Source organism: Nocardia bovistercoris, from assembly GCF_015674855.1.
GTDB lineage: Bacteria > Actinomycetota > Actinomycetes > Mycobacteriales > Mycobacteriaceae > Nocardia > Nocardia bovistercoris.
In genome coordinates, this window is sequence record NZ_JADMLG010000015.1 from 114,734 (window position 1) to 201,140 (window position 86,407).

General features: G+C 67.2%; 85 protein-coding genes and 1 pseudogene. 42 read left to right on the forward strand and 44 right to left on the reverse strand.

Annotated features, from left to right (window positions below):
• Positions 1–235 precede the first annotated feature (235 nt).
• The 6 genes from IT779_RS29605 (at position 236) to IT779_RS29630 (ending at position 5,356) form a co-directional block, all read left to right on the forward strand.
• Positions 236–397, forward strand: a complete 162-nt coding sequence (locus IT779_RS29605) for a hypothetical protein (RefSeq protein ID WP_196152747.1) — start codon at positions 236–238, stop codon at positions 395–397.
• A 393-nt stretch (positions 398–790) separates the two neighbouring features.
• Positions 791–2,035, forward strand: a complete 1,245-nt coding sequence (locus IT779_RS29610; protein ID WP_332839030.1) for a PucR family transcriptional regulator — start codon at positions 791–793, stop codon at positions 2,033–2,035.
• Between the two features lie 139 nt (positions 2,036–2,174).
• Positions 2,175–3,425, forward strand: coding sequence for an Nramp family divalent metal transporter (locus IT779_RS29615; protein ID WP_196152748.1), 1,251 nt, complete (start codon positions 2,175–2,177; stop codon positions 3,423–3,425).
• Positions 3,426–3,545: 120 nt separating this feature from the next.
• Entirely contained in the window at positions 3,546–4,004 is a 459-nt protein-coding gene (locus tag IT779_RS29620) for a hypothetical protein (RefSeq protein ID WP_196152749.1), read from the forward strand.
• 66 nt (positions 4,005–4,070) lie between these two features.
• Entirely contained in the window at positions 4,071–4,745 is a 675-nt protein-coding gene (locus IT779_RS29625) for a phosphate signaling complex PhoU family protein (protein ID WP_196152750.1), read from the forward strand.
• Positions 4,746–4,804: 59 nt separating this feature from the next.
• Positions 4,805–5,356, forward strand: a complete 552-nt coding sequence (locus IT779_RS29630; protein ID WP_196152751.1) for a dihydrofolate reductase family protein — start codon at positions 4,805–4,807, stop codon at positions 5,354–5,356.
• A gap of 55 nt (positions 5,357–5,411) precedes the next feature.
• Here IT779_RS29630 and IT779_RS29635 read toward each other — a convergent pair whose 3' ends face one another.
• Positions 5,412–9,326 carry a non-ribosomal peptide synthetase gene (locus tag IT779_RS29635; protein WP_232542244.1) on the reverse strand — a complete coding sequence of 1,305 codons (3,915 nt, stop codon included), beginning with the start codon at positions 9,324–9,326 and terminating at the stop codon, positions 5,412–5,414.
• Positions 9,327–9,636: 310 nt separating this feature from the next.
• Here IT779_RS29635 and IT779_RS29640 point away from each other — a divergent pair, with 310 nt between their 5' ends.
• A complete protein-coding gene (locus tag IT779_RS29640) occupies positions 9,637–10,845 on the forward strand; it encodes a phospholipase D-like domain-containing protein (RefSeq protein WP_332839031.1) in 1,209 nt (402 codons plus the stop codon).
• A gap of 12 nt (positions 10,846–10,857) precedes the next feature.
• Here IT779_RS29640 and IT779_RS29645 read toward each other — a convergent pair whose 3' ends face one another.
• Positions 10,858–11,439, reverse strand: a complete 582-nt coding sequence (locus tag IT779_RS29645) for a TetR/AcrR family transcriptional regulator (RefSeq protein WP_196152753.1) — start codon at positions 11,437–11,439, stop codon at positions 10,858–10,860.
• A gap of 82 nt (positions 11,440–11,521) precedes the next feature.
• Here IT779_RS29645 and IT779_RS29650 point away from each other — a divergent pair, with 82 nt between their 5' ends.
• Positions 11,522–12,949, forward strand: a complete 1,428-nt coding sequence (locus tag IT779_RS29650; RefSeq protein WP_196152754.1) for a DHA2 family efflux MFS transporter permease subunit — start codon at positions 11,522–11,524, stop codon at positions 12,947–12,949.
• Here the strand turns inward: IT779_RS29650 and IT779_RS29655 are convergent.
• Together IT779_RS29655 and IT779_RS29660 are read right to left on the reverse strand one after the other, a co-directional pair.
• A complete protein-coding gene (locus IT779_RS29655; protein ID WP_196152755.1) occupies positions 12,935–13,447 on the reverse strand; it encodes a hypothetical protein in 513 nt (170 codons plus the stop codon). The genes IT779_RS29650 and IT779_RS29655 overlap by 15 nt on opposite strands.
• A gap of 160 nt (positions 13,448–13,607) precedes the next feature.
• A complete protein-coding gene (locus IT779_RS29660) occupies positions 13,608–13,775 on the reverse strand; it encodes a hypothetical protein (protein WP_196152756.1) in 168 nt (55 codons plus the stop codon).
• A 235-nt stretch (positions 13,776–14,010) separates the two neighbouring features.
• Here IT779_RS29660 and IT779_RS29665 point away from each other — a divergent pair, with 235 nt between their 5' ends.
• Positions 14,011–14,649 (forward strand): PAS and ANTAR domain-containing protein, encoded by a 639-nt coding sequence (locus IT779_RS29665; protein ID WP_196152757.1) that lies wholly within the window; start codon positions 14,011–14,013, stop codon positions 14,647–14,649.
• Between the two features lie 45 nt (positions 14,650–14,694).
• Here IT779_RS29665 and IT779_RS29670 read toward each other — a convergent pair whose 3' ends face one another.
• On the reverse strand, positions 14,695–15,507 hold the full coding sequence (locus IT779_RS29670; protein WP_196152758.1) for a SigB/SigF/SigG family RNA polymerase sigma factor: 813 nt from the start codon (positions 15,505–15,507) through the stop codon (positions 14,695–14,697).
• Positions 15,508–15,786: 279 nt separating this feature from the next.
• Between IT779_RS29670 and IT779_RS29675 the strand changes: the two genes are divergently transcribed.
• The 4 genes from IT779_RS29675 (at position 15,787) to IT779_RS39130 (ending at position 18,386) form a co-directional block, all read left to right on the forward strand.
• Complete coding sequence (locus IT779_RS29675; RefSeq protein ID WP_196152759.1) at positions 15,787–16,089, forward strand: ANTAR domain-containing protein; 303 nt, start codon at positions 15,787–15,789, stop codon at positions 16,087–16,089.
• Between the two features lie 747 nt (positions 16,090–16,836).
• Positions 16,837–17,367 carry a hypothetical protein gene (locus IT779_RS29680; protein ID WP_196152760.1) on the forward strand — a complete coding sequence of 177 codons (531 nt, stop codon included), beginning with the start codon at positions 16,837–16,839 and terminating at the stop codon, positions 17,365–17,367.
• A 58-nt stretch (positions 17,368–17,425) separates the two neighbouring features.
• Positions 17,426–17,647: a hypothetical protein gene (locus IT779_RS29685; RefSeq protein WP_196152761.1), complete on the forward strand. Its 222-nt coding sequence runs from the start codon at positions 17,426–17,428 to the stop codon at positions 17,645–17,647.
• 76 nt (positions 17,648–17,723) lie between these two features.
• Entirely contained in the window at positions 17,724–18,386 is a 663-nt protein-coding gene (locus IT779_RS39130) for a DUF4389 domain-containing protein (protein WP_196152762.1), read from the forward strand.
• A 46-nt stretch (positions 18,387–18,432) separates the two neighbouring features.
• Here IT779_RS39130 and IT779_RS29695 read toward each other — a convergent pair whose 3' ends face one another.
• Positions 18,433–19,257 (reverse strand): NAD(P)H-binding protein, encoded by an 825-nt coding sequence (locus tag IT779_RS29695; protein ID WP_332839034.1) that lies wholly within the window; start codon positions 19,255–19,257, stop codon positions 18,433–18,435.
• Positions 19,258–19,339: 82 nt separating this feature from the next.
• On the opposite strand from IT779_RS29695, the gene IT779_RS29700 reads away from it, so the two are divergent.
• From IT779_RS29700 to IT779_RS29710, 3 genes are all read left to right on the forward strand, one after another.
• A complete protein-coding gene (locus IT779_RS29700) occupies positions 19,340–19,729 on the forward strand; it encodes a winged helix-turn-helix transcriptional regulator (RefSeq protein WP_196152763.1) in 390 nt (129 codons plus the stop codon).
• 74 nt (positions 19,730–19,803) lie between these two features.
• Positions 19,804–20,124 carry a hypothetical protein gene (locus tag IT779_RS29705; RefSeq protein ID WP_196152764.1) on the forward strand — a complete coding sequence of 107 codons (321 nt, stop codon included), beginning with the start codon at positions 19,804–19,806 and terminating at the stop codon, positions 20,122–20,124.
• 336 nt (positions 20,125–20,460) lie between these two features.
• Positions 20,461–22,620: a hypothetical protein gene (locus tag IT779_RS29710; protein WP_196152765.1), complete on the forward strand. Its 2,160-nt coding sequence runs from the start codon at positions 20,461–20,463 to the stop codon at positions 22,618–22,620.
• 24 nt (positions 22,621–22,644) lie between these two features.
• On the opposite strand, the gene IT779_RS29715 is transcribed toward IT779_RS29710, so the two are convergent.
• A complete protein-coding gene (locus IT779_RS29715; protein ID WP_196152766.1) occupies positions 22,645–23,706 on the reverse strand; it encodes a dTDP-glucose 4,6-dehydratase in 1,062 nt (353 codons plus the stop codon).
• Between the two features lie 466 nt (positions 23,707–24,172).
• Here IT779_RS29715 and IT779_RS29720 point away from each other — a divergent pair, with 466 nt between their 5' ends.
• On the forward strand, positions 24,173–24,757 hold the full coding sequence (locus IT779_RS29720; RefSeq protein WP_196152767.1) for a hypothetical protein: 585 nt from the start codon (positions 24,173–24,175) through the stop codon (positions 24,755–24,757).
• 7 nt (positions 24,758–24,764) lie between these two features.
• Here IT779_RS29720 and IT779_RS29725 read toward each other — a convergent pair whose 3' ends face one another.
• Positions 24,765–25,478, reverse strand: coding sequence for a TetR family transcriptional regulator (locus IT779_RS29725; RefSeq protein ID WP_196152768.1), 714 nt, complete (start codon positions 25,476–25,478; stop codon positions 24,765–24,767).
• Positions 25,479–25,586: 108 nt separating this feature from the next.
• Here IT779_RS29725 and IT779_RS29730 point away from each other — a divergent pair, with 108 nt between their 5' ends.
• From IT779_RS29730 to IT779_RS29740, 3 genes are read left to right on the forward strand one after another with little or no spacing between them, the layout of a single operon-like run.
• Positions 25,587–26,963: an LLM class flavin-dependent oxidoreductase gene (locus IT779_RS29730; protein ID WP_196152769.1), complete on the forward strand. Its 1,377-nt coding sequence runs from the start codon at positions 25,587–25,589 to the stop codon at positions 26,961–26,963.
• Between the two features lie 11 nt (positions 26,964–26,974).
• Positions 26,975–28,159, forward strand: a complete 1,185-nt coding sequence (locus tag IT779_RS29735) for a CaiB/BaiF CoA transferase family protein (RefSeq protein WP_196152836.1) — start codon at positions 26,975–26,977, stop codon at positions 28,157–28,159.
• Between the two features lie 28 nt (positions 28,160–28,187).
• Positions 28,188–29,111, forward strand: coding sequence for an HpcH/HpaI aldolase/citrate lyase family protein (locus tag IT779_RS29740; protein ID WP_196152770.1), 924 nt, complete (start codon positions 28,188–28,190; stop codon positions 29,109–29,111).
• Positions 29,112–29,160: 49 nt separating this feature from the next.
• Here IT779_RS29740 and IT779_RS29745 read toward each other — a convergent pair whose 3' ends face one another.
• Complete coding sequence (locus tag IT779_RS29745) at positions 29,161–30,528, reverse strand: FAD-dependent monooxygenase (RefSeq protein ID WP_196152771.1); 1,368 nt, start codon at positions 30,526–30,528, stop codon at positions 29,161–29,163.
• A gap of 69 nt (positions 30,529–30,597) precedes the next feature.
• Here IT779_RS29745 and IT779_RS29750 point away from each other — a divergent pair, with 69 nt between their 5' ends.
• A complete protein-coding gene (locus IT779_RS29750) occupies positions 30,598–31,278 on the forward strand; it encodes a TetR/AcrR family transcriptional regulator (RefSeq protein WP_196152772.1) in 681 nt (226 codons plus the stop codon).
• 6 nt (positions 31,279–31,284) lie between these two features.
• Here the strand turns inward: IT779_RS29750 and IT779_RS29755 are convergent, their stop codons facing one another.
• The 4 genes from IT779_RS29755 to IT779_RS29770 all read right to left on the reverse strand — a co-directional run bounded on the left by IT779_RS29755 (position 31,285) and on the right by IT779_RS29770 (position 36,515).
• A complete protein-coding gene (locus IT779_RS29755; protein WP_196152773.1) occupies positions 31,285–32,409 on the reverse strand; it encodes a bifunctional 2-methylcitrate synthase/citrate synthase in 1,125 nt (374 codons plus the stop codon).
• Positions 32,409–33,323, reverse strand: a complete 915-nt coding sequence (gene prpB, locus IT779_RS29760; protein WP_196152774.1) for a methylisocitrate lyase — start codon at positions 33,321–33,323, stop codon at positions 32,409–32,411. Before prpB ends, IT779_RS29755 begins: the two co-directional genes overlap by 1 nt.
• Positions 33,320–34,825, reverse strand: a complete 1,506-nt coding sequence (gene prpD, locus IT779_RS29765; protein WP_196152775.1) for a 2-methylcitrate dehydratase PrpD — start codon at positions 34,823–34,825, stop codon at positions 33,320–33,322. Before prpD ends, prpB begins: the two co-directional genes overlap by 4 nt.
• A 169-nt stretch (positions 34,826–34,994) precedes the next feature.
• A complete protein-coding gene (locus IT779_RS29770; protein WP_196152776.1) occupies positions 34,995–36,515 on the reverse strand; it encodes an FAD-dependent monooxygenase in 1,521 nt (506 codons plus the stop codon).
• 95 nt (positions 36,516–36,610) lie between these two features.
• On the opposite strand from IT779_RS29770, the gene IT779_RS29775 reads away from it, so the two are divergent.
• Together IT779_RS29775 and IT779_RS29780 are read left to right on the forward strand one after the other, a co-directional pair.
• Positions 36,611–36,820: a hypothetical protein gene (locus tag IT779_RS29775; protein WP_196152777.1), complete on the forward strand. Its 210-nt coding sequence runs from the start codon at positions 36,611–36,613 to the stop codon at positions 36,818–36,820.
• Between the two features lies 1 nt (position 36,821).
• Positions 36,822–37,277, forward strand: a complete 456-nt coding sequence (locus IT779_RS29780) for a Clp protease N-terminal domain-containing protein (RefSeq protein ID WP_196152778.1) — start codon at positions 36,822–36,824, stop codon at positions 37,275–37,277.
• Positions 37,278–37,368: 91 nt separating this feature from the next.
• Here IT779_RS29780 and IT779_RS29785 read toward each other — a convergent pair whose 3' ends face one another.
• The 14 genes and pseudogenes from IT779_RS29785 to IT779_RS29845 all read right to left on the reverse strand — a co-directional run bounded on the left by IT779_RS29785 (position 37,369) and on the right by IT779_RS29845 (position 56,236).
• Positions 37,369–39,009, reverse strand: a complete 1,641-nt coding sequence (locus IT779_RS29785; protein ID WP_196152779.1) for a long-chain-fatty-acid--CoA ligase — start codon at positions 39,007–39,009, stop codon at positions 37,369–37,371.
• Positions 39,009–40,274: a wax ester/triacylglycerol synthase domain-containing protein gene (locus IT779_RS29790; protein WP_196152780.1), complete on the reverse strand. Its 1,266-nt coding sequence runs from the start codon at positions 40,272–40,274 to the stop codon at positions 39,009–39,011. Before IT779_RS29790 ends, IT779_RS29785 begins: the two co-directional genes overlap by 1 nt.
• Positions 40,271–41,428 carry an acyl-CoA dehydrogenase family protein gene (locus IT779_RS29795; RefSeq protein WP_196152781.1) on the reverse strand — a complete coding sequence of 386 codons (1,158 nt, stop codon included), beginning with the start codon at positions 41,426–41,428 and terminating at the stop codon, positions 40,271–40,273. Before IT779_RS29795 ends, IT779_RS29790 begins: the two co-directional genes overlap by 4 nt.
• Entirely contained in the window at positions 41,425–41,676 is a 252-nt protein-coding gene (locus IT779_RS29800) for an acyl carrier protein (RefSeq protein ID WP_196152782.1), read from the reverse strand. The genes IT779_RS29795 and IT779_RS29800 overlap by 4 nt, the downstream gene beginning before the upstream one ends.
• A 43-nt stretch (positions 41,677–41,719) precedes the next feature.
• Entirely contained in the window at positions 41,720–43,033 is a 1,314-nt protein-coding gene (locus IT779_RS29805; RefSeq protein WP_196152783.1) for a lysine N(6)-hydroxylase/L-ornithine N(5)-oxygenase family protein, read from the reverse strand.
• Positions 43,026–44,564: a pyridoxal phosphate-dependent decarboxylase family protein gene (locus tag IT779_RS29810; RefSeq protein ID WP_196152784.1), complete on the reverse strand. Its 1,539-nt coding sequence runs from the start codon at positions 44,562–44,564 to the stop codon at positions 43,026–43,028. The genes IT779_RS29805 and IT779_RS29810 overlap by 8 nt, the downstream gene beginning before the upstream one ends.
• A gap of 51 nt (positions 44,565–44,615) precedes the next feature.
• Complete coding sequence (locus IT779_RS29815) at positions 44,616–46,025, reverse strand: condensation domain-containing protein (protein ID WP_196152785.1); 1,410 nt, start codon at positions 46,023–46,025, stop codon at positions 44,616–44,618.
• Positions 46,022–48,367, reverse strand: a complete 2,346-nt coding sequence (locus IT779_RS29820) for a penicillin acylase family protein (protein ID WP_196152786.1) — start codon at positions 48,365–48,367, stop codon at positions 46,022–46,024. The genes IT779_RS29815 and IT779_RS29820 overlap by 4 nt, the downstream gene beginning before the upstream one ends.
• Complete coding sequence (locus tag IT779_RS29825; RefSeq protein ID WP_196152787.1) at positions 48,364–50,154, reverse strand: IucA/IucC family protein; 1,791 nt, start codon at positions 50,152–50,154, stop codon at positions 48,364–48,366. The genes IT779_RS29820 and IT779_RS29825 overlap by 4 nt, the downstream gene beginning before the upstream one ends.
• Entirely contained in the window at positions 50,151–50,798 is a 648-nt protein-coding gene (locus tag IT779_RS38195) for a GNAT family N-acetyltransferase (RefSeq protein ID WP_332839035.1), read from the reverse strand. Before IT779_RS38195 ends, IT779_RS29825 begins: the two co-directional genes overlap by 4 nt.
• Positions 50,772–54,143 (reverse strand): annotated as a pseudogene (locus IT779_RS29830) (non-ribosomal peptide synthetase); the annotation flags it as partial. The gene IT779_RS38195 and the pseudogene IT779_RS29830, both read right to left, overlap by 27 nt.
• Positions 54,144–54,211: 68 nt before the next feature.
• Positions 54,212–54,994, reverse strand: a complete 783-nt coding sequence (locus IT779_RS29835) for an ABC transporter permease (RefSeq protein ID WP_196152789.1) — start codon at positions 54,992–54,994, stop codon at positions 54,212–54,214.
• Complete coding sequence (locus IT779_RS29840) at positions 54,991–55,728, reverse strand: ABC transporter ATP-binding protein (protein ID WP_196152790.1); 738 nt, start codon at positions 55,726–55,728, stop codon at positions 54,991–54,993. Before IT779_RS29840 ends, IT779_RS29835 begins: the two co-directional genes overlap by 4 nt.
• A gap of 25 nt (positions 55,729–55,753) precedes the next feature.
• A complete protein-coding gene (locus IT779_RS29845; protein ID WP_196152791.1) occupies positions 55,754–56,236 on the reverse strand; it encodes a hypothetical protein in 483 nt (160 codons plus the stop codon).
• A gap of 610 nt (positions 56,237–56,846) precedes the next feature.
• On the opposite strand from IT779_RS29845, the gene IT779_RS29850 reads away from it, so the two are divergent.
• Entirely contained in the window at positions 56,847–57,695 is an 849-nt protein-coding gene (locus tag IT779_RS29850) for an RCC1 domain-containing protein (protein WP_196152792.1), read from the forward strand.
• Between the two features lie 10 nt (positions 57,696–57,705).
• Here IT779_RS29850 and IT779_RS29855 read toward each other — a convergent pair whose 3' ends face one another.
• Positions 57,706–58,695 carry a GlxA family transcriptional regulator gene (locus tag IT779_RS29855; protein WP_196152793.1) on the reverse strand — a complete coding sequence of 330 codons (990 nt, stop codon included), beginning with the start codon at positions 58,693–58,695 and terminating at the stop codon, positions 57,706–57,708.
• A gap of 51 nt (positions 58,696–58,746) precedes the next feature.
• Between IT779_RS29855 and IT779_RS29860 the strand changes: the two genes are divergently transcribed.
• The 3 genes from IT779_RS29860 (at position 58,747) to IT779_RS29870 (ending at position 60,521) form a co-directional block, all read left to right on the forward strand.
• A complete protein-coding gene (locus tag IT779_RS29860) occupies positions 58,747–59,145 on the forward strand; it encodes a cupin domain-containing protein (RefSeq protein WP_196152794.1) in 399 nt (132 codons plus the stop codon).
• A gap of 169 nt (positions 59,146–59,314) precedes the next feature.
• Positions 59,315–59,872, forward strand: coding sequence for a sugar O-acetyltransferase (locus IT779_RS29865; protein WP_196152837.1), 558 nt, complete (start codon positions 59,315–59,317; stop codon positions 59,870–59,872).
• A 172-nt stretch (positions 59,873–60,044) separates the two neighbouring features.
• Positions 60,045–60,521, forward strand: a complete 477-nt coding sequence (locus tag IT779_RS29870; RefSeq protein WP_196152795.1) for a hypothetical protein — start codon at positions 60,045–60,047, stop codon at positions 60,519–60,521.
• Positions 60,522–60,589: 68 nt separating this feature from the next.
• Here IT779_RS29870 and IT779_RS29875 read toward each other — a convergent pair whose 3' ends face one another.
• On the reverse strand, positions 60,590–61,078 hold the full coding sequence (locus IT779_RS29875; protein ID WP_196152796.1) for a cupin domain-containing protein: 489 nt from the start codon (positions 61,076–61,078) through the stop codon (positions 60,590–60,592).
• A 190-nt stretch (positions 61,079–61,268) separates the two neighbouring features.
• Here IT779_RS29875 and IT779_RS29880 point away from each other — a divergent pair, with 190 nt between their 5' ends.
• Positions 61,269–62,174 (forward strand): sigma-70 family RNA polymerase sigma factor, encoded by a 906-nt coding sequence (locus tag IT779_RS29880; RefSeq protein WP_196152797.1) that lies wholly within the window; start codon positions 61,269–61,271, stop codon positions 62,172–62,174.
• Positions 62,175–62,191: 17 nt separating this feature from the next.
• Here the strand turns inward: IT779_RS29880 and crcB are convergent, their stop codons facing one another.
• Complete coding sequence (gene crcB / locus IT779_RS29885; protein WP_196152798.1) at positions 62,192–62,554, reverse strand: fluoride efflux transporter CrcB; 363 nt, start codon at positions 62,552–62,554, stop codon at positions 62,192–62,194.
• A complete protein-coding gene (locus tag IT779_RS29890) occupies positions 62,551–63,048 on the reverse strand; it encodes a fluoride efflux transporter FluC (RefSeq protein ID WP_196152799.1) in 498 nt (165 codons plus the stop codon). Before IT779_RS29890 ends, crcB begins: the two co-directional genes overlap by 4 nt.
• Positions 63,049–63,453: 405 nt before the next feature.
• Here IT779_RS29890 and IT779_RS29895 point away from each other — a divergent pair, with 405 nt between their 5' ends.
• The 3 genes from IT779_RS29895 (at position 63,454) to IT779_RS29905 (ending at position 65,097) form a co-directional block, all read left to right on the forward strand.
• The gene (locus tag IT779_RS29895; protein WP_196152800.1) at positions 63,454–63,774 is read left to right on the forward strand and encodes a hypothetical protein; all 321 of its coding nucleotides are present in this window, start codon (positions 63,454–63,456) and stop codon (positions 63,772–63,774) included.
• Positions 63,775–63,865: 91 nt separating this feature from the next.
• Complete coding sequence (locus IT779_RS29900; RefSeq protein WP_196152801.1) at positions 63,866–64,684, forward strand: hypothetical protein; 819 nt, start codon at positions 63,866–63,868, stop codon at positions 64,682–64,684.
• Between the two features lie 35 nt (positions 64,685–64,719).
• Positions 64,720–65,097: a hypothetical protein gene (locus IT779_RS29905; RefSeq protein WP_196152802.1), complete on the forward strand. Its 378-nt coding sequence runs from the start codon at positions 64,720–64,722 to the stop codon at positions 65,095–65,097.
• Between the two features lie 640 nt (positions 65,098–65,737).
• On the opposite strand, the gene IT779_RS29910 is transcribed toward IT779_RS29905, so the two are convergent.
• A complete protein-coding gene (locus tag IT779_RS29910) occupies positions 65,738–66,217 on the reverse strand; it encodes a hypothetical protein (RefSeq protein WP_196152841.1) in 480 nt (159 codons plus the stop codon).
• Positions 66,218–66,255: 38 nt separating this feature from the next.
• Positions 66,256–66,717: a DUF6623 family protein gene (locus tag IT779_RS29915; RefSeq protein WP_196152803.1), complete on the reverse strand. Its 462-nt coding sequence runs from the start codon at positions 66,715–66,717 to the stop codon at positions 66,256–66,258.
• A gap of 192 nt (positions 66,718–66,909) precedes the next feature.
• On the opposite strand from IT779_RS29915, the gene IT779_RS29920 reads away from it, so the two are divergent.
• Together IT779_RS29920 and IT779_RS29925 are read left to right on the forward strand one after the other, a co-directional pair.
• Positions 66,910–67,893: an NADP-dependent oxidoreductase gene (locus tag IT779_RS29920; protein ID WP_232542230.1), complete on the forward strand. Its 984-nt coding sequence runs from the start codon at positions 66,910–66,912 to the stop codon at positions 67,891–67,893.
• Positions 67,890–68,420 (forward strand): TetR family transcriptional regulator, encoded by a 531-nt coding sequence (locus tag IT779_RS29925; RefSeq protein ID WP_196152804.1) that lies wholly within the window; start codon positions 67,890–67,892, stop codon positions 68,418–68,420. Before IT779_RS29920 ends, IT779_RS29925 begins: the two co-directional genes overlap by 4 nt.
• A 54-nt stretch (positions 68,421–68,474) precedes the next feature.
• On the opposite strand, the gene IT779_RS29930 is transcribed toward IT779_RS29925, so the two are convergent.
• A complete protein-coding gene (locus IT779_RS29930; RefSeq protein ID WP_196152805.1) occupies positions 68,475–69,056 on the reverse strand; it encodes a TetR/AcrR family transcriptional regulator in 582 nt (193 codons plus the stop codon).
• Between the two features lie 249 nt (positions 69,057–69,305).
• Between IT779_RS29930 and IT779_RS29935 the strand changes: the two genes are divergently transcribed.
• Positions 69,306–69,878 (forward strand): cysteine hydrolase family protein, encoded by a 573-nt coding sequence (locus IT779_RS29935; RefSeq protein ID WP_196152806.1) that lies wholly within the window; start codon positions 69,306–69,308, stop codon positions 69,876–69,878.
• Between the two features lie 152 nt (positions 69,879–70,030).
• Here IT779_RS29935 and IT779_RS29940 read toward each other — a convergent pair whose 3' ends face one another.
• Positions 70,031–70,915: a bile acid:sodium symporter family protein gene (locus IT779_RS29940; RefSeq protein ID WP_196152807.1), complete on the reverse strand. Its 885-nt coding sequence runs from the start codon at positions 70,913–70,915 to the stop codon at positions 70,031–70,033.
• Between the two features lie 77 nt (positions 70,916–70,992).
• Positions 70,993–71,367 (reverse strand): DUF962 domain-containing protein, encoded by a 375-nt coding sequence (locus IT779_RS38915; protein ID WP_196152808.1) that lies wholly within the window; start codon positions 71,365–71,367, stop codon positions 70,993–70,995.
• Between the two features lie 99 nt (positions 71,368–71,466).
• Here IT779_RS38915 and IT779_RS29950 point away from each other — a divergent pair, with 99 nt between their 5' ends.
• A complete protein-coding gene (locus IT779_RS29950) occupies positions 71,467–72,273 on the forward strand; it encodes an alpha/beta fold hydrolase (protein ID WP_196152809.1) in 807 nt (268 codons plus the stop codon).
• A 136-nt stretch (positions 72,274–72,409) separates the two neighbouring features.
• The gene (locus tag IT779_RS29955; protein WP_196152810.1) at positions 72,410–72,613 is read left to right on the forward strand and encodes a cold-shock protein; all 204 of its coding nucleotides are present in this window, start codon (positions 72,410–72,412) and stop codon (positions 72,611–72,613) included.
• A gap of 84 nt (positions 72,614–72,697) precedes the next feature.
• Here IT779_RS29955 and IT779_RS29960 read toward each other — a convergent pair whose 3' ends face one another.
• Positions 72,698–72,946: a hypothetical protein gene (locus IT779_RS29960; RefSeq protein ID WP_196152811.1), complete on the reverse strand. Its 249-nt coding sequence runs from the start codon at positions 72,944–72,946 to the stop codon at positions 72,698–72,700.
• Between the two features lie 300 nt (positions 72,947–73,246).
• Between IT779_RS29960 and IT779_RS29965 the strand changes: the two genes are divergently transcribed.
• The 4 genes from IT779_RS29965 to fadD8 all read left to right on the forward strand — a co-directional run bounded on the left by IT779_RS29965 (position 73,247) and on the right by fadD8 (position 78,973).
• A complete protein-coding gene (locus tag IT779_RS29965; RefSeq protein WP_196152812.1) occupies positions 73,247–74,140 on the forward strand; it encodes a helix-turn-helix domain-containing protein in 894 nt (297 codons plus the stop codon).
• Between the two features lie 108 nt (positions 74,141–74,248).
• Positions 74,249–75,988, forward strand: coding sequence for an N-acyl-D-amino-acid deacylase family protein (locus tag IT779_RS29970; RefSeq protein WP_196152813.1), 1,740 nt, complete (start codon positions 74,249–74,251; stop codon positions 75,986–75,988).
• On the forward strand, positions 75,988–76,911 hold the full coding sequence (locus tag IT779_RS29975; protein ID WP_196152814.1) for an alpha/beta fold hydrolase: 924 nt from the start codon (positions 75,988–75,990) through the stop codon (positions 76,909–76,911). The genes IT779_RS29970 and IT779_RS29975 overlap by 1 nt, the downstream gene beginning before the upstream one ends.
• Positions 76,912–77,371: 460 nt before the next feature.
• Complete coding sequence (gene fadD8, locus IT779_RS29980; RefSeq protein ID WP_196152815.1) at positions 77,372–78,973, forward strand: fatty-acid--CoA ligase FadD8; 1,602 nt, start codon at positions 77,372–77,374, stop codon at positions 78,971–78,973.
• Positions 78,974–79,009: 36 nt separating this feature from the next.
• On the opposite strand, the gene IT779_RS29985 is transcribed toward fadD8, so the two are convergent.
• Both IT779_RS29985 and IT779_RS29990 read right to left on the reverse strand, forming a co-directional pair.
• Positions 79,010–79,723 (reverse strand): SDR family oxidoreductase, encoded by a 714-nt coding sequence (locus tag IT779_RS29985; protein ID WP_196152816.1) that lies wholly within the window; start codon positions 79,721–79,723, stop codon positions 79,010–79,012.
• A gap of 125 nt (positions 79,724–79,848) precedes the next feature.
• On the reverse strand, positions 79,849–80,691 hold the full coding sequence (locus IT779_RS29990; protein ID WP_196152817.1) for a hypothetical protein: 843 nt from the start codon (positions 80,689–80,691) through the stop codon (positions 79,849–79,851).
• 165 nt (positions 80,692–80,856) lie between these two features.
• On the opposite strand from IT779_RS29990, the gene IT779_RS29995 reads away from it, so the two are divergent.
• The gene (locus IT779_RS29995; protein ID WP_196152818.1) at positions 80,857–81,165 is read left to right on the forward strand and encodes a hypothetical protein; all 309 of its coding nucleotides are present in this window, start codon (positions 80,857–80,859) and stop codon (positions 81,163–81,165) included.
• Between the two features lie 279 nt (positions 81,166–81,444).
• Here IT779_RS29995 and IT779_RS30000 read toward each other — a convergent pair whose 3' ends face one another.
• The 4 genes from IT779_RS30000 to IT779_RS30015 all read right to left on the reverse strand — a co-directional run bounded on the left by IT779_RS30000 (position 81,445) and on the right by IT779_RS30015 (position 83,588).
• Positions 81,445–81,969 carry a hypothetical protein gene (locus IT779_RS30000; protein WP_196152819.1) on the reverse strand — a complete coding sequence of 175 codons (525 nt, stop codon included), beginning with the start codon at positions 81,967–81,969 and terminating at the stop codon, positions 81,445–81,447.
• 204 nt (positions 81,970–82,173) lie between these two features.
• A complete protein-coding gene (locus IT779_RS30005) occupies positions 82,174–82,485 on the reverse strand; it encodes a hypothetical protein (RefSeq protein WP_196152820.1) in 312 nt (103 codons plus the stop codon).
• A 260-nt stretch (positions 82,486–82,745) separates the two neighbouring features.
• On the reverse strand, positions 82,746–83,174 hold the full coding sequence (locus tag IT779_RS30010) for a DNA-directed RNA polymerase subunit beta (protein WP_196152821.1): 429 nt from the start codon (positions 83,172–83,174) through the stop codon (positions 82,746–82,748).
• Positions 83,175–83,225: 51 nt separating this feature from the next.
• Positions 83,226–83,588 (reverse strand): hypothetical protein, encoded by a 363-nt coding sequence (locus tag IT779_RS30015; protein ID WP_196152822.1) that lies wholly within the window; start codon positions 83,586–83,588, stop codon positions 83,226–83,228.
• Positions 83,589–83,854: 266 nt separating this feature from the next.
• On the opposite strand from IT779_RS30015, the gene IT779_RS30020 reads away from it, so the two are divergent.
• Positions 83,855–84,967 (forward strand): helix-turn-helix domain-containing protein, encoded by a 1,113-nt coding sequence (locus IT779_RS30020; RefSeq protein WP_332839032.1) that lies wholly within the window; start codon positions 83,855–83,857, stop codon positions 84,965–84,967.
• A gap of 547 nt (positions 84,968–85,514) precedes the next feature.
• On the opposite strand, the gene IT779_RS30025 is transcribed toward IT779_RS30020, so the two are convergent.
• On the reverse strand, positions 85,515–86,159 hold the full coding sequence (locus IT779_RS30025; RefSeq protein ID WP_196152823.1) for an SMI1/KNR4 family protein: 645 nt from the start codon (positions 86,157–86,159) through the stop codon (positions 85,515–85,517).
• Positions 86,160–86,407: the final 248 nt, after the last annotated feature.

Here is an 86,407-nt window from a genome sequence, read left to right on the forward strand (position 1 = left end):
AGAGTGTGGCAGATCGGATCCCCCACCGAGAAGGGTCTTTTCGCATTTGAGGAGGAGACCACCGACACGCGCAACCGATTGTTAGAAGTCATAATCGCCACGGAATGGGAGGCAAGCGGCGGGAGGCGTCGTCCGCAACACGGCGGTTAGCCGGTGGTCCCGAGGATACGCGCGGCGGGCGCCGGGGCGGCGGCCCACGAGAAGGGCGGTCGGTTTGTCGCGATCGGGTAATCGGATGCCGCATCAGGAGCGCGGGCGCGGCGTGGCCGCTATGTCGCAGCGCGCGAACAGCGACCACCTGGCGAACGCCGCCGCCTCCTCCGATGCGCGGCAGGCGCGAGTCGGACACGGCGACAAGGGTTCCGCGCGCGTGCGCGGGATGCTCGACAGCACTTGACCAAACCCGACCGACGATTATTATTTTCGGACCGGGAAAAAATACAGTGCAGGACCGAGGGATCGCACCATGACAGTGGTAGCCGGGCACGCGCCGAGCGACGCCGTGTCGTTCGACGCTTCGGGATATCCGCCTGAACCGCGTCCATGCGACCGCCGCGACCTGTCGGCGGAAGCCGGGTCGCGGCTCGGCCGGTCCGGCGCGCCCCGAGCGCGCCCGAGCGCGCCGCCGGGCGGGTGAACCGGGCACCGTAGCGCCGACACTCACCGAATCGCCGGATCACGTCCGGCGACAACATATTTCGTATAGATCATCGACCGAGGCCCGGCACGCCTCGGCGTAGGCCGCGTCTCGATCCGCCTCGTTCCGGACACAGCGCAGTGAAGGAGCCTCGTGTTGGTCACCGCGCCATCGCGCGAACGTCTGGATATCTCCGGCCGTCCGCTGTCCGCCCCCTTACGCAACACCCGACGAGTCGCGCAGTTGATGGTCGGCCACTTCGTCGAACACATCTTCTCGTGCGGCACCCCGCCCGGCGACTTCGTGCGCGGCGAGGTCACCACCGTGACCTCGCACTGTCTCGAATTCGCCGTCGCCGTGCTCGACGGCGCCGACCGGCCAACCCAACTGGCGCGCCTGGAACAGGCCGCGGCGGGCTGGGCGCGCGAAGACATACCGCTCGAGATCATCCTGCACACGGTGCACACCGGCTTCACCGTCGGACTCGACCTGATCGCGACCAAAGGCATCGTCACCGGCGAACTCGAAGGGCCGGACTTCGACACCCTGGCCGCCGGATTCACCCTCGTCCTCGGCATGCTCGACTCGATAGTCACCGCCGTCACCATGGCCTACATCCGTGAGATGCGCGTCGTGGCGGGCGAACACCACACCGCCGCGCAGACCCTGACCTCGGCCCTGATCAGCGGACGCCCGGCCTCGGTGTCCGCGCGGCAGTGCGGCATCGAGGTCGCCGAGGAGTACTGGGTGCTCGCGGTGCAGATCCCCGCCCACCCCGACGAGGCCGACCCGAACGTCAGCGGCGAGATCGTGGCGCGCCGGAAACTGCGGCGGGTGCAAGCCGAACTTGCCCGCCGCTGCGGCAGGCACGCCCTCGCGCTGCTCAGCACCGGCGGCGGCACGCTGCTGCTGCCCGCGCCGCTGTTCGAAGCCGCCACGATCGACGAGATCGTGGCGGGCCTCGCCGAGGCCGGTCGCGTCCCGATCACCGCCGCGGTGGTCGAGGCGCCACCGAGCGAGATCCCCGGCGCGGTCGATCGCGCCCACGGCCTGCTCGACACCGTGGTCCGACTGGGCTCACCCTCGGGCCTGTATCGCCACGAAGAGGTGGCGCTGGAATTCCAGCTGTCCCGACCCGGCCCGGCGCGCGATGCGCTCGCGGCCGTGCTCGACCCGCTCGACGAACACCCCGAACTCCTGGAAACCCTCGCGATCCACTTCGCGAACAACTTCAACCGCCAACGCACCGCCGAACAGATGAAGGTGCACCCCAATACGATCGACCACCGACTCCGCCGGATCGCCCACATCACCGGCCACGACCCCGCGGGCGGCGACGGGGCCTGGAAACTGCACAGCGCGATGACCGCTCGTGGCGCGCGTCCGAACACACCGTGACCATCGCCCCCACACCGATCGATTCCCGCGCGCGGAGCCGCCAGATTGTGGACGGTCGAAATCCTGCCGGTGGCCCGCGCCGAGGCCGGTGGATCAGGGGTGGGAAAAGAAAAAGTTCGGGCACCCGTAAACTCCGGGTATGAGTACGGCCCTTCTCACGACGCCGCGGGCGACGCTTCGTCGCGCCCGGTCGACGATGTGGCTGCTCGGGCCCGCGTTCGTCGCCGCGATCGCCTACGTCGATCCCGGCAATGTCGCGTCCAATATCAGCGCGGGCGCCGAGTTCGGCTACCTGCTGGTGTGGGTGATCATCTGCGCCAACGTCATGGCCGGACTCGTGCAATTCCTGTCCGCCAAACTCGGGTTGGTGACCGGGCACACGCTGCCGGAGATGGTGCGCGAACGCGCGAGTCGCCCGGTGCGCCTCGCGTATTGGGGTCAGGCCGAGACCGTGGCGATGGCCACCGACCTGGCCGAGATCGTCGGCGGCGCAATCGCGCTGAAGCTGCTGTTCGGGTTGCCGTTGATCGTGGGCGGTGTCATCACCGGCGTGGTGTCGATGTTGCTGTTGGCGGTGCAGAACAAACGCGGACAGCAACCATTCGAACGGGTCGTCATCGGCCTGCTCGCGATCATCGCGATCGGATTCCTCGCCACCGCCGTGCTGTCACCGCCCTCCCCCGCAGGCACGATCGCCGGACTGGTCCCGCGTTTCGACGGCGCCGAGAGCGTATTGCTCGCCGCGGCGATGATCGGCGCGACGGTGATGCCGCACGCCGTCTACCTGCATTCGGGTCTGGCGCGCGACCGGCACGGACACCCGGAGCCCGGGCCGGTTCGCACTCGGCTGCTGAAGGTCACCCGGGTCGATGTCGGGGTGGCGATGCTGCTGGCCGGTGCGGTGAACCTGGCCATGCTGCTGATGGCGGCGAGCACCCTGCGCGGCCGCGAGGACGTGGATTCGCTGGAGAGCGCGCACGCCGCGGTGACCGACGTGCTCGGCCCCGCCGCGGGCCTGCTGCTCGCGGTCGGGCTGCTCGCCTCAGGACTCGCCTCGACCTCGGTCGGCGCCTACGCAGGAGCGATGATCATGCAGGGCCTGCTGAACCGCCGTATCGCACTGCTGGTGCGTCGCCTGGTCACGCTCATCCCCGCGCTGGTGATTCTCGCCGCGGGCGTCGATCCGACCCGCGCGCTGATCATCTCCCAGGTCGTGCTGTCCTTCGGCATCCCGTTCGCCCTGATCCCGCTGGTCCGGTTCACCAGCGACCGCACCCTGATGGGCGAGGATGTCAACCACCGCCTCACCACCGCACTCGCCTGGCTCGTGGCCGCCGTCATCTCGATGCTCAACGTGGCGTTGATCTACCTCACCGTCACCGGCAAGTAGCCACGAGGTCGGGCTCGCCGCACACGCTCGGCCGAATGTCGTGACCCCGAAGCGGCGGGTTCGTTCACCGGTTGGTGGGTAGCCGACCGGTGACCGGCGGAGCGGGCGGAAGGGAAGGGCATGGCGAACCAACAGCGGCGGGACGAGGCATCCTCTTTCACGGTCCGGCCCGATGGCGTCTCGGATATGACGGTGGCGGGTCTGGGCAAACTGTCGGAGGCCCTGGAGATGATCGAACGCGCCCGCGGGCACCTGTACTCGATGCATCAACTGGTCGGCGGCGGCGACCTCATGCTCTCCGAAGCCGCCGACCTGCTCGAGAAGGCGGGCCACGGCGGGTGGGCGGCCAGGATTCGAGAGGAACTGATCGGGCTCAACATCATCGAAGGCCGGTGGAGTTTCCAAGTGGTGGACGAATTCGACGACGGCTACTGGTCCACCTTCCGCTGCCTCGAACGCGGGGCGCGCGAAGATCTTGCCGCCGGGGTGCGCCACATCTACGAAGCCGAGATGAAGGAGCAACGTCGCACCCACGGCCGTCCCGGACACGAAGCGCGGCCACCATCGGCCGAGCGGTGAGGCCGCGTCCTGCCCCCAGCGGGCACCCCGTGTGGCGGCGAAACCGCTGGTGGGATTGAATCGGGTATGCGGACCGAGTACCACGAGAACCTGTCACAGCTGGCCAGGCTGCTCCACGAGATGTGTCTTCGGGACCGCACCGCCATCGCCACCGCGACCAACGCCTTGGTCGGCGGCGACATCGACCAGGCGAATCTGGTGATCGACATCGGCGCCGAAGTCGAGGCCATGGCTCGCGAAGCCGAGCAGGAGGCGATGCGTCTACTGGCGTTGCAGTCGCCCGTCGCCAGAGAGCTACGCCAGGTCGTCACCGGCATCCAATTGACCGGCAACCTCCAGCGCATGGCGACCTTGGCGACCCATATCGCCACCGCCGCGCGCCGCCGTCACCCCGAAGGGGCCATCCCGGAGCCGATCCAGCCGCTGATCTCCCGGATGGGCTCGGCCGCCGTGGTGATCGCCACCGGCGCCGCCGCCGTGATCGAGGCGCCCGATCCCGACACCGCCGCGGGCCTCGACCAGCAAGACGACCTCATGGACCACCTGCACGAAGAACTGCTCGCCACCCTGCTCGACCCGGCCTGGGCGCACGGCATCACCACCGCCGTCGACCTCACCCTGCTCGGCCGCTATTACGAGCGCTTCGCCGACAACGCCGTCGAGGTGGGGCGGCGCACCATCTTCCTGGCCACCGGCGAGAAAGCCGACGAATGGTCGCCCGCGCACCGCGGCGACGACTGAGACCGCGGCCGCTTCGCGGGCGCCGATGAGTTTCGAGCGAGTGGGAGGTCTACCCGGTCATGAGGAAACTGATCTACGGGTTCGGCGTGTCGGTGGACGGCTACGTCAACGACCGCGACGGCAATATCGACTGGACGAGCCCCGACGACGAACTGCACCAGTTCCACAACGACCGCTACCGCGACCTCGAGGTCTCGCTGCACGGCCGCAGGCTCTACGAGCTGATGGCCGAGTACTGGCCGCACGTGGCCGAGGACGCGCCGCCCATCGAACGCGAATTCGCCGAGCTCTGGACGAACAAACCCAAGGTCGTCTTCTCCCGCACGCTCACCGAGGTCGGGTGGAACAGCAGGCTCGTCGGGGCGAACGCGGTCGAGGAGGTTCGCAGGCTCAAGGCCGAAGGTGACGGGGTCATGGAGGTCGGCGGCGCGAACCTGGCGGCGTCGCTGATTCCGCACGGGATCATCGACGAGTACCAGGTGTTCGTCTCGCCGGTGGTACTCGGGGGCGGGACGCCGATGTTCCCGCAGCTGGACAAGCACATTCGGCTCCGGTTGGTGGAGACGAGGCATTTCGAGACCGCGGTGATGTCGCGCTACGTGGTCGACTGAAAGTCCCTGCGCGCCGTCGCCGGTGACCGCGCGCGTCTCGGCTCTCGCGCTGGATTCAGCGAACGCTCGGCAGCCGAGACGGTGCGGTCGGCTGGTCCGCGGCGGTGAGGTGCCTGGCCAGCAGTGGGCCGATGCGGGCGAGCACCGCGGTGTTGGTGAGCTGCGCGTGGGTGGCGTCGACGCGATGTTCCATCAGCTCGCCGGTGACGTAGGGGCGCCACATATCCGCGCCGAGCGGGGCCGTCACGCCGCGGGTCGCCGAGAAATACAGCAGGTCGCCGTCGAACTCGCCCGGTCGATAATCGTGGGACAGTGCGACACCCGCGACATAACCGCGGTGCAGCCGCTCGAGCTGACCGGCCGACAGTCCGGTGCCGAACGACGGTGCGGTCGTCGCGAGTTCGGCGGCCGCCTGCGCGGCGGTCACCTCGGGTGCGGTGTCGGCGTCCTCGGGTTCGTCGCCGAGCAGGTGGGTGAGCAGGTCGCGCATTCGAGGGACAGGTGGCGGGGTCCCGGCGGGAATGACGACGCTGTCGAGCATCGCCAGCACGGAAACGGTCGCCCCACGGGCCTGGAGGCGGACCGCGACGGCGTGGGCGAGCTGACCGCCGAGGGACCAGCCGAGCAGGTTGTAGGGTCCGTGCGGCTGTCGTTCGAGGATCGCGGCGAGGTAGAGCTCCACGAGGTCCTCGATCGTCGGCGTGTCCGCGGTGAGTTCGGTCGCCTGGAGTCCGTAGACGGGGCGGTCGGTCACGTGGCCCGCCAGTCCGGCGTAGCACCATGCGAGCGGCACCGCCGAATGGACGCAGAACAGCGGTGTGCGGATTCCGTTGCGGCGCAGCGTGAGTACGGTGGCGAGCCCGTCGTCGTCATCGTGACGGTGGTCGTAGGTGGATATTCGTTCGGCCAGGGCCGCGACCGTCGGTGTCGTGTAGAGCCAGCGCACAGTGACGGGGACTCCGGTCGCGACCGCCAGTTCCGACGAAATCAGTACGCCGAGAACAGAATTGCCGCCGAGTTCGAAGAAGTCGTCGTCGAGGCCGATGCGGTCGATGCCAACGGCGGCGGCGATGCGGTCGGCGACCAGCCGTTGTAGGTCGGTGTGCGCTGGGCGGTGCTCGGCGGCGACCGGTCCTGGCAGCGCCGACCGGTCGATCTTCCCATTGCCCGCCAAGGGCAAGAGATCGAGCGGGATCAGGGTGGTCGGCACCAGCGCGGGCGGGAGTGTGGAGCGTAGGTCGCGCAGTATGGCGGCGATATCGAGCCGTGCGCCGGGCACGGCGACGACATGGGCGACCAGACGGGCGCGCGGCAGGTCGGCATCCACGAGTGTCACCACGGCGCAGGCGATCTCGGGGAGGGCGAGCAGAGCGGCCTCGATCTCGCCCGGTTCGATACGCCGACCGCGCAATTCCAGTTGGTTGTCGAGCCGACCGAACAGCTCGAATGCGCCGCCTGGGAGTGCGCAAGCCGAATCCCCGGTGCGGTAGAGCCTTTCACCGTCGCCGAACGGATCGGCCACGAATCGGGCCGCCGTCACCGCCGGGGCGTTCAGATATCCGTCGGCCAGACATGGACCGCCAAGATACAGTTCGCCCCGCGCCATGTCGGGCACTCGACGTAGTCGGGCGTCGAGTGTCACCGCGAACACGCCCGGCAGCGGGCGTCCTACGGTGACGGGATCGGTGGCGCGCATGGCCGCGGTCTCGGTCACCATCACCGTGGCTTCCGTCGGTCCGTAACCGTTGCAGAACCGCACGCGCGGCGCCCATTTCCGCACCAGGGTCTCCGGGCACGCCTCTCCCCCGATGGCCACGACCCGCAGTCCGGGGACCTGTTCGGGATCGAGGGTGGCGAGCACGGCGGGCGAGGTCTGGAAGACGGTGACGCCGCGGGCATTGATCAGCCGGGCCATATCATCGCCCGCGACGACCGATGGTGCGGCGACGACCACCTGCGCTCCCGCCGCGAATCCGGCGAGCAGCTCGAGCAGGTGCGCGTCGAAGATCGGCGCGTGCGAGTGCAGCAGTACCGAATTTCCATGCAGGGCATAGTGATCCACGAGATAGTCGGTGAGTGCTCCGAGTCCGCGGTGGGTGACGACGACGCCCTTGGGAACTCCCGTGGTCCCGGAGGTGTGGATGAGGTAGGCCGCATGCTGCGGTCGCAGGGGCGTGATCCGGTCCGTGTCGCCGAACGGTGTGGCGGCGTAGTCGTCGGCTGTTCGGTCGTCGACGGCGATCCATTCGATCCCCTCAGCTCCCAGCCGTGCGACCTTGTCGGACAACTCGATTCGACTCCGGGCAAGGATCAGTCCCCAGCGGGCGCCGCTCGCCCCGATGATTCCCGCGATCCGGGCGGAGGATTCGTCCGGATCGACCGGCACATAACAGGCGCCGGACTTCGCGACCGCCCACAGCGCCAGCACCGACTCCAGCGACCGGTGTATCGCGACGACGACGAACCCACCAGGACCCGCGCCGCGAGCGCACAGCACACGCGCCCACCGTGACGATGCCTCGTCGAGTTCGCGATAGGTCGAGCAGCGGACACCGTCGTGCACCGCAACAGCCTCGGGGACGATGCCGGAGCGCAGCAGATCCGGCAGGGTCCGTAGCGGCGCGGCAGGCTTCGCCGGGATCGGAACCGGCGCGATCACATCGAGATCCGTCGTTGGACAGTCTTTCTCGGCGGCAAGGAACCGCGCGAAGTACTCGAGGAACATCCGATGCCGCAGCACCACGGTGGCGTGCCGATAACGCGCCGGATTCGCCTGGAAGTCCACGCACGTCGAATCCTCGCCGGGCCCGACCTGATACGCGTTGACGTGCAGATCCAGCACCGGACCGAGCGCGAGCAACCGCACATGACCGGTCACCGCGCCCAAGCCCAACGGCTCGGTGAGGCCGAGCGCGTTCACCACGGGACCGAATCCGTCACGTAGACCCGGATGGTCGCGACGAATGTCCTCGTGCCGGTGGCGCTGGTGGCGCAACGCCCCGATCACCGCCGAACGCACCTGCGCGACAACAGCTCCCACCGTGCCGCGGTCGAGGTCGCGCACCCGCAACGGCACCACGTTGGACAGCGAGCCCGCCGAACGACGCAGCGCCGCGGTGGGTCGCGCGGTGACCGGCATCGTCACGGTGATGTCGGCGCGGCCGGTCATCCGCGCCAGATGACATGCGAACGAGGCGATCACGAGTTCGGGAAAGGTGGCGCCGTGACGAGCTCTGGCTTCGCCGAGCAGGCGCGCGGTCGCCGCGTCGAGGGTCGCCGTCACCAGGTGCGGTTCGGCTTCGGGTACGACAGCGCCACGTTCGGCCAGATCGGGCGCCGGGCCAACCCCGGCGAGTTGCTCACGCCAGTATTCGCGGTCGGCCTCGGCGCGGGTGGATCGCCGGTAGGCGCCGTCGTCGGACACGATCTCGGCGACCGTCAGCGGCTCGAGTTCGCGTGCCGAGTCGGCGATCGCCGCGTCGGCGAGCCCAGCGCGATACAGCTCACCGGTGCGACGCAACAGCGCGGCCGCCCCGACACCGTCGAGAACCATGTGGTGACTGCGCAAGTACAGCAGATGCCGTCGCCGCGACACCGCGAACACCGCCGCTACCGTCGCACGGTCGGCCAACGGGTCGAGCGGGGCGCTGTGATCACGCCGCATCCGCTCGACGGCCACCGCGACCGCATCCGGTTCCTCGGTGAGATCGACGAAATCCAGGCGCAGGTCCGCGCCCCGGTCGACGTACTGGCGAGGACCGCCGTCCACCAGACACACCCGCAGCATCGGCGACTCGAACTCCGCGGCGGCCCACCGCGTGCACCGACCGAGCAGCCCGACATCGAGCGGCCCGACCAGATCCAGGTACATCGCGACCGTCACCGGCACATCCGGCCGCAACTGCTGCGCCAGCCACCACCCCTGCTGCGCCGCCGTCAACGGATATGTCCCCGCACCGCCCGCTCGCATCACCGACACCTCCGCACGCCTCGAACAGGCACCACCTTCGGCAAACCTACGGCACACCGGAGGGTGGCCGAGGCAGTTCCAACGGCGAGCCCGTCTGTTCATCCGACGCGGCGCGCACGGGTTGCCGGGCGAGCACCGACCGAAATGCGCGGCTCCTGGCGCATAGATCCGCTCGGGCTGCCCGACGCGGTGTCCGAAGTGCTCACCGCCGTCCGCGAACGCGGTGCGGTTGGATATCGTCGGTTCCATATTCGGCGGTCCGCGCGGACTCGGACAGCGAGCGGGCGTGCCGGTGGAAGGGAGAACAGTCGTGACCGGTACGAAGGATCAGGCCGCCGCGGGGGTGTCGGTTCACGGATCCCCCGCCGCCCGCATCGAGCGAATGCGTCGTCGGTTGGAGCGGCTGATCGGCATCGCGGCCACCGAAGGCAACGCGCTCGTGGCGCTGCGCAACGGCGACGAGATCTTTCCGGCCATGCTCGAAGGCATCCGCCGCGCCGAGCACACGATCGACATGATGACCTTCGTGTACTGGCAGGGCGATATCGCGCGCCAGTTCGCCCGCGCGCTCGCCGAACGGGCCGAGTCGGGTCTGCGGGTGCGGTTGCTGCTCGACGGTTTCGGCAGTCGCCTGATCGAGAAGGACCTGCTGGAGTTGATGGACCGGGCGGGCGTGCAGGTCGCGTGGTTCCGCAAACCGCTGTACCTGTCGCCGTTGAAACAGAACCACCGGTGTCACCGCAAGGTTCTGGTGATCGACGAGGAGACGGCGTTCACCGGCGGCGTCGGCATCGCGCAGGAATGGTGCGGGGACGCGCGCGACGAACACGAATGGCGCGACACCCACGTCCGGGTCCGCGGGCCCGCGGTGGACGGCATCGCCGCCGGGTTCGCGCAGAACTGGGCCGAATGCCACGACGCCCTCTACGACGGCCGCGACCGCTTCACCCCGCAGCGCGCGCACGGCGACGCGATCGTCCAGGTGGTGCGCGGTTCGGCGAGCTTCGGCTGGCAGGACATGCAGACCCTGCTGCGGGTGGTCATCGAATCGGCCGAACAACGTCTGCGCCTCGCCACCGCCTACTTCGCGCCGGACGCCTATTTCATCGAATTGCTGTGCGCGGCCGCGCGACGCGGGGTGCGGGTGGAGATCCTGCTGCCCGGCCCACACACCGACAAACGCGTCTGCCAGCTGGCCGGCCAACACTTCTACAGCGAGTTGCTCTCCTGCGGCGTGCGAATCCTGCAGTATCAGCCGACCATGATGCACGCCAAGGTCATCACCGTCGACGGCATCGCCGCACTGATCGGTTCGACCAACTTCAACCGCCGCTCCCTCGACCACGACGAGGAACTCATGCTCGCGGTGCTCGACGAAGGCTTCACCGCGACGCTCGACGCGCACTTCGAAGCCGATGCCGACCTCAGCGAGGCCATCGACCTCCGACGCTGGAACCGCCGCCCGCTGCGCCAACGCATCGAGGAAACCGCGATCCGCCCCATTCGCCGCTTCCTGTGAACGCTATGGTGTTCAGTCGCAGTCGGATTCGTTCATGTCGTCGATGATTTCCTGCGCCCACGGTACGGGGATGGCATCGGGGCCGACCACCTGCATCGCGCTCATGACCGTGAGCAGCATGCCGTTGGCGACGAAGCGGCGCGCGCGGGTGCGTGGCGCGCCGGAGAGTTCACAGATCGTGTGGTATATCCGGCCGAAACGGTCCCGTACCGGATCTCCGACGGCGGGGTCGCCGCAGGCCGCGAACCCGTGCATGAGAACCAGCGGCAGTTCGCGCTCGACCAGGAAGGCCTGGTAGGCGCCTGCCAGCAGGCGCAGCGCCTCATCGATATCGGTGTCGGGCGTGATGCCCGCGCCTGCCAGGCGGAACAGTTCTTCGATGCGGTCGCAGACGGCGTGCACGGCCGCGACGAACAACTGCTGTTTGGTGCCGAACAGCCGGATCACATACGGCTGCGACACCCCCGAGCGGCGCGCGATCTCATCGGTTTTGGTTCCCTCGTAACCGGTTTCGGCGAACGCGGTGACGGCCGCGGCGAGTACCTCGGCGCTGCGTTCGGTCGCCGTCATCCGGGTTCTGGGTGGGCTCGTCATCGGACTCCTCTCCTCCGTTGACATGTTATCAGCGAATGCATACTCTTCAGTTGTTATCAGTCAATAACAACAAGGGCTGGATATGACACGCACACTCGACCCCACCTCCGCCGCGCCGAACGTCACCACCCGGCAGCGCTCACTGGCCGCCGTCCTCCTCGCCGTCGGCGTGCCGATGTTCATGGTCACGCTGGACAATCTCGTGGTGACGAACGCGCTGCCGGTCATCAAGACCGAACTCGGGGCCTCACTCGGCGATCTGCAATGGTTCGTCAACGCCTACACCTTGTCCTTCGCCTCGCTGCTGCTCACCGCGGCCGCGCTCGGCGACCGGTTCGGCCGACGCCGCATGTTCCTCGTCGGCATCGCCGTGTTCACGCTCGCCTCCGCGGCGTGCGCGCTCGCCACCGAGCCGTGGCTGCTCATCGCCGCGCGCGCCGTGCAGGGCTTCGGCGGCGCGGCCGTCATGCCGCTGTCGCTGACCCTGCTGTCGGCCGCGGTGCCCGACCGGCTGCGCAATGCCGCCATCGGCGCGTGGGGCGGCATCTCCGGACTCGGCGTCGCGGTGGGTCCGCTGGTCGGGGGCGCGGTCGTCGATGGACTGAGCTGGCATTGGATCTTCTGGCTCAACGTCCCCATCGGGATCGTCGCGCTGCCGCTGGCCGCGCTGGTGCTCAACGAATCCTTCGGCGCCACACAGCGACTCGACCCGCTGGGCTTGCTGCTCGCGAGCGGCGGCGTGCTGGCTCTGGTCTGGGGCGTCGTGCACGGCGCGGACGACGGCTGGACCTCGACCGGGGTGCTTTCGGCCTTGATCGGCGGCGGCGTCCTGCTCTGCGCGCTGATCGCCTGGGAACTGCGCACCCCAACCCCGATGCTGCCGCTGCGGCTGTTCTCCTCGCGCGCGTTCGGGCTCGCCAACGTCGTCTCGTTCACCTTCGCGGTCGGCGTGTTCGGCTCGATCTTCCTGCTGGCGCAGTACTTCCAAGTCGTGCAGGGACTTTCGCCGCTGGAATCCGGTGTGCGCACCATGCCGTGGACCTTGGCTCCGATGGTGGTGGCTCCGATCGCGGGCGCGCTGGTCGACCGGGTCGGCGCCCGCACACTGCTCACCCTGGGGCAGGCCATGCTCGCCGCGGCACTGGGCTGGATGGCCGCGGTCACCACCGTGGACATGAGCTACGGCGCCGTCGTCGGCCCGTTCCTGCTAGCGGGCGTCGGCATGGGCCTGACCTTCGCCCCCGCCTCCACCGTTGTCATGTCGGTCGTCCCCGCCGACCGAGCCATCGCTTCGGGCACCAACAGCACGATCCGCGAGGTCGGCGTCGCGATGGGCGTCGCGATCCTGGCATCGATCTTCGCCACCTACGGCGCCTACACCGACCCGCACCAGTACGTCGACGGCCTGATCCCCGCGATCCGGGTCGGCGCGATCGTCGTCGCCATCGGGGCGATAGTGAGCGCCGCACTGCCACGCAAGATCGTGGCGGTGGGGCTACCACTGCCCTAGTCGCTGAAAAGGCACCGTCGCACAGGCCGTGACCGCGCCGTCGTATTCGACGATCACCGAGTTCGCGGTCTGTTCGGCGCCGATACCCCAGTACCGCATGGTTGTGGTCTCCGCGCGGCCGTGCGAGTCGGTTCGGAGACGGAACCAGACTTCGTTCGCTTCGTAACTCTCCTGCGAGGGTCCGTTACGCAGTCGCGGCCCGGCGGACGCGGGGTCGTCGCCGCAGGGCAGGGTGTGGACGTAGGCGCGGTAGTCACGGTCCGAAAGCAGCCCATCGGCGTGCAGGTCGATGGTCATCCCGCCCCATTTGTTGCGCGATTCGACGACCTCGAGTCGACTGCCGACCGGGACGGTGGTCGTGTCGTAGGTGATCGCGGCGGTGGTCGTCGGCGCGGCCGCGTAGTCCGTCGCCGACGCGAAACGCAGGTCCGCGCGCACCGGCGGCGGGACGTCGGCAGATGCCGAGGGGGCGGTGACGCAGACTGCGCAAACGGCCACGGCCGCGATCCGAACAACAGTGGTTACGGACACGGTGATCCCCCTCCGGATGGCCATCTTTCGAACTCTACCGGCCGAAGGTCCGCATCCATCCAGCAGTTCGGTGTTCGTACTCGTCGACCACACGGTAGCCAGCCGGCGGGCGTGCGGATCGCTGTCGTCAGTTCGCGTGCCGGGCGAGTCGCGAGACGCGGCCGACCGAGCCGATGCGCGGAATCCGCAATCCCATGACCTCGTCCCACCAACCGCTCAACGGGCTCGGATCGGGCCAGGTGACCGAACCGTCGACGGTGTCGGTCTGTTCGGTCGTGCGCGGTGCGTCGGTCATGAGCAACATCCCTGTTTTCCGAGTTCGAATGCCGTGAGCCACGATCACGTGGCCGTGTCAGGCATATTTCGCGGCTACCCGCGTCGGTGGCTTTCAAACCCGGCATGGGAGGTGGCGGATTCGCAGTGCGGTCGCAGGTCGAACCCGACGCGACGGGCGGAAGCCGCCATCGACTCGCAGGCCCGAAGGTGTGAACAGGCGAGTAGTGGAAATATTGAGATCCGTGGACGATCACATGACGAGCGAGCTGGGCTTGGAGCCCCGGCTTCCGCGACACACGGGTAGTTTCAAGTTCTGGTTCGCCGACCAACGGTGGGAGTGGTCCGACGAGGTCGCCGCACTGCACGGCTACCGTCCGGGGCAGGTGACGCCGACCACGGAGTTGCTGTTGGCGCACAAGCACCCCGACGACCGCGACGAAGTGGCGGACACCCTCGAGATGGTGGTCAGCACCGGACTACCGTTCTCGAGCAGGCACCGCATCATCGACACGGGCGGACAGATGCACCACGTCCTGGTGGTCGGCGACCAGCTGTACGACTCCGACGGGATCGTGGTCGGCACCGCGGGGTTCTACGTCGACGTCACCGACACCGTGGCCGCCGAGCGCCGCGAAACCATCGATGAGGAACTACCGGAACTGGTGGCCGCACGAGAAGTGATCGAGCAGGCCAAGGGCGCGTTGACCGCGACCTACGGCATCGACGCCGAGCAGGCCTTCGCGGTGTTGCGATGGCGTTCGCAGGAGACCAACACCAAGGTTCGGGTACTCGCCGAGAAACTGATCGCCGGGTTGGCGGCCTACGGAGGCGCCGAGACCCGTACCCGCACGCGCTTCGACCACCTGCTGTTGACCGTGCACGAACGACCCTGAGCGGGCGAGGAGGGTATCCACCACGGCGATACCCTCCCGCATCGACTACTGTTGCGCGGCCGCGCGCAGGTCGGTGAGGATTCGGGTCAGCATGCGCGAGATGTGCATCTGCGAGACGCCAAGACGGGCGGCGATCCGCGCTTGCGATTCGTCGCGGTAGAACCGCCAGTACAGGACCCGTTGCTCGACATCGGACAGCCCGGCCAGCAGCGGCGAGGCGACCATCGTCTGCACCGTCAACTCGTAACCGTCGTCCTCGACACCGTGGGTGTCGGCGATCGAGGCCGCGGCGGAAGTGTCGTCGTCATCGGAGCCCCCGCTCATCGAATCGGTGCGGTAGGCATTGCCCGCGAGCAGCGCCTGCGTCACCTCCGACAGGTCGAGATCGAGTTCGACGGCCAGCTCGAGCGCGGTGGGCATGCGACCGTCGCGCTGCGCCACCGCCTCGATCGCCGGGCCGATCATCTGCTGGATCTCCTTGACGCGCCTGGGAACTCGCACGGCCCAGGTGTGATCGCGGAAATGACGGCGGATCTCGCCCATCATGGTGGGAATCGCGTAGGCGAGGAAGGAATCCCCGCGCTCCGGATCGAACCGGTCCACCGCGAGGACCAGCCCGAGACGCGCGACCTGATGCAGGTCGTCGTAGGACTCCCCGCGGCCGACGAAACGGCGCGCGATGTGATCGGCCAACGGCAGACAGCGCCGCATGATCTGCTCACGCGTCGACCGCCAGCGCGGCGTCCCCGGAGTCAGGCGGGCGAATTCGGACAGCGATGTCTCGATGCCCTCGTAGGAATCGGAACCACGTCGCCGTCGATCGGCGGTGGACGCGGTGGTGGTGATCGGACGGGTCATGACAGACCTCCGGCACGTGCCCGGGTTGTTCGAGATGAGTGGCATGGTCTCAACCGCTCGAATCGATGGGCCGCTCTCCCGAGTCTGCCATCACATCGCGATCCCGTCAGTCCGATATGCGAAGCCCCCGCACCGCGCCGGTACGCAAAGCGAACCCCGAACCGGGTCTGCCCCGCTCCGAGCGGGGGCTCACGCGTCCGGCAACGGGTGGGTATCTCGGATTCGGCGGTCGAAACAACAGGGCTGTGTCGGCGTAGTGCTCGTGGGTAGGTGCCCGGTATGGAGGAACCACTGTCGATCGACGAGACGGCGGCCGCGGTGCTGCGGCGGATCGTAGCCGCGCGGGAGTCGATAGAACAGGCCAAAGGAGCGATCATGCTCGCCTACGGACTCGACCCGACACAAGCGTTCGCGGTTCTGCGCACCGCATCCCAGGAAACCAACCACAAGGTGCGCCACGTGGCCGCCGACGTTGTTGCCGTCCTACCGAATCTGGGCACCCCGCGCTGCTCCCTGGAATCGGTGCGAGCACATCTGGATCACGTGCTGTACGGCGTCTCCGACGACTCGCCGACCACTTGATCGCCGTTGCGCGCACCGGCGCAGGCCCCGCCGCAATGCGCCTGTTCGGCGATCCTGCCCGCACCTGTACGTGGAACTCCGCGGAGAGGACCTGGGACTGCTCACCGCACGGCTACCTCGTCGTGCGGCGGCACCGTTAACCTCGCGGCGGTGCGGGGTGATGTTCCGAGTATGGAGCAATCGGATCAGGAATCACCCGATCGACCGGGGTGGCCTCGACCGCCCGACCAGCCTGCGCCGGAGTCGAGACCGACTCCACCGGGGACCCCGGAGTTCCCCGAACCCCCTCGCACGCCACGCCCGGCCGAACATCCGGAAATGCCCGTGGCGCCGATCCGCCCCACAACGCCGACTCGGCCGACACCACCGGGGTGGCCCGACAGACCCGGAGCGCCGGAGTTCCCGGAACGTCCCTGGACACCGCGGCCGCCCGCGCTACCCGAAATTCCCGCGCCCGCAAAACCTCCGGGCAACCCGACCCCGCCTTCCGTGCCGAGATCGCCCGAGAACCCCTGGCAGCCGGGCCGATCGGAACCACCGCAGATTCCGGGCGCACCGCGATACCCGACGACACCGGGTCGGCCGGACCCGTCGAACGAACCCGACCGATACCAGCCGGGGCCGCCGAATCCGGCACAGTGACTGTGCCTTTCGTCGGGATACCGCTCACCTCGGCGGCGGCCGCGAGGCCGGGCGGAGCGGGCTCGGGTCGTTAACCCTATGTGGGCGGCCGGTGATATCCAGAATATGAAGCGGTCGTATCGGTGGGTAGCCGCGCACGGTGTGCGTGAAAGCCTCTCGCGGGTAGCGCTGTTCGCGGCCGTCGTGGTGACGATCAGCGCTTGCGGAGCCGCGGAGGACGCCCGGCCGCGCGGGTCGGCGGCCGCCTCCGAGGTCGGCGCGACCACCTCGGACCCCGGGTCGGGAATCGCCGGAAGATTCACGCGGCCCGGGCAGACGTCATCGACAATCGTCGTGCGCACCCGGACCGTGTCCGGAGCGGCGGTCGCGGACGTCCCGGTGGAGCTGACGCTGATCGATCAGTGCGACCCTGCCCGACAGACCATTCCGACGGGTGGATCGGCGGGCACGCTCGGCCTCCGAGCCACCACCGATGCGGGCGGTTCGGCGACCTTCCTCGCGGCGGTCGGCTGCTACTACTACGAGATCACGAGTTCGCCTCCTGGTCGCAAGCCTGTGACGACGGGGCGGCAGACACTGTTCCTGTCCGTGCCGGGGCAGACGGTCGACGCGGTGTTGACCTTCCAGGATCGGTGAATTCACATCGGAATCGCGATCGTCGACGTTGCCGTAACTCATTCGAAAGGTGTGCGCAGTGGAGAACAAGTTGGCGTCCGTGTCCGGTCGAAGGGCCGGAATCGCGGTGGCGATCCTGCTCGCCCTCGTCGTGGTCTGGTGCGTGACCGTGGAAACGATATGGCCGGGCATCGCCTTCGGGGTGATCGCGGTCGCGCGGCTCATAGCGCTGTTCCGCCCGCGGCGCGCACGCCCGTCGAGCACGCCAACGCCGGATGCGGATCGCCGCCAGGGGAACTGATTCGCCGATCTGTCCATTGCTCGACGCGGATTCCACCGATGTCGGGTCCTCGCCTGCCGAATTCGGAGGACATCGAATGCACCCATCAACCCAGCACGGCTACAGCCTCACCTTCGACGTCGACTATCCGCATCGACTCAGCCGTTGGAAGACCGCGTTCCGCGTGGTGCTCGCGGCGCCGATCCTGCTGTTGGTGGCGATTCTCGTCGGGGGTGGCCGTTTCACCGGCGCGACGTCGTCCTGGGGAGTCGATCCGTGGACGATTACGCTCCCCGACGCCTCCTACTACGGCGGACTGGTCGTCCTCGCGCCCCTGATCATGATCGTGGTTCGCCGAAAGTATCCCCGCTGGTGGTTCGACTGGAATGTCGCGCTGCTCGGACTGCAGAGCCGGATCGCGGCCTATCTCTACCTGCTGCGCGAGGAGTACCCGTCGACGGACGAGCAACAAGCCGTGCGTTTGGCGGTCCGCTACCCGGACGCCTCGCGTGATCTGAGTCGATGGTTGCCACTCGTGAAGTGGCTGTTGGCGATTCCGCATCTCATCGTGTTGTCGGTGCTTTCCGCCGCGTCGATCGTCACGGTCGTCCTGTCCTGGTTCGCCGTCGTCTGCACGGGACGCTATCCGCGATCGTTGTTCGACTTCCATGTCGGTGTCCTGCGGTGGCACTACCGCGTCATCGCCTACGCATTCCTTCTCGTGACCGACGATTACCCACCGTTCCGGCTCGCCGCCTGACAGCGGTCACGTGACACCGCCGCTGACGAATTCGGCCTCCGGTGGGTCACTTGAACGCGGTGATGGTGCGTGCCGCCCATTCGGCGAAGGTGCGGGGGCGGCGGCCGAGGAGGCGTTCCGCGTCGGGGCCTACCGCGCGCTCCTCGGCCGATGGTGTGCCGAGAGCGCCGAGGGTGGCTTCCACGATCGGCTCGGGCATGTACTTCAGCATCTGGGTTCGCGCTTCCGCCCGGCTCTGCTCGACGAACCGCACCGGTTCGCCGAGTACGGCGCCGATCGCCGCGGCCTGCTGCCGGGGTGAGATCGGTTCCGGTCCGGTCAGCGTATAGATGTCGCCTTGGTGGCCAGGCTCGCGCAGCACGATGGCGGCGACCTCGGCGATGTCGGCCGGGTCGATGGCAGGCACCGCGACATCACCGAATGGCGCCGCGACCGTTCGCTGCGTCCGGACCATGTCGGCCCACCGCAGCGCGTTGGAGTCGAAGTTGCCCGGCCGCAGCATCGTCCATTCCAGGCCCGACCGTTGAACAGCATCTTCCAGCGCCGAGGGGTGACGTCCTGTACCGACGCCGTGGGAGGACAGCAGAACCACGCGCGGGACGTCGGCGGCCCGCACGACTTCGAGAACGGCTTCGATATCACCGTTCGCCATGAAGTCCGGCGAGGGCAGCAAGAACAACGCCCGGGCTCCTCGGAGAGCGGGCTCGAGGGTCCGCGGCCTGGTCAGGTCCGCTCGGTGATGTCGGACACCCGCAGGTACTCCGACCCCGTTCCGGGATACGGCGATCACCGATTCCCCGGTCTCGGCGAGTGCCCGCACGAGCGGTTGACCGACATTTCCGGTCGCTCCCGTCACCACGATCATTTCCATCTCCTGTTCCTTGTTTGTTCGATGCACTCGGCGACGCTACTATCCCGGGACTAGTAGGTACCTAGAGGAAAGTGGACTTCGAGTGGCTGAGACCACATCGGGGGTGCCTCCGGAATCGGCGTGCCCCATCGCTCCGGTGGTCGACCTCGTCTTCAGTCGCTGGACCACGCCGATTCTGTGGACGCTCAACGAGTTCGGGCGACAACGGTTCAGCGAACTGGAACGCCGCATCGCGACGATCACACCCAAGGTGCTGACGGAGCGACTGCGTCGACTGGAACGCGACGGACTCGTCGTGCGCACCTACCATCCCGAGGTCCCGCCTCGGGTGGAGTACGAGATCAGCGCATTGGGACGCAGCTTGGCGCCGGTGTTCGCGACACTCGCCGAATGGTCGGTCAACCTGGACGAGGTCGATCGGGCCCGGCAGGACTACGACGCCCGCGAGAGGGCTCCTCGCAGGCGAACCTGACGGGAGGGGAAAGTTTCACGCCCGGTTGATCGAGAATCGCCCCGTCGCCGTCCGGTCGTGCCAGAGTGGAAGCCATGGGTGGTAGCGATCCATCTCGACAGGCGGCGGCCTCGGGTGTCACGGTCGTTCTGCTGGACGGTTTCGCCGACGATCGGGTGACGGTCGAGGTCGGCGCGGATGCGCGGCGGTTGCAGGGGGTGACCACCAAGTTATTGACCGGGTTCGCCGAGCAATTGGAGTTCGAGGCGCACGGTGATGTGCCGGTCCGGATCCTGGTCGCCGATCGCGGACTGGACCACCGGACGACGGCGGCATCGGGGCAGGTCCTGCTGGTTTCCATAACCGGCGATTCGTTGTCGGTCACCGCGGCGAACGAGATGCCCGGTTTCCTCTGACAGGTCCGCTACGCGGCGCGAGCCGTAGCGGACCACCACAAACCAGGTAGTTTGCTACGCGTGTGCTGTGCGTGCCTAACGCGCGACCATGAACCGGTGCCGACCCGATCAGTGCGACACAGATGACGTCGATCCGCGCCCGCCGGTCGCGGGATCGCGATGGTCACCCGCCTTCCGTTCCCGTGCGTCGGGCGCCTCCCCGCGACGCCGACCATTCCCGGTTCACAACGGAGGCTCACCATGACCCATAGCGGCGACGGTTCCGCCTTTTCGGCGAACGTCGAATTCCCTTCCGATCCCAGACCACCGCAGCCAGGGTGGCCGCAACCGAGCCCGATGGCCGACGATTGGCTTTCCCTGCGCCGCGGCCCGATCAGCGGGCGTTACGAGGGCGGCGGCACGACGAGCGGCAACTGGACGAGCATCCTCGACCTGCGCATCGATGTCGACATGCGCTATTCGGCGGACTCCCCGGTCACGAATCGGGTCAGCGGCGACTTCTTCCAGATGGTCGGCGGCGGCCCGCCCCCCGGACCGATCGTCCGGCTCAACTACCTCGAGTCCTGGATCGTCGACGAACCCGCCGTCGCCTGGTCCGCCGACAAGGCGGTGATCACCGGGACCGTCCGATACTGGCGCAGAAATCCGAATCCGGCGCCCAAGGTCCGGATCACCGTGCCGTGGTCGGGCGGTGCGATCGGCCCGGCCCTGGTGGAGTTCCGCACCGGCGGCACCATCACCGCCAGCTACAGCTGCAACTTCCGCTCCGACAACTTCCGGAACATGGTGCTCGAACTGGACTGCGCGTCCTCGGTGAACACGGCCCCGCTCGTGCCGACTTACGACACCCACAGCCACGACAATCGCCCCGGCGATACGCCGCGCCGGACCCTCACGATCCAGAGCGCATATCGCGAAGCGGGCGTCGGAGTGACCATCCGGCCCGACCGCACGGTCATCGACGACAGTGCCGCGGAGTTCAAGAGCTGGAGCTCCGCCGAATTGCACCACGCCATGGAATCCTCGTTCAGCCAGTACACGAACACCTGGCCCGACTGGCAGATGTGGGGTTTACAGGCGGGTGCGTTCGACAATGCGGGAGTCGGCGGCATCATGTTCGACGCGAGCGCCGGATTCGGCGGCGCGGGCCGTTCGCCGGACCGGCAGGGATTCGCGGTATTCCGCAATCACAGCTGGTTCAACGACCTGGTCACGGGTCCGCCGCAGGATCAGGACCAAGCGGCGGCGATGCGCAAATTCCTGTACACGTGGGTCCACGAGGCGGGACACGCGTTCAATTTCCTGCACTCGTGGGACAAGTCTCGCCCGAGTTCACTGTCCTGGATGAACTACGACTGGAGATACGACCAGCTCAACGGCACGAACAAGTTCTGGGCGAATTTCCGGTTCCGTTTCGACGACGAGGAACTCGTGCACCTGCGCCACGGCGACCGCGCGTCGGTCATCATGGGCGGCGACCCGTGGGCCTCGGGCGGTCACCTCGAATCACCCGGCGGCACCAGCGGGGAATCCGACCCGGACCATCCGCTGGAACTGCTGCTGCGCGCCAAGTCGTACTTCGCGCACATGGAACCGGTGCAGATCGAGTTCCGGCTGCGCAACCGGCTGGCCGTCCCGCAGTCGGTGGATGTGCGGATGGATCCGAAGTACGGCACCACCACGGTGTTCGTGCTGAAGCCCGATGGCAAGACCGCGCAGTTCAGCTCGGTGATGTGCCTGTACGGGCTGCCCGACACGCACGTGCTCGCGCCGTCGACGGACCGCGAGAAGGGCCTGGACCGCTACAGCGAGATCGTCCCGTTGACCTTCGGCAAACGAGGTTTCGTCTTCGACCAGCCTGGCCGCTATCAGATCCGCGCGGTCTACTCCACCGGTGGCCTGCCCGCGGTGTCCAACACGCTCGCGCTGCGCGTCGGACAGCCCGCGAACGCGGACGAGGACCGCTTCGCAGGCGACTTCTTCAGCCACAAGGTCGGTTTGGCCCTTGCCCTCGGCGGCTCACAATCGACGTTCCTGGAGACCGGCATGAACACGTTGCGGGAGGCGGCGAAGCGTTTCGCGGGCGACGACCGCGGCGCGAAGGTCGCCGCGACCATCGCCAAGAGCGATGGCAGCGATTTCTACGCCCGCACGGTGTCCGGCAAACAGGACAAGATGACACTCGCCCACAAAGCGGATCCCGAAGCCGCCCTCGAGGTGACGGCGGCCGCATTGCGGCGTTACCGCGAACAATCCGAACACCCCGCGCAGACGGACAACATCACCTACAACAACCTGGTGACGATCCGCACGGATCTCCATGTGCGCAACGGTGATCCGGAACTCGCGCGACAGGAGTTGACGGCGCTGGCCGACGATCTGCACGGTCGCGGCGTGAACACGAACGTGGTCAAGGATATTCGAGCCAGGGCCGAGGACGTGTCGGGCAATCGCCGGGGCGCGAAACGGGCGAAGGCGGGTACGGCGCGCGGCTGAGGAACAGAGCCGCGCCATAACGGACTATCTTCGGGCGGTCCCCTGGCCTGCCCAGTCGAACCCGAGTTCACCCTTGTCGGCGATGACCGCTTCCCACCAGGACGGGTTGTCGCGGTACCAGCGGACCGTCTCGGCCAGGCCATCGTCGAACGCGTGCTCGGGCGTCCAGCCCAGCGCGGACTCGAGCTTGGCCGGGTCGATCAGGTAGCGGCGGTCGTGGTTGGGCCGGTCCGGGATGTGCTCGATCCACTCGGCCGGGTCCATCCCCAGCTCGGCGACGACCCGGCGGGCGATCTCCAGGTTCGTGGCTTCCTGCCTGCCGGACACGTCGAAGATCGGCAACAGCGACGGATCGGTAGCCGCCGCGGCGGGAATCGGGCCGAGGTCGGCGTGCAGGACGCGGTGGACGGCCGCGCAGTGGTCGGCCACATGCAGCCAATCCCGCGACTGGAGTCCGTCGCCGTAGATAGGGACCTTCCGTCCACGCAGCAGGTTGGTCACCGCGAGCGGGATCAGCTTCTCGGGCAGCTGGTAGGGGCCGTAGTTGTTGGCGCAGTGCGTCATCCGGATCGACAGGTCCGGGTAGGTCTGCATGTAGGCGCGCACGATCTGGTCCCCGGCGGCCTTGGCCGCCGAGTAGGGGGTCTTCGCATTGAGCGGCGAGCCCTCGCTGAACCACTCGGCGCCCGCCGCCAGGTCGCCGTACACCTCGATCGTGGACACGTGCACGTGCGCGGTCACCGGCATCAACCGGGAGCACTCGGCCATCACCTGCGCGCCGAGCGCGTTGGAGCGCATGAACGCCGACGGGGACAAGATCGCCCGGTCGTTGTGCGACTCGGCCGCGAAGTTCACCACATAGTCCGGCCGGTACCCGCGGTAGACGTCGGCCATCATCTCGAAGTCCGCGATATCGGCTTTCTCGAAGCTGATCCGGTCCCGGACCGGATCGAGATTGGCTTCGTTACCGGCGAATCCGATGTAGTCGACCGCGACGATCTGCGCGTCGGGCGCCCACTGCGACAGCAGGTGGACGTAGTTCGCGCCGATGAACCCCGCGGCGCCGGTCACCAGGTAGACAGCCATGGGCAGAGCGTAGTCCACCGGCCCGCGACCGCCGCACGATCAAGTGGCAGTGACCTATCCGTGCAGCAGCCCCCTTCTGCGCGATGATGACGGCGTGACACACGCCGACCGGATCGGGCGGCCCGCAGGATGATCCGCGACTTCTCCCGCGCACCTCACCGACTGACTCGCGAGACGGTGTCCGCCGGGTTCGATCGGCTGGTTCCGGAGCTGCACGGCGGCTGCGGTCGACGGTGCCCAACCCCTCGACAGATTGCCGCGAATGTGTGACCCTTGCCACATCTGTTGGCGGACGGTAGGCTCGCGGCCTGGGGATAACCCGGTTATCGTAAGTTCCATAGACCCCTCAGGCAACCGACCGGTTCGAATCTTTCGTCGGATTCGAAGCGGCTCAGCCCCGCCGCACGCCGCTCACGGGCGGCCCTCGTCGACGCCCGATGGAGTCCAGAAGGAGAACGGATCAGCCATGGCAGTTCGGAGCGCGTTCGCCGACGACAACGACGTCGTCACCGGTGACCTCACCCGGCGGGGGGTGGAAGCGTGGCGCTTCCGGATACGCCCGCGGGCGGTGGTCGTCGCGCCCTCCGCGACCGATGCGGTCGTTCGACTCGGCGGCTGGGTGTTCGACAAGTCGATCGGCGGCTGGGAGGTGATGACGGCCATTCCGGGCGGCGGCGGGCACCGAGCGCTGGAAATCCTCGGCGCCAGGATCGTCGATCTCGAGGAATGGCTGAGCCCGCCGAAACGCTGGGCGAGCCTGGAAATGTTGGCGGTCGCCTCGGAGCTCTACGCGGCCGACGAACGCATTCGCGAGATCGTTCGGCAACGACTCGTCCTCGGCACGAAACCGAATCTGGTGTGGGGCGGCCCGCCCGCCACCGAACTGCACGACGTGGCAACGGCCACCCGGCACCGGATCAGCGTCGCGGGCCGGGCATTCAAACGCACCGCCCTCGGCGCGCTCGAGCAGGACACGGCTCCGCAGTCGGACACCGAATTGTTCTGGACTACCCACGGCGGCCCTTCGGCGTTCCGCACGGACGCGGTGTGAAAGGTATTCAGGCTCGAGGTTCGGATTCGGCGGCGGGTCGATAGCGGGCAAGCAGGAGCGAATCCACGCCACGCGCACCGGCGTCGGGCGCTTTACGCGAGAATTCATCGATGTCGAAATCCGAACTACGGCTCGCCGACTCGGATTCGGAACGCGTGCTCGCGAGTAGGGTGTTGTCGCCGGTGAGGCGTTTGACCACGCGTTCGAGGGCGGACATGATCGCGGGCAGGTCGGCCGATCCGTCGACCAGCCTGCCGAGCATCGCGTAGCAGAGATCGATCAGGACCAGCCCGATATCGGCGACGTAGTCACGATCGAGGCCTGCGAACAGGTGTTCTGCGGCTGGGACGACGAACGCGAACCCTTGGACGTCGAGTTGGTGCCCGCCGGGCGCCTTTCTGGCCCGATAGTAGGCCTCGGCCATTCGTGGACTGTCCTCCCACGGCTGGAAAACCCGCCGGATCAGCCGAACCAGCCCTTCGGCCAGGGTTTCCGCTTCCGAGGGCTGCAACTCGACATACGCGTTGTTCGCCATCCACGACCGCACGGCCGCGAGGATCAGACCTTCCCGATTGCCGAACATCTGGTAGATGGTGGTCAGCGAGACGTGAGCGCGTTTGGCGACGGTCCGCAACTGCACGGCGTCGTAGCCGTCCTGCTCCAACAGCCCGACCACGACGTCGAGGATATTCGCGGCGACGTCAACGCCCGTCTCTTGCATGGCGTAATGATAGGGCCGACACCATCGGGCTCGGCGGGGACCGGATAGCAGTCGCGGCTGCCGATCCACCGCATTGAAATCTGATATGTCAGATGTTAGGTTCCAAATATGGGAGCGAGACGCGGCGACAAGATGACCTTGGTCGCATTCATGCAGGCGGGCAGTACGTCGGTCTACGCCGGTTCGTGGCGGCATCCGGCCACCGAACACGGCTATCTGGACGCGTCGTACTACGCGAAGGTCGGTCGACAGCTCGAGGAGGGCTGCTTCGACCTGATGTTCTTCGACGACCGATTGGCGATGCCGGGCATCTACGACGGCTCGGTCGCCGAGGCGGTGCGCTACGGCGCGCGGCCGGTGAAACTGGATCTGGGCGTGATCCTCGGGATACTGGCGCAGAGCACGTCACGAATCGGATTGGGCGCCACCTACTCCACCACCTACTACGCGCCGTTCCACGTGGCGCGCACCTTCGCCACGCTGGACCATCTCTCCGGCGGGCGCGCGGCATGGAACGTGGTGACCTCGGTCAACGACAGCGAGGCCCAGAACTTCGGCGTAGACGCCCATCTCGGCCACGACGAGCGCTACGACCGCGCGGACGAATTCCTCGAGGTGGTCGGCGGGCTGTGGGACACCTGGGACGAGGACGCGATCGTGCACGACCGGGGCGCGGGACTCTACGCCGATCCCGAGAAGGTGCACGAACTCGGTCATGTCGGCCGGTTCTTCTCCGCGCGCGGGCCGCTCACCGTGCCGCGCACACCGCAGGGCCGCCCGGTCATCATCCAGGCGGGTTCCTCCGGGCGCGGGCGCGAATTCGCCTCGCGCTGGGCGGAATTGATCTTCACCGGCGATCCGGGGCTCGAGGTCGCGCGCGAGCACTACGCCGATCAGAAGAGCCGGATCTCCGATGCCGGGCGCGACCCGGATTCGGTGCGCATCTGCCCGATGGCCTACGCGGTGGTCGGGGAATCCGAGCAGCACGCCAAGGAACGCGAGGCCGCGCTGCTCGAGGACCTGGTGCATCCGATGGCCTCGCTCACGCTGCTCTCGGAGTTGATGAACTACGACTTCGCCCGGCACGATCTGGACGATCCGGTCACCGACGAACTGATCGCGTCGGTGTCGGGCATCCGCGGCCTGGTGCAGAATCTGCGCACCCACATCGGCGGCACCGTCACCGTGCGGGATCTGGCCGGGCACCGCGCGACGCTGCTGCAGGGACCGCGTTTCGTCGGCACCGGCGAACAGGTCGCCGATCAGATGGCGGAGTGGTTCCACGGCGGAGCCTGTGACGGATTCGTGCTCGCGGCCACGCATATGCCGGGCTCCTTCGAGGATGTCACGCGGATGGTCGTGCCCCGGCTGCAGCGGACCGGCCTGTTCCGCACCGCCTACGAAGGCGCCACCCTGCGTGACCATCTCGGATTGGACCGCCCGGTCGCGCGGCGCCCCATCGCACACACCGGACCGGCCGCGTGATGAGCGGATCCATGCTCGCGGGTGTGCGGGTGCTGGATCTGGCCACCCTGGCGGCCGCCCCGCTGGCCGCCACCTACCTCGGCGAATTCGGCGCGGACGTGATCAAGGTCGAACAGCCCGGCGTCGGCGATCCGATCCGCACGTGGGGTGCGCAGCGTGACGGCGTCGGGCTGATGTGGAAGTCGGTGTCGCGCAACAAGCGGTCGATCACGCTGGACATGCGCGGTCCCGATGGACAGAAGTTGTTGCGGCGGTTGGTCGAACAGGTCGACGTGGTGGTCACCAACACCCGCCCGCAGACCTTGCGCAAGTGGGGGCTCGACTACGCGAGTCTGCGCGCGGTCAACGAACGGGTGGTGATGCTGCACATCACCGGATTCGGTCTGACCGGCCCGAAGAGCGAACGTCCCGGATTCGGCACGCTCGGTGAGGCGATGAGCGGATTCGCCCACATCACCGGCGAAGCGGACGGCCCGCCGACGCTGCCGCCGTTCATGCTCGCCGACGGCGTCGCGTCGCTGAACGCCGCCTACGCGGTGCTGATGGCGCTGTATCACCGCGATGTGCACGGCGGACCCGGACAACTCATCGACATCAACTTGGTCGATCCACTCGCACGGCTGCTCGAGCAGACCCTGCTCGGCTACGACCAGCTCGGCACGGTGGCGCGGCGAGCGGGCAACCGCTGGGACATCTCCGCGCCGCGCAACACCTACCGCACCGCCGACGGCAAATGGCTTGCCATGTCCGGGAGTTCGCCCGCGCTGGCGTTGCGGGTGTTCCGCGCGATCGGGCGGGCGGACCTGATCGGCGATGCCGAATTCTCCGATCCGCAAAGGCGCTTGGCCCGTGCCCGCGAAGTGGACGAAGTGGTGGCGGCCTGGGTCGCCGCGCACACGCTGACCGAGGCCATGGCGGTGTTCGAGGCCGAGGAGGTCGCCGCCGCACCGGTCTACGACATCGAGGATCTGCTGCGCGACGACCAACTGCGCCACCGCGAGGTCTTCGTGCCGGTCGCCGACGACGAACTCGGTTCGATGACGGTGCAGACTCCGGTCCCGCGCTTCTCCGAAACAGACGGCCGCGTCGACCATCTCGGCCCGCGCCTGGGTGAACACAATGCCGAGGTGTTCGGGGAACTGCTCGGCCTCGACGACACCGAACTGACCGACCTGCACCGCCGCGGCGTGCTGTAATCGACCGCTGAACAAAGGATTTCGACGAATGTCTCTGCTCATCCGCCGCTCCGAACTTGCGCTGCCCGCTTGCAACGACCACATGTTCGACAAGGCGCTCGCCAGCGGCGCGGACCTGGTGTTCCTCGACCTCGAGGACGCCACCCCCGAATCCCTGAAAGCGGAGTCGCGGGAGAAGGCCATCTCCGCGCTGACCGGATTGGATTGGGGCCGAACGGTTCCCGCGATCCGCATCAACGCGCTCGACACGCACTGGTGCCACGACGACATCATCGAGGTCGTCACCCGCGCGGGCGCGAACCTGCACACCATCGTGGTCCCCAAGGCCCGCACCGCACGCGACGTGTGGTGGGTCGACGTCCTGCTCACCCAGCTCGAGACGAAACTCGGTCTCACCCGGCAGATCCGGCTCGAAGTGTTGATCGAGGAAGTGGAAGGGCTCGCCAACGCCGAAGAGATCGCCGTGGCCAGTCCCCGGGTGGACGCGCTCATCTTCGGCGTCGGCGACTTCTCGCTGTCCCAGGGCGCGCGCGTGGACACCAACTTCGAACCACTGGGCGACTACCCCGGCGACTTCTGGCACTACGCGCGCAACAAGGTCCTCGTGGCGGCCCGCATCGCGGGCATCGTCGCCATCGACGCCCCGTTCCCGGACTACCGGAACGTCGAGGGCTACGAACGCGACGCGCGTCGGGCATCGCTGCTCGGCTACACCGGCAAATGGGCCATCCACCCCACCCAGGTCCCGATCGCGAACACCGTCTACTCCCCCACCGCCGAGGAGATCGCCCTCGCCGAACGCAATATCGCCGCCTACCGCGAAGCCGAGGCGAACGGACGTGGCGCGGTCGGGGTGGACGGTGTCCTGGTCGACGCCGCCCACATCAAGATGGCGAACGCGACACTGGCCCGTGCCGCCGCCATCGACCCCGAATTCGCGGTCGGACGATAGTCCCGTCGTTCGGCGCGAGGACGTCACGCCGGGCGGACGGGCTGAATCGCTAGGCGTAGGAGCGGCTCACGAAACCGTCGGGGCGGACCAGCAGCGTCCCGTACGGCCAGCCGTCCACGAGGTGCACCGGAATGTCGGCCCGCACCTCGGGATCGGCGGTGAGTACGCACCATCGTGATTCGACGAGATCCAGAGTGGACACCGTGTCGGACACCCACATGTGCGGCAGGCGGGATCCCGGCGAGCCGTCGAGGTCGAGGGTGACGTCCTCGGTGGAGGGGAGCGGTGCGCCGCCGTAGCGGTAGCCCGTGTGCACCACCGGCGCGTTGATCACCCCCGCCGCCGCGCGTGCCGCGGCCATGTCCTTCCCCCAGTGCAGGGACGGATCGTTGAACCGTAGGCGCGCCTGCTCCATCGTCATGATGGCCACCGGATGGCGCTCGGTGTGATACGTGTCGAGCAGGGCGGGCCCGGCCGCACCGCGCAGCACGTGCGCGAGTTTCCACGCCAGATTGTGCGCGTCGGCGATGCCCGCGTTCAGCCCGAACGCACCGAGCGGGGGGATCGCGTGCGCCGCGTCGCCCACCAGGAAGACTCGGCCGAGGGAGAGTCGATCGGCGACCTGGCCGCGCCCGCGGAACTTCAACACCCCGCGGATCTCCACCTCGAGCGAGGGGTCGCCCGCCGCGGTGCGGATGAGGTCGGGACTCGGCTCGGCGGCGCGGGTGAGGAACACCCACTCGCGTTCGCCGTCGACGGTCACCAGTAGGCCGGTCGCGTCCGGATGCTCGATATTGCACATCGCGAACGCCGCACGCGGACGCAGATCGGCGCGGAACAGCACACTCGAGGTCTCCTGGCCGATCACTCCGGGACCGGTGCGGCCGATGCCGAGGATTCGCCGGACCCGGCTGCGCACGCCGTCGGCCGCGACCAGATATCGCGCCCGCACGACCCGCCCGTCGGACAGATTCGCTGTGACGCCTTCGGAGTCCTGCTCGAACGAGTCGAGCGCCGCACCGAACTCCACGCGCCCCGCCCTGGTGATCAGCACGCGGTCGAGACGGTTCTGCGCGCAGGTGCCGCGAATCCGGGCCGGCGTGTAGGTGAGCTCGGCCGCGGTTCTCGTCTTCCAGTCCGCGCCTTCGGTGAAATCGGCCTCGGCGAGTGTGCGTCCTCTGATCTTTCCGGCCCGCAAGTCGACGGCGACCTCGTCGACCGCGCGGTCCAAGCCGACCTCGCGCAGGATCTCCACCGACCGCGACCCGATGCCCGTGGCTCTCGGGTGGGGCGACAACTCGGGTTTCTCCTCGACGACGAGCGGCTCGACGCCGTGGTGGCGCAACAGCACCGCCAGCATCAATCCGACCGATCCGCCGCCCGCGATCAAGACGTCTGTCGATACCTGCCGATTCATGAGCCCACTCTCCGATACAGTGCATTTCTCAATACTCTGTATCGGAGCTGCCGATGTATTGTCAGCGGCATGTTGGTGTGGGAGCGGCCGGAGCCACCGGATCGACCGGTGCCTGCCCCGCTGAGCCGCGAGCGGATCATACGAGCGGCGATCCAGCTGGCCGACTCCGATGGACTACCTGCGGTGTCGCTGCGCAAGGTCGCCGCCGCGCTGGACGTCGGGCCGATGCGGCTGTACGGCTACATCGACACCAAGGAGGAGCTGCTCGACCTGATGGTCGACGCGATCTACGGCGAGCTGCGGCCCACCGGAGAGGGTTGGCGGGCGATGCTGCGGTCCCTCGCCGAAACGACCCGGCAGGCCGCTCATCGACACGAATGGTTCGCCGACCTGATCGGCGGGCGGCCGCAGCTCGGGCCGAACGCGCTGGCCGGAGGGGAGGCCGTGGTAGCCGCGATGGACGGTGTCGATATCGACATCGTGATGCCGGTGGTCGGCGCGGTCAACGCGTATGTGGTCGGCGCGGTGCGTCGGGAGATCGCGGAGCGCCGCGCCGAGCGGGCCACCGGCATGAACGAGGAACAGTGGCAGGTCGCCTCCGGGCCCTATCTCGGGCGAGTGTTCGCCACCGGCCGATTCCCCGCGCTGTCCACGGTCATACGCGACGCCGCCCACCTGGATGCCGACGAAACCTTCCGCATCGGCCTCGAGTTCCTCCTCGACGGCATCCAGGCCCGCATCGCGGGCTGACCGGCTTCAGGCGACCACCGAACGCTGTGGGACACCGACGTATTCGCTCAGAGGACGGATCAGCGCGTTGGATTCGCCCTGTTCGATGATGTGGGCGGTCCAGCCGGTGATGCGGCTCATCACGAAGATCGGGGTGAAGGCCTCGATGTCGAAACCGAGCAGGTAGTAGGCGGGGCCGGTGGGAAAGTCCAGGTTCGGCTTTATTCCGGTGGCCTCGTGCATGGTGCGTTCGAGGATTTCGTAGATTCGCACCCACTTGCCGCCGTCGGTGGCGGCGGCGATGTCCACGAATGCCTTGCGCATCGTCGGCACGCGGGAATCGCCGTTCTTGTAGACGCGGTGGCCGAAGCCCATGACCTTTTCCTTGGCGGCGAGTTTGTCGAGCAGCCACCGCTCGGCCAATGCCGGGTCGTCGATGGCGAGCATGTCGTGCATGACCGCTTCGTTGGCTCCGCCGTGCAGCCTGCCCTTGAGCGCGCCGATGGCGGCGGTGACCGCGCTGTAGATATCGGACAGCGTCGAGGTCACCACGCGTGCGGCGAAAGTCGACGCGTTGAAGGAATGTTCGGCGTAGAGGATCAGCGACACCTCGAACGCCTTCACCAACTCCTTGGACGGGATGGCGCCGAAACACATGTTGAGGAAGTTCTCGGCGTAGCTCAGATGCGAATGCGGCGGGATCGGGTCGAGTCCGTGGCGACGGCGGTGATCGGCCGCGACGATGGTCGGCAACACGGCGAACATGCGCAATGCCTTCGCGCGGTTCGCCTTGGTCGAATTATCTTCTTCGGCAGGGTCTTCCGCGCCGAGATAGCTGATCGCGGTGCGCACCACATCCATCGGATGGCAGGTCTCGGGCAGCTTCGTCACCAGCGCGAGCAGCGATCGGTCCGCGCGGCGGGAGGCGCGTTCCCGCTGCTGGAACCGCTCGAGTTCGGCGTCGGAGGGGAGTTCGCCGTGCCAGAGCAGGTAGGCGACCTGTTCGAAGGTGCAGTGGGCGGCCAGATCCTGCACGGCGTAGCCGCGGTAGGTCAGCGAGTTGGTTTCGGGCACCACCTTGGAGACGGCGGTGGTGTCGACGACGACGCCCGCCAGACCCTTGTAGATGGTCGGTATCGCGATGTCCGTCATCACTGATTCCTTCCGAGAGTGAAATTGAAGATGTCGGAATCGAATTCGTTGTAGCGCTCGTACCGGAGCAATTCGTAGAGCCGAGAGCGGTGCTGCATCCGGTCCAACAACCCGGATTGCGTACCCTCGTCGAATATCTCGCGCAATCCCGCCTCCGCGGCGAACATCGCGAGCCGCAGGGTGGTGACCGGGTAGATGACCGCGTTGTAGCCGACCCGCTCCAGCGTGGCGGCCGGGATCAGTTCGGATTTGCCGAATTCGGTCATATTCGCGAGCAGTGGCGTATCGACGGCGGCGCGGAACTTCTCGAAGTCCGCCACGGTGTGCAGGGCTTCGGTGAAGATCAGATCCGCGCCCGCTTCGGTGTAGGCCTTCGCCCGCTCGATCGCCGCGTCGATGCCTTCGATCCCCGCCGCGTCGGTGCGCGCGCAGATCACGAAGTCGGGATCGCGGCGAGCCGAGACCGCGGCGCGCAGGCGGCGCACCATCTCCTCGGCGGGAACCACGGCCTTGCCGTCGAGGTGCCCGCACCGCTTCGGGTTGACCTGATCCTCCAGGTGGAGACCCGCCAGGCCCGCGTCCTCCAGAATCGTCACGGTCCGCGCGGCGCTCATCGGCTCGCCGAACCCGGTGTCGGCGTCGATCAACACCGGCAGGTCCGTCACCCGCGCGACCTGCCTGCCACGCTCGGCGACCTCGGTCAATGTCGTCAGGCCGATATCGGGCAGCGCCAGATCAGCGGAGACGACCGCACCGGAGACATAGACGCCATCGAACCCGATCTCCTGGATCAGTCTCGCCACCAGCGGATTGAACGCGCCGGGGATGCGCTGGATCCGCCCGGAGGCCAGACCGGCGCGAAATGCCTTGCGCTTGTCCGATGTCGAGGTGCTCGCCGCCAGCAGGCCGGTCATCGGAACAGTCCCTTCGGCGATTCGGGTGCGCGGGCGAGCACCTCGTCCGAGACGGTGAACGTGAGCTCCGACAACTCACCGGCAGGCAACTCGCCCGCGCGCTGGACCACCTCCAGGAACCGGTCCTGCTCGGCGGACTCGATCACACCCTCGGCCAGGGTGCGGAACTTCGCGACGTATTGCGCTCGGGCGAAGGGTCGCGCGCCGAGCGGATGCGCGTCGGCCACCGCCAACTCGTCCACGATCACCTCGCCGCTGTGCAACGTGACCTCGGCGCGGGCACCGAACGCCTTCTCGTTCGGGTCCGTGGAGTGGTAGCGCCGGGTCCATTCCGGGTCCTCGGTGGTGGAGATCTTGTTCCAGAGCTCGACGGTGTCGGGTCGCCGCGCGCGTTCGGGGGCGTAGGAACGCTCGTGGTGCCAGACGCCGTCCTGCAGGGCCACCGCGAAGATGTACATCACCGAGTGGTCGAGGGTTTCGCGCGAGGCGGTCGGGTCGAACTTCTGCGGGTCGTTCGAGCCGGTGCCGATCACCACGTGGGTGTGGTGGCTGGTGTGCAGCACGATCGAGGCGATCTGGTCGAGGTCGCCGATCCGCTCGCGCAGACGACGGGCCAGGTCGATCGGCGCCTGACTCTGGTACTCGGCGGAATGCTCCTTGGTGTAGGTGTCGAGAATGCCGCGCTTGGGCTCCCCCGGCCCCGGCAGCGGCACCGAGTACTCCTGCTCTGGACCGCCGAGCAGCCAGGCGATCACCCCGTCCTCGCCCTCCCAGATCGGCGACGGTGCCCCCTCACCCCGCAGCGCGCGATCCACCGCCTCGACCGCCATCTTCCCGGCGAAGGCAGGCGCGTACGCCTTCCAACTCGAGATCTCGCCCTTGCGGGACTGCCGGGTCGCGGTGGTGGTGTGCAACGCTTGCCCGATTGCCTGATAGATCGTATCGGTGTCCAGACCCAACAGCGTCCCGATACCGGCCGCCGCCGACGGTCCCAGATGCGCGACGTGGTCGATCTTGTGCTCGTGCAAACAGATCGAGCGCACCAGATCCACCTGGATCTCGTAGCCGGTGGCCAACCCCCGGATCAGATCACGCCCGCTGCGGCCCGCGTGCTGGGCCACGGCCAGAACCGACGGAATGTTGTCACCCGGATGGGAATACTCCGCCGCCAGAAAGGTGTCGTGGAAATCCAATTCACGCACCGCGACACCATTGGCCCAAGCCGCCCATTCCGGCGAATACCGGTCATCGACACCGAACACCGTCGCACCGGGCCGGTAAGGATGCGCGATCGCCTGCGCACGCGCATTCGCCACCGGCCGCCGCACCAACGCCGCCGCCGCGACCGCCGCGTTGTCGATGAGCCGATTGACGATCATCTCCTCGACCTCGGGAACAACCGCCACCGAATCCGCCGCCACCTCGGCGATCCGCCACGCGAGATGTTCCTCGCGCGGGAAGCGCTCCGCCGATCGGTGCGTGCGGACAATATGGTCTTTCACGGCACTGGCCTCCAGACATCAATTCCGACTACCTGTTCCGCACAGTACACACGCCGAAAAGACCGGAAAACACACCACAAATGCCGAATTTTGCGTAGCCGATCCAGCGAATTTGCGTAGCTTGCGAAATACCGTGCTCTTGCGGGTACACGATCCGTGACCCGGGAATTCAGGGGCGCACCGCGATACCCGGCGGCACGGCCGCCCGGATCGGCGTCCTCGGCGTTCCGAACCACTTCGTGAGGGCCTCGCGCAATGTGCCGGGGGCGCCGTCCGCCCAGGCCACGTATCCGTCGGGACGGATCAGTGCGGACAGGCAGGCGCCCGGGATCTCGACCGAATCGACCCGTTCTCGCCACGGCCCGGTCATCGCCGCGAATCTCCCGTCGTCGGTGTTGTCCACGACAACCGCCTTGCCGCTGCGCAGGGGCTCGACGAGCACCGCCGCCAGGTGCTCGTCCAAGGTGTCCGGCGCCCAGGCGCCGACCAACGGGCCCGGCCCGTAGCTCACATCGGAGCCTTCCAGGAGTGCGGCCAGATGAGTCGACGGGCCGGGGTACCGCAGCAATTCGGCGAAAAGCTCCCGGAGGGATTCGGCGTTCTCGCCCGAACTCGACAAGGCGGCTTGTGCTCGGGTGTGCAGGATCGCGCGACGGCCCGCGGGGTGGCGTTCGGCATGATAGGTGTCGAGCAGGCCATCGGCTGTGCCCTGAACCGCGACGGCCAGTTTCCATCCGAGGTTGACCGCGTCCGACAGTCCCGCGTTGAGTGCGGCGCCGCCTGCCGAGAACAGATGCGCGGCATCACCGGCCAGGAAAACCCGTCCCACCCGATAGGTCTCGGCTTGTCTGCTGTTGGCGACGGTGCTGCGCAGCCATCGCGCGCCGGTGATCGGCAGGTCGGCGCCGATCACGCGGTGGATACTGGCGCGTAGGTCCTCGAGGGTGAGAGTGTCCGGCAGGTGCGGCGGGCGAGGCTCGGAGGTCGCGAGGATGTAGACATCCGGGTCGGCCGACGGGTCGAGCATCGCGTGCGGAGTGATGGTGATCGAGCCGGTCGCGGTGCGGTTGGGTCGCACCAGCGCCAAGCGGACGCCGCGCACCGCCAGTGCGCCGTCGGCGACGACGACCTCGGCGGCGGGCATGTGCACCCGCGCCATGCGGGCGACCTCGTCGCTGGTGATGCCGGGGAAGGCAATGCCCGCGTGTTTGCGGACGAAGCTGCGCCCGCCGTCGCAGCCGACGAGATACCTTGCCGTAAGCCGGTATTCGCCGGTGGGACCATGGACCCGCACCGTGAGCCCGTCGTCCTGCTCGTCGAAGCCGACCACTTCGTGGCCGCGCCGCACGGTCGCGCCCACTCCGATCGCGGCGTCGTGCAGCAATTTCTCCAGATCGCGTTGTGGGATGGGCAGCACATGCAGCGGGTCGACTTCGAGTCTGTCGAGTTCGAGAGACAGCGGTCCGAAAGGAAAACGGGGCGCTGCCAACGGGTGCAGCGATGTGCCGTCGAGCAGGCCGCGATGGGCGAGTACCAGGGCGATCCGGCCGACGAGCCCGTTGGCTCGTGGTTGTTCGTCCGGGTGTAGCGCCTGATCGAGCACCAGGGCGGGGACACCCGCGAGGCCGAGCTCGTAGGCGAGCAGCAGCCCGGTGGGACCGGCTCCTGCGATAAGGACATCGGCGTTCAACGCAACCTCCCGGTGAGTTGTCAGTTTGAACTGACATCGACGAATCATGTCAGTTTGGTTTGACGCGCGAGGTCTGTCAAGGCAGACTGACGCCTATGGCCACCGAAGATCTGTCGACCCGGATCCGATCCACCGATCCGGAAGTCGGGTTGCGCGCGGTCGGCGCCCTGCATCGCCTCGCCGAGCAGGTCGAGGCCGTGCATGTCGAACTCGCGCGGCGCGCGGGCTGGTCATGGGAACAGATCGGCGACGCACTCGGCGTCACGCGGCAGTCGATACACGCCAAATACGGAAAGGGGCGTTGAGATGTTCGAACAATTCGCCGCGACAGCGCGTTCCGTCGTCCGAGATGCCACCGAAGAGGCTCGTCGGCGTGGCGATCGGCGGGTCGGCACCGAGCACCTGCTGCTCGCGGCGCTGAACGAACCGGCCAACTCGAACCTGCTCGGCGTCACCGCCGAAACCGCACGCGCGGCGGTCGACGAGCTCGACCGGCAGGCCATGGCCGCGATCGGGATCGACCTCGGCGACTTCCAGCCGACAGGCACCCCCGGCGCGGGCAAGCGCCCGCCGTTCAGCTCCGGGGCGCGTCAGGTCCTGTCACGTGCGCTGAATCTGGCCGCGACGGAGCGGTCCCGCCGCATCGAAACCCGACACCTGCTGGTCGCGCTGCTGGAGCGTGACCGGCCCGACCCGATCGTCGCCTTGTTGTTCGCACTGGGTATCGACCCGTCGACAACGCGAGCCCGGCTGCAGGAGTGACCGGTTCCTCCACGAGTCGGCCGCCCCCGATCCGCCCTGCCGACGACCGCGAGAAGCCGGTGCCGTGGTCAGGTTCCTCACCGACGGTTGGTCACGGGGTCGGGATGAGATCCGCTGCCGAGGAGCGGCGGAGTTTGCCCGACGGGGTTTTCGGGAGGGCGCCCTTGTCGACGACCGTTACCACGGCGGGGGTGACGCCGATGTCGTCGTAGATCGCGCGGGCGACTTCCTTTCTGATGCGTTCGCAGGTGTCGGCGTTTCCCGAGGCGTCGGATTCGGCGATGACGGCGATGGATTCCCTGGTCGCGCCGGGTAGGCGGACGCCGATGGCCGCCACCGCTCCCGGTCGGACGCCGGCGACCGTCGCGGCGGCGCGTTCGACCGCGACGGGTGAGATGTTGCGGCCCGAGACGATGATGACGTCCTTCTTGCGGCCGGTGACGACGATCTCGCCGGTCGCGGTGAGGTAGCCGAGGTCGCCGGTGTCGAGTCGCCCCGCGGCGTCGAGCGCGAGGACGTAGCCGGTGGGGCCGAGGTAGTGGCGGGTGACGGCGTCGCCGCGCACCATGATTGTGCCGATGCGGTCCGCGGGCAGGGGGTCGCCGTTCTCGTCCACCACCGTTGCTTCGATGCCGGGAACGGTGCGGCCGAGTTTGACGAGAGTTCTTGTTCGGGCGGCTGGTTCGCGGACGATGATGCCGTCGCGTTCGGCGAGATCGGTGTCGAAGGCGTCGGTGGAGTAGCGGTCGTCCACGGCGGTGAACGAGACGGCCAGGGTTGTTTCGGCCATGCCGTAGGCAGGCATCAGCGCTTCGGGATGGAACCCGAATCGTGCCGCCGCTTCGGCGAATTCGTGCAGGGTGGCGGCGTCGAGAGCTTCGGCGCCGTCGATGGCGACGCGCAGCGAGGACAGATCGTAGGCGCTTTCGGGGGCGCGGCGCAGGCGCCGCGTGAGGATCGAGTAGGCGAAATCCGGTGCGGCGGTCACTGTCGCGCCGAATCTCGTGACGAGTTCCGCCCAGGACACCGGGTTCTTCAAGAAAGCGAGCGGGGTGACGTTGACCGTGGTGATCCCGGCGAGCATCGGGGCGATGAGCATGCCGATCATGCCCATGTCGTGGTAGAGGGGCAGCCAACTGACCACCACGTCCTCGGGCTCGAATGCGACGGCGGACAGCATGGCTTGCTGGTTGTGCCACAGATTCCGGTAGGTGATGGCGACGGCCTTGGGGGTGCCTGTGGTCCCCGAGGTGAGTTGCAGGATGGCGATATCGTCTTCCTCGGTCGCCGCCGGAACGGTCTCGTTCGACGACGCCGCCAATTCCTCGACCGACACGACCGGGGTTCCGAGGTCGACTCCGCGCACGGCGTCGGTGAACGGTGCGCCGACAGCGACGATCCCGGCGTCGAGCATCTCGATCACCGCGCGGGTGTCGTGCACCCAGGTCTCCAGGTCGGTGCGCGGGGTGGGCTGGTGCAGCATCGTGAACGCCGCGCCGCGCAGCCACACCGCCTGCACCAGCGCGGCGACCTCGGCGGGTTCCCCGGCGAGTATCGCTACCGAATCACCTTTTCCGACATCGGCATCGGCGAGTCCGCCCGCGAGTGCGCGTGCGGTTTCGCGGGATCGGCGCCAGGTCCGGAAGGTGAGCTCGGAGGCGTCTGCGCCGCTCCACAGACCGGTGGAATCCGAGGCGGGCCGGTCGAACAACAGCCGTGTGACAGCGCTCATCACGATCGCCCCGCTTCGTCGAGCACCTGCGCGAACCGCTCCGCGAAGACGGTGGCGTAGCCCTCGGGCAGCGCCGCCGGATCGGTGACGATGCCGAAGGAGGTGCGGCTTCCCAGGATGAGCGAGGTCACCGAGAACGAATAGCCGATCAGCGGGGACAGCGGCGTCAGGTCGACTATCGATGCGCCGAGCACCGAACGGACACGGGAGAAGCCGGGATTGATCCCGATGTGGATGTCGGGGCTCATGCGTGCCAGGGAGGCGTTCGCGATCGCCCGCCGCACCGGCCAGGGAACTTTGGGCGCGTCGTCGGTGGGCGCCCATGCCAGGTGCGGACGGCCCTTTTCGATGGTCGCGAGTTCGGTTCGGCAGCGGGCGATCTGGCCCGCGAGGTCGGTCTCGTCGCCGGGCAGGTTGAGCAGGGCCGCCAGTACCGCGTTTCCGGTGTGCCGGAAGGCCGGGTCATCGGTCACCGGCAGTGTCACGCGCAGGGTGGCGGGATGCGGTTTCCCGGTCACCGGGGCGGCGGTGGCGAGGGTACGTCCGATCGCGGCGAGCAGGAACTCGTGCACGGTGGCGTCGTGACGTTTGGCGGTGCGCCGCAGTTCGCGGGTGGGGGTGCCGACCAAGGCGATCTCGCGTCGTCCCGTGCGGGTGAGCGCGGGCCATCCGCGTCCGGCGTTGCCCGCTTTCCACTGACTGTCGAACGTGGCTTTGGCGGTCTGCCGGATCCGCGGGTCGACGGTGGGGATGCGGTGGCGTGGGGTGGTGGCGAATCTGTCGAACTCGGCGAGGTCTTCCTCGGCGCCGTCGGCGAGCAACGCGGCGAACGCGGCTCCCGCGATGCCGTCGGACAGGCTGTGGTGCACACGGAGGACGACGTGCTGGGCGCCCTGGTCACGCGGGGTGAACAGGGTGATGTGCCACAACGGCGCGGAGCGCGGGAGCGGGGTCGCCATCAGGTCGGCGATCCGCGAGTACAGGTCGGCGCGGTCGGTGTGTTCGACAGCATCGACATGCCGGTCGACATCGACGCTTTCCGCTTGCACGACTTGTGGCTTGCGCCAACCACCGTGCCGGATCCCGATGCGGAAGACGTCGAAGTGTCCGCTGCGCTCGCGCACGCGCGCACGGACGTCCGCCACGGAAATCCCTGCTCCCTCAGACAATTCGAGAACCATCGCCCAGTGCATCGGGCGTCCCCTGGTGTCCAGGTGTAGATAGGTGTGATCGGTGGGAGCCAATTCGGCGACGGGGCTGTTCACGGCTGGACCACCTGACTGTTGTGCATCTTCTCGTAGCCTTCGTGATCGGGTTTCATGGCGGCGGCGACCAGTTCCCAGAGGACTTCGTCGGCGCCGCCGCCGACGCGCGCGAGTTTCATATCGCGCCACCACCGTCCGATCGGGGTCTCCGATTCCAGGTAGCCCGCGCCGCCGAAGATGTGCAGGCATTGCGAGGCGACCTCCTCGCCGAGATTGGCGGCGGTCACCTTCAGCGCGGCGGCGGTACGGAGGTTCACCCGTCCGTGCGCGGCGACTCCGGCGAGGGCGTAGCGGAGCAGGTCGACGCGGGCTTGCAGATCCGCCACCCGCAACCGCAGCGCCTGGTGGTCGTAGAGCGGCTTGCCGAATTGGCTGCGGCTCATCATCCGCGCCAGCGTGATGCCGAGCATCGAATCGCAGGCGGCGGCGATCTGGCCCGCCACCGAGTACCGTTCGTGCGCCAGCCCCCAGCTGATGACGGCCAGGCCGGTGCCCGCGCGCGCGAGCAGCGCGTCCTCGGGCACCCAGGTGTCCAGGGTGACGGCGGCGGTGTCGAGCGGTCCCGCACCGAGTTTGCGGTAAGGCTCGGCGATCGTCACTCGGCTCGTCGGCACGAGAGCCAGGGCGACATCACCGTGGGCGCCGCCCGGCGCGCGGCCGACGACCAGAATGTGGTCGGCGATGGGCGCGAGGGAGACGAACTTCTTGTGACCGGTCACCCGGTAGCCGCCGTCGCACGCCTCGATCGTGGTGCGCACGTTCTGTAGATCGGAGCCGCCGGATTCCTCGGAAGCGGCCACACACAGCACCGCCTCGGCGCGGATCGCGCGTTCGGTGAGGTCGCGGTGGAAGTCGTTGCGCCCGAACCGACGCAGGATCGAGATCGCCGAATCGTGCAGGCTCACACCGACGCCGATGGCGGCGGAATGCAGTGCGCCCAGCCGGAACGCCAACGCGAAATGCTCGCCGAGGTCGGCGATCTTGCGGTCCTCCCACTTGCGGGCGAAAACGCCCGAGGCGCCGAGGTGTTCGAGCAGATGACGGGGGAAGCGCTCGTCACGCTCTGCCTGTTCGGTCCACTCCGCGACGCGTTCATCGAAGGCTACCGCCAGAACGTCGGCGTAGGAGTCGCGTCGGATAGTGGTGGTGCTCATCGCGGGATCGCGGCCGACTTGGACCGGATGAGATCCTCCAGATCCCCGACCGTCGCGGTCTCGGCCATCTCCCGGTCGGTCAGCCGTACGCCGAGACGTTCCTCGATGGCGACCACGCCGATGGCGAAAGCCACCGAATCGAGTCCGAGATCCTCGATGAGCAGCGAGGTTCGGGAGATATCGGTGAGTGAGAGGTCCAGGTCTTCTTCCAGGATGCGATACAGGGTTTCGCGGAGGTGATCCGACATCGATGACTCCTTGGGCAGTGCGGGAACGAGGGGCGAGACGTCGCTAGGCGAGGACGTCGTCGTCGGTGACACCGAAACTGGTGAACGCGGTATGGCGTTGCAGGCGATAGGCCGCGCGGCCGAGCACGGTGTTGAGGATCTTGGCGTTGCGGACCGCGCCGATGTCCAGGTTCGGCGCGGAGACGCCGTGGGTGTGGGTTTCGGCGTTCGCGACGAAAAGCCTGCCCGTCAGTTGGTCATCGGCGACGACGGCATGCTCGGCCGTAATGGCGAGGCGACCGTGCGCGTCTCGACGCAGACGATCTTCGAGTGGCGCGAGGAAATCCGTACTCCTGGCGCGATATCCGGTGGCCGCGATGACGAGGTCCGCGCTGTGCGAGAGCAGCGCGCCGGTGTCGCCGTGGCGGGCGCGCACGCGCAGGCGGCCGTCGGCCAGTTCGTCTATGCCCTCGACCGACACCGTGTGGCGCAATTGCACCGGTTGGCATTTGTCGAGCAGTTCGCGACGGTAGAGCACGTCGTGCAGGCGGTCGAGGGTCTCGGTCGAAATACCTTTGTGGAACTGCCAGTGACCTGCGCGCACCTGGTCGCGGGTCGCTTCGGGCAGCCCGTGGAAGTAGTCCATGTAGCTCGGCGTGGTCATCTCGAGGGAGAGTTTGGTGAAATCCAGCGGGGCGAACCACGGGGTTCGGGTCCACCAGCGCACCGCGGGTCCGCCGCGCAGGTTCGCCTCGAGCAGGTCGAGCACGACCTCCGCGCCGGACTGGCCCGAGCCGATCACGGTGACCGCGTCCGCGGCGTGCGCGGTGTCGCGGTGGTCGAGATACGCGGAACTGTGCACAAGGGCCGGCGAGGACGTCGACAGTTGTTCGGGCACAGCGGGTTCGGTGCCGACGCCGACGACCACGTGCCGGGCGCGGATGCCCGCGGTCCCGCTCGCGGTGCGGACCCGCACGTCGAACACTCCGTCGGCGTCGTGCCACCGGACCTCTTCCACCGTGGTGCCGAAACGCAGCGACGGCAGTCGCCCGACCACCCACAGCAGATACGCCTCGTATTCGCGCCGCGTCGGGAAGAACTGCTCGCGCACCAGGAACGGATACAACCGGTCGACATCGGCCAGGTAGGCGAGGAACGACAGCGGATGCGTCGGGTCGACCAGCGAGACGAGGTCGGACAGGAAACTCACCTGGAGTTTGGCTTCGTCGAACATCAGCCCCGGATGCCAGCGGAATTCCTCGGCGGAATCCACCACAAGGACATCGGCGTCGGGGATGGTCGAGGCCAGTGCGGCCAATCCGAGGTTGAACGGACCGCAGCCGATCGCGAGGATGTCGACCGCATCGATCTCAGTCACGGGCGATCACCATCTCGTCGATCTCGCTGTCCATCGCCTCGGACTCCACTTCCAGTGCCACGCGCAGCAATTCGTCGAACAGCGTGGCGATGTCGTGCTCGGTCGACTCCGGGTTCAGCAAGGTCAGTTTCAGGCAGGTGCGCGGTTGTCCCTCGCCGTTGACCCGTACTTCGGTGCGTCCGATGAGCGCGATGCCGCCGCCGATGAGTCGCCGCCGGATCTGGGCGTTCACCTGGTCCACGTCCAATTCCTCACAGCGGTAACGGAAGACGACCGTGGTGAGGGTGACCGGTGCGACGAGTTCGAGCTGCGGTTCGGCGTCGATGCGCTGTTCGGCGTAGCGGGCCAGGTCGTGGCAGGTGTCGAGCATCTCCCCCAGGCCGGTGCGGCCGTAGGCCAGTACGGTGGCCGCGACCTTGAGGACGTCGGGTCGGCGGGTGGTCTGCAGGGTCTGGCCGAGCAGTCCGTCGTAGCCCGCGTCGATGTCGTCGTCGGGATTGAGGTAGGCGACCGACCGGTTGAGGGTGGTGAAACGCCGCTGGTCGGCGAGCAGCAGCACACTGGCCGCGGCGGGCTGCCAGCCGACCTTGTGCAGGTCGAGGGTGATCGAGTCGGCTCGGTCGATGCCGTCCAGGAGGTGGGCGAGCCGGTCGGAGAACAGCGAGCCGAATCCGTAGGCGGCATCGACGTGTAGCCACACGCCGTGCCGCTCGGCGATATCCGCGATGGCGGGCAGCGGGTCGATGCTGCCGAAATCGGTGGTGCCCGCGGTCGCGACGACGGCCACCGGGGTGTGGCTGACACCGAGCGCGGTCAGCAGGGTTTCCAGCGCTTCGGGGATCATCTGGTGCGCGGCGTCGACGGGCACCGGGATCGCCGCCGCTTCGCCCAATCCGAGTGCGGCGCAGGCGCGGTGCACGGAGAAATGCGCGATCCGCGAGCACAGCACCACCGGTCGTGGCAGGCCGCGCAGTCCGTCGTGGCGGATGTCGAGGCCGAAGCGAGCGGCCGTGTGATCACGGGCGACCAACAGCGCCAGCAGATTCGAGTAGGACCCGCCGGGACCGAAGACGCCGCCCGCCGTCTCGGTGAAGCCCGCCAGCCTGGCCAGCGCGTTGATCGTCCACTTCTCGATCGCCAGGGTCGCCGGGCCGGAATCGTAGGTGTCGAGGGAGGCGTTGGTGGCGCTGGCCAGTGCGTCGGCCACCACGGCCACGGTCAACGGCGGTGGTTGCAGGTGTGCGGCGCAGCGGGCGTCGGTGAGGTCGAGACCGTGGTCGGCGATCAGTTGGGCCAGGTGCGTCAGCGCCGCGGTCTCGCCGACACCGCGCTCCGGAATCCGTTCCGGGCCCAGCGAATCGGCGACCGAAGCCAGGACATCGGCGGGCGCGCCCGTGGGCAGCGGCGCGCGCTGTCGGGTTACGTCGACGGCCGACGCGACCCGTGCGAGTCCGTCGCCGACTTCCGACCAGCCCCGCCCCGGACCGGAAAATTTGGATGCTCTCCCCAGGGGATCGAATTCATGTGACACGGAAAGTCCTGACAGATCGAGACATTGTTGACGGTTCGGTTGTCGCGCGGATCATGTCGGCTCCGCCGCCCGCACGAGCTCGCTCAACGAGTGGCCGAGCGCGGCGGGTGTGCGGGCGACCAGCGCGGTGAGTATCGACGCGGCCCGCTCGGCGAAATCGGCGGTGCAGACATCGTTTCGGTAGTCGACCTCGAGCCGGACCGAGTCGTCGGGCCGGATTTCGAAGGTGAGGGTCAGCGGGTAGTTGGCGAGGCCGTGGGACACCGATTCGCAGGTCACGAGGGAACCGTGCGGCGTCGGGACGTTCCGCAGCGGCGCGTTGCGCACCGAGGCCATGATCTCGGCCACCGGGAACCGCCCGCCCGCCCTCCGTATCGCGGTGAGGATCGCGCCGTAGTCGACCGTGGCGAACTCCATCGAGTCGTAGACCACCGAAACCGCTCGGCGCATGGCCTCCCGCACGCTCGCGTTCGGATCGAAGGCGAAGCGCATCGGCACGATATTGCCGCTGTAGCCGACCCGGTCGGGCCGGGCGCCGGGACGGCGGTTGTCGGTGGGGACCAGCAGCACGTGGTCGGCGGCCCCGGTGATCGCGTACACGCCGAGTGCGCACAGGCCGACGAGTACGGCGTTCACCGTGGCTCCGAGTTCGCGGGAGACCGAATCGAGGGCGGTGACGTGGTCGGGTTCCAGCGTTCGGGTGAGCCGGGTCCCTTCGCCGTCCTCCATCGGGGACAGCCAGCTCTGGGCGGGGTCGATCGTCGGCAGCGAATCGGTCAGCGGGAACCGCACGTCCTCGGCCGCCCAGGTGCGCCGGGCGTGCCGCAGCGCGCGCTCGAGTGCGGCGGGGTCGTGATCGGTGGTCGGTGCGGTGTCGGGAAGGTCGGGCCAGGCGCCCGACAGCAGGGCGCCGAGCAGCAGCGGCCAAGAGGTGTCGTCCACCGCGAGGTGGTGCACGACCAGGATCATGGTGGCGCCCCTCGGCCTGCCGTGCACACGGGCGCGCACCGGTGGTTCGTGCGTGAGCCGGAACGGTGTGCAGGCGAGAGTCTGTGCGGCGGTGTGGATGTCGGTTAGTGGCGGAATGCCGTGCACGCCCCATTCCCATAGGGCTCCCGACTCGATCCACCGGCCGTGCGGACGGTGCGGTGTGCGATGCGGCACGCCGTCGGTGTCGAGTGCGACGATCGATCCGAGCACATCGGCTTCGCGGATGAGGAGTTCGAAGGCCGCCACCACCGACTCGGCGGTGTAGCCGTCGCCGAACTCCAGGACAAGGGCGATATTGTGCGAAACCGATTCCGGGTCGAGCTGGTAGATCCGCCACATCCGGTTCTCGGCGACGCCGAAGCCTCCGGGTCGGGTGGGCGCCGCGACGGTTTCCGCGGACGCGTGGTCGCCGCCGATGGCGGCGAGCCGTCGCCGCATCAGTTCCAGGCGCGGTTCGGTCAACTTGTTCACGGTTCTCCTGCCGAGGAGCCGTTCGCGGACCCCCGCGATGTGGAAGGCACTGTCTCCCCGATGGACTCGGAGTCGCGGTACAGGGTGTCGTGCCGCGTCGCGGTTTCCCGCACCCGGCTCACGTCGCCGACCACGCCGATCAGCCGTCCGCGCGCCCACAGCGGCGCCTGATCCTGGAAGTGCGGTGAGCATGGGTCGCCGCTGACGCCGAGCGGCACGATCCAGCGGCTGGCGTCGCGGTCGGCCAGATCCCACACGTACCGCGCCGCCGACCCGACCGCGCACGCGTGGGAGAACCCGACCGCGCTGCCGTTGGCGAGGACGCATTCGGCATCCCCGCCCAGCGGCCACGGATTCGGCCGCACCAGCGCGGATAATTCGGGGTGCCGAGGTGTCGCGCCCGCCAGGTCCATTCCGTGGATGGGCGCGAGGACATGCACGCTGCCCCAATTCGGTACGGCGTCGACGGATGCGGTCGCGGTCGCGACGGATTCGAGTGTCGCGCGGAGTATCTGTTCGATATCGACGCCGAGCGCGGGGCACCGATCGAGAACCGATTCGAGCGCGGCCGCGATTCGGGTGCCCGCGACGAACCAGGGATCGAACACCCGTGGGAACGCGTGCGGCGCACCCAGTCCGGCGAGCGCGTCGTGACCGGCGATGCTCGCCACCAGTTTCGAGCGGACTTCGGCGAACAGGTACGCGTCGGTGCTGTCGACCGCCATAGCGCGATCCCACGCCAGTAGACGGTCGCGTAGTGCTCGCGCGGCCGGGGAGAGTGCGTCCATACCTGGCAGTCGACGCAGGATCGCGTCCGCCTGATCCAGGACGACATCACCGTGGATGTTCTCGCAGTCATCCACCGACACGGCCGCGTCGGTGTCGAGCAATGTGCCGATACGCTCCGCCCGGAAAGCTGCGGCGCATTCGGTGGTCACCGGCTGGAGTGGTTCCGTATCGCGGATGCGTTGATTGGCGATCACCGCGTACCCGGCGACTTCGGCGTAGAAATCTCTGTCCGACACCGAGTCAGTCGCGTAGCCCCGCCATTGGTAGCGCCGGTCCCAACCGGGCACGGGCAGCCAGTAGTTCTCCGACGCACGCACCGGTGCGCGACCGACCACATGCCTGGTCACCTTCCCGTCGATATCGGCGATGACGATTCGGTTGACCGGCTCGACCCAACCCCCCAGCGCTTGCTCGACATCGGCTACGGTCCGGGCGAACAGCACATCGAGGACAGCGTCGAAGTTCACGTCGGGATCGCACAGCATCGGGCTGCGCAGACTCAGCGCGAACGCGTCGTCGGGGCCGCCGAACACGATCGGTCCGTTGTCGGTGGCGATGGTTTCGATGTCGACGGGATCACCGTCGCGCACCAGAATTCGTTCGCGCGTGCTCGACGCGACGAGTGGACCGTCCGCGGATTCGGAGATCACGCCGCGCTCGGTCCGGGTCAGCTTCTCCACGTAGAGATCCTGGTAATCGGCCATGGCATTGGTGATCCCCCACGCCACCGAACCGGCGTGCGCGAAATGCGGAAGTCCGGGAACCCCGGCGAAAGCGAAGCCGACGATGTCGAATTCCGGTGCCGCGAGGTGGAATTGCTGATAGATGCCGGGCAGTTCGAGGAATCGGTGCGGATCGCCCGCGACGATCGGGGCGCCGGTCGCGGTCCGCGCGCCCGCTATCGCCCACGCATTGCTGCCCGAAAGGGCCTCACCCACCGGCGTAGTCCGCGAATCCCCCACCGGCACAGCACCTGCCGTGCACGCGAGCAGTTCGGCGAGGAAAGCGTCGTCCGGACGCGGCGGAACGGTCGTGTCGGTGTCGTCGACTCCTTCACAGTCGAACAAGGTCAGCGCGGCGCCGCCGACTGCACGGCAGGCGTGCAGGCGCCACAGTTTCGTGGTGAAGCGGCCGAACAGGATGTGGTGCACGAGGAAGACCGAGATCGGCGTCCACGGCTGCCACGGCACGGGCCGGTGGTCGAATTCGGTGAGTTCGACGGCCTGCACGGTGTCGAGGGTGCTGTTGATGCCGTCGACGTAGGCTGCGAGCAGTCGCCGGGTGCGCGTCGAGGACGCCGCGTGGATGCGCCGCGCCGCTGAGTCGATGCGGGCGCGGCGGGCGAACTCGTCCCAGCCGACGGCGGTCGCCCCGAACACCTGCGCCGTGCGGCCTTCCGCGCGCAGCCGCAGGAATTCGATCTGCCAGCCGCGATCGACCCCGCAGGCGTGGCCTTGACCGAACAGCGCGTCCTCGGCCGAGCCCGCGAGAATGTGCGGGATGCCATGCTCGTCCCGCAGGATCTCCACTTTTCCGGAATTCGTCGAGCTCATGAGGCGGCCGCCGTCACGGTGGGCCGCGTGTCCTCGACCGGGCGGAATTCCGCGATCGGGTTAACCAGCGCGTGGTCGGCGTCGAGAAGCGTCGAATACGACTCGCCGAGTTCGACCATGCGCCGATTGTTCGACAATTGCAGCTGATTCATGTGGATGGCCTTGAAGGTCGGCGCGAACAGATCCCAGCGGCGGAACCGGTCCGCGAGTTCCGGATGTGCCCGCTGGAAATCGATGACGCTGCCCGCGACGACCGCCCAGAACGACCGGTCGTCCAACAGGCCGCCCGCATGCAGGATCGCGGCGAGATGGCGGAGAAAATCGTCGAACACATCCGAGAGCACACCGAGGTTCCTGATGTCGTCGCCCGCCCGCGACACGACCCGGCGACATGCTTCGGGCAGTCCGTCGGCCTCGCCGAATATCGACACCTCCTCGCCGATGTCCTTGAGCATCGCCCGCACCGGGACCCCGGCGTCGAGGACGAGGATCAGGTTCTCGCCGTGCGGTGAGAATTTCAGTTCGTACCGGTAGAGCAGGTAGATGATCGGATGCAGGTAGCAGCGCAGATACCGCTCGAGCCAGTCGCGGGGCGCGAGCGCGGAACGGTCGATCAACGCGCCGACCAGCGGTACGCCGTGATGGTCGATATGCAGCAGTGCGGCCATGGTGGCGAGCTGTTCGTGCTGGTGAACGCGCGGGATCGGGCTTTCGCGCCACAGGGCCGAGAGCAGTTTGCGGTACTCCGATCCCGGCGAGGTGATCGCGGTGATATTCGTGGCGCGATATCCGATCGCCGCGACCTCGAACAGCATCGTGAAACCGAGCGAACGCAGATATTCGTCGCAGGCCACCGTCCGGCGCACCCAGTCGTTGATGGCCGGAGTGGTCCGCATGTAGTCCGCCGACATGCCCCTGGTGAATCCCATATTGACAATGGACAGAGCCAGTTTCACGTAGTGTCCGCGCGGACGGCTCGTATTGAACACGGTCCGGATGGACTGCTGGGCCTGATACAGGTCCTCGCTCTGCCCGACCTCCACGATCTCGCGGTCGGCGATGTCAGTGGCGTGCACGCGGCGAATCTTGTTGTCCCACTGCCACGGATGCACCGGCATGTAGTAGTAGGCGGCGGGGTCAAGCCCCTGCTCGGTGAGTATCCGGTCGAAGCGCGCGAGGTTTCGCGCACCGATTTCGTCGCGCACGAGGTTCTCGTAGTCGACTCCGGATACCGACGCGAAATCGGTGTTCGCACGCCACACCGCGACCCAGGTCAGCGGAAATCGCGCACCCGATTCCGGGGCGTAGCACTCGATATCGCGCGCGCCGAATCCGAGGCGCCCCGCGTTCGCGACCAGACACGGATGCCCCTCGGTCATCGTCGCCTCGATCGTCTGGAAGTCGCCGCGCGCCAGTTCGTGTGACGGAATGCGCCGTGAATCCGGCCGTTGGGCGCCGATCGCGAGGGTGTTGGTGAATTCCTCGAGGTATTCGGGCATGGCGTCACGGGTGATGCCGAGCGCTTCGCCGATATCGATGACGAGTTCGACGGCGTCGATCGGCAGCGGTTGGTCGTCGCGAATCCTGCGCAGCGACGATTCGTCGATACTCCAGCTGTCCAGCGACAGGATCTCCGCGCGGAACCGGTACTCGGTGTGCCCGTCACCGGAACGCACCGAATACTCACCGGGCGCGACCTCGACGGGGCGCAGGAAGCGTTCGTGGCTGAACTCGGCGAGGATCTTCTTCGCGATCCGCACCTGATAGGTCTGCCGGTAGGTGTTCATCGCGCGCCCCCTTCGGCGCGCGCCGACACGTCGGCTGTGGTCAAGCCGCCGTCGGTCACCCGGAGGAAATCCGCACGCGTGCAATAGCTCAGCCGCGCGATCTTGTCCGCGACGGGATGATCACCTTCCACCACGAACCCGACCGCCGCATTCAGCCGCTGAACCTCGAGATTGCGCACGTCCGGTTCCACCACGACCCGCTGCGCACCGACCTCGAGGAACGCGGTCCGCATGATGTGCAGCATCACCGCGGCCGTGAACCCGGACAGCTCGCGTTCGCTGCTGGCCACAAGCAGATGCATGCCGATATCGCCCGACCGGTGCGAATACCCGGTGCCCGGCGCCGCCAAATCGCCGATGGTCGGATCGTAGAGCTCGAACAGGAACTCGGGACTGCCCTCGTAGTAGCCGATGCGCAGCCCGAAATGCGCCGCGCCGCCGGTATTCGCGCTGTGCCGGATCAATTCCTCCGCGTCCGCGCGCGAGCAGTCCAGCATCCCCCAGTACTCGGCCTTCGGGTGGGTGAGCCAGCGGTGCACGGTCTCCGCGTCCCGCACGAGGTCGACCGGGCGGGACTCGAAGTGGTAGCCGGTGGCGAGATTCGCGATGGCACGGTCGATTTCATCGTCGGCGAGCGCGGTCACCTCGTGGAAGATCCGCGCCGCCCACGACACCCGCTCCCCCGCCAACTCCACGAGGCGCTCGGCCAGCCCCGCGGGCGTGCGACGCAGGAATACATCGGACACGGTCAAGCCGGGGACATCGAGCCAGCGACGCAGGTGGGCGGTGAATGCGGTCGCCGACACGGAATCGCCGCCGAGCGCGAGAAAATCGTCGGTGACCCCGATCGGGCCGGTGTTCAGAACCTCCGCCAGGACGGTCACCACCGCCGCTTCGAGCGGGTCGCGCGGCGCGACCGTAGCCGGACGCGACTCGACCTCGGTGAGTGCACGGATCTTCGCGCGATCGTATTTGCCGTTGGCGGTCAACGGCATCGCCTCGACCACCGTGATCGACCGCGGAATCATATGCGGCGGAAGCGTTCCGGTCAGCGATTCCCGGAGGCGGTCACCGGAGGCGGTCGCGATGACGGCGGCGCGCAGCTCGCGGCCGTCCGACCAGGCCAGTGCCGCGCCGACTTCGTCCAGGCCGAGCAGCGCCGCCTCCACCTCGCCGAGTTCGACACGGTAGCCGCGGATCTTGACCAGATGGTCGGCGCGGCCGAGGAAGTCGAGCACCCCGCCCGGCAGGTACCGGACCGTGTCGCCGGTGCGGTACCAGCGCACACCGTCCGCCTGAACGAACCGGTCGGCGGTGCGTTCCGGATCGGCCCGATATCCGCGCGCGACACCGGCTCCGCCGATCCAGAGCTCACCGGGAACGAGGTCGGGCCGATCACGCCCGAGACCGTCGACCACCCGGCAGCGCACCCCGCGCAACGGGGCGCCGTACGGGACGAACGCCGCGTCCGGGGCCACCTCGTCGGCCTGGCAGATCGTGGAATGGATCGCGGTCTCCGTGGTGCCGCCGAGACCGGCGACCCGGCACGCGGGCAACTGCGCGGCGACTCGACGCGGAAGCGACACCTCGACCTTGTCACCGCCGAGCAGGATCACTCGAAGCGTGGCGGGCAACGCATCGGTGTCGAGAAGCATGCCGAGCACCGACGGCACGCAGTTGAGGACCGTCACCGCGTGTTCACGCATCGAGCGGGACCAGGCACGGGCCTTGTCGTGCTCGTCGTCGCCCGGCACGACGACCGCGCCGCCGACGGCCAGTGGAGCGAACACGTCGAACACCGACAAGTCGAACTCCGGCGAGGAGATCTGCACCGCGCGGTCGCCGGGACCGAGGTCGAACCGCTGGACGAGGTCGGTGAGTGTGGCGACAGCAGCGCCGTGCGTGACCTCGACACCCTTCGGGACACCGGTCGAGCCGGAGGTGAACAGGATGTAGGCGAGCGAATCCGGTGACACCGGAACGGAATCGACGGGCGTGGCCGTGACCGCTACCGCGATGTCGAGCACCTGACTGGGCGAATTCGCCCATACCTCAGTGTGATCGGTGAGAACGGCCGACGGTTGCGCCAACTCCACGATGCGGGCGCGGCGGGCCTGCGGCTGAGTGGGCGTGATCGGAACATAGGCGGCCCCCGCGGCGAGCACACCGAGCGCGGCCACGATCTGCTCACCCCCCTTCGGCAGATCGAGCACCACGACATCACCGGGACACACGCCCACAGTCCTCAGTGCGCCCGCGATCCGGAGAGCCTGCGCGGCCACTTCGGCATGCGTGCGGACACACTCACCGTCGACAACGGCGACGCCGGGTCTTCGCGGAGCCTCGGCGAAGAAGTGGCCGTGCAGTGTCCCGTCGAAGTATTCGGTGTCGGGCAGCGGATGCTCGAGCGCGATCCGCTGTGCCCGAACGTTTTCCGGAACCGGGTCCGGAGCGGGCTCTCCCCACTCGCCCTCGATCAGCAGTCCGAGCAGCCGCAGGTAGTAGTCGAACATCGCTCGCGCGGTATCGATGTCGAGATCGGAGGACCGGACGTCCCAGTTGAGCAACAGCCCACCGGCGACCTCGGTGACCTGGGCGTCGAGCAGCACCTGCGGGCCCTGCGACACGATCCAGGACGGCTCGCCCAACACCTCGGTCACCGCGGGCGAGAACAGTTCGCCGAGCCCGAGCGCACTGGTGAACACCACCGGCGAGATCACCGGCTCGCCGCGTTCCCGGCTGAGTTCGCGCAGCACGTCGAGACCGCCGAAGCTGCCGTGCGCGGCCGCCTCGTGCATCGCGGCGCGCATGTCCGCGGCACGCTCGGCCAAGGTGCGCGGCTCGGTGAGATCGACGGCGACGACGAGTGAGGACGTGAAATCCCCGACCACCGATTCCGCGTCCGCGTGGGTGGAATCGCGGTCGAACAGCGGCACCGTCAAAAGGAAACGCGGATCGCGGGCATACGCGCCGACGGCCTCGGCGAAGACGGCCGCGACGGCGGCGGCCGGGGTGACGCCGTTGGTGCGCGCGTGCGCCTCGAGACGGCCACGTTCGGCGGCGTCGATCGCGTGGTGCAGGCGCACGGTGGCCGGCTCTCCCGCCACACGTGTCGAGGTCGGCAGTTCCGGCGGTCCGGGTAGACGCGGTATCCGCTCCCGCCACCACGCGATATCCGCCGCGCGGGCGGGGCGTGCCGCGCGGGCCGCGGACAGTTCGGGGAAGGTGACCGTCAGCGCGGGCAGCGTCTCACCCCGGCACAGGCGGGCCAGGTCGTCCACCAGCACCCGGTAGCTCATAGCGTCGGCGGCGACCATGTCCACATCCAGGTGCACCCGGCCGCTCCCGTCGGGCAGAAGGGTCAGTTCCGCGCGCAGCACCGCGCCGTCCTCGATCGGCATGCGGCGATGAGTGCCTTCGCGCCGCCGCCGTTCCAACAGCGCGGCGATCTCGTCGGGAGGTTCGCGGCGCGCGTCGTCGACCACGCATGCGCCGGGATGCGCGGTCCCGATACGTTGGGTGCCGTCGGGCATGACCCGAACGCGCAGCATCGGATGCCGGTTCAGCAATTCGACCACGGCGGCCCGGAAACGCTCGGGTTCGATTCGCCGCCCGTCGAATTCGATGTAGAGATGCGCGGCGACACCACCGAGGGCGTGACTGTGCGAGCGCCCGATCCAGTAGGCGTGCTGCATCGGCGCGAGCGGAAACGCGGCATCGAGGTCGACACCTTGCGCCGCGGTATCACTTTCGGTCGTGTCGATGAGGAGCGCTTCCCACGCCCGCACGGTCGGAGTCACCGCCAGTCGCGCGAAATCGATGTCGTAGCCGCGCTTTCGCCAGCGCCCGGACAATCGCATCATGCGCAACGAGTCCAGTCCCTGGGCGATGAGATCACCCTCGGGGTCGAGATCCTCCGGCGCCGTTCCCATGACCGAAGCCACGTCCGCCCGGATGTCGATATCGGTCTCGGGACGTGTGATCACCATGAAAATGCCTCTCGCAGATCATAAATTGGCACAGAAGAGCCGCAAGCCACTCGCGTATCGCGGATCGATCAGTCGCTGCTCACGTCGGCGCGCGACAACCGCGTGACGCCGATGACGAACACCGCCGAACAGAGCGCCGCGAAATAGAGGAACGACCCGTTCTGCCCGCCGAAGACGCTGTCGAATGTGGCCATCTGACCGACACCCAGTTCACCGTTCTTGAACGGTGACAGTTCCTGCAGCGTCTCCCCCACGTCACCGGGGATGAAGCCGACGAAGACTTCGAGACCGAACTTCCAGAGCAGCACGATCATGACCACCAGCCCCGGCTTCGGCACCAGCGCCGCCAACCCGAGCCCCAACGCACAGACCAACACCGTGAAAAGCGGTATGCCGCACCATAATCTGATCCCATCGGCGGACAGGATGTCGACGCGTCCCCAGATCTCCGGAAATATCCGAGGGAAACCCCAGAGGATGGCGAACGTGGTCACCGCCGCCGCGGCGGCGCCGATCCCGCCGAACACGATCAGTTTGGCGACCGGTAGCAGTGGGCGGCGCGGCTGAATCCGGTAGACGATCTGAAGCGTGTCGTCCTTGAACTCCGAACACAGCGACGAGACCGCACCCGACATGAGGATGAATGTCGAGAAGATCAGTATCCAGTAGGCGGCGTTGTCGGTGTCCATACCGCCACCGCCGTCGAGCCTGTTCGATTCCACCGCCGCGGCGATTCCGTAGTTCAGCGCGGCGGGAATCAGAATCGCCGATGGAATGACCAGGTACCACAGTGGATTACGCCACGACAGTTTCGCCATCTCACTGCGCACCGAACGCACCAAGTGATTCACCGGGCGCCTCCGGTCGCGGCGTATTCGACACTGTTCCTGGTGATCTCGAGGTAGGCCGATTCCAATTTGCGAGGTCCCGCCCCCTTGGCGACCGTCAACTCCTTGCTGGTGTCCGACAGCACTCGCCCACGGCCCATCACCACGATCCAGGTTCCGGTGATCTCCACCTCGGTCAGGTCGTGCGAGGCCACAAGCAGGCACTTCCCTTCCCCGGCGAGTTCGACGAACAGTTCGCGCAACCACAGCGTCCCCTCGACGTCCAGCCCGTTCGCGGGTTCGTCGAGGACGATCGTGTGCGGGTCGCCGAGCAGGGCCGAGGCGATGCCGAGCCGCTGCAACATCCCGTAGGAGAAGCGTCCGACCGGGCGTTTCGCGACCGTGGCCAGCCCGACGCGCTCGAGCACCGGGCCGATCGCGCGGTCGGCGACACCGCCCAACCTCGCCTGCCACCGCAGATGTTGTTCGGCGGTGTGGCGCGGACTCCGGGAGAACGCGCCGAGGCTGAACCCGATCTCCCGGATGGTGTCGCCGAACTCGCGCAAGGTAGAGCCGTCGACCGTGACCCGCCCGGAATCCGCACGCGTCAGGCCCGCGATCATGCGCAGAACCGTGGTCTTTCCCGCGCCGTTGGGCCCGAGAAGGTAGGTGATCGCGCCGTTCTCGGCGGTGAAACCCACATCTCGCACGGCGATCCGGTCACCGAAGCTCTTGGTGACACCGCTGACGCTGATCATGCTCGAAGCCCCGTCGCGACCCCGCCTAGTAACCGAAGTCCGGATTACCCGAGCACTGCAGTTCCTGGCATATCCGCTTCCAGTCGAACTTCCACAGGCCCGCATCCCGCAGGAAGTGGTAATTCGTTGTCTGCGCGGGGATTCCGGCCATCACACCGTGCACGGTCACCGACAAGGAGTCCCCCGAGATACGAACCGGCCCCACCGCGCGCCCCTGCAGCGAGAAGAAGTCCATGGTCTTGCTGAACTGCATGACCTTCTCCAGTTCCGCGCGGGCGCTCGGACCGTTGTAACTCACCTCGACCTTCGGCCCGATCCCGATATTCGGGTTCCAGAACGCCGCGAACTGCCGCTCCAACTGGTCCAGGCTCGGCTCGGCCGCACTGACGTACAGATCTCCGACCTTGGCGTCGCGCAGCGACACATCGGCCGAGGCGGGCGCGACCGCCCCCATGCCGAACAGGGCGACGGCCACACAGGCGAGGACGAATTTGCTGGCTCTAACCATGACACCTTCTCAGAACAGGCCTCGGGGAACTTCCGATAGCGACCGAACTACGGAGTTGCTCCGCAACAACCACCGGCCGTGCGGGTTTCGCGCGTTCGGCGCAACCGGACAAAGCGAACAATAGCGACACCTCTTAGGTAAGTCAAACCTAAGTTGCGAAAATTTTGCCCGACCCGACGGGAATTGGCAAGCCCGTCCTGTCGACAGCGCCGCACCAGCCTACAAGCTGGCCTACAACGACAGGGCGTAGGATTGCTGCCGATGGGGATCGGACCAAACTGTTCGCATATCGTCGTCCCGGCCGAATCCGAACGATACCTTCAGGTTTCATCTAGACGGCGGTAGACATGAGGAAGTTGCAACGCAAGTCCTATCTACAACCGTAGGTCGAATCAGACTTGTCACCACCGCAATTCAGCGATCAACCTAGAATCGACTCACACGGCGACACAGGCCCGAGCGGGCATAGGCATGTCGAGTTGCCCACGCGGTGTAAGCATCACGACGAAGCGGTTGGTGATGCTCATGGCTCGGGAGCAGGCGGTAACCGTCGAGAAACCGCACGGCAGGCTGGGTGACCAGCGGTTGACCTGACCGATCAGGAGGCAGGATGCGAGCACGCGCGCACGCTCTGGCGGCAGGAAGACGACACTCCGTCGCCCGCCGCCGCGACGGAACGGTTGTCGCGACGGGCGCGAGCTCCGCGGGCGAGTGCCGTGTCGAATCATGGCACGACGTAGTGTCCGTCGCGGCGGGAAACGTGCACACGGCGACCAACACGGGCAGGTCCCACACCGTCGCCGTTCGGTCCGACGGAACCGCGCTGGCGAGTGGATGGAACGGCGACGGCCAATGTGACGTCGCCGCGTGGCGAGATGTCGTAGCGATCGCGGCGGGTTGGCGGCGCACACTCGGGGTCTGCGCCGACGGCACGGTGGTCGCGGCGGGCAGGACCGCCGAAGGCGCGTGCGATGTGCGGCACTGGCGCGAGGTGGTCGCCGTGTCGTGCGGCGACTGGCATTCGGTTGCTGTGACGTCGGACGGCACGGCCGTGGCCGTCGGGGTCGATCGACGAGGACAGTGTTCGGTCCGCGCTTGGCACGACCTGTGCGATATCTCGGCCGGATATCTCCACACGGTCGGCCTCCGCGCCGACGGCAGAGTGGTCGCGACCGGAGACCGAACGACCGGAGCGTGCGACGTCGAACACTGGGAAGACGTGGTCGCGCTGAGCGCGGGCAGCTATCACACCGTCGCCGTCATGGCGTCCGGGCTGGTTCTCGCGGTCGGCGACAACAGCCTCGGACAGTGCGAGGTCGGCGCGTGGCGCGATGTCGTCGCCGTTTCGGCAGGCTCGACACACACCCTCGGGTTGCGCGCGGACGGCACGGTCCTCGGCGCCGGAAACAACGCGAACGGTCGATGCGACGTCGGCGCCTGGTCGGACGTCCGGGGCTAGCTGCTTGCTTTCACGCCCGCGTGAACGGCTGTTCGTCGGGCGCGGGTCCGAATCGGCGGCGATACGCGCTGGGGGTCAGCCCGGTTCGGCGGCGCATGACCGCTCTGAGATTGGACGCGGTTCCCAGTCCGCTGGCGTGGGCGACACGGTCGAGGTTGCGTTCGCCGCGTTCGAGCATCCGACACGCCAGCGTGGCCCGTTCGGCGGTCAGCCATGCCAGGGGTGTGGTTCCCAGTTCCGCCTGGAATCGGCGATGCAGGGTGGCGGGACTCAGCACCGCGCGGGCGGCGAGGTCGGCCACCGACATGGGCTGGTCGAGGCGGGTTCGAGCCCACGCGAGCACCGGCGTCAGCGAGGTGTCGCGCACGCCGGGAACGGGCCGCTCGACGAACTGTCGCTGTCCGCCGTCGCGGTGCGCGGCGAACACCAGGCGGCGGCTCACCGCGTTGGCGATCTCGGCGCCGTGGTCGCGGCGGATGAGATGCAGGCCGAGATCGAGCGCGGCGGCGCTGCCCGCGGCGGTCAGCACGTCACCGTCGTCCACGTAGAGCACGTCCGGTTCGAGCAGCACCTTCGGATAGCGTGCGGCGAAGCTGTCGGCCCAGCTCCAGTGCGTGGTGGCCCGGCGCCCGTCGAGAACCCCGGCCTCGGCCAGGGTGAACGCGCCGGTGCAGAAACTCACCAGTCGCGCGCCCCGTCGCGCGGCCCGCCCGACCGCCCCCACCACGGCCCGCGAGCAGCCCGCTTCGGGGTCGGGGCGATTCGGCACGATCACGGTGTCCGCCGCAGCGACCGCGTCCAGTCCGGCCACCTCGCCCAACGTGAAGAACCCACCGTGCATCCGCACCGCACCCCCTTCGGCGCACACGCCGAACTCGTACCACTCCCGCCCCAACTCCGGGCGGCGCAGCCCGAACAACTCGGTCGCGACACCCAACTCGAACGGATTGGAGCCCTCGTCGACGATCACCACCACCCGATGCGAGGATCCACGCGACATCTGCGATTCCTAGCACTTCCGCGGCCGAAGCGCAGTGCCGACGATGGAACGGTGAGCAACGAACCGGTCGACCTGCGCGCAGCGCTCGCGACATTCGACGACCTGTGGGCGCCTCGAATCGCCGCACGGGTCAACGACTACGACGTCCGCATCGCCAAAGTCGCGGGCGAATTCACCTGGCACCGCCACGACCACACCGACGAATTCTTCCTCGTCCTCGACGGAGAACTCCGAATCGCCCTGCGCGACAGCGACAGCGACAGCGAGCGCAGCGTCACCCTGCCCACCGGTTCGGTGTTCGTCGTCCCCGCGGGCATCGAGCACAAACCGTCCTCGATCGACGGCGCGTCGATCCTCATGTTCGAGCCCACCGGCACACCCAACACCGGCGACAAGCACGAGCAGCTACCCACCCACATCGCGACGACCACGGGACGCGCACTCGATTGAACGTGCGCGCCACGTGACGACAGACCTCACCGATGGATCATGGTGGCGGGGACCAGGCGCTATCAGCGAATTCCCAGGAAAGATCGCTACCAGCCGAGGTCCGCGGCCCGGGAGGGGCCGTATTCAGGGAATAGGTGTACGGATGCCGCCGGTCGGGCAGGATCGTGGCATGGGGACGGAGAAAGCGCGCATGCTTCGGGGCGAATTGTATCGGGACAACGATCCTGAGCTGGTGGCTGAGCGTCGTGCGTGTCAGGTGTTGCTGGACCGATTCAACGCGACCCGATCGGGCGAGGATTCCGAACGCCGTGCGATTCTCACGAAGTTGCTCGGCGCCATCGGCGACGGCTCTTGGATCATGCCGAGGTTCCAATGCGACTACGGTCATCTGATCACCTTGGGCCGCAACAGTTTTCTGAACTACGACGCGATTGTGATGGACTGCGCGCCCGTCGTCATCGGCGATGATGTCTCCATAGGTCCGCGTGCGCAATTGCTGACCGCACTGCATCCGATGCAGGACCATGAACTGCGCCGTCAGCGCTGGGAGACGGCCGCCCCGATCACCATCGGCGACAACGTGTGGCTGGGCGGCGGCGTCATCGTCTGTGCCGGTGTCACGATCGGCTCGAATGCCGTCGTCGGCGCGGGCAGCGTCGTCACGAAAGACCTGCCCGCTCAGGTCTTCGCCGCGGGGAACCCTTGCCGGATCATCCGCACGCTCTGAGGCTTCGGGCGCGTCGCGCCCGTCCGCGCCATTGGTGAGTTCTTGGAGGATCTTTGGATCCCGCCGACACAGTGATGACACGGCGATCGTGGCCGTGGACAAGGCGGGAAACCGCCGGTCCGTATTGCACAGGCAACAGCCATCTGGCGAGTATTCGTATACGGAGGAAATCATGTTCGGAATCATTCGTGGCGCCGGTCGGACCGCGCGCGCGGCGGTCGGCGTACTCGCGGCGACGACAGCGGTACTGCTCACCCCGGCGACCGCTCAGGCCGGACCGGGCCCGGTCATCCCACCCGAAGCGGTGAACCCGGAGACGGGCTACGTGTCCATCACGGAAGCGACCCTGACCGGCTACCCGTATGTCGGAATGTACATTTCGGTCAAGGGTGCCTCCAATGTCCCGTTGTGGTGCACCTACCAGCTCTTCGACTGGGACGACTGGCGTGACCTCGACGGTGGACCGCAGCCCCTCACCGTCAAGCCCCAAGGCGCCACCGCTTTCACGATCGGCGAATACGTCCAGGGCGTGCCCAATCACGACCATTCGGCCTTGGTGCACTGCGGGGGTGGGCGGCCCGGGCACGTGACCTACGCCGAGATCTACTACTCGACGAACAGGACCAACATGGGCCCGTCCATCCATTAGTCGGACCGGAATTCGGCCGATGCTGCGACTCCTCCTCCCAGGAGCGGGTGGATGGCACCGCGCCGCGCCTACCGCCAGAGCGGGCTGTCGACGAAGTGGTTGTCGAACCTCTCCATGGTGTCGAGAACCTCTTCGGGGCTCGCCTTGCCCTGCCGGATGCGATCGACGAGACGGAAGTACTCGAACCGTTCGATCCCTGGGGTGAAGACGATCAGGACGTCCGCTGAAGCGTCGGCGGGCGCGGCCCAGGCGTGGGTCGTGTTCGGTGGAATCAACAGAAAATCGCCTGAGCCGATGGTGACCACCTCTTCCCCTGCCAACACCCGCAGCCTGCCGTCCAGCATGTAGAACAGCTCGGCCGAGGTGGTGTGGTAGTGCGGCGGTGGGCCGTCCGTCCCGGCGGCGAGCAACGTCCGGTTGGCGCTCATCTTGCCGCCGGTCATATCGTGGTCGGCGTACAAACGCACGCCAAGTGTCTCGAGTAGCTCGGTTTCGTCGTACCGGACGAGCAGTGCGCGATCGGATGCATCGTCAATGGTCACGGCCTCGGTTGTCATGTTCTCTCCTGGCGTCGGATCGGGTGAACGAGGGCATCGCCGCATCGGAATTGCCCGCACCGGAACAGAGCGTGCGACAGCGGGAGTTGTGACATCCCAATCGGACTATGTGACATAGGGCACACATCTACCGTGTATGTCACGTGCGCTCCCCGGTGCGCCTCTGTGCTGGTAAACGAGGAGGCACGAAATGACACCGCCTGGAACGGACCCCACCGAGGTAGTCACCACCCAGTTCCTCGACCACCGAGAGCTGCTGTTCTCCGTGGTCTACAACATGCTCGGCAGCGTCGCCGACACCGAGGACGTGCTCCAAGAGGTCTGGCTGGCCTGGTCGGCCAGGCACCGTGGTTCCGAGGCCGCACCGATCGACAACCCGCGCGCCTATCTGATCCGGATCGCATCGAACAAAGCGTTGGCCCGCCGCACCGATCTGAGCCGCAGGCGCGAGGTCTACGTCGGTCCGTGGCTGCCCGAGCCGCTGCTCACCGACAACGACCACGCGGCCGAATCCGCCGATCGGGCGCAGTCGCTGTCCACGGCCGTACTGGTCGTGCTGGAAACCCTGTCGCCGCTGGAGCGCGCGGTTTTCGTACTGCACGAACTGTTCGGCTTCAGCCACGCGGAAGTAGCGCGGCTACTCGATCGCACACCGGAGGCGGTTCGCCAGCTCGCCACCCGCGCGCGCAAACATGTGCGAGCGCGCCGCCCGCGATATCGAGCCGATCCGCGGGTCGGCGCGGAAGTGGCCGAGCGCTTCGCCGCCGCCGCATTGGGTGGCGACCTGCCCGGTTTGCTCGAGCTTCTCGCACCGGATGTGACGCTGATGACCGACAGCGGGGGCAAGGGACCTGCCTACAGTATGGAACCGGTGCTCGGCCGCGCCGACGTGGCCGCGGCCTTACTTGCCATCACCGCGAATCGTCCGGGAGACATGAGCATTCGGTATCGATCCGTGGCAGGCGACCCGTGCGCCCTGGTGTTCTCCGGCGAAAGCCCGTTGGCTGCGGTGGTACTCGACCTCACAGTCGATGGCCACCGGATCGCCGGGATCTATTCCGTGACGAATCCCGACAAGATGTCGGGCATCCGGTGAGCTGTGTCGACCCGAGGTCAGGTCGATACGGCATGGAGCCCGAGGTATCCGAGTACGGCCGCGGCCGATCCGGCGGCGACGCTGCCCGCCGCGTAGCCGATCGCCTGCCAGAACGCGCGTTGTTCGGCCAGGCGTACGGTTTCGTAGCTGAAAGTGCTGTAAGTGGTGAAGGCGCCGCAGAATCCGGTGCCCGCCAACAGCATCCACGTGGAAGGCAGGCCGGCTCCGGTCAGGGCGCCGAGCACGAGACAGCCCGAAACGTTGACGGTGAACGTCCCCCACGGGAACCGGCCGCTGTGACGAGCCTGCACTGTCCTATCCAGCAGATACCGCAACGGCGCACCGACCGCCGCACCCATGATCACCAGCACCACGTTCACCGCCGATTCCGTCCCATCGCGGCCTGTCCCACGGTTCGAGCGACTCCGATCCCCGCAGCCGCGGCCCCCACCGCCGTGACCAAGGTGGCGGCCAGATACGCCGCGCCAACCAGTACCGTGCCCTCCGCGAGCAGGGCGCGAATGTCGTTGGCGTAGGTGGAGAACGTGGTGAACCCACCGAGCACTCCGACCCCGAAGAACGGGCGGACCAACGGATGGGGCGAAGACCGCAGTTCGGTGATCACCACCATCAGCGCACCGAGCAGGAAACTGCCGACCACGTTGATCACGAAGATCGCCCACGGGAACCCGCCGACCGCTGCGGGCCACACCAGGGTCGCCCCGTATCGACCCAACGCGCCCACCGCTCCCCCGACGGCGATCACCAGAAGGATGGCGCCGTGCGTGGCAGCGAGTTCGCGACGCTGTCCAGGAGAACTCAGGTCGATATCGGAATCGACGGGCGTCGAAGACTCCGGCGGATCTGTGGGCACGAGCACTCTCCTACTCCAGAACACCCGACAGCGGGCAGATCAATGGGGTAGGGACTGTTGGCGGCGAACCGCACCGCAGTTGTTCCGGACCGACGTCCGGAGCGGCGAGCCCCACCGCCGCGCGGAAAGCCTACCCCAACCACCCAGACATACGGTTCACCCGCATGCGATAGAACCACGACAGCGCTGACCCGCACCAAATACCCGGAGGCGCTCCGGAGGACGCCTCGCGCGGGTCGGGGTCGGGACTGGCAGGGACCGGTATTCGTGTAGTCGGTGTTCGGGTCTATCGGAACGGTAGCGGTCAGTCCGCGACCCCTTCCAGAACAAAGCTTTGTAACGGGTGGTCGGCGCGGTTGACTAGGCTGGGCACGAAGACGAGGGCTCGGAGGGTAGAGGGGGCGAGTGGTGTTCGAGGTCGATCCGGAGAGCTTGCGGACAGCAGCGGATGCGTTGGCTCGGCTGCCGGCCGATATCGATGGTTCTCCGTCGGTGGGCGCTGATCAGGTCGAGGGAAAGCTGACGGGTTCCGTGGTCGGGCATAGTCTCGGCCAGACCACTGCGTTGGCGACGCAGGCCCGGGATGCGTTGAAGGCGCGGTTCAGTCACTTCTCGCAGTTGCTCGCCCATGCGGCGAACACCTTCGATGACAACGACATGGCGGTCGCCGCACAGCTGGCCGCGGTCACCGACCTGATCCCCGCCGGGGCCGATGATGGTCACTAGAGCGACACCCACCCCGGGTGAGGTAGTGGGCTGGGACATCTCCGCACTGGCTGGAATCGGGCAGAGGTCCACTCAGATCGCGGATGCGATCGTGAAGGCGTCGAACTCGATGCACACCGTGATCCACGACGATCTCGCTTGGCAGGGTGAAGCACGTCAGGCTGCCGAGGACAAGGCCGACCGCGAACAAACCCAGATGCGCACCATCGCCACCGCGTTCTACGACCTCGGCACCGCCTGCGCGGGTGCCGCGCGCGACATGGAATACCCGCTGACCGAGATCAAGACGATCTTCCAGCACTACGTCGCGGCGCCGGTCACCGTCGCCGACGACTGGAGAATCACCGGGGTCGAGGACTGGGATTCCGAAGCGGGCACCCAACTCTCACGCCTGGCGGGCCTGGTCTCCACCCTCGCGACGGCCGACGCACAGTGGGGCGCGAAGATCACCGAGGCCAACGAACAGCTCCAGCTGGCCGAGTCGAGCGACATCCTGTTCCAAGCCCCGAACGACGGCCTCCCACAACCGCCTGGCGGATGGAGCAACGACCCCGCCATGAGAATGGCACAAGAAATCGCTTACGGTCACGCCTGGGCCAAGCACCGCAAAGACTTCGAGGGGATGACCCAGGACCAACTCGCCGAGAAGGTCTATCGGATCATCCAAGGCCCGGAAATGGAGCGGCTGGGCAAGGACTACAAAGGCGACCCGGTCATGATGAGCTACGACGGGTTCATCGTGATCGTCGACCCGAGCTCCGATGATCACGGCACGGTCTATCGACCGGAGAAGCCCTTGGACGAGTTCATCCGTCTCACCAACCAGACCGAGAATCCATCACTCGAACCTCCACATGGTACGGGCGGCGCCGGCGGGACGCCGCCCGGAAAACCCGGCGGTAATCGGTAACTACGACATCAGGAGATACACCGTTGGAATTCGATATGTCGAAGCTGACGCCCAGGGAACACGACTTCGTGGACGCGGCGCTGGCCAGCTGGACCGGAGTGTCACACGGTGCGCCGATCCCGGTGCGTGCACTGGGCTTCTTCGACCGACGCCAGTTCAACGAGGAAGTCGGCAGGCTTCGACACGCCGTCAGCAACCAGGCGACGCTGACCGAGACCGAAACCGCCAGGGTGCTCTTCCTCAGCGAATTGGCTTTCGGCAGCGATCTGTTCGGCGCGGGTGTGGAGTTCCAGCTGGTCAGCCCGATGCGCGACGCCGAAGCGATCACGATCCTGCGTTCGTTGCAACGAAAACTCTTCACCCGTGCCGGGGCCGAGGCACTGTTCAAGCCCGAGCTGTACTCGCCCGAATAACCCCGGATTCGGTGACGTGCCAAGGGGTTGAAGACGACGAGGACCACGTCGCGGCCGAACAACGGGTGCTGGCGCAGCGCGGGAACCGCAAGCTGACGGCCGCCGCGTACACGACATCCGAGATCGTCATGCCGACAACGGGACCGCTGCCGAAAACGGCGGTATCCGGGTCGAGAACCGGCATCGGGTGCTCGGTCTATCCGCCCGGCAACGGTCAGCGGCTGTGGTCGCCGGGTGCGCAGCGGTTCCAGGTGCCGCCGGTTTTCCCTCCGTGCCGCAGCGGACGCAGGCAACCGAGAGCCGGAACCCGGCGCATTCGGTGCAGATCGGGGTCCGCGCCGGGGTCAGCAGCGGCCACGGCCCCGTGGTGCGCGGTCGCCACAGGTGCGGCAGCACGGGCCGTCCGGCCAGTGGGCCGCGACGTAGGCGTACCGGCCGCGGCGAACGCAGTCACGTTTCTACCAGCGTTCGAGCTGTTCGCGGCTGGGCGGCAGACTCATCGGTCGGGTCGGATGCGGGCTCGTTCGGGCTGGATCGTGGCGGCCAGGTCGACGACGTTCGCGCCGGCGGCCGCGGTCTTGCGGGCGCGACGTTCTCGGCTCTGGTGGTGATCAAATCGGCTGGGGTGCAGCCGAATACGTCACCAGAGCGCCGCCAGTACCGACATGGACAGCCGTTCCGGGGTTTGCGTGACCAGGCGCCAGACGAACTCCACGCCCACAGGAACTCCTCGGCGTGCGAGGTGAACGCGCACCATCTTCTCCCGCGAATTGATCATCGAGAACGCCAGGTTCCGGGCCAACTCCTGGTTGCGCCGGCCATCCAGCATCGCGGTGAACATCTGCCCGTCCGGCCGCAGCAGAGAGACCCGCCGACCAGCGGTTTTGCCCTCGAAGTGGGTGTGTTCAGAAGCGCGGCTCAGGCTGCGGCACCGCCGCGAGCCATCTTCCGGACTTTCTCGCCTATACCGGCGCGGAATTCCCTGATCGGCGTCCAACGCCGCGATCTCGATGTTGCTCGACGCGATCCAAAGCTTCGAGCTGAACAGTCGGCGATCATCGTCGGTCCGCGCCCGGTCGGCGGCGGCTCTAATACCGGCATGTCCCCTCCGTGCGCCCAACGTCGGTGAGCATCTCGAGGCGCCCGCCGATGCGTGACTCACACGTCGAAATCCGCACCGTATGTCACGAAGGCCAGCTTCTGAGGGCCGATATTGGTATCGAAGCCGATTGCGGCTTGGAATAGGAAAGTGATCGAGATCCCGGTGGCGACAGCAACGGGGTTGGGCAGCTCGAACGTGTTCTTGGAACCGATCGTGAGGTGGTTGCCACCGATATGGAGATCGTTCCACGCGAAGATCCGATTTCCGCCGTCGAAAATGTGGACTGCCCGAATCTCGTTGTCGGGTTGGGGGATATTGAAGCAGAGGAAGGCGCGGATGATCTTTGCACGCCGTCCACCAACCATGACCGGTGTCGGTACCGGTGCATGCAGCCACGACGCCTTACCGGGATTGAACCCGAGTTCGGTACCTTGACCGCGATGTGCGATAAACGCTGTCGCCTCTGGTGATTCGACAACAATGGCGCTGCCATGTGCCCAACTCGCGTTCAATGCCATGACACATGTCTCCTCTCTGTTCGGACTCGCTCGGTGCGAAAGTCACTGCCACAGCAACGCTATGGAGGTGGCACTGGGCAGCGCACGCGTAGTCCACTACCTGACACGAGCAGTCTTGACCGATCGGTCAGGAGGGGTGCACAATGAGAATCCTGACCGATCGGTCAGGATGGGTGGAAGGTGTGCGAGGACATGTCGACGATGCGAGCGGTGCTGGTATTCACCTCGGGCGGTCCCGAGGTGGTGCGAGTGGAGGAGATCGACCGGCCGACCGCAGGAGTGGGCGAGGTGCTGATCGAGGTGCGCGCGGCGGGAATGAACCCTTCGGATCTGCGCGGGCGCAACGGATTCGCGGATCTGCCGCCGCAGTACCGACCCTCGATCGCGCGTCCGTCCGTACCCGGCGCCGACGTCTCCGGCGTGGTCGTCGCCGTCGGCGCGGACGTCACCGATTTCGAGGTGGGCGACGACGTCTACGGTTTGGTGCGCTTCCCGCCGTTCGACGGTCGCGGCCACGGTCGCACCCACGCGGAATACGTGAACGCGCCGGTCGCGGATCTGGCGCCGAAACCGAGGCGGCTCGATCACGTCGAAGCGGCGGCGGCGCCGATGGCGGCGTTGACCGCATGGCAGCAGATCCATCGTGCGGGCGCGGTGCTGCCGGGCGAGCGAGTGCTCGTAGTCGGCGCGGCGGGCGGTGTCGGCCATTTCGCGGTGCAATTGGCTCGATCGCACGGCGCGAAGGTGGTCGCGGTCGCCTCGGGACGCCACGAGAAGTTCTTGCGGGAGTTGGGCGTCGACACATTCGTCGACTACACCGCAGACGATCCGGTCACGGCCGTCGGTACGGTGGACGCCGTGATCGACTGTGTGGGCAGTGTCGGGGGAGCGGATGCGGCGCGATGGCTGCCCGCCGTTGTCGACGGAGGCAGGTTGAATCCCATCACCCTGGCTTTCTATCCGCCCGAGGAGCTTTCGCGGCGTGGAATCGTGACGGTCGGTACCCAGGTCAGCTCCAGCGGCGCCGACCTGCGCGCACTGAACGAATTGTTCGACGCCGGTAGGCTTACCGTCGCCATCGACAGTGTCTACCCCCTGAACGAGGCGCGTGGCGCGCACGAGCGCGCGGAACGCGGACATCTGCGCGGCAAGATCGTACTGACGACTACCCGATGACCACCGCTCGTCGCGAAGAGATATTGACGGCCGCGCGAGAGCTGTTCCTGCGCAGAGGATATGCCGCGACTTCGATCGCCGATATCGCCGCGGCGGCCCGCGCGAGCAAAGCGGTGGTGCTCTACCACTTCAAGACCAAGGACAGTATCGTCGCCGAACTTCTGGACGCGCCGTCCACCGCGGTCTCCGGACTGATCGAGCGCGCCGAGCGGGAGCAGTTGAGCCCAGCGCGCATCCTCACCGACTACATCGACGGCGCGGCCGAAACCGGCGCCCTGTTCATCGCTTTCGCGGGCGATCCTTCGGTGGCAGGCCTCATCCCCCAGCACGACACCGACGCCGCCTGCCGCCGAATCATCGAACTCCTCGCGGGCCCCGCCCCGACGCGGGCAACTCTCGTCCGCGCCCGCGCGGCATTCGCCGTTGCCCAAACCGTCCTGTCCGCATTGCAGGAGGACAGCTTAGACGACACGGTCCGCGCAGAGATCCGCAGCGCCGCCCTCCGTGCACTCGGGTCGGGCCGTTGACCTCCCTGCCGATCCCCGACTTGTCGCACGAATCAGATACGGCCGCGGGTGACTTCACTGTGCCGTGAAACAAGCCCTCATGAGGTCTTCGTAGGAGGCCAGCTCGCGCAGGACGTAGTCGGCGAGACAGTGCCGATCGTCGGTCGCGAGCCATTTCTCACCTCCGGTGTAGAAGGCGCGTGTTCCCAGATCCGCGAGAACACCGGCTTTGTGGGGGTCGCCGAGCCGAGCGATCAGCGCTTGTTCGAATGCGGAGGTGATGGCCCAGCGTTTGAACACGGCGCGCTCGCGCAGTTCCTCGCTCGACGCGACGATCGCATCCAGTGTGCGCCCGAGGTCGCGGTGCTCCTGGGTGTGCGCATCCGACAGCGCCGAGAGACCTGCGGCCACCAGTTCCACCGGCCTCGCCTCAGCGGGAGCGTTCTGCACGCCTGTCGTGACGAGCGCGACGAGCCTGGCCTGTCCTTGGAACACGATTTCACGCTTGTCCGGAAAGAGTCTGAACAACGTGGCCTTGGTCAGCCCCGCACGCTCGGCTATCTGCGCCGTTGTCGTCGCCTCGTAGCCGCGTTCGGAGAACAGCTCCAGCGCGGCGCGCAACAACCTGCCTCGCGCGTCCGGTTCCCAACGACCCATCAGCACACTGTAGGTGATGCAACTCGGTCACATTGTTGATAGTGTGATGCGACCGAGTCGCATCACACTTCCGCGGCGCAACCCGCGGGTCCGACGACCACCTCCCGCCGCCCCAGAGGTGCGGCGCCAACTCGCCACAGCCCCGGCTCGGTCGCGCTGGATGTGTGGACACGCGCATCCGCATCCGTGACAGATCACCGTGCTCGACCGGCAAACGGGCCGGCGCCCGATCACCGAAAGGTCCCCCGCATGTCCGCTCTCGATCCGACCCGCACCGCACTATTGGTCATGGACTACCAGGTCGCCATCGCGGACCAACTCCCCGACACGGGCGCCCTGCTCGACCGGTTGACCACCGCCGTCAGCGATATCCGCAGCCGTGGGGGCCGTATCGGTTGGGTTCGAGTCGCCTTCGAAGACAGCGACTTCGACGCCATCCCACCCTCGAGCGTGTGGGCGCCGATAGCGGAACCACAGCGTCGCGCCCGATTCCACATCGATTCCCCCGCCACCGCCGTCCACCCCGCCCTCGACCGGCGCCCGGAAGACATCGACGTCCGCAAGACCCGCGTCGGCGCGTTCACCACCACCGACCTGGACCACCGACTCCGCGAGCACGACATCACCACACTGCTGCTCGCGGGCATCAGCACCAGCGGCGTCGTGCTGAGCACCGTACGCGAAGCAATGGATCGCGACTACCGCGTAACGGTGCTCGCCGACGCCTGCGCCGACCCCGATCCCGACCTGCACGCAGTGCTCACCCGGACCGTGTTTCCCCGAGGAGCCACCGTTGTCACCGTCGGAGAGCTCTCCTCCTAGGCGGAAATTCTCCGAAGAGCTCTGCGACTTCCTCGGCACCCCCGACCACGCGGGATCGCGCGGCTCGGGGTGCCCAGGGCGCACCGACGCCTCCGGCTGACTCACGCCGCGAAAAACGGCGCCCCGACGCCGGAACGGCGGGACGGCCGCCGCTAGCGGGGAGGGGCCGACATCTCACGGTCGCGACCGGAGATTCGGGTGATGGTGAATCCGAATGTCGTTGCCAGCAGGTACATCAGGATCGAGTAGACGGCGCTCGGTATCGCCACTTCGGTACTGTCGAGGACGCTGAGTGCGATGGTGAGCGCGACGGTGGTGTTGTGCACCCCGACTTCCATGGATGTGGCGATCGCTTGCGGTTCGGTCAACCGCAGCGCGCGGGCCGCGAGGTAGCCCACTGTCAGGCTGATCACGCCGAACAGTCCGGTCACCGCGCCGACCGAGCGAACGTAGTCGGCGATGTTCTCGCGTTCGCCGATGAGTGCGACGACCGTCACGAGCCCGAGCACGACTATCGAGAAGATGCGTGCGGGCTTGTTCGCGCGCTCGGCCGAGGACGGCCACCGGCGCCGGACGGCCATTCCCAGCGCCACCGGGATGAGCACGACCGCGATGACCTGGACCACCTTGCCGAACTGGAGGCCCAATTCGCCTTCGGCGCCGAAGTATTCGATGGCGAAGTTCGTGACGACGGGGATGGTTACCGCCGCCAGCACCGAATTGATCGCCGTGAGTGTGATGTTCAGCGCGACATCACCGCGGAACAGGTGACTGAACAGTCCCGCCGTCGTTCCGCCCGGCGAGGCGGCCAGCAGCATGACGCCCACCGCGAGCAGCGGACTCAGATCGAAAACCGTCACCAATCCGAACGCGACAGCGGGCAGCACCACGATCTGCAACCCGAGCGCCACACCGACGGCGCGCGGCGTGCGCACGACTCGCTGGAAGTCCTGTGTGGTCAACGACAGCCCGAGCCCGAACATGACGAGCGCGAGCGCGATCGGCAGTCCGATGGCGATCACCGGCGGATTGTCCATGCGTGCCTTGCCTCTGTGCGAGCCGACTCGATCGCCCCCGCTGTGGATAGGGAACGTAATTCGGCGCGCGCGAGGTGTCAACCGACTGTTTCGTCCACCGTTCGTCGGTAGCGCCGGGTCGAACGGCGCAGGCTCCGGCGGGTCAGCATGTCGCCGTATGCCTCGCAGACATGGATCAGACCGGTCAGCTGGTAGGTGATCCATCCTTTGTGGGTGGACGGCAGATTCTTCTCGAACAGGCGATGCCCGATGATCTGCAGGAGCCAGCCGCCCACGAACATCGGGATGCCGATTCGCGGTTTCGCGAAGATCAACGGGATGCCGAGAACGATGATCGGCGTGCCGATCTGGTGGGTGATGTTGACGCCGCGAGAGGTGTGCTGGGTGCGGTAGTAGGCGAGTTTGTCGGCGAAGGGCGCTGTAGGCGCGGGCGCCACCGGTGTGGTTTTCACGCGTGAACCTCCTTGCTCGGGTGGGTGGTCCGAGCGTACGGTGTGACCGACCGGTCGGTCAAAGCTCGGTCGGGCGGCGGATCGTCGAGAGGACACGCAATGGCGACCAGAAACTTCACGTCCATGGCGGGCGAACTGGCCTACGACGACATCGGCTCGGGCGACCCCGTGGTATTGCTGCACGCGACCCTGCACGATCGGCGCGATTTCACGCCGATCATCCCCGCGCTGGCCGAGAATCATCGGGTGATCGCACTCGACTGGCCCGGCCACGGCGAGTCGAGCAGCTCGGGCCCGCTGTCGGCGACACGGATGGCCGATGTACTCGACGAGTTCGTGACCGGCACGGATCTGCGCGACGCCGTATTCGTGGGCAATTCGATCGGCGGATACGCCGCCGCGCGCCTGGCGATCGAACGCCCGAACCGGGTGGCCGCTCTGGTGCTGGTGAACACCGGTGGATTCATCCCCCGCACGCCCGCCGTGCGCGCCTTCTGCGCCGCGCTGGCAACACCGTGGATCGCCCGCCGCGTCGCGCCGTCGTTCATCCGCGGCTACATGAAACCGAACGGACCCGCCGACGAGGCGATCATCGAACGCGCCGTGGCCGCCGCCCGCACACCGGAGGGCATCGAGGTCTTCACCTCGCTGTGGCGCAGCTTCACCGACACGGCGTTCGACCTCGGCGACAGAGCCGCGTCCATCACCGCACCGACCCTGATCGTCTGGGGCACAAAGGATATCGCCATCCCCGCACGCATCGGACGGCGGACGCACACCAAGGTGTCCGGCTCGGAGTTGCGCGAACTCCCCACCGGGCACGCCGCCTTCTCCTCAGCCCCAGCGGAATTCCTTGACATCGTGCAGCCGTTCATTCGTACGGTCCTGGCGCGGCGCGCCTGCTGAGGCCCGTTCACGGCCACTCCGCTGCCACGATGGGCATGCCGTGCCAGGGTGGGCGCGCACATGTGGCATGCTGTGTAGCGGGCACGGGTTGTTGAAATGATCGCTCGGCTCGCAAACAGGAAGTTAAACAAAGAGTATGTCGCAAGGCACTGTCAAGTGGTTCAACGGCGAAAAGGGCTTCGGATTCATCGCCCAAGACGGGGGCGGCCCCGACGTTTTCGTCCACTACTCCGAGATCTCCGGCTCCGGCTTCAAGACCCTCGATGAGGGTCAGCGTGTCGAGTTCGAGATCGGCCAGGGCCAGAAGGGTCCGCAAGCTCAGAGCGTCCGCGCCATCTAGGTAGCTGACAATCTACGAGACCCGCGCCACGGCGCGGGTTTCGCGTTTTCATGGGCCCCGGCGCCAAGCGTTGCGGGAGGGCGGTCACACGGCGTCGACCACGGTCTCGATGAACTCCTCGATGTCGTCGCGGCCCGGTGCGAACACCCAGATCTCCGGCCCTCCTTCGGGACTGTCGAATTCGGCTCGCACGGATCCGTCCTCGACCCAGAGTCGGATCACTTCGCCCGCCCCGTAGACGAGTTCCGCTTCCGAAGAGTTGTTGCGGCCGTCGGTCAGATGGTCTGCGAGCGCGACCGTCAGTCGCCAGAACAGCTCGTCGACTGTGGGCATTTCCGAGCTCCTCGTTGGTCCGATCGCGGTCGGATGGTGCAGGACGGCGACCGAGAATCCAGTCGAGGCTCTACCCGCCGCCCTCTCCGGCCGCCTCACGCTACCGTGGCGTGCTCGCCGATGCTCCTTCCGCCTGCGACGGGTGATCGGGCAGTGCCGGGCGGGCGCGATCGGCTCCTTCCCGCTCGACGCCTGCCCGGCCACCCGGGAGACAAGCTCGGCTCGCGCTACCACCCGACGAGTCGGCTCGCCGCACCGAATCGGGGGTGTTCATCCGCCCGTTCGTGGCAGTCTGGGCCGGTGGCACGCAGATCGGCCCAGACCGAAAGACTGATCCAGATGGTGGAACTGCTCGCGGCCTCGCCGGGCGCCGAGCTGCGGTTGACGGACCTGGCGAAGTCGGTCGGCGTCGACCCCGCGACCTGCTATCCGATGCTCACCGAACTGACCCGCTGCGGGTGGCTGGTCAAGGACAGCAGGCACCGGACCTACCGGCTCGGCCCTCGGTTCGTGAATATCGGGGATGCCGCGCTGGTGACGTTGCGCGCCGGTGTCTACGGCCCGGTCCTCGACGCGCTGGCCGCACGCACCGGGAACATGACCTGCCTGATCCAGACCTCCTCGACGCACCTGGTGATCTCCGCGATCTCGCACGGTGCGAACGACGGCGACGGCATTCCGCTGCGGCTCGGCGATCGGGTGGAGTTCCGACCGCCGGTCGGTTCGGCGCTCGCCGCCTGGGCGACTCCCTACCTGCGCAACGGCTGGTTGGACGCCCTGCCGCCGGACTCCGACCGGTCTGCGGCCGTCGAGTTGCTCGATACGGTCAGGAAGCGGCGTTTCGCGGTGGAACTGATGCCGTCGACCGCGGATTTCCGCCGGATGGTGCTCGCGCTGGACGAGGAGGTGCCTGGTCCGCGGCGGGCCACCCGGATCGCGACCGAGATGGTGACCCCGAATTTCCATCGCATCGGCATGCTGTCCGAGATCGTGGACGACGAGAGGTATTCGTCGCTGTCGATCAGCGCGGCCTGTTTCGACGCGGCGGGCGTGGTGTGGGGTGTGGTGTTCGTGCTGTGCTTGGACGGCCCGATCGTCGGCGCCGATCTGCTCCGGCTGGGGCGCACGGTGGCCGAGAGCGCCGACGAGATCACCCGTGGGCACGGCGGCATGACGCCGTGGGACGCGGACTGACCTTTGCGCTATGCAAATGTTTGCACCGCCCGCCGCCCCCTTCCTAACCTCGTGATGCAGCACACAGTGGTGCCGCGACGACGTCGCGGCCGGGTGGAAGGGGCGCCGATGTCCACGGATTTCGATGTCGTGATCAACGACGGAACGGTCTACGACGGCACGGGTGCGCCGCCCGCTGTGCGCAGTCTCGGCATCCGCGACGGTCGGGTCGTCGCGGTGAGCGAGATTCCGCTGCGGACGACCGGTGAGACCATCGATGCCGAGGGCCGATGGGTGCTGCCCGGCATGGTCGACATCCACACCCACTACGACATCGAGGCGTTAATCCGCCCGCAACTGTCGGAATCGCTGCGCCACGGCGTGACGACGGTGCTGCTCGGTTCGTGTTCGCTGTCGACTGTCTACGTCGACGGGTCCGATGCGGGCGACCTGTTCGGCCGGGTGGAGGCGATTCCTCGCGAACACGTTGTCGGCGCGGTCGATTCGGCCAAGACCTGGTCCGATCCCGCAGGCTACGCGGATGCGCTCGAACAGCGCCCGCTCGGCCCGAACGTGGCCGCCTTCCTCGGCCATTCCGATATCCGCGCCGCGGTGATGGGCCTCGACAACGCCACCCGCGACGACGTGAAACCGACCGGCGCGCAACAGGACCGGATGGAGCGCATGCTCCGCGACGCGCTCGACGCAGGCTTCGTCGGACTGTCCTCGCAGCAGCTGCTCTTCGACAAACTCGACGGCGAGGTCTGCCGTTCCCGCACCCTGCCCTCCACCTACGCCACCGCGCGCGAGAAGCGCCGCCTCAACGCGATTCTGCGGCGCCGAGGCCGTGTGCTGCAAACGGGTCCCGACATCTCCAACCCGATGTCGGTCGGCTCCCAGGTGTTCGGTTCGCTCGGCATCGGCCGCCGCCACCTCAAGACCAGCCTGCTCTCGGCCGCCGACATCAAGGCCGACCCGATGGTCGTCAAGGCGATGGGACCGCTGGCCGCGTTCGTGAACGCGCTCGGCGCGGATTTCCGCTGGCAGCATCTGCCGGTCCCGTTCGAGGTCTACGCCGACGGCATCGCCCTCGCGGTGTTCGAGGAGTTCGGATCCGGCGCCGCCGCATTGCATCTGGCCGACGAGATCGAACGCAACGCGCTGATGCGGGATCCCGACTACCGCCGCCGCTTCCGCGCCGACTACGACGCCACCCGCGGACCGCGCGTCTGGCACCGCGACTTCTACGACGCCGAAATCGTCGACTGCCCCGACACTTCCGTGATCGGCAAGTCCTTCGGACAGGTCGCCACCGATCGCGGCATCGCCCATCCCGTTGACGCGTTCCTCGACCTGGTGGTCGAGTACGGCGACAAGCTGCGTTGGCGCACCACGATCTCCAACCACCGGCCGGAGATGCTGAAGAAGCTCGCGCGCTGCCCCGGTGTGCAGATCGGTTTCTCCGACGCGGGCGCGCACCTGCGCAACATGGCCTTCTACAACTTTGGGCTGCGGCTGCTCAAACACGTGCGCGACGCCGAACTGGCGGGCGAACCGTTCATGACCGTCGCGGCGGCGGTGCGTCGCCTCTCCGGCGAGATCGCCGACTGGTACGGAATCGACGGCGGTCACCTGCGTCTGGGCGACCGCGCGGATCTGCTCGTCGTGGACCCGGAGCGTTTGGACGACTCGCTCGAGGAATACCACGAGCAAGCCATCGAGGAATACGGAGGCCTGTCGCGCATGGTGAACCGCAACGACGCGACCGTCGCATTGGTGATGGTGAACGGGCAGCCGGTATTCCGGCACGGCGTCGCCGAGCCGATCGTCGGGCAGACGCGCACCGGCCGCTTCCTGCGGGCGGCGTGATGGCGACCGTATCCCCCGGCCGGGCCGTCTTCGATCTCGACAGCGTGACACTGCACGCCCTGACCTGGGGTGAGCGTGGCGCGCCGCTCGCACTGTGCCTGCACGGCTATCCCGACACCGCTTGGACCTGGCGGTATCTCGGCCCGGTGCTGGCCGATCGCGGCTACTACGTGGTCGCGCCGTTCACCCGCGGCTACGCACCGTCCAGCCTGCCCGCCGACGGGAATCTGTCGGTCGGCTCCCGCGTGGCCGACGCCATCGACATCGCCGCGCGGGTCGACGCGCCGGAGGCGGTGATCATCGGCCACGACTGGGGCGCGTTCTCCGCGAATGCCGCCGCGGCCATGCCGGATTCGCCGTTCCGTTCGATGGTCGGCATGGCGGTGCCACCGCTGACCGCTGTGACGTTCACCCGCGAGAATTTCCTACGCCAGGTGTCGCGGGCCGCGGCGCAGTCGGTGAACAGCTGGTACATCCTCGCCAACCAACTGCCCGCCCTGCCCGAACGATTCTTCACGCCGCAGACCGCGTTGCTCTGGCGCCGCTGGTCACCCGGATACGACGCTGCCGAAGACCTGGCCCACCTGGCCGAGTCGGCGCCCACAGCGCAGCACCGCTCGGCGATCATCGGCTACTACCGCCAACTGGTCCGTCCCCGTTCGCAATCGACTCGCGACCGAGAACTCGACAAACTTCTGACCGCGCCGCCGCTGCGACCGATCCTCCAGCTCTACGGCACCACCGACGGATGCCTGCGGCCCGAATTCTTCCACGGCCTGGAGCGGAGACTGCCCGCGGGAAGTCGCGTGGTCGGCATCGAAAACGCCGGGCATTTCCTGCATCTGGAGAAACCCGACGCGGTGCACGAGGCCATCATCGCCCACCTCGAATCCGAAGCTCCCGTCACCGAGGACGGTTCGTAACCTTCGGCCACTCACTATGGCCCGCTTCGGGTGGACCCCGTGCGCCGAGGGCCGCAGCCTTCCGCGCGCCTGTCGAGCACCGTACCTCTCGCCGAGCCCTCGTCGGCGATCCACTCGAGCACGCGGTGGCTGCCTACCGTGGTCAGATGGTCCCCTACGCCTTCGAAGCGGTCGACGCCGCCGCCAAGCAATTGCCTCGACTCGCGGCGGGAACCGGATCCAACTAAGACTGTCGCCGCGCGCACCGCCTCGGCTGCATCGCGTCACCGTCCGGTAGTCCTGCGCCGATGCAGGAGATTAGAACAGGTTTCAGTATTCGGCCGATATGCGCAGGTTGCTGCTCTATTGTCATACAAATGAGACAACGCTGTATGGCCTGGGATCGTGGTCGGCCCGGCGCTTCGAGGATGCCGGTCCGCTCGTTCGAACTCCCCACCCTTTCCGGCAGGAGCCGTCCCGCATGAGCAACGAACTGCTGCGACACCCGGTGCACGCGGGTCATCTGACCGCCGCCGCGCTCGAACGCAACCGCGACAAGCCGGTCCTGCTGCTCGGCGACACCACCCTCACCGGCGGCGAACTCTCCGAACGTATCAGCCAATACGTCCAGGCCCTCGAAGCGCTGGGGGCTGGCACCGGCGCCGCGCTCGGACTGCTGGCCCTGAACCGGCCAGAGGTGCTGATCATCATCGGCGCGGGCAGCACTCGCGGCTACCGGCGCACCGCCCTGCATCCGATGGGATCGCTCGACGACCACGCCTACGTACTCGCCGACGCGGGCGTCACCTCGCTCATCATCGACCCGAACCCGATGTTCGCCGAACGCGCGCTGGCGCTCGTCGACCGGGTCGAATCCCTCACCCGCATCCTCACCATCGGACCGGTCCCCGACATCCTCGCCGACGTCGCCGTCGACCTCGCCGCCACCGCGCGGAACTACCGACCCGCTCCCCTGTCCGTCGCCGAACTCCCGCCCGACCACATCGGCGGACTCTCCTACACCGGCGGCACCACCGGGCGTCCGAAAGGCGTGATGGCTACCGTCGGATCCATCAGCGCGATGACGACAATCCAACTCGCCGAATGGGAATGGCCCGCCAACCCCCGATTCCTGATGTGCACGCCGCTCTCGCACGCAGGCGCCGCGTTCTTCACCCCGACCGTGGTCAAGGGCGGGCAGATGGTCGTACTGCCCAAGTTCGATCCCGCCGAGGTGCTGGCGACCATCGAGGAACAACGCATCACCGCGACCATGCTGGTGCCGTCGATGCTCTACGCCCTGCTCGACCACCCCGATTCCCACACCCGCGACCTCAGCTCCCTCGACACGGTCTACTACGGCGCCTCCGCCATGAACCCGGTCCGACTGGCGGAGGCCATCCGGCGATTCGGCCCGATCTTCGCCCAGTACTACGGCCAATCCGAGGCGCCGATGGCCATCACCTACCTCGCAAAGGGCGACCACGACGAGAAGCGGCTCACCTCCTGCGGACGCCCCACCCTGCTCGCCCGCACCGCCCTGCTCGACGAGAACGACAAACCGGTGGCGCAAGGGGAAGTCGGCGAGATCTGCGTCAGCGGTCCCCTGGTCTCCGGCGGCTACTGGGGCCTGCCCGACCAGACCGCCGACACCTTCCGCGACGGCTGGCTGCACACCGGCGACCTGGCCCGCGCCGACGAGGACGGATTCTGGTACATCGTCGACCGCACCAAGGACATGATCGTCACCGGCGGATTCAACGTCTTCCCCCGCGAGGTCGAAGACGTGATCGCCGAACACCCGTCGGTCTCCCAGGTCTGCGTCATCGGCACCCCCGACCCCAAATGGGGTGAGGCCGTCACCGCCGTGGTCGTACTGCGCGCCGAAGCCGCCCGCGACGACACGGCGATCGCGACGCTCACCGCCGAAATCCAAGCGGCGGTGAAGGATCGGAAGGGTTCGATCCAATCGCCCAAACGCGTGGAGATCGTCGACTCGGTCCCGGTGACCGCCCTCGGCAAACCGGACAAGAAGTCGATCCGCGCCCGCTTCTGGGAGAACACCGACAGAGCCATCGGGTAACCGGTCGGCCCGCCCTGGGCCGGCACTCCGACCGAATCAGGCGAAGCGGTGACCGCCATCGACATGCAGCACGGTCGCGGTGATGAACCGGTTGCGCATCAGGGCCAGGAACGCCTGGGCTATATCGTCGGGGACGCCGATACGACGGGCGGGCAGTCGTTTCGCCAGGTCGGCGAACGCCGCCCGCTTGTCCATGTCGAGTTGGTTCCATATGGGAGTGTCGACCCAGCCGGGTGATACCACGTTCACGCGCACCGGCGCCATTTCGATGGCCAATCCGGAAGCCAGGGAAGCCAATGCGCCGTTGGCCGCGGCCATGATCGTGTTCGATCCGTTCGGTCGATAGGCGTTGATACCCGATGTGAACGTGAGCGATTCGGTCACCTTCCCGGCGGCGTGCTTACCGACCAGCCACGCGCCGAGCAGCTTGGCGTCCAGGAGGCTACGGGCTGTGGTGGTGGCGAGCCCAGCGGTCGGGCCGTACACACCGGTGGCATCGGCGGCGGTCACCACCACGTGATCCACACACCGGTCCCCGGCGAACAACCCGGCCACGTCCTCCTCCCGGCCGATATCGGCTCCCATGGTGCACACCCTGCCGCTTCCGGCCCGCTCCAGCTCCGCTCGCGCCGCGGCGAGTCGATCCATGGTTCGGCCGACAATCGTCACGTCCTCGCCCTCGGCGACAAGGGCGTGAGCAAGAGCGAATCCCATGCCCGAACTTCCGCCGATGATCAATGTCTCCGTCATGGCTCGAACACTGCGCGCTGCGCGAAGACCGGGGAAGGCCGCGTGGTTCCTGGGTGTGACACGGCCACCCGGACTCACCCGCTCGCCGGCACACTCGAGGTATGAACGCGTGGGCGGCGGGGGTGTCATCGGTCGCGGTGTAGTCCTCGGTCGAGGCTGTGTTCGTGGGTCAACGCCGATGCTCGTGGTGCGTCTTGGAGTCGGGCGCGAGCGGCTTCCTCGACGGCGTGGGCGTGGCCGAGTTCGACCAGGTGCTCGGCTTCGATTCTTTCGAGGTCCATTCCGGCGTCGACGCGTCGGGCGTCTTCGCCCATGCGTCTTTCGCGGTCGTCGTGGGCGACGGCTATCGGGTCGGCTCCGTCGCGCTGGAATATGTGGGTGCGGGTGGCGGGGTCGTAGCCGACCTTCACACCTTCGCGCACGGCACGGAATTTTTCGATGTCGAGGTGTTGTTCGGTCGCGGCCGCGGGGTCGAGGCGTAGTTTCTCGGCGCTGTCGCGGGCGCTGCCGATCTCGGATTCGCGGACACGCGGGCTCGCGACGCGTGCGCTGATCTCGTGGACGCGTTGACGGGTGAGTTCGTCGATGCGCTCGTTGTGGGGGTCGAGTTCGCGGGTCCAGTCCTGTCGGCGGACCTCGGTCCCGATGGCCTCGACGCCGGCGACCATGTCGGCGCGGGTGGCGTCGCGTCCGGGTTGGTCGTATTCCACGACCAGGGCGGCGTCTTCGACGCTGAAACCGAGTGCCCGGTGGTAGTCGTGGGCAACGGCGCGATCCAGATCCCGCAAGGTCGTCAGTTCTTCGGACAGTGCGGCATGAGTCCGGCGTAAACGTTCGACTTCGAGGGGGTTGCCGGTGTGGTGGGCGGCGGTGATGTCGCGGGTGTGGGCGGTGATGGCGTCGCGGAGGGCTTGTTGCCTGGTTTCGAGGTATTCGGCTTCGCGGAGGTTTTCGACGAGGCGGCGCATGTCGACTGGTTCGCGTTCGCTGCGGTCGGCTGCGAGTTCCGGTGTGGCGGGTGCGCGGTGTTCGAGCTTGTCGCGTGAATTCTCAACAGAGACAATGGGTTCCGTGCGCTGCTGCACTGGCGGGGTTCGTTGGGGGCCGCGGGCGGGTGCGCGGGGTTCGTTGATGTGGGCTCGGGTTTCGCGCTGATTCTCGCGGGCGGTGTCCTTGGACTTTTCTCTGACCTGCGCTTGCTGTTGGATTTTCTGCCTGCGTGCCAGCTCGGTTACGCCGGGCAGTTCCAGTTGGGCATCTGGCTCGCATTGCAGTCCGAGAGCCCATATCTGCCTGGCGTCTTCGCGTGCAATTATCTCGTGCGTGAAGTTGCCAGGAAATTCGAGGGCCAGTTGTCTTATCAGTTCTTGTGTGGCGGGATTTATCGGCTCGCCTTCGACGGTCCGCAGCGTATGATGTTGTACATCACCCCTTCCGAGTAGAGCTCGGGTAACCTGAAGTTGCTTGTCATCCTTCTTCCCCGTCATCTCTCCGGACTTGTACTCTATGGTATATATCTTTCCTTGCTCGCGTTTAACCGCGTCGAATTTTATTTTGCTTCAGACCTGGTGGTCTCCGTATTTTGTCTCGTCCTTGACGTACCCGTTCCCGACATCCCGAAAGAAGATCCGCGCTCCGTTCTCGAAAATCCTCCCCTTGTCATTTGAGCTGCGGTTCTCGCGGTCCTTGTCGTAAGCCGGCACACATCCCCCCTGCGGTAACTATTTGACGTTAGCGTCCGCCTGACGCTTTTCGTTGTGATAGGTAGCGTATTCTCGGACTGTCGAGGCGAAATAGGAGAACATGCCTCCGTCGTCGGAGTGATCCTCGATCATGTCTTTGACCAGGTGCCACATTCCGATTTCATCTTCATCGTCCGTGTCGCACAACACGGCCGGATTCACATCCTGGTAGAACGAGTAGCCAGGCGCGAAGCTTTGCCAGTCGATCCATTCCGCGCCCACGTATTTGATGAAGCATTCGCCCATGAAGCAGATGAACGCGTCGGCCTTGTCGGCGCTCTCCGGCGCCATGGCGGTTGCCATGTCGGGGAACAGTGCGGCGACGAGTGGATCTATCCGTGCGACCTCGGGCGAGTCCTCCGGCCATGGCTGTGCCGGAATCTGTTGCAGTCCCGCATATTTCATGAACTTGCAGGTTTGGGTGGCACGGCGTTCGGGATTGACCCATTTGCCCCATGGGGTCTGTTCGACGTGGAAGTCCAGGCCGAGTTGTTCGCTGTCCATTGTCGGTGTTCCCCGTTCCCTCGGTTGGTGTGGATGTCGCCCGTTCAGGGTAGGGGCAGCGGTCCCCGGTGAGTCGTCTGCGCGAGGGGGACTCACCGGGGGCTGCCGTTCCCGCGCTGGTTCCTCGTGGGCCTACCGGCATACTGCGCCACAGTGTGTGCCGGTACCGAGTCCGTGCGGGACGTTCCTGGAGGTACGGGGGTTTCATCGGGTGCCGGTGGTGTACGCGGTCGTTGCGGGCATGAGTCCGGTCGGGAGCAGGATCGGGCAGGCGCGGGAGATGGTCTTGTAGGTGACGCCGAGGTGGTTCGGGTCGGGGGTGATGATGGCGGCGGCTCGGGCTTGAGCGGCGGTGCCGATGATGAGCGTGGTGGGCATGTAGGTGTCGGCGTCGATGGTGAGGATGCGGACGAGCTGGTATCGGTAGCGCTTCGCCAAACCTTTGATGGTGGTCTGTGCGGCGAGCATCTGGTCGGTCATGCCGAGGTGTATGAGTCCGATCGCGTTGCGGTTCATCAGTTCTCACGCTCCTCGGCACGACGTTGTCGTGGTTGCGGGTTGGTCAGCTGGGGAAGGTATGCGCGCCGATGGCGTCGTCGTAGGCGGCGAGGGTGGACAGGGCCGCTTCCCGGTATCGGTCGATGATTTCGCGGATGCAGCCCTCGGTACGGGTCGGCCGGTGAGGGATTCCTGTTCTCCCCCGCACACCAACGGATCGCCACACATCGGCGGATGGCACCGGTGGTAGTCCTGGTTGTGTGGGGAAGACTTATCGGTCAGGCCGTGCGTAGGGCCATGACGGGTAGGCGGGTGGTGACGGTCACGGCGTCGACGCCGGTCAGCACGGTTCGGACGGAATCGAGGACGGCGAGTCCGGACGGCCGGTAGGGGCTGTGGGTCGCGGTGATCCATCCCCGGTAGAACACCCCGCGCGCCTCGGGTGACGGGAGGGCGACCTGGTGACCGTGCTCGAGTACCTTGACCCGGCCCGCCCATAGTCGCGATTCCCGGTCGATGACGGGGGCGGGGATGTCGGAGCGCACGAGGAAGACCCACACCGCCTGGCGCGGGTGGCAGATGATCGGTCCCCCGCCCTGGTTGCGACGGTCGAGGTCGACTTTCACCAATTGCGCTATCTCGGAACCTATCTCGATCGCCCAGACCAGGCCGGTACGGACCTTGATCGCTCCGGTGTTGGGTTCCACGATCGCGGGCAGGTTACAAGTACAGGCAGCGCGAGCGGGCGGTGTCGGCGGTCACGAGTCCCCCTGTGCGTGGTGGGCGGCGGCGATCTGCGCGCGTGCCTGCAACGTCGCCTTGATCTCGGCCATGGAATCCGCGGTGGCCCTGCCCGCGTAGGCGTCCACTTCGTCGCTGCTCAAAAGCCCATCGAAGTGCAGACGAACCAACAGGAACGAGAAGACGACAGGTGTCGGAGGTTGGCTGGTGTACCAGTCCAGCCATGGGGGAACCGGGTCGAATGTGGGCGGCGGTGGCGGTCCCTGGGCCGCCATCTGGGCGAGGGTGGCGGACTCGGGGTTACTGCTGCGCAGTCGGTTCGACACCCTGTGGTAGCGGTGCCACGCGGTCTCGCCGTCGAACTGACCTGTTCTCCGCATCCCTGCGCCTCCCTGCTCGTTCGCGTCATGGGTGCCCGCGCCGGGGCTGGAACGGGGGAACCTGACATCCCGGCGGGGGTGCTGATATCCAGCGTCCAATTCGAATGTGTCTCGTCGGGAGTGGCATACGGGTGGCATCGGTCGCGCGCCGCCCCTCGTCGGGGTGGGCTAGTGGCATCGGGGGTGGCATTCCGGCTCGGTGCCCTATCGAGTGGCCTGCCTCGGGTGGCAAGCTGAGTGGCATGTCTGTGGCTACGGGAACAGTGGTGCGTGAGCTGCGCGTTGCCAGGGGTTGGAGCCAGAGCAGGCTGGCTAGTGAGCTGACCAAGGTCTCTGGCTCGAACATGACGCGGGAATACATCTCGCGACACTGGGAGTCCGGCAGGACGGAGCCGTCGCCGTACTGGTTGCGGCATCTGGCTACGGTGCTGGACTACCCGCCCGAACTTTTGGAGGCAGATGTGAACCGCCGAGGATTCCTGTCACACCTGGCCGCTACGTCGATCGCGCCGGTAGTCGCTTCCGATCTACTGTCGCACGGCTTCTCGTCGCGGCTGCATGCTACAGGGCCGACAGTGGACAGCTGGGAAGCGAAGTTGGCTCAGTACGGCACCGACTACATGAGTCAAGGCGCGGCGCAGATTCAGCAACGGTTGACGGCTGATCTTGTTGTGCTGCAACAACAATTGGACTCTCCCCGCATGTGGGCGGTAGCAGCGCGATTGATGACTTTGTTCGCGAAAACGTATCCGGGAAGCGACGGGAACAAGGCGATTTCGTGGTATCGCATGGCGGCCGACGCGGCAGACCGTTCCGAGGACACCGATATTCGGGTATGGGTACGCGGGCGGGCCGCTATCGCGCTGGGCTATGAGGGTGCGTCTCTAGTCGTTGCGAACGCATTCGCCGACCAAGCACTTGCCATTTCGGATCGGCACAGCTTGGGCCGGTTGAATTCACTGTGGGGTAAGGCGCATGCGGCAGCGATTCGGGGAGATCACGGTACGGCGCGCGTGTTGATAGACACGAGTTGGCGCGAATTCGATCACTCACACTCCGAGGAACAGACTTCTGACTACGCGGTGCCGTGGTGGCGGGTGAATGTCTTCCTGTCGCTGCTCGCGGCACGTCTGGGCGATGAGAAGATCGCCGTCAAGGCACAGGAGAACGCGCGTGCGGAACTGCCTGCGGAACTACCGCGATTTGCAACACATCTCGATATGCACCGGGGTCTGATGCTCGCGCGTGCAGGTGATAGAACGCAAGGCGTGAATATTGCGCGGGCGGCGCTGGATGCTTTGCCGCCGGAAAAACACTCGCTCACCTTGCGGATGCTGATGGATGAGGTCGCGGATACGAAACAAAGCTCAGTTCGCTGACGTTCCGGCTACGGGCTGTGGTGGTGGCGAGCCCAGCGGTCGGGCCGTACACACCGGTGGCATCGGCGGCGGTCACCGCCACGTGATCCACACGCCGGTCCCCGGCGAACAACCCGGCCACGTCCTCCTCCCGGCCGATATCGGCTCCCATGGTGTACACCCTGCCATTTCCGGCCCGCTCCAGCTCCGCTCGCGCCGTGGCGAGTCGATCCATGGTTCGGCCGACAATCGTCACGTCCTCGCCCTCGGCAACAAGGGCGTGAGCGCGCGGTTCCTGGGTGTGACACGGCCACCCGGACTCGCCCGGTCGCCGGCACACTCGAGGGATGAACGCGATGGCCGAGTTCCTGCGGATCCGACGCGGGTCGATCGGACCCACCGAAGTCGGCCTACCGATCGGACCGGGCAACCGGCGCACCCCGGGACTACGCCGCGAAGAGCCGGCAGCATTGGCGGGGGTGAGACATATCCCTTAGAGCCCATCTGAGAACTCAGGTGGGCTCTTACAGGCATCGACACCGATGAGCTCGGCCCGGCCCGCACCCGATCAGTTCCGGCCGGCGGCCTTGAAGATCCCGTCACGGGCGAGCCATACCAGGGCCGGGGTGCCCATCTCGTCCAACCAGGCTGGGGGCTGCTCGGAGGTGAAGGCCGCGGCCATCGCCTCGAACCAGGCCGCGAACGACGGGAAGTCGGGCACGGAGTCGGCCTGCTCTTCCCACGCACCGTCCGCGAGATAGCGTGCCCGTGGCTCATCTTGATGGTGGTAGTAGACCGGGTACTCGCCGTCTTCGCCCGGCTGAGAGACGTCGAAACACCACACCGCCTCGTAACCGGCTTCGGCGAACCCGACCAGATGATTCGTCGACAGGTACCGCCCTGGCTCGCGACTGACCCCCTCGGGCATATGCACCAACTCGGCGTTCAACCCGACGAACTCCCCCTCATCCACGAGAACGAACTCGCACATTCGATCATCATCTCCCCGCTGGCAGCACAGCCGATTGTGCTCCGCCAGCAACGCACGGTAGCTCGGCGGAACCGACCAGGCGACGGTCCCGAAGTGTGGCGCCGGCAGGGTTTCCCGCACCTGCACGGCCTCGCTCGAGGCAGGGCTGGACCCGTCGAGATCCAGCAGTCCCGCCGAGGCCGCCCGCCGCAGATCCAGCAGGGCGTCGCGAGGTGTCGCCATTGTCCGACTCCTTATGTCCTTGGGCGCTTTTGGCCGCGGTCAGCATAGAGCGGAACAGGTAGCCGCGACCCGGGGCGTCCTTGCACCCAGCGACTCAATGGTTCGCGCCGTTGAAGGTGAAGGTGAACCGTCCTGGATCCGGTAGAGACTCGGATTCAGGCCGCCTCGGTCGAGATGGTCTGTTGATGGTAGAGGTGTTCGTATTCGGTTGGTGGCAGGTACCCGATCGCCGAGTGCAGGCGCTCGGT

What these genes read in the sequence shown, in the direction of transcription:
- IT779_RS29785 (WP_196152779.1), bottom strand. Translation starts at nt 39,009, where the DNA reads ATGAGCGCTGTCACACGGCTGTTGTTCGACCGGCCCGCCTCGGATTCC.
- IT779_RS29670 (WP_196152758.1), bottom strand. Translation starts at nt 15,507, where the DNA reads ATGACCCGTCCGATCACCACCACCGCGTCCACCGCCGATCGACGGCGA.
- IT779_RS29660 (WP_196152756.1), bottom strand. Translation starts at nt 13,775, where the DNA reads ATGACCGACGCACCGCGCACGACCGAACAGACCGACACCGTCGACGGT.
- IT779_RS29840 (WP_196152790.1), bottom strand. Translation starts at nt 55,728, where the DNA reads ATGATCAGCGTCAGCGGTGTCACCAAGAGCTTCGGTGACCGGATCGCC.
- IT779_RS29725 (WP_196152768.1), bottom strand. Translation starts at nt 25,478, where the DNA reads ATGCAAGAGACGGGCGTTGACGTCGCCGCGAATATCCTCGACGTCGTG.
- IT779_RS29710 (WP_196152765.1), top strand. Translation starts at nt 20,461, where the DNA reads ATGGCCGACGATTGGCTTTCCCTGCGCCGCGGCCCGATCAGCGGGCGT.
- IT779_RS30000 (WP_196152819.1), bottom strand. Translation starts at nt 81,969, where the DNA reads ATGGACAGCGAACAACTCGGCCTGGACTTCCACGTCGAACAGACCCCA.
- IT779_RS29620 (WP_196152749.1), top strand. Translation starts at nt 3,546, where the DNA reads ATGGCGAACCAACAGCGGCGGGACGAGGCATCCTCTTTCACGGTCCGG.
- IT779_RS29730 (WP_196152769.1), top strand. Translation starts at nt 25,587, where the DNA reads ATGGGAGCGAGACGCGGCGACAAGATGACCTTGGTCGCATTCATGCAG.
- IT779_RS29705 (WP_196152764.1), top strand. Translation starts at nt 19,804, where the DNA reads ATGGGTGGTAGCGATCCATCTCGACAGGCGGCGGCCTCGGGTGTCACG.
- IT779_RS29915 (WP_196152803.1), bottom strand. Translation starts at nt 66,717, where the DNA reads ATGGCATTGAACGCGAGTTGGGCACATGGCAGCGCCATTGTTGTCGAA.
- IT779_RS29850 (WP_196152792.1), top strand. Translation starts at nt 56,847, where the DNA reads ATGCGAGCACGCGCGCACGCTCTGGCGGCAGGAAGACGACACTCCGTC.
- IT779_RS29930 (WP_196152805.1), bottom strand. Translation starts at nt 69,056, where the DNA reads ATGGGTCGTTGGGAACCGGACGCGCGAGGCAGGTTGTTGCGCGCCGCG.
- IT779_RS29905 (WP_196152802.1), top strand. Translation starts at nt 64,720, where the DNA reads ATGTCGAAGCTGACGCCCAGGGAACACGACTTCGTGGACGCGGCGCTG.
- IT779_RS29825 (WP_196152787.1), bottom strand. Translation starts at nt 50,154, where the DNA reads ATGAACACCTACCGGCAGACCTATCAGGTGCGGATCGCGAAGAAGATC.
- IT779_RS29870 (WP_196152795.1), top strand. Translation starts at nt 60,045, where the DNA reads ATGTTCGGAATCATTCGTGGCGCCGGTCGGACCGCGCGCGCGGCGGTC.
- IT779_RS29925 (WP_196152804.1), top strand. Translation starts at nt 67,890, where the DNA reads ATGACCACCGCTCGTCGCGAAGAGATATTGACGGCCGCGCGAGAGCTG.
- IT779_RS30025 (WP_196152823.1), bottom strand. Translation starts at nt 86,159, where the DNA reads ATGGCGACACCTCGCGACGCCCTGCTGGATCTGCGGCGGGCGGCCTCG.
- IT779_RS29845 (WP_196152791.1), bottom strand. Translation starts at nt 56,236, where the DNA reads ATGGTTAGAGCCAGCAAATTCGTCCTCGCCTGTGTGGCCGTCGCCCTG.
- IT779_RS29970 (WP_196152813.1), top strand. Translation starts at nt 74,249, where the DNA reads ATGTCCACGGATTTCGATGTCGTGATCAACGACGGAACGGTCTACGAC.
- prpB (WP_196152774.1), bottom strand. Translation starts at nt 33,323, where the DNA reads ATGACCGGCCTGCTGGCGGCGAGCACCTCGACATCGGACAAGCGCAAG.
- IT779_RS29795 (WP_196152781.1), bottom strand. Translation starts at nt 41,428, where the DNA reads ATGAGCACCACCACTATCCGACGCGACTCCTACGCCGACGTTCTGGCG.
- IT779_RS29635 (WP_232542244.1), bottom strand. Translation starts at nt 9,326, where the DNA reads ATGCGAGCGGGCGGTGCGGGGACATATCCGTTGACGGCGGCGCAGCAG.
- IT779_RS29720 (WP_196152767.1), top strand. Translation starts at nt 24,173, where the DNA reads ATGGCAGTTCGGAGCGCGTTCGCCGACGACAACGACGTCGTCACCGGT.
- IT779_RS29985 (WP_196152816.1), bottom strand. Translation starts at nt 79,723, where the DNA reads ATGACGGAGACATTGATCATCGGCGGAAGTTCGGGCATGGGATTCGCT.
- IT779_RS30015 (WP_196152822.1), bottom strand. Translation starts at nt 83,588, where the DNA reads ATGCGGAGAACAGGTCAGTTCGACGGCGAGACCGCGTGGCACCGCTAC.
- IT779_RS29665 (WP_196152757.1), top strand. Translation starts at nt 14,011, where the DNA reads ATGACGAGCGAGCTGGGCTTGGAGCCCCGGCTTCCGCGACACACGGGT.
- IT779_RS39130 (WP_196152762.1), top strand. Translation starts at nt 17,724, where the DNA reads ATGCACCCATCAACCCAGCACGGCTACAGCCTCACCTTCGACGTCGAC.
- IT779_RS29800 (WP_196152782.1), bottom strand. Translation starts at nt 41,676, where the DNA reads ATGTCGGATCACCTCCGCGAAACCCTGTATCGCATCCTGGAAGAAGAC.
- IT779_RS29960 (WP_196152811.1), bottom strand. Translation starts at nt 72,946, where the DNA reads ATGCCCACAGTCGACGAGCTGTTCTGGCGACTGACGGTCGCGCTCGCA.
- IT779_RS29775 (WP_196152777.1), top strand. Translation starts at nt 36,611, where the DNA reads ATGGCCACCGAAGATCTGTCGACCCGGATCCGATCCACCGATCCGGAA.
- IT779_RS29715 (WP_196152766.1), bottom strand. Translation starts at nt 23,706, where the DNA reads ATGGCTGTCTACCTGGTGACCGGCGCCGCGGGGTTCATCGGCGCGAAC.
- IT779_RS29675 (WP_196152759.1), top strand. Translation starts at nt 15,787, where the DNA reads ATGGAGGAACCACTGTCGATCGACGAGACGGCGGCCGCGGTGCTGCGG.
- IT779_RS30005 (WP_196152820.1), bottom strand. Translation starts at nt 82,485, where the DNA reads ATGAACCGCAACGCGATCGGACTCATACACCTCGGCATGACCGACCAG.
- IT779_RS29855 (WP_196152793.1), bottom strand. Translation starts at nt 58,695, where the DNA reads ATGTCGCGTGGATCCTCGCATCGGGTGGTGGTGATCGTCGACGAGGGC.
- IT779_RS29975 (WP_196152814.1), top strand. Translation starts at nt 75,988, where the DNA reads ATGGCGACCGTATCCCCCGGCCGGGCCGTCTTCGATCTCGACAGCGTG.
- IT779_RS29750 (WP_196152772.1), top strand. Translation starts at nt 30,598, where the DNA reads ATGTTGGTGTGGGAGCGGCCGGAGCCACCGGATCGACCGGTGCCTGCC.
- IT779_RS29950 (WP_196152809.1), top strand. Translation starts at nt 71,467, where the DNA reads ATGGCGACCAGAAACTTCACGTCCATGGCGGGCGAACTGGCCTACGAC.
- IT779_RS29630 (WP_196152751.1), top strand. Translation starts at nt 4,805, where the DNA reads ATGAGGAAACTGATCTACGGGTTCGGCGTGTCGGTGGACGGCTACGTC.
- IT779_RS29745 (WP_196152771.1), bottom strand. Translation starts at nt 30,528, where the DNA reads ATGAATCGGCAGGTATCGACAGACGTCTTGATCGCGGGCGGCGGATCG.
- IT779_RS29605 (WP_196152747.1), top strand. Translation starts at nt 236, where the DNA reads ATGCCGCATCAGGAGCGCGGGCGCGGCGTGGCCGCTATGTCGCAGCGC.
- IT779_RS29990 (WP_196152817.1), bottom strand. Translation starts at nt 80,691, where the DNA reads ATGCGCCGCCTCGTCGAAAACCTCCGCGAAGCCGAATACCTCGAAACC.
- IT779_RS29650 (WP_196152754.1), top strand. Translation starts at nt 11,522, where the DNA reads ATGACACGCACACTCGACCCCACCTCCGCCGCGCCGAACGTCACCACC.
- IT779_RS29625 (WP_196152750.1), top strand. Translation starts at nt 4,071, where the DNA reads ATGCGGACCGAGTACCACGAGAACCTGTCACAGCTGGCCAGGCTGCTC.
- IT779_RS29880 (WP_196152797.1), top strand. Translation starts at nt 61,269, where the DNA reads ATGACACCGCCTGGAACGGACCCCACCGAGGTAGTCACCACCCAGTTC.
- IT779_RS29875 (WP_196152796.1), bottom strand. Translation starts at nt 61,078, where the DNA reads ATGACAACCGAGGCCGTGACCATTGACGATGCATCCGATCGCGCACTG.
- IT779_RS29755 (WP_196152773.1), bottom strand. Translation starts at nt 32,409, where the DNA reads ATGACGGACATCGCGATACCGACCATCTACAAGGGTCTGGCGGGCGTC.
- IT779_RS29865 (WP_196152837.1), top strand. Translation starts at nt 59,315, where the DNA reads ATGGGGACGGAGAAAGCGCGCATGCTTCGGGGCGAATTGTATCGGGAC.
- IT779_RS29940 (WP_196152807.1), bottom strand. Translation starts at nt 70,915, where the DNA reads ATGGACAATCCGCCGGTGATCGCCATCGGACTGCCGATCGCGCTCGCG.
- IT779_RS29935 (WP_196152806.1), top strand. Translation starts at nt 69,306, where the DNA reads ATGTCCGCTCTCGATCCGACCCGCACCGCACTATTGGTCATGGACTAC.
- IT779_RS29735 (WP_196152836.1), top strand. Translation starts at nt 26,975, where the DNA reads ATGCTCGCGGGTGTGCGGGTGCTGGATCTGGCCACCCTGGCGGCCGCC.
- IT779_RS29740 (WP_196152770.1), top strand. Translation starts at nt 28,188, where the DNA reads ATGTCTCTGCTCATCCGCCGCTCCGAACTTGCGCTGCCCGCTTGCAAC.
- IT779_RS29645 (WP_196152753.1), bottom strand. Translation starts at nt 11,439, where the DNA reads ATGACGAGCCCACCCAGAACCCGGATGACGGCGACCGAACGCAGCGCC.
- IT779_RS29695 (WP_332839034.1), bottom strand. Translation starts at nt 19,257, where the DNA reads ATGGAAATGATCGTGGTGACGGGAGCGACCGGAAATGTCGGTCAACCG.
- IT779_RS29820 (WP_196152786.1), bottom strand. Translation starts at nt 48,367, where the DNA reads ATGAGCTCGACGAATTCCGGAAAAGTGGAGATCCTGCGGGACGAGCAT.
- IT779_RS29920 (WP_232542230.1), top strand. Translation starts at nt 66,910, where the DNA reads ATGTCGACGATGCGAGCGGTGCTGGTATTCACCTCGGGCGGTCCCGAG.
- IT779_RS29955 (WP_196152810.1), top strand. Translation starts at nt 72,410, where the DNA reads ATGTCGCAAGGCACTGTCAAGTGGTTCAACGGCGAAAAGGGCTTCGGA.
- IT779_RS29780 (WP_196152778.1), top strand. Translation starts at nt 36,822, where the DNA reads ATGTTCGAACAATTCGCCGCGACAGCGCGTTCCGTCGTCCGAGATGCC.
- IT779_RS29615 (WP_196152748.1), top strand. Translation starts at nt 2,175, where the DNA reads ATGAGTACGGCCCTTCTCACGACGCCGCGGGCGACGCTTCGTCGCGCC.
- IT779_RS29680 (WP_196152760.1), top strand. Translation starts at nt 16,837, where the DNA reads ATGAAGCGGTCGTATCGGTGGGTAGCCGCGCACGGTGTGCGTGAAAGC.
- fadD8 (WP_196152815.1), top strand. Translation starts at nt 77,372, where the DNA reads ATGAGCAACGAACTGCTGCGACACCCGGTGCACGCGGGTCATCTGACC.